75 protein-coding genes and 6 pseudogenes (1 of these 81 running past the window's edge) are annotated in these 115,343 nt (G+C 43.0%); 36 read left to right on the top strand and 45 right to left on the bottom strand.

Features of this window, described 5'->3' with window-relative positions:
* From KSP24_RS16920 to KSP24_RS16810, 25 genes and pseudogenes are all read left to right on the top strand, one after another.
* A protein-coding gene (locus tag KSP24_RS16920) for a cellulase family glycosylhydrolase (protein ID WP_216975905.1) crosses the window boundary here: on the top strand, window positions 1-2,127 show its 3' portion. Its footprint begins 282 nt before the window's first position; 2,127 of the gene's 2,409 nt are visible here — the last part of the coding sequence; its start codon lies off the left edge, out of view; the stop codon is at window positions 2,125-2,127.
* 150 nt (window positions 2,128-2,277) lie between these two features.
* A protein-coding gene (locus tag KSP24_RS16915; protein WP_367949352.1) for an IS3 family transposase occupies window positions 2,278-3,440 on the top strand; the annotation gives its coding sequence in 2 pieces (ribosomal slippage) (window positions 2,278-2,542 and window positions 2,542-3,440; 1,164 coding nt in all).
* A 429-nt stretch (window positions 3,441-3,869) separates the two neighbouring features.
* Window positions 3,870-4,319: an RrF2 family transcriptional regulator gene (locus KSP24_RS16910; RefSeq protein WP_013371316.1), complete on the top strand. Its 450-nt coding sequence runs from the start codon at window positions 3,870-3,872 to the stop codon at window positions 4,317-4,319.
* A gap of 272 nt (window positions 4,320-4,591) precedes the next feature.
* Window positions 4,592-5,251, top strand: coding sequence for a nitroreductase family protein (locus KSP24_RS16905; RefSeq protein WP_137078573.1), 660 nt, complete (start codon window positions 4,592-4,594; stop codon window positions 5,249-5,251).
* 102 nt (window positions 5,252-5,353) lie between these two features.
* Complete coding sequence (locus tag KSP24_RS25345; protein ID WP_014599788.1) at window positions 5,354-5,464, top strand: DUF6254 family protein; 111 nt, start codon at window positions 5,354-5,356, stop codon at window positions 5,462-5,464.
* A gap of 372 nt (window positions 5,465-5,836) precedes the next feature.
* Window positions 5,837-7,366, top strand: a complete 1,530-nt coding sequence (locus KSP24_RS16900) for a right-handed parallel beta-helix repeat-containing protein (protein ID WP_216975903.1) — start codon at window positions 5,837-5,839, stop codon at window positions 7,364-7,366.
* Between the two features lie 452 nt (window positions 7,367-7,818).
* Window positions 7,819-9,321, top strand: coding sequence for an alpha/beta hydrolase family protein (locus KSP24_RS16895; protein WP_216975901.1), 1,503 nt, complete (start codon window positions 7,819-7,821; stop codon window positions 9,319-9,321).
* Between the two features lie 394 nt (window positions 9,322-9,715).
* Entirely contained in the window at window positions 9,716-11,428 is a 1,713-nt protein-coding gene (locus tag KSP24_RS16890) for a sensor histidine kinase (RefSeq protein WP_025677291.1), read from the top strand.
* Window positions 11,425-12,846, top strand: coding sequence for a response regulator transcription factor (locus KSP24_RS16885; RefSeq protein ID WP_013371311.1), 1,422 nt, complete (start codon window positions 11,425-11,427; stop codon window positions 12,844-12,846). Before KSP24_RS16890 ends, KSP24_RS16885 begins: the two co-directional genes overlap by 4 nt.
* Before the next feature lie 269 nt (window positions 12,847-13,115).
* Window positions 13,116-14,852 carry a type 2 periplasmic-binding domain-containing protein gene (locus KSP24_RS16880; RefSeq protein WP_040103686.1) on the top strand — a complete coding sequence of 579 codons (1,737 nt, stop codon included), beginning with the start codon at window positions 13,116-13,118 and terminating at the stop codon, window positions 14,850-14,852.
* 63 nt (window positions 14,853-14,915) lie between these two features.
* Window positions 14,916-15,830 carry an ABC transporter permease gene (locus KSP24_RS16875; protein WP_025677288.1) on the top strand — a complete coding sequence of 305 codons (915 nt, stop codon included), beginning with the start codon at window positions 14,916-14,918 and terminating at the stop codon, window positions 15,828-15,830.
* Window positions 15,831-15,843: 13 nt separating this feature from the next.
* On the top strand, window positions 15,844-16,737 hold the full coding sequence (locus KSP24_RS16870) for a carbohydrate ABC transporter permease (protein WP_013371307.1): 894 nt from the start codon (window positions 15,844-15,846) through the stop codon (window positions 16,735-16,737).
* Between the two features lie 343 nt (window positions 16,738-17,080).
* Window positions 17,081-19,699, top strand: a complete 2,619-nt coding sequence (ppsA, locus tag KSP24_RS16865) for a phosphoenolpyruvate synthase (protein ID WP_216975899.1) — start codon at window positions 17,081-17,083, stop codon at window positions 19,697-19,699.
* A 164-nt stretch (window positions 19,700-19,863) separates the two neighbouring features.
* On the top strand, window positions 19,864-20,097 hold the full coding sequence (locus KSP24_RS16860) for a hypothetical protein (protein ID WP_025675940.1): 234 nt from the start codon (window positions 19,864-19,866) through the stop codon (window positions 20,095-20,097).
* A gap of 819 nt (window positions 20,098-20,916) precedes the next feature.
* Window positions 20,917-21,546, top strand: coding sequence for a YkoP family protein (locus tag KSP24_RS16855; protein ID WP_025675939.1), 630 nt, complete (start codon window positions 20,917-20,919; stop codon window positions 21,544-21,546).
* 51 nt (window positions 21,547-21,597) lie between these two features.
* On the top strand, window positions 21,598-22,326 hold the full coding sequence (locus KSP24_RS16850; protein ID WP_013371303.1) for a YqaA family protein: 729 nt from the start codon (window positions 21,598-21,600) through the stop codon (window positions 22,324-22,326).
* Window positions 22,304-22,825, top strand: coding sequence for a phosphatase PAP2 family protein (locus KSP24_RS16845; RefSeq protein ID WP_014599784.1), 522 nt, complete (start codon window positions 22,304-22,306; stop codon window positions 22,823-22,825). The genes KSP24_RS16850 and KSP24_RS16845 overlap by 23 nt, the downstream gene beginning before the upstream one ends.
* Window positions 22,826-22,849: 24 nt before the next feature.
* Window positions 22,850-24,016 (top strand): MGDG synthase family glycosyltransferase, encoded by a 1,167-nt coding sequence (locus KSP24_RS16840; protein WP_025675936.1) that lies wholly within the window; start codon window positions 22,850-22,852, stop codon window positions 24,014-24,016.
* A 30-nt stretch (window positions 24,017-24,046) separates the two neighbouring features.
* On the top strand, window positions 24,047-24,748 hold the full coding sequence (locus KSP24_RS16835; RefSeq protein WP_013371300.1) for a polysaccharide deacetylase family protein: 702 nt from the start codon (window positions 24,047-24,049) through the stop codon (window positions 24,746-24,748).
* Between the two features lie 21 nt (window positions 24,749-24,769).
* On the top strand, window positions 24,770-25,903 hold the full coding sequence (locus KSP24_RS16830) for an MGDG synthase family glycosyltransferase (RefSeq protein ID WP_058712613.1): 1,134 nt from the start codon (window positions 24,770-24,772) through the stop codon (window positions 25,901-25,903).
* A complete protein-coding gene (locus KSP24_RS16825) occupies window positions 25,903-27,126 on the top strand; it encodes an MFS transporter (RefSeq protein ID WP_254207857.1) in 1,224 nt (407 codons plus the stop codon). Before KSP24_RS16830 ends, KSP24_RS16825 begins: the two co-directional genes overlap by 1 nt.
* Window positions 27,127-27,667: 541 nt before the next feature.
* Window positions 27,668-27,832: pseudogene (locus KSP24_RS25340) on the top strand (serine hydrolase domain-containing protein); the annotation flags it as partial.
* A 387-nt stretch (window positions 27,833-28,219) separates the two neighbouring features.
* Entirely contained in the window at window positions 28,220-29,086 is an 867-nt protein-coding gene (gene bla / locus KSP24_RS16820) for a class A beta-lactamase (RefSeq protein WP_483311490.1), read from the top strand.
* A 392-nt stretch (window positions 29,087-29,478) separates the two neighbouring features.
* Window positions 29,479-29,709 (top strand): phospholipase D family protein, encoded by a 231-nt coding sequence (locus KSP24_RS16815; RefSeq protein WP_216975893.1) that lies wholly within the window; start codon window positions 29,479-29,481, stop codon window positions 29,707-29,709.
* Window positions 29,685-30,092, top strand: coding sequence for a LysR substrate-binding domain-containing protein (locus KSP24_RS16810; protein WP_367949349.1), 408 nt, complete (start codon window positions 29,685-29,687; stop codon window positions 30,090-30,092). The genes KSP24_RS16815 and KSP24_RS16810 overlap by 25 nt, the downstream gene beginning before the upstream one ends.
* Before the next feature lie 304 nt (window positions 30,093-30,396).
* On the opposite strand, the pseudogene KSP24_RS25335 reads toward KSP24_RS16810, so the two are convergent.
* The 12 genes and pseudogenes from KSP24_RS25335 to KSP24_RS16755 form a co-directional block, all read right to left on the bottom strand.
* A pseudogene (locus KSP24_RS25335) lies at window positions 30,397-30,627 on the bottom strand (tyrosine-type recombinase/integrase); the annotation flags it as partial.
* Window positions 30,603-30,797: a hypothetical protein gene (locus KSP24_RS25330; RefSeq protein WP_254207869.1), complete on the bottom strand. Its 195-nt coding sequence runs from the start codon at window positions 30,795-30,797 to the stop codon at window positions 30,603-30,605. The pseudogene KSP24_RS25335 and the gene KSP24_RS25330, both read right to left, overlap by 25 nt.
* Before the next feature lie 223 nt (window positions 30,798-31,020).
* Window positions 31,021-31,656, bottom strand: coding sequence for a 5,6-dimethylbenzimidazole synthase (gene bluB, locus KSP24_RS16800; protein WP_064964082.1), 636 nt, complete (start codon window positions 31,654-31,656; stop codon window positions 31,021-31,023).
* A gap of 321 nt (window positions 31,657-31,977) precedes the next feature.
* Window positions 31,978-32,880: a MalY/PatB family protein gene (locus KSP24_RS16795; RefSeq protein ID WP_367949348.1), complete on the bottom strand. Its 903-nt coding sequence runs from the start codon at window positions 32,878-32,880 to the stop codon at window positions 31,978-31,980.
* Window positions 32,881-32,889: 9 nt separating this feature from the next.
* A complete protein-coding gene (locus tag KSP24_RS16790; protein WP_216975892.1) occupies window positions 32,890-33,159 on the bottom strand; it encodes a beta C-S lyase family protein in 270 nt (89 codons plus the stop codon).
* The gene (locus KSP24_RS16785) at window positions 33,140-34,000 is read right to left on the bottom strand and encodes a DUF3737 family protein (RefSeq protein ID WP_064964080.1); all 861 of its coding nucleotides are present in this window, start codon (window positions 33,998-34,000) and stop codon (window positions 33,140-33,142) included. The genes KSP24_RS16790 and KSP24_RS16785 overlap by 20 nt, the downstream gene beginning before the upstream one ends.
* A 150-nt stretch (window positions 34,001-34,150) precedes the next feature.
* Window positions 34,151-34,546 carry a cupin domain-containing protein gene (locus KSP24_RS16780; protein WP_016820891.1) on the bottom strand — a complete coding sequence of 132 codons (396 nt, stop codon included), beginning with the start codon at window positions 34,544-34,546 and terminating at the stop codon, window positions 34,151-34,153.
* Between the two features lie 31 nt (window positions 34,547-34,577).
* Entirely contained in the window at window positions 34,578-35,324 is a 747-nt protein-coding gene (locus KSP24_RS16775) for an SDR family oxidoreductase (protein ID WP_064964079.1), read from the bottom strand.
* 80 nt (window positions 35,325-35,404) lie between these two features.
* On the bottom strand, window positions 35,405-36,157 hold the full coding sequence (locus tag KSP24_RS16770) for a carboxymuconolactone decarboxylase family protein (protein ID WP_216975890.1): 753 nt from the start codon (window positions 36,155-36,157) through the stop codon (window positions 35,405-35,407).
* A gap of 128 nt (window positions 36,158-36,285) precedes the next feature.
* Window positions 36,286-36,819 (bottom strand): NAD(P)H-dependent oxidoreductase, encoded by a 534-nt coding sequence (locus tag KSP24_RS16765; protein ID WP_149033158.1) that lies wholly within the window; start codon window positions 36,817-36,819, stop codon window positions 36,286-36,288.
* A 73-nt stretch (window positions 36,820-36,892) separates the two neighbouring features.
* Window positions 36,893-37,102, bottom strand: a complete 210-nt coding sequence (gene dmpI, locus KSP24_RS16760) for a 4-oxalocrotonate tautomerase DmpI (RefSeq protein WP_216975888.1) — start codon at window positions 37,100-37,102, stop codon at window positions 36,893-36,895.
* Between the two features lie 109 nt (window positions 37,103-37,211).
* Entirely contained in the window at window positions 37,212-38,186 is a 975-nt protein-coding gene (locus KSP24_RS16755) for an aldo/keto reductase (protein WP_216975886.1), read from the bottom strand.
* Window positions 38,187-38,422: 236 nt separating this feature from the next.
* Between KSP24_RS16755 and KSP24_RS16750 the strand changes: the two genes are divergently transcribed.
* Entirely contained in the window at window positions 38,423-38,968 is a 546-nt protein-coding gene (locus KSP24_RS16750) for a TetR/AcrR family transcriptional regulator (RefSeq protein WP_064964075.1), read from the top strand.
* Window positions 38,969-39,266: 298 nt separating this feature from the next.
* Here KSP24_RS16750 and KSP24_RS16745 read toward each other — a convergent pair whose 3' ends face one another.
* The 6 genes and pseudogenes from KSP24_RS16745 to KSP24_RS16720 all read right to left on the bottom strand — a co-directional run.
* Window positions 39,267-40,694 (bottom strand): 6-phospho-beta-glucosidase, encoded by a 1,428-nt coding sequence (locus KSP24_RS16745; RefSeq protein ID WP_216975884.1) that lies wholly within the window; start codon window positions 40,692-40,694, stop codon window positions 39,267-39,269.
* A 29-nt stretch (window positions 40,695-40,723) separates the two neighbouring features.
* Entirely contained in the window at window positions 40,724-42,592 is a 1,869-nt protein-coding gene (locus tag KSP24_RS16740) for a beta-glucoside-specific PTS transporter subunit IIABC (RefSeq protein ID WP_216975883.1), read from the bottom strand.
* A 186-nt stretch (window positions 42,593-42,778) separates the two neighbouring features.
* Window positions 42,779-43,660, bottom strand: coding sequence for a LysR family transcriptional regulator (locus KSP24_RS16735; RefSeq protein WP_064964072.1), 882 nt, complete (start codon window positions 43,658-43,660; stop codon window positions 42,779-42,781).
* Between the two features lie 247 nt (window positions 43,661-43,907).
* Window positions 43,908-44,759, bottom strand: a complete 852-nt coding sequence (locus tag KSP24_RS16730; RefSeq protein WP_064964071.1) for an aldo/keto reductase — start codon at window positions 44,757-44,759, stop codon at window positions 43,908-43,910.
* Between the two features lie 79 nt (window positions 44,760-44,838).
* Window positions 44,839-46,062 carry a multidrug effflux MFS transporter gene (locus KSP24_RS16725; RefSeq protein WP_216975882.1) on the bottom strand — a complete coding sequence of 408 codons (1,224 nt, stop codon included), beginning with the start codon at window positions 46,060-46,062 and terminating at the stop codon, window positions 44,839-44,841.
* 69 nt (window positions 46,063-46,131) lie between these two features.
* Window positions 46,132-46,686 (bottom strand): annotated as a pseudogene (locus KSP24_RS16720) (alcohol dehydrogenase catalytic domain-containing protein); the annotation flags it as partial.
* Window positions 46,687-47,028: 342 nt separating this feature from the next.
* Here KSP24_RS16720 and KSP24_RS16715 point away from each other — a divergent pair.
* Window positions 47,029-47,580 (top strand): TetR/AcrR family transcriptional regulator, encoded by a 552-nt coding sequence (locus KSP24_RS16715; protein ID WP_216975881.1) that lies wholly within the window; start codon window positions 47,029-47,031, stop codon window positions 47,578-47,580.
* 204 nt (window positions 47,581-47,784) lie between these two features.
* On the opposite strand, the gene xerS is transcribed toward KSP24_RS16715, so the two are convergent.
* From xerS to KSP24_RS16705, 3 genes and pseudogenes are all read right to left on the bottom strand, one after another.
* Window positions 47,785-48,855 (bottom strand): tyrosine recombinase XerS, encoded by a 1,071-nt coding sequence (gene xerS, locus KSP24_RS16710; protein ID WP_216975880.1) that lies wholly within the window; start codon window positions 48,853-48,855, stop codon window positions 47,785-47,787.
* A 204-nt stretch (window positions 48,856-49,059) separates the two neighbouring features.
* Window positions 49,060-49,302, bottom strand: a pseudogene (locus tag KSP24_RS25725) (IS4 family transposase); the annotation flags it as partial.
* Window positions 49,303-49,344: 42 nt separating this feature from the next.
* Window positions 49,345-49,788, bottom strand: coding sequence for an ASCH domain-containing protein (locus tag KSP24_RS16705; RefSeq protein WP_216975879.1), 444 nt, complete (start codon window positions 49,786-49,788; stop codon window positions 49,345-49,347).
* A gap of 604 nt (window positions 49,789-50,392) precedes the next feature.
* Here KSP24_RS16705 and KSP24_RS16700 point away from each other — a divergent pair.
* The 4 genes and pseudogenes from KSP24_RS16700 to KSP24_RS16685 all read left to right on the top strand — a co-directional run.
* Window positions 50,393-51,841, top strand: a complete 1,449-nt coding sequence (locus KSP24_RS16700) for a spore germination protein (RefSeq protein ID WP_216975878.1) — start codon at window positions 50,393-50,395, stop codon at window positions 51,839-51,841.
* 1 nt (window position 51,842) lies between these two features.
* Entirely contained in the window at window positions 51,843-52,964 is a 1,122-nt protein-coding gene (locus KSP24_RS16695) for a GerAB/ArcD/ProY family transporter (RefSeq protein WP_216975877.1), read from the top strand.
* Window positions 52,961-54,064 (top strand): Ger(x)C family spore germination C-terminal domain-containing protein, encoded by a 1,104-nt coding sequence (locus KSP24_RS16690; RefSeq protein WP_216975876.1) that lies wholly within the window; start codon window positions 52,961-52,963, stop codon window positions 54,062-54,064. The genes KSP24_RS16695 and KSP24_RS16690 overlap by 4 nt, the downstream gene beginning before the upstream one ends.
* Window positions 54,065-54,128: 64 nt before the next feature.
* Window positions 54,129-54,938, top strand: a pseudogene (locus tag KSP24_RS16685) (zinc-binding dehydrogenase); the annotation flags it as partial.
* A 593-nt stretch (window positions 54,939-55,531) separates the two neighbouring features.
* Here KSP24_RS16685 and KSP24_RS16675 read toward each other — a convergent pair.
* Together KSP24_RS16675 and KSP24_RS16670 are read right to left on the bottom strand one after the other, a co-directional pair.
* Entirely contained in the window at window positions 55,532-56,617 is a 1,086-nt protein-coding gene (locus KSP24_RS16675) for an L-dopachrome tautomerase-related protein (protein WP_216975874.1), read from the bottom strand.
* An 840-nt stretch (window positions 56,618-57,457) separates the two neighbouring features.
* Complete coding sequence (locus KSP24_RS16670; RefSeq protein WP_216975873.1) at window positions 57,458-58,372, bottom strand: LysR family transcriptional regulator; 915 nt, start codon at window positions 58,370-58,372, stop codon at window positions 57,458-57,460.
* A 475-nt stretch (window positions 58,373-58,847) separates the two neighbouring features.
* Between KSP24_RS16670 and KSP24_RS25665 the strand changes: the two genes are divergently transcribed.
* The 3 genes from KSP24_RS25665 to KSP24_RS16655 all read left to right on the top strand — a co-directional run bounded on the left by KSP24_RS25665 (window position 58,848) and on the right by KSP24_RS16655 (window position 61,533).
* Window positions 58,848-59,036 (top strand): cupin domain-containing protein, encoded by a 189-nt coding sequence (locus tag KSP24_RS25665; RefSeq protein WP_025679522.1) that lies wholly within the window; start codon window positions 58,848-58,850, stop codon window positions 59,034-59,036.
* Between the two features lie 277 nt (window positions 59,037-59,313).
* Window positions 59,314-60,111, top strand: a complete 798-nt coding sequence (locus tag KSP24_RS16660) for a dihydrodipicolinate synthase family protein (protein WP_029515236.1) — start codon at window positions 59,314-59,316, stop codon at window positions 60,109-60,111.
* A gap of 201 nt (window positions 60,112-60,312) precedes the next feature.
* Entirely contained in the window at window positions 60,313-61,533 is a 1,221-nt protein-coding gene (locus KSP24_RS16655; protein ID WP_216975872.1) for a CynX/NimT family MFS transporter, read from the top strand.
* A 1,010-nt stretch (window positions 61,534-62,543) separates the two neighbouring features.
* Here the strand turns inward: KSP24_RS16655 and KSP24_RS16650 are convergent.
* The 3 genes from KSP24_RS16650 to KSP24_RS16640 form a co-directional block, all read right to left on the bottom strand.
* Window positions 62,544-63,287 (bottom strand): hypothetical protein, encoded by a 744-nt coding sequence (locus tag KSP24_RS16650; protein WP_367949347.1) that lies wholly within the window; start codon window positions 63,285-63,287, stop codon window positions 62,544-62,546.
* 930 nt (window positions 63,288-64,217) lie between these two features.
* A complete protein-coding gene (locus tag KSP24_RS16645) occupies window positions 64,218-65,021 on the bottom strand; it encodes a Cof-type HAD-IIB family hydrolase (protein ID WP_049816871.1) in 804 nt (267 codons plus the stop codon).
* Window positions 65,022-65,047: 26 nt separating this feature from the next.
* On the bottom strand, window positions 65,048-65,815 hold the full coding sequence (locus KSP24_RS16640) for a DeoR/GlpR family DNA-binding transcription regulator (protein WP_367949355.1): 768 nt from the start codon (window positions 65,813-65,815) through the stop codon (window positions 65,048-65,050).
* Window positions 65,816-66,305: 490 nt separating this feature from the next.
* On the opposite strand from KSP24_RS16640, the pseudogene KSP24_RS16635 reads away from it, so the two are divergent.
* Window positions 66,306-66,550: pseudogene (locus tag KSP24_RS16635) on the top strand (TetR/AcrR family transcriptional regulator); the annotation flags it as partial.
* A 185-nt stretch (window positions 66,551-66,735) separates the two neighbouring features.
* Here the strand turns inward: KSP24_RS16635 and KSP24_RS16630 are convergent.
* From KSP24_RS16630 to KSP24_RS16595, 8 genes are all read right to left on the bottom strand, one after another.
* Window positions 66,736-67,902 carry an alpha/beta hydrolase family protein gene (locus KSP24_RS16630; RefSeq protein WP_216975869.1) on the bottom strand — a complete coding sequence of 389 codons (1,167 nt, stop codon included), beginning with the start codon at window positions 67,900-67,902 and terminating at the stop codon, window positions 66,736-66,738.
* A gap of 323 nt (window positions 67,903-68,225) precedes the next feature.
* Window positions 68,226-69,278 (bottom strand): HAMP domain-containing sensor histidine kinase, encoded by a 1,053-nt coding sequence (locus KSP24_RS16625; RefSeq protein ID WP_216975868.1) that lies wholly within the window; start codon window positions 69,276-69,278, stop codon window positions 68,226-68,228.
* Between the two features lie 4 nt (window positions 69,279-69,282).
* Complete coding sequence (locus KSP24_RS16620; protein WP_040103713.1) at window positions 69,283-69,975, bottom strand: response regulator transcription factor; 693 nt, start codon at window positions 69,973-69,975, stop codon at window positions 69,283-69,285.
* A 166-nt stretch (window positions 69,976-70,141) separates the two neighbouring features.
* Window positions 70,142-79,501 (bottom strand): non-ribosomal peptide synthetase, encoded by a 9,360-nt coding sequence (locus tag KSP24_RS16615; protein ID WP_216975866.1) that lies wholly within the window; start codon window positions 79,499-79,501, stop codon window positions 70,142-70,144.
* Between the two features lie 23 nt (window positions 79,502-79,524).
* Window positions 79,525-92,178, bottom strand: a complete 12,654-nt coding sequence (locus KSP24_RS16610) for a non-ribosomal peptide synthetase/type I polyketide synthase (protein ID WP_216975864.1) — start codon at window positions 92,176-92,178, stop codon at window positions 79,525-79,527.
* A complete protein-coding gene (fabD, locus tag KSP24_RS16605; protein ID WP_216975862.1) occupies window positions 92,153-93,376 on the bottom strand; it encodes an ACP S-malonyltransferase in 1,224 nt (407 codons plus the stop codon). The genes KSP24_RS16610 and fabD overlap by 26 nt, the downstream gene beginning before the upstream one ends.
* Window positions 93,377-93,999: 623 nt before the next feature.
* Window positions 94,000-94,224 (bottom strand): GNAT family acetyltransferase, encoded by a 225-nt coding sequence (locus tag KSP24_RS16600; protein WP_216975860.1) that lies wholly within the window; start codon window positions 94,222-94,224, stop codon window positions 94,000-94,002.
* Between the two features lie 530 nt (window positions 94,225-94,754).
* Window positions 94,755-96,143, bottom strand: coding sequence for an MFS transporter (locus KSP24_RS16595; RefSeq protein ID WP_013371222.1), 1,389 nt, complete (start codon window positions 96,141-96,143; stop codon window positions 94,755-94,757).
* Between the two features lie 317 nt (window positions 96,144-96,460).
* On the opposite strand from KSP24_RS16595, the gene KSP24_RS16590 reads away from it, so the two are divergent.
* On the top strand, window positions 96,461-97,474 hold the full coding sequence (locus tag KSP24_RS16590) for a LacI family DNA-binding transcriptional regulator (protein ID WP_080771922.1): 1,014 nt from the start codon (window positions 96,461-96,463) through the stop codon (window positions 97,472-97,474).
* 249 nt (window positions 97,475-97,723) lie between these two features.
* Here the strand turns inward: KSP24_RS16590 and KSP24_RS16585 are convergent, their stop codons facing one another.
* The 11 genes from KSP24_RS16585 to KSP24_RS16540 all read right to left on the bottom strand — a co-directional run.
* Window positions 97,724-99,193, bottom strand: a complete 1,470-nt coding sequence (locus tag KSP24_RS16585; protein WP_040103895.1) for a glycoside hydrolase family 32 protein — start codon at window positions 99,191-99,193, stop codon at window positions 97,724-97,726.
* Window positions 99,194-99,219: 26 nt separating this feature from the next.
* Complete coding sequence (locus KSP24_RS16580) at window positions 99,220-100,455, bottom strand: MFS transporter (protein ID WP_040103721.1); 1,236 nt, start codon at window positions 100,453-100,455, stop codon at window positions 99,220-99,222.
* Between the two features lie 198 nt (window positions 100,456-100,653).
* Window positions 100,654-101,637: a LacI family DNA-binding transcriptional regulator gene (locus KSP24_RS16575; RefSeq protein WP_025677743.1), complete on the bottom strand. Its 984-nt coding sequence runs from the start codon at window positions 101,635-101,637 to the stop codon at window positions 100,654-100,656.
* Between the two features lie 317 nt (window positions 101,638-101,954).
* Window positions 101,955-103,997 (bottom strand): serine hydrolase domain-containing protein, encoded by a 2,043-nt coding sequence (locus tag KSP24_RS16570; RefSeq protein WP_216975858.1) that lies wholly within the window; start codon window positions 103,995-103,997, stop codon window positions 101,955-101,957.
* 123 nt (window positions 103,998-104,120) lie between these two features.
* Complete coding sequence (locus KSP24_RS16565; protein WP_216975856.1) at window positions 104,121-105,422, bottom strand: sensor histidine kinase; 1,302 nt, start codon at window positions 105,420-105,422, stop codon at window positions 104,121-104,123.
* Between the two features lies 1 nt (window position 105,423).
* Window positions 105,424-106,164, bottom strand: coding sequence for a LytR/AlgR family response regulator transcription factor (locus KSP24_RS16560; protein ID WP_025677748.1), 741 nt, complete (start codon window positions 106,162-106,164; stop codon window positions 105,424-105,426).
* A gap of 438 nt (window positions 106,165-106,602) precedes the next feature.
* Window positions 106,603-106,839, bottom strand: coding sequence for a GNAT family N-acetyltransferase (locus KSP24_RS25320; RefSeq protein ID WP_231124627.1), 237 nt, complete (start codon window positions 106,837-106,839; stop codon window positions 106,603-106,605).
* A gap of 10 nt (window positions 106,840-106,849) precedes the next feature.
* Window positions 106,850-107,065, bottom strand: a complete 216-nt coding sequence (locus tag KSP24_RS25315; protein WP_231124626.1) for a hypothetical protein — start codon at window positions 107,063-107,065, stop codon at window positions 106,850-106,852.
* Between the two features lie 764 nt (window positions 107,066-107,829).
* Window positions 107,830-108,543, bottom strand: a complete 714-nt coding sequence (bglS, locus tag KSP24_RS16550; RefSeq protein ID WP_013371213.1) for a beta-glucanase — start codon at window positions 108,541-108,543, stop codon at window positions 107,830-107,832.
* 197 nt (window positions 108,544-108,740) lie between these two features.
* Window positions 108,741-110,648, bottom strand: a complete 1,908-nt coding sequence (locus tag KSP24_RS16545) for a carbohydrate-binding protein (protein ID WP_216975853.1) — start codon at window positions 110,646-110,648, stop codon at window positions 108,741-108,743.
* A 690-nt stretch (window positions 110,649-111,338) separates the two neighbouring features.
* On the bottom strand, window positions 111,339-115,343 hold a 4,005-nt coding region (locus KSP24_RS16540; RefSeq protein WP_216975852.1), incomplete at its 5' end, for a non-ribosomal peptide synthetase.

Genomic DNA, 115,343 nt, shown 5'->3' with positions numbered 1-115,343 from the left:
CAAGTTCAGACATCGACGGATGATGGTCATTGGACTACCGTCTATTCCACCACGACTGGAGATGGAGGAATCGATAAGATATCTTTCGAAGCAACAGACGCTAGATATGTAAAAATGAACGGTATCGAAAGAGCTACCAGCTACGGATATTCCCTTTGGGAATTTGAAGTGCATTCAGCTGACAAACCGGAGGATAACTTACCTCCAACAGCTCCCTCCAACCTGACTAGTTCCTCGGTATCAGATACAACAGTAAGCTTGCAGTGGACGGAATCTACAGATAATGTAGGTGTTTCCAGATACGACATCTACAAAGGATCAGACCTCGTAGGATCCAGTGCGTCGACATCCTTCATCGTTACCGGCCTAACAGCCAGCATGGCGTACAGCTTTTATGTGAAAGCTAGAGATACCGCAGGTAATGTGTCAGATGCAAGCAATGTGATTGATGTTACCACCAGCGCAGCTGACACAAATATTGTCTCAGGTGAAACTTATAAACTAACGGCACAGCATAGCGGAAAAAATCTGGAAGCAGGAGACTCAACTGCCGATGGAGCGAAGGTGCAGCAGTGGACGAACAACGGTAGCGCTCGGCAAAGATGGAAAGTCATTGACGTTGGCGATGGATATTATAAATTGATTGTGCAATCCAGCGGTAAAGCATTAACAGTGGCCGGAGGCTCTTCAGAAGATGGGGCTAGTGTACAGCAATGGACAGACAGCGATTTAACTAATCAAAAATGGAAAATGATTGACGTTGGCGGTGGATATTATAAGCTGCTTGTACAATCTAGCGGTAAAGCGCTGGATGTAATCGGAGGTTATACTAATGACGGGGCAAATGTGCAGCAATGGACGGATAACGGAAATGATCAGCAGAAATGGAAGTTTACGCTTGTTGACTCAACCCCTGATACAACGGCACCAACAGCACCAGCAAACCTGAAAAGCTACTCCAAAACAAACACTTCGGTAAGCCTTGTATGGACAGCATCAACAGACGATGTCGATGTTACCAGCTACGATGTGTACAATGGAACAACTTTGGTCGATTCAACCCCCACGACAAGTTATACGGTGACAGGGCTTAGCGCCAATACAACATACAGCTTCACTGTCAAAGCCAGGGATGCAGCAGGAAATATTTCAACAGCAAGCAATGTCCTAAAGGTTACGACGAATTCTACAACGGAGAATACAGGTTTTTATATTAATGGAACAACGCTTTACGATGCCAAGGGGAATCCGTTTGTTATGAGGGGAATCAATCACGCTTATACCTGGTATAAGGGGCAAGAGTCTGTAGCGATCCCTGCCATTGCAAAAACGGGAGCGAACACCATCAGAATCGTACTGTCGGATGGTCAGCAATGGACAAAAGATGATCTGTCTGCGATACAAAATTTAATCACTTTATCAGAGCAAAACAAATTGGTCGTTGTTCTAGAAGTACATGATGGCACAGGGTCTGACAGCGCTGCTGTATTGGATAATATATCCAATTACTGGATTGAAATGAAAAGTGCACTCATTGGAAAAGAAAGCACCGTCATCCTCAATATCGCGAACGAATGGTATGGAACTTGGGATGGCGGAGTCTGGGCGCAAGGTTATAAGTCTGTTATACCTAAGCTCAGAAATGCTGGCATCAAAAACACAATCATTGTTGATGGTGCAGGATGGGGACAGTATCCGCAATCTATTTTTGACTACGGAAAAGAAGTATTTAATGCAGATCCGCTTAAAAATACGATGTTCTCCATTCATATGTACGAATATGCCGGAGGTAATGCCGCCACAGTAAAGAGCAATATGGATAATGTACTGAATAAAAACCTAGCTCTGCTGATTGGAGAATTCGGCATTAAGCATACGAGCGGTGATGTGGATGAGGCTACCATTATGAGTTACGCTGAGCAAAAGGGAGTTGGTTATCTTGCATGGTCTTGGAAAGGAAACAGTCCGGGTCTTGATTATCTGGATATGACTACTGACTGGCAAGGATCAAGCTTAACGGAACAAGGTCGTATTATCATTGAAGGTCCCAATGGTATTAGGGCGACATCAAAGTTAAGCTCGGTTTATAGCGATTCAGCCAACAAACAGTCATCCAGTAAACCATGAGTATTTAACGTTAGTCAACAATGTTTAGTACGAAAACAAGCTTTTTCTGTACACAAAGCCGCTAATTTGGTATTATCCCCTTCTAGTAGACAAGAGAGAAAAGACATCTGTTAAGATGGACTTAATCTTGTTGAACGGAGGGGATTTTTCGTGGCTAAAAAGGGACAATCATTCCGGCAATACTCCTTAGATGTAAAGATGGAGGCAGTCCGGTTGGTGAACGAAGAACATATGAGTATTCGTGAAGTGACGAAACAATTGGACATTCGTAATAAATCCCAAGTACAAAGCTGGGTGACGAAATATCGAGCGGGGGAGAACTTCCAGCCAACGACCACAAGGCAGGGACGACCCAAAACGAAATTTTCCAGTATGGAAGAAGAGATGGCGTATCTACGGGTGGAGATTGAATATTTAAAAAAGCAGTACCCAAATCTACACAAGGAGTGACGAGGAAAGAAGCGAGGTTTGAAATTATTGAGGGAATGCGAACACGATATTCGTTGAAATGGTTACTTGAATTAGCCCATGTTTCTCGGGCAGGATATTATAAATGGAGAAAGACTCAGCAAACAACCCAGCAGCGTAAGCAAGAAGAAGAGCTTCTGGAATCGCATATGTTGTCGATCCACCGGATCCATCCCTATTTTGGTTATCTGCGGATGACTGTTGCTTTACGTAGAGAAGGTATCTTGGTCAATCACAAAAAGGTGTACCGCCTAATGAAGAAATTAGGGATCCGTTCCGTCATTCGAAAGAAGCGGCGCTTTTTTGGCAAACAGGCATCTGTGGTAAATGCCAACCGATTAGATCGACAATTTCAGGCAGATTCTCCTTTATCCAAGCTGGTTACCGATATTACATACATACGAGCTGGAGAGCGGTTTGTATATCTCTCTGTCATTCAAGATCTGTTTAACAATGAAATCGTGGCTTGGCGTCTTTCGGAACGAAATGACCTTGCTCTAGTTAGCGAGACGCTAGACGTTCTAAGTGAGAATGTGAACATGGAGGGTGTCATTCTCCATTCAGACCAGGGTTTTCAGTATACCTCCAAGCCGTTTAACCGCAAACTTAAGCGGCTTGGAATGCTTGGGAGCCATTCAAGGCGTGGAAATTGCCTAGACAATGCCTGTATAGAATCCTTCTTCTCCCATCTTAAAACAGAGAAGATTTATTTAACGAAACCCGGAACCCTAGCGGAGGTAGAACAACACGTACGGGAGTACATTTCTTTTTATAATGAAAATAGATTTCAGAAAAAATTAAACAACCGTTCCCCGATTGAATACCGAGAAACGGTTGCTGCTTAAAGATGTCTTTTTAGTTCTGTCTACTTGACAGGGGTATGACCAATCTGGCGGCTTTTTTTGTTGCATGAGCTGCCAGCTTACAAACAATAAAAGAATAATAAACAAGACAGTCTTTAACTAAGCAATTGACTTATATAAGCTTTGTTTTGAGGCATTTGGGAACACGGATCAAGCCGATCATCGCAGGGCAAGTCGCCAATATGGGAGCAGACATTAAGTTACAAATGGAAAGCTTGACTACAAATCAATTGCGTGAAGCCGCAGATCATGTGTTAAGCTTTCCATCTTTCAAAGAAGCTGTTGCACAGAAGTCAATACCATATTTAAATATATAAATTGGATGTAAGCTCGTCTATTGCAGCATATTAGGGAATTCGGTACAATTTACTCATACTACTTTTATAGTAAGCTGGAAGGAGAGAGTAAAGGTTGAAGCAGGAGTATTGTACACCGACTCAGCACCCAAAGTGGTTTGGACTGGCTGTTCAAGCGCTTGTTATATTGTCGCAGGAGGACAAAAGCATAGCTTGTCCAAGTATTGAACTCGCCAAATATCTTCAGTCGGAGCCTTCTTTGCTGCGCCGCATACTTTCCGTTCTCGCCAAGGAAGGGCTTATCGGAACCCGGGAAGGCCGTGACGGCGGGTACCACCTTAGGAAACCGGCAGAGTCTATACGACTAGTTGATGTGTACGATGTATTCCGTTCAGACAGCAGGCTTTCCTTTGGTATTACCGAGACAGCTGGCACGCATCCGCTCGGTAAATGTATGAAATCTACGCTTGAGGATATTACCCAAGAAATGGACGATAGCATACGTGGAGTATTAAGCAAGTACACGATTGCCGATCTCGCCAATCAACTGGAAGCCAAGCTTTAGATGAACCTGGAAAAAGACGGTTGACAGCGGCTTGCTTAGATTTTATACTGTGCAATATAAACAACAGTTAAACGCAAGCCGCGTGCAACGTTAATTTTTAAGGTTATACTGTGTGATAATGAACACAGTTATACCTGTGCGCATAAGCGGAAATATTGTTGGAATTTTTTCAAGGCACTTCGTTTTAATAGGATTCAAACTTTGACTAATCGCTTAGTCTGGATTTAACTGTGCTGAATAAAAAACAGTATTTATTTAAAGGAGGATTCATAATGTCAACTTCAACTCATACTGGCCAGAGCTCCGCCTTGTTCGCCGATGTCATCCGCGAGCGCCGCTCTGTGCGTCATTACGACAAATCGGTTCGTCTGTCTCACGAGGAGATTAAGGATCTTCTGAAAGAAGCGACGCTTGCGCCTTCTTCGAGTAACGTTCAGCCCTGGCGCTTCTTGGTTATTGAGACAGAGGAATTGAAAGCAAAACTGCAGCCAATTGCCTACAATCAATCCCAGGTTACTGAGGCTGCAGCGGTGATCGTTGTGCTTGGTGATACGGAAGGATATAAGAAGCTCGATGAAGTTTTCGGCGAAGCAGTAAAACACGGCTATATAGCAGAAGATACCGCTAAATCGTTCGTGGAAAGATCGATTCATACGTATGCTTCATTGCCAGAGGAAACACTTCACAAAGTCATTCATATCGATGGCGGTATTGTATCCCAGCAGCTTATGCTGGTTGCACGTGCTCACGGCTACGATACCGTCGCGATGGGCGGCTATAATGCGGCCGAGCTTAAGCAAGCGTTCGGTATTAGTGACCGATACATTCCAATCATGCTGATTGCACTCGGTAAAGCGGCACAACCGGGTCATCAGACAACTCGGCTGCCGATAGACGATATCACATTCTTTAACGAGATGCCCGTTAACTAAAAATAAAACCCAACGAATTTAATTTTATGAATGAACAGAGGCGAGAAATGACAACTTAAGGAAGTAGTATATATTCACAATTTCCAAAGGAGGATATCTGTTATGGCTCACCAGAAGAGAAGGAAAGAAGCTGCATGGAAGTCACGAAAGCAAGAACAGCATCCCCATGGTAAAATCAAATCGCTCAAGGAATTGTCCAGCGAACAAGATTGAGGAGTATACTACTTGGAAGAGAAGAGCTGTCGATGAAATTTATCGGCAGTCTTCTCATGGTGTGAGATCATAATGGCCCTTCATACAGGCAACATCCAACAGTTTTATTTAAGAGTGTTCAGTGTTATTGAAGACATTGAGTTAGCCGTTCAACCCTGAAAATATACATAATATTTTCAGGGTTGTTTTTATTTAGCTTTCTTTGTCAAGGCGAAGATTTACTGCAATTCACCAATGCGTGTGGGCGCTATCGACTCTTGTACGGAAAGCCTGCCGATGGACGGTAGAGGATGTTCTTCGCTTGCAAGAAGCCGTAAAGTGATGATAACGTTAGTTTGACGAAAGCTGAATTAGGATGGGAGTTGAAAATTCTTGAAGAAATTCGGTAAAATTTTGCTTGTAGGTTTAAGCTTGGGGTTGGGCCTTGCAATCGGTAATGTGCAGACTCATGCCGCCTCTGCCGCTGGTACCGAATATTATGTGGCGACAAGTGGTAGCGATTCCAACGCGGGAACAAGCGATGCGCCGTGGAAAACGCTCCAGCATGCGGCCGACACAGTCCCTCCGGGCAGCAAGGTCTATGTCCGAGGTGGTGTTTATAAGGAAAAACTGAAAATCACCCGCTCTGGCTCCGCCTCGCAAGGCCCAACCGTGTTCACAAGCTATGGCACGGAAACCGCCATTGTTGACGGTACTGGCCTATCGGTCAGTGGGAACGAAGGGTTAATCGAATTGGCCGATGTCGATTACGTCACCATCCAAGGGTTTGAAATCCGCAATTTTACCACTGCTTCCAAGAACGCAGTGCCTACAGGCATTTACGTTCACGGTGCAGGGGGTTTCATTAATCTGTCTGATAACAAAATCCACGACATCAAAAACACGGCCACCCCAACTGGAAAAGACCGGCTAGGCCGGGACGCTCACGGCATCGCTGTTTATGGCACGAAAGCTCCTGCATCGATTCACAACCTTACAATCAACGGCAATGAACTATACAATCTCGTGCTCGGCTCCAGCGAATCGCTTGTTTTAAACGGGAATGTGAACGGCTTTGCAGTGACCAGCAACCTCATTCACGATAACGACAACATTGGAATCGATCTGATCGGCTTTGAAGGAACCGCGCCGAATACTGCTTACGATCAGGTGCGGAACGGGGTGGTAAAAGGCAATCGAGTGTACAATAATTCGGTTCGAAATAACCCATCCTACAAGAGTGATGACAACTCGGCCGGCGGCATTTATGTGGATGGGGGCAAGGACAACATTATCGAGCAGAATTACAGCTATAACAATGACATCGGCGTCGAAATTGCCTCCGAGCATGCCGGCAAAACCACCAGCAATATTACGGTCCGCAGTAACGTGATATATAACAACCGGTTAACTGGCATCGCTATGGGCGGCTATGATGACGAGCGTGGCTCAACGGTAAACAGCAAGATCGTGAACAATACGCTGTACAAGAACGATACATTGGACGACGGAAGCGGCCAGCTTTTGGTTCAGTATGATACACGAAACAACGTGATCAAGAACAATATTTTCGTAGCCAGTTCGACTGATGTGTTGATCTACAATGGATATACTCAAAATTCGGGCAATGTTGTTGATTATAATTTATATTTTGTACCTGGTGGCAGTTCGGGGGCCAACTGGACCTGGAAAGATAAAGAATATACAGGATTCCCCACGTACAAATCGGGAACGGGCAACGATGCGCATTCTCTGTTTGCCGATCCTAAATTCGTGAATGCCACGAATGGCGACTTCCGTTTGCAGTCTTCGTCACCAGCGATCGATTCCGGATCAACGGATAACGCCATCATCGGAACCGAGGATATCGACGGGGAACCCCGTGTGAAAGGGAAAGCCGTGAATATCGGTGCAGATGAGTGAAGCAAAACTAGACTCAAATGAATAGCTGATTTATTCCAAAAGCTCTCTAGATGCGAGGGCTTTTGTCTTTCAATTTGTGTATTTGCAATTTTTGTAGTTCTTGATACATCATAATTGATAATGATAATTATTATCATTTAATTCAAAGGTCACATTATGATCACCGATTGCTTGTTGCTATGGAGAGGCATCCTAGGCGCAACATTATTTTTCTATAGAGAAAGGTTGATAGCATTGACTGCAAATAAACAATTAGCCCGCTTCAGCTCGATACCCGTATTTCTCCATATATGATTGAATGATTGAACTTACTGTTTTACGAGTCCTCCAATACCGCAAGATCGAATTACAAAATTGTAAGGTAGATGTAAGGCAAATCGATAGCTTATGCCAGCCTGGCAGGATAAGATTGGAACAAACGAAAATAGAAATTTTTTAAAAGGAGAATCGAGATGAGGCTGTTTGAACTGTTGCTATTATTGTCAAACATCGGCTTGTTTTCATTAACCTTCCTATTAAAAAAAGGACGGCGTAGAATTCCAGTATTCGTTACAAGCGGGATTGCCACACTTTTACTGGTCATTCATTGGACGGTGGAAGGATACAGAATTCAGCTATTTTTCCCATATTGCATAACGATCATTTTTTTAGCCATTTCAGGTTATAGCTATTTTAAAAAAAACGGTCCAAAAAAAATCCCACGATTCATGTTGGGTTCAGCTTATACCGCTATAGCGATAATGCTGGTCGTAACAGCGGGTCTTATGTATGCTTTTCCTGTATTTAAACTACCTGAACCGACAGGCGAATTTAAGGTAGGAACGCAAACTTTTCATTTCGTGGATACAAATAGGGAAGAGATTTTCGACGAATCCAGAGATGGTAAGAGAGAATTGATGGTTCAGGTCTGGTATCCGGCTCAAGCTAGCACTGGCAAGTATGCTCCCTTTATTCCCGATACCCAGATTTTACGTTATATGGCCGCGAACTATGGTCTTCCCGGGTTTACGTTTCAACACCTGAGGTACGTATCCAGTCATACTTATTCGGGGGCCGAAGTTTCTTCGGCACAGACTTCATACCCGCTGATCCTTGCGAATCCCGGCAACGGCTCTTCCAGGTTCCTCCACACCTCGCAAGCCGAATATCTCGCAAGTCACGGATATATGGTGGCAGTGATCGACCACACCTACAATACATTTGCAACCGAGTTTCCGGACGGTCGAATCACAACCAGCACAACCAACGACTTATTCTCGCCCGACCATGATTACCAGACGAGCAGAGAAAATCGCGACAAGTTGGGACAAGTTTTAACCGGCGATGTGGCGTTTGCGCTGGACCAATTCGAGCTCATCCAATCGGGGAAGATTCCAAGTCATTTAAAAGGAAGGTTTGATCTCGGTCATGTCGGGGTGTTCGGTCATTCCATCGGTGGAGCGACGGCCTATGACGCTTCTTACGATCCGCGAATCGCAGTCGGGATAGACCTTGATGGAGGGCTTTATCGACTGCGTGACAGAGAGGGTCTGCGAAAGCCGTTTTTGTTCATCAACTCGGAAAGCTATTTCGAAAAATTAAAAATGGTAATGGATAATCGGGTCTACACGGATGCAGAGCTTAACCGTATGGGATCAACAAGAGAGTGGGAGGATCAAGTAACGGAAGATAAAAAGTTGGAGCTTGAACGGATGCGTGAAACGGTCGACGAAGGGGGACAAGTCCTCTATATCGAAAATACGGAGCATTTGAATTTCGCTGACGTACAGTTCATTTCTCCGATTTTCAAAATGCTGGGCATTACAGGAAAGATTGCGCCCGAAAGAGCGAACTCCGTTATCAATGTCTATATGCTAGATTTCTTCGATAGGTATCTGAAAAATCAAGGCGGAAACTTAATGAAAGGACCGGATAGCCGCTTTCCGGAGGTGAAGTTCGTAACCTCGCTATTATAAATTACGGAACAGGCTACCGATTTTGATATGCTCCCCTTCAAGTAGACAGGTTTAATAAATAAACCGCTAATTGAAGGGGAGTTTTTCTTTGTCTAAAAAGAACGAATACAATGCGATGCGATGTATGCAAAGAGGAAGGGAGAATAAGTTCTATGAATTCCATGAAAGCGTTTGACATATTGGAATATCATTTTATAATTATGAACAGAATTGGACCTCACCGAGATGGAAAAATTCAGATTATTCCAGTCTGAATCGGATGAAGATGTTGTCTATTCTCAAATAGGTCGCTGTCTATGAGGAATACGATAATTGATAGAGCTGTTGTTCAATAAACAGTAAGCTCCATAATCAGGGGCTTGCTCTTTTATTTACCTAAGGAGAATGGGGCGGAATGACACTTAAAAAAAGAATCTTTTTATTGTTTTTTCTCAGCGCGTTTATTCCCTTTATTAGTATATTTGCAATTTCTTATTATACCATTGATTCCATTTTTGTAAATAAAATCAATGATGGAATTAGGAGCAATCTACAGCAGGTAACTTCATCACTGGAAAATTCAATTACCAATCTGAATCATGTTACTCAGCAATTATCATATAGCGGTACTTTAGGCAAAAAACTGGATGAAGTCTTGCAACCTTCCTCCAATATAATTGAATTGATTGAGGCTAGAGATGAATTAAAGAATGAGTTAAATGTTGTAACGTTTACTAATCCGAATATAGGCTTGACCTTATATTATTTCCAGAAAGAAGGCGCTACACAGTTCGCTAACTTTCCCATCAAAGATCGTTTTGCCCCTGAGTCTTTGCCTGTGCTTTTCAAATCTTATGGCATTTCGTACTATGGTCCCCATATCAGTATGAACCGATTTAATGACCAGCTCGTTTTATCTGCCATGCGAAAGGTACAACTGCCTCAAAGGGACGATGTATATATTTACGTCGAATCCGGCTTTCGTCTTACCCAGAATATACTAGGTTACAACCAATACCAAGGAGCTTTATCGCATTTGATCCTAAATGGTGAAGGTCAAATTGTTTACAGTGAAATTCCGGAAACGATGAAAGTGGGGGAGAATTTCTTCAGCTTATCAAAAAGTGCTGCAAAAGACGGAATATCCCGTGACTACCATTGGTTTAAGGAGGACTCCGCTCAGAATTGGAGCGTCATCTCGGTAATTTCGCAGGCTAAGTATCAACAGGAGAAAAACCAGTGGTTGCTTCAAATATTACTGGTCGCTTTATTTTTTCTCGGCTTTACTGTATTTCTTGCTTGGCTTCTGTGGAAGATGGTCTACAAGCCACTCGGTCTGTTCCATTCGGAAATTAACGGAATGTCTCAGAATCCACAAAAGGCAGGTAGCCAGACTCGCACTCATATTCCCGAGTTCGATTTTCTATTGGGAGAATTCTCAAATATGCAGCACCAAATCGGTGACCTGTTCAAGGAAGTGCAGCAGAAAGAGAAGATCCGTGCAGATTTGGAAGTGGAAAAATTGTTATATCAGATCAATCCTCACTTTCTGATGAATACGCTAGATACTGTACATTGGCTGGCCGTCATGAATGGACAAGGGGAGATTGACAAGTTGGTGCAATCCTTGAACAAGCTGTTGTATTACAATTTGGGTAAATTAGGGCAAGTATCGACGATGGAAGAGGAAATTGATGCGCTAAGACAGTATCTAGTCCTGCAGCAAATTCGATATGACTTTGAATTTGACGTGCGTATTTCAGCAGATGACCATGTGCTTCAAATACCTGTGCCTCGTTTTATTCTGCAACCGTTGGTTGAAAATTCTCTCTATCATGGACTGAGTGACGAAGGTTTTATTCAAATTGAAGTTACACTCACCAAAACGCTGAATATTCTGATACAGGATAATGGAGCCGGCATGACCGAGGAAGCGATTCAAAAACTCTTGAACAATCGTATAGCAGAACATAAAAAAGTAGGGATGGGCATCGGACTCAATTATGTTCACCGCATGTTGAGGGCACAGTACGGAGATCAAGCACAACTGGTGATCGAAAGTGAATTGGGTACAGGGACAAGTATTCTGCTCATACTTCCTATCAAAGGAGAAGATGTTCGGGGATGATTAAAGTATTGATTGTGGATGACGACAAATTGGTACGAAAAGGCATAAGCTCCGCGATGCCGTGGAATGAGTTCAATATGGAAGTTGTAGGAGAAGCAAGTAACGGGTTGAAAGCACTGGATTTTCTGAAATCCCAACCGGTCGATCTGATGTTGACGGATCTCGCGATGCCGGTGATGTCAGGTATTGAACTGATGCGAGCTGCAAGGCAACTCTATCCAGAGCTTCATATTGTCGTATTAACACTGCATCAAGATTTCGATTATATCCAGGAAGCGCTCAGGCTGGGAGCCATCGACTATATAGCCAAGGTTCAGCTCGAGAAGGAGCAATTCGAACACGTGCTGCATCGAATACATATCCGGATTGACGAGCTGGCGAATAAAAAACGAAAGCTGCCGCTGCTTAGTGAGACTAATGTCCATTACCGCCATGTGTATGCACTTGTTTCACTGGATCGCAAGTTAGGACAGAGCTGGCCGATTGAACCGACATCCAGTGTAGATGAGATCCGATGGGAGGTTGAACGGAACAGTTGGATGTGGGCGGCACCCATGGACTTAGAGGATCAACTGTTCCACAAACTGAAGGAATACCGGGACCAAGTTCCCCAAGGCGCCTTGCTAGTTATGTCCGATGTACAAGAGCGAACGTGGTCGCAAATCCAAAACTGGATTATGAATTATACAGAAACGTCCTTATTCTATGCATACGACCCTTATGATCCTGTCATTGCCGTTTCGATGAATGTGGAGGAATCATTTCCAATAGAACCGCAGGATGAAGACATGGATCGAATTAAGCAAAGTTGGTTTCTATCACCATGGACACATAACGACAGTTACTACAACCAACTGATTGAACAGTTCAAATCACTAAGACTGCAAAAAAGCCAGTTGATGGGATTGCTATACTCGATAGTTATGGAATGGAATCACCTTTTTGCCGAGTCTACGCTTGGTAGAATCTCAATGATCCATTCTTTTCTATCGTGGTACGAGGTAGAAGCTTGGATCAAGCAGACCTCTGTGGACATTCGTAAGGCAGATGAACAGACCTCGTATTCACAGGAAATTGTAGACGCCGTGAAAAAAGCGATTATGATCATGCAAAATGATTTGGATCAAGCTTTTACTGCTTCAGGTCTGTCCCGGCAACTGAACATCAGCCGAAGCTATTTCAGTCAATGCTTCAAGGATCTGATGGGGAAAACCTTTAATGAGTACTCCCGTTTTATACGAATAGAGAAGTCTAAAGAGTATTTATTGAATACAAATAATCAGATTTTCTGGATTGCTGAGCGAGTGGGTTATACGGATGAAAAATATTTCAGCCGAATTTTCCGCGAGTTGACAGGCCTGCTTCCAAGTGAATATCGACAGCTGGGCAGAGGGGATAAAAAGCGTACTCTTTTATAATTCAGTCAAGCCGACAGATTCCTGATAGGAGCTGCCGGTTTTTTGTGCTTTACTTTGGTTAGTAAGTAAAGATAGACAAATGTATGTCGGCAGGTAGGATAAATGCTTACAAGCCAAGTATGACTTCACTGCCTGGTGTGAAACCGCATACATTTTTCTATCCAAACAGACGTTTAATCCCTATCTCGTTTTGTCTTCATCGAGTTTTATAATGAAAGCGTAAACAACAATGATAGAGAAATATTCACAACGAAGGGGAATCGAATGAGATGACAACTAAATGGTCCGTAAAAAGCAAATTGTTGACGAGACGTCTGGCCGTACTGTCGATATCTGCCCTAATGATTTCAACCCTTGCAGCCTGTGGGGCTTCATCCAACCCTCCCACTGCGAAGGAAGCGGGCAAATATGAGGTAACACCCGGAGACCCATTCAGTGCCTATAAAGACGAAATAACCGTCACGATGGGGCGTGTGACTACGGCCAACCCGAAGCTGCCGGCTGGAGATTCGTATGAGAATAATGCGTATACTCGACTGGTCAAAAAAGCGTTTAACGCTCAGATTAAAGACCAATTTGAAGCCAACGGAGAAGATTACAGCCGTCAGGTTTCGCTCGCCATCGCCTCTGGAGAACTGCCTGACATGATGCGTGTCGATTCCAAGGATGAACTCAAAGAACTGGTTGATAATGATCTGATTGAAGATATGACGGAAATTTACAAGCAGTATGCCACAGATAATATCAAGAATATTTACGACTCGTATGAGGGCCGGGCGTTAGACAATGCGACGATAGATGGACGTTTAATGGCGCTTCCAGCTACTTCCCTAGATTCCGCACCAACCATGGTCTGGGTTCGTCAGGATTGGCTGGATCTACTGGGAATCCAACTTGACGCAGACGGAGATGGTGCCATCAAGCTGGAAGATGTGGAGAAAACAGCCGAGGAATTCTTAAAAAGAGATCCTGGTCAAACCGGGAAACCAGTAGGTATTCCCTTTGTGAACACCCTGAATACAACTGACTACAATGGTTCCGCCTATACCATGCTGGGAGTTGCCTCAACGAAGGGTTCATTCCCTCAGTACTGGATGAAGGGTAAAGACGGCAGCATTGTTTATGGCTCGACAACAGAGGAAACCAAGCAGATGCTAGGCGTCATGGCAGATTGGTTCAAGAGAGGCATCATCGATCCGCAATTTGGAACACGCACATTTGATGATATTACGGCACTGTACACCAACGGCCAATGCGGTATTGCTTTTGGACCATGGCATATTCCCGACTGGGGTCTGGGCAACGTGAAGCAGAAGGATAAGAATGCGAAATTCACGGCTTACACTTTGGAAGATGCAGATGGAAAGGTAAACGTGGCACACGCCAATCCAGCTAATCAGTTTATCGTTGTAAGAAAAGGATACGAACACCCAGAACTCGCCGTTAAAATCGTAAACCTTTTCTACGATAAACTGGCAAATGATAAAAATGTGGGAACATCTATGCCAGAAGCTGCCAAGTATCAAGAGAACGGCGTAGACGGTTCTACCAGACCGTTTAATATTGAAGTCAACTCGGCGACCTCGTTACTGGATGACTACTCTGATATCGTTCGAGGGATTAAAGGAGAGATAAGTTTGGATCAGGTCCGGACAACAGAATCAAAGAACAATATTAAAAGTATCCAGACTTACTTAAGTAATATGGATACGGATAACGTAACAGCCTGGTCGAAATATCACTCGCGTATCAACGGAGTGGGACTCATTGACAAACTGACACGGGAAAACAAATTTGTATGGATGACACCCGCTTTCTCCGGAACTACACCAAGCATGAAACAGACCTGGGCTAATCTGACCAAGATGGAGCAGGAATCTTTTATCAAAATCGTGACAGGTGCAGAACCTCTGAATTACTTCGATACATTCGTTAGCAATTGGAAGAAGCAAGGCGGTGACCAGGTAATTCAGGAAATTAAAGACGAGGTTGCATCCAAAAAATAAACAATCTTAAACTGCTAACAGGGCTGCGTATTGCAGCCCTGCTTTTAGGAAAGGGGTCCATCCATGAAACAGGGAAACGATAAAGCAAAAATCCGGTTCGGCACGGGTGCCATATATCATCTGATGATGCTTCCGGGTATTTTATTTTTGCTGGTATTCAGCTATGTACCGATGGTCGGTGTCATTACGGCGTTTCAGGATTATATACCAGCCAAGGGAATGTTAGGCTCCAAATTTGTAGGGCTGAAGCACTTTATTTATATGTTTAAGCTGCCGGACATCGCACAGGTTTTTAGTAATACGTTGGTGATTGCCATTGCCAAGATTCTATTGGGAACAATGATGGCTATCATTTTTTCCATTTTGTTAAATGAGATCCGCATCAAATTCGTTAAAAAATCCGTGCAGACAATTGTTTATCTGCCACACTTTCTGTCCTGGGTAGTTCTAGCGTCCGTGGTTGTTAACATGTTCAGTTTAGATGGAATTGTGAATCAAATTTTGACCTTTTTCGGTCTGGAGAATATTAATTTTCTCGGCAGCAACACCTGGTTTCAGCCGCTGATTATTGGGACAGACGTGTGGAAGGAGTTCGGTTACAGTTCCATCGTCTATTTGGCTGCAATTACTTCGATTGATCCGGGTCTGTATGAAGCGGCAGGAATGGATGGAGCCAGCTGGTGGAGAAAAGTATGGCATATTACGTTGCCAGGCATGCTGCCTATTATCCTGCTCATGGGAGTGATGAGTCTGACCAATATTTTGAGTGCCGGCTTCGATCAAATTTATAATCTGTATAACCCAGTTGTCTATGAATCGGGAGATATTCTGGATACTTATGTATATCGGATTGGACTCGTTGGGCGACAGTATAGCTTCGGTACGGCTGTTGGCCTGTTCAAGTCAGTGATTGGTATTGTTTTGCTATTGTCCGCCAACCAATTAGCCAAAAAATACACCGACCGAAAAATATTTTAAGGAGGCGAAGCCTGTGTCGTATTCTGTAAGCCAAAAAAATCGAATTGGCGGGTTAGTCATCTATGCCATCGTCATATTGCTGGCATTGATCTGCCTACTTCCATTATGGAATATCGTTGCGATTTCATTTAGCAGCAGTGAGGCCGTGTCAGCTAATGCTGTAGGTCTCGTACCGGTCAATTTTACAACCGCAGCGTATACGAAAATTATCGATGATGCTCAGTTCTGGCGTTCCTTTGGCATATCTGTTCTACGTGTTGTGCTTACACTTCTTCTCAACATGATTCTAATTGTTCTAATGGCATACCCGCTCTCCAAGTCAAAAAGAGAATTTAAGGGCAGAAACATTTATATGAACGTCATGATTTTTGCCATGCTGTTCAGCGGTGGGATGATCCCGAGTTATCTATTGATCAAAAACCTCGATATGCTCAATACAATTTGGTCGCTTGTTCTACCAGGAGCTGTCCCTATATTCAGTGTCATCCTTGTCATGAACTTCTTCTCTGCTGTACCTAAGGCCCTAGAGGAAGCAGCATTCATCGATGGGGCAAGTCCGTTGCAGGTCCTGTTCAAAGTGTATGTTCCCGTGTCCATCCCTGCGCTGGCGACGGTAGCACTATTCAGTATCGTGGGAACGTGGAATGATTTCTTCAGCGGTTTGATCTATATGACTCAAGTCAGCAATTATCCGCTCATGACGTATATTCAGTCCCTTAACGTGAATATTGCGGAACTTCTTCAATCCGGCACCAACTCAGCACAACTTAGCAACTTGACTGAAATTTCAAATAAAAATCTAAATGCGGCAAAAATCGTAGTCGCTGTCATCCCGCTACTGCTGATTTATCCGTTACTTCAAAAATATTTTGTGACTGGAATTGTTGTAGGATCGGTAAAAGAGTAATCACAAAAAGAGATGACCCTGATAAATTCAAGGATCATCTCTTTTTACATAAAATAATTGAACACAAAAAATAGCTATGATATAATCGATAGCGTTATTGACAAATCATATAAACAACCGAAAAAATATTATCCCTATTATTATAGTACATCTAGAACTTTGATTTGTCAATGTTTTTTTTACCCCCCCAGAAAATAGAAAGGAAGATGGAATGTGCAATCAGGCTGCGTACATAATCAAGCGGTTTTGAGAAGAAGTACGCGGCGACTTACTTCGGCGGTGACTAGGCATGATCATGATTGTTCGCTTTTTTCTCTATATTAATGGTTAGGAGAGATGTTGAATGAATTCACTGGTTCTCGATTTTCAAGAAATGGATAACACTCAGCTTTTGCTGGTTGGTGGAAAAGGATTGCACTTAGGGGCATTAACCAAAATGGAAGGAATACAAGTGCCAGAAGGGTTTTGTGTTACAACATTGGGATATCAAAAAGCCATCGAACAAAACGAAATAGTTCATGCTTTTCTGGATCAGCTAGCTACGCTTAAAGTAGAAGATCGAGAACAAATTGATGATATCAGCAAGAAGATTCGACAGGCCATTATGGAAGTAGCCATTCCTTCTGATGTTGTGAAAGCAGTTGCTCACTATCTCTCCCAGTTTGGTGATGAATATGCTTATGCCGTACGTTCTAGTGCGACTGCTGAGGATTTGCCGCATGCTTCTTTTGCTGGTCAACAAGATACCTATTTAAATATTATCGGCAAAGAATCCATCCTGGAGCATATCCGCAAATGTTGGGCTTCTTTATTTACGGAACGCGCGGTAATTTACCGAATGCTGAATGGATTTGATCACAGCCAAGTTTATTTATCTGTCATCGTTCAAAGGATGGTGTTCCCACAAGCTTCAGGGATTTTATTTACCGCTGATCCCATCAATGGCAACCGAAAGCTGCTCTCTATCGATGCAAGTTTCGGACTTGGAGAAGCGCTGGTCTCCGGCTTGGTATCTGCCGATTGTTATCAAGTACAGAATGGGGTAATAGTCAGCAAGAGGATAGAAACCAAAAAAATGGCTATTTATGGACGAAAAGAAGGCGGAACAGAGACCAAGCAGCTCAATCCTGATCAGCAAAAAACGCAAACCCTTACGGATCAACAAATTTTACAACTGGCACGCATTGGAAGACAGATCGAAGAACATTTCGGCTGCCCCCAAGACATCGAATGGTGTTTGGCTGATGATATATTTTATATTGTCCAGAGCCGGCCGATCACCACTTTATATCCCATACCTGAAGCAAATGACCAGGAGAATCACGTGTATGTATCTGTCGGCCATCAGCAAATGATGACTGATCCTATTAAACCACTGGGAATATCTGTTTGGATGTTAACAGGTGCCACACCCATGTTTAAAACTGGTGGTGGAAGGCTGTTTGTGGATATCACGATGGGTCTGGCTTCACCAGATGGCAGGCAAAATTTATTGGATGTTTTAGGACACTCCGATCCGCTCATAAAAGACGCGCTTATTACCATCATAGAGCGGGGAGATTTCATAAAATTGGACCCATCTGACAAAAGCGAACCGGGACCCGTTAAAAGCCATAAGGGTATGTCGTCTGCGGATATTCTGGCAGAAGCAGGAAACGACCCGGCAATTGTTGCCGATTTGATTAAGAGTAGTGAGACATCGTTATCAGCGTTAAAACATAACACCCAAACGAAATCAGGATTGGATGTATTAGATTGTATCCTGGAAGATATGCAGCAACGGAGGCAGCGTGCGTCAGATCTGAAAAACTTGAGTGTGATTATGTCCGCCATCCATGCTTCAGCATGGATCAATGAAAAAATGGATGAATGGTTAGGTGAAAAAAACGTAGCAGACACACTTTCCTTATCTGTACCTAACAACGTCACTTCTGAAATGGGTATGGAGCTATTGGATGTTGCAGATGTGATTCGTCCCTACCCGAAAATAATTGAGTATTTACAACAGGTAAAGGATGATAACTTTTTAGAAGAACTGGTTCAATTCGAAGGTGGACAGCAGGTGCGTGATGTTATTACTGCTTATCTCGACAAATATGGAATGCGATGTGCCGGGGAGATCGATATTACAAGAACACGCTGGAGTGAAAAACCAAATATATTGGTACCTATGATCCTCAGTAACATCAAAAACCTTGAGCCTGGCGCCAGTAAACGAAAATTTGAGCAAGGGCGACAGGAGGCAATGAAAAAAGAACAGGATTTATTAGCCCGATTGAAACAATTACCGGATGGTGAACAAAAAGCCGAAGAGACAAAACAAATGATCGACCAGATCCGGAATTTCATCGGTTATCGTGAATATCCGAAATACGACATTGTTAGTCGCTACTTCATTTATAAACAGGCTTTACTAAAGGAAGCGGAACGACTCGTACAAGCCAACGTTCTTCATGAAAAAGAAGATATTTACTATCTCGCTTTTGAAGAATTGCAGGAAACCATACGCACAAATAAACTGGATTACCAGGTCATCGACAAACGCAAAGACGAGTATAGATTATATGAAAAACTAACTCCGCCACGTGTTATCACGTCTGATGGCGAAATCATTACGGGTCAGTACAAACGAGAAAATATCCCCGCTAAAGCTATTGTAGGCCTCGCTGTTTCTTCGGGTGTTGTAGAGGGGCGGGCACGTGTGCTCCTGAATATAGAAGGGGCTGATCTGGAAGATGGCGATATACTAGTCACCGCCTTTACTGATCCCAGCTGGACTCCATTGTTTTTATCCATAAAAGGGTTGGTTACGGAGGTGGGCGGACTGATGACCCACGGAGCCGTTATCGCACGTGAATATGGCTTGCCAGCCGTTGTCGGAGTGGAGAATGCGACCAAACTGATAAAAGATGGGCAACGAATTCGCGTGCATGGAACAGAAGGGTATATCGAATTTTTGTAATGGATAAATAAGGGGGAACGATAGCGACGGGAAGGAGCTCACCCAACAAATTGGGCCGACGCAAGAGGAACTTTATCGTTATGGCTCCCTTTATGAAGTATATTCATGCTGGCAATGGACAACGCTTAGGTTAAATATTATCTTATGCGGGAGGTCATCGCTTCTTGAAATTTGAACTAGGACGTTGCTTACTGAGTGAACGATTGATGGAATCTGGAAAGTCAGCAGAATGGCTGGCAAAAGACTTGCTTTTTAAACCGGAACGAGTTTACGACTTTATTGAAAACAAGAGAGTGATGCCTCTCAAAATTGCCATATCGATCGCCGATTCCATCGGTTGTGATGTTCGTACATTGTATGAATTAATTCCGAATGATAATGAAGTAAAGGTAGATTAATGGAATAAGTGCCAGGTTCCATTAAGGCAACAAATGTGATCCATTAAACTTTAACGGCAAACGCTAACTTAATAAAAAAAGGAGCTGATCAACGTGATCGGCTCCTTTTTTAACGGGCAGAATTTCCTTAGAAAGTGAGTGAATAAATTCCATTATTATAATCAGAACCTTTTTTTCATTATCGAGAACACGAATTACGCACACCTTCTTATATTTTTTTGCAAATCAATTTTCGAATGATTCAGACCTAGTCATATAAGATAGTTGACAGTTTGTCATGCGGTATATGTGACAGGCCCAAGTACGATGTCATCAAAGCTTGGCGGTTTTATCACTGTTCGATTTAACAATATCGGAGGTAAGGTGAGGGGGTAAAGCAGAACAACATTCTAAAATAATGGAGCGATTGCGTTATGAAATCATTCATCATTCGAAAAGGAGTGAAATATGGCAGATTTTCAATACCATTCCGACCTATTTGCCACTCTGATACTTACTTTGGTCGCACTTATATATGAAAACTTGAGCGAGCAGCGATGTGCATCAAATTGAGTGACGGACCTCCAACCCGAAACAAAAATTAACTTTTTTTTAAGAATCTCTTTACGTTTAATTAAGATTTGTTTTTCATACTTAATCATATACAGTAGGCAACCGGATGTATCCGGCCCTGCCAGTACTTCAGCCCGTATGCTCTCTTGGTTAAATCCTCTATCATAAAGTTAACAGAGATAAGGAATTCACATAGAAATATTATTTCAGTTTGACAATTTCAATGGAATTTGCCGATTAAAATAAAAATGAGGGATGGTTGGATCAATGTTGCTTCGTTTACGCAAATCTTCAATGCAGGCAGTCTGGATGGTGTGGGAAAGAGGGTTCGATTGGATTTCACGCTTTCGCGGATCGCATACATCGCACTTTGGAATTTGCAAAGTCATGATTAAGAAACACCGAGGGGAGAGCATCGTCTGTGCGGACTCCACCATCATCGATAGAGGCGATCTGGTCGGGGAACTCCATCTCAATAATGAAAAGATTCTGATGCTGATCAAATCCGAAGACTCAGACCGCGCGGCGCTCATGACGGCCCGGCTTACACGGAAATCCATGCAGCAGATCAGCGAGGCATTCGCAAGTCAGCCGGAGTTCAGAGAGGTGAAGGCGTTAGTCGCCATTACGCTGCTTCATCGTGGTTTGATACATGGTCTTGGTTTCGAACAACAACCGATGAAATCCGATCTGTTCCAATGCATTACAACGGCTTATCTACGATTGTTGTTATCCGTCATGCACCCTGAAGGCAAGAAACGGATTGGCCGCAAGACCGAACAATTGATACCGATGATGCTGATTCACTCCCGCAGCTCGCTGAGGAACCGATTTATGACGATGAAGAGACAGTCCGTTTCAAAGGAGTTATGTCTACCCAAATCAAGATCCAATTAATTAAAAACAAAAGAAACTAGGAGCGTGGTGGGTAAGTTCCTGGAGGGCGGTATGGAGTTGAAACACAGCGACTGGAAACCCATACCACCCAAAGGTAACCTATTTTTCATCATGCTCTGTAACAAAGGCGGGAAGGCATTCATGGATGAAATTATGGAATTTTTACAGAACTTCGGAGCGACGGGACTTTTTATTCACGCTATGCTCGATGCGATTATCTTCCCTATCCCGGCGTTCTTCCTGCAGCTTTCTTTAAGCGCGATGCAACCGGAGTCGGCTTTATGGCTCGCTACGGTAGGCTTTGCCGGAAGCCTGCTTGGGACACCGATCGGTTATGGGATCGGCAAGCTGTCGGGAAAGCATGTTTTAGGCAGTGTAATGAAGAAAAAATGGCTGGATTCGGCAAGCGACTTATTTGCCCGCCATGGCGAGGCCGCAATCCTGATCGGATCGTTCACTCCGATCCCGTTTAAAATATTTACTATTTTATCCGGATGCATGAATTATACGTTATGGAAGCTGCTCAGCTATGCGGCCATTGGCCGGGCGGTGAAGTTTTATGTAGTCGGTTTTCTCTTCTATATATATGGCCGCGCGGCAGAGAATATGGTGAACCAAGTTCTCACGATTATGCTGGTGGGCGTTGGTATAGCGATTGCGGCAATATGGTTCTTAATACGGAAGCTGTCTGAGCGGAGGAAGATAAGGGGTGAACATCAATCTATGAAAAAAAAAGGGAATGGAGGCGGAAAGAAGGATGCAGTGGATAAGGCGAATTGATCAAACGATGTTCTTCTGGTGCAACCATCGGCTGAGTAGTCGGGTCTTGGACCGATTGTTCGGATGGATTACCCATTTGGGCGGAGCTTTATTTACCATCATTTGCGCAGTGTCCTTGGCATGGTTCGCCGAGGGGGAGTTCAGCAGAATCGGGCTGCAAAGCTTGATCGCACTGGCCGTTAGCCATATCGTTGCTGTTCTGATCAAGAGAAAGGTGCGCAGAGACCGGCCTTTCCGCAAGCTGGAGCAGGTAAAGGTAGGCAAATTCCCGTTGAAAGATTATTCCTTCCCATCCGGCCATACAACCGCTATTTTCGCCTTGGTTACACCTTTTATGTTGGCCTCATCGCCGGCAATTATGCTTGTCTTGATTGGTCTGGCCTTGTTGGTGGCCATATCCCGGGTTTATTGGGGCTATCACTATCCAATCGATTGTGTGGCTGGTGGGATGGTCGGATTCCTAACGGCGGTGCTGGTTATTTTGTTCATACATAGTTAAATTTCACGAAGGAGGCGATTGTTGATGAATAACATAAAACGGGAAAAGCTTCTGATTTTGTCCGGCGCGCTCGGGGATGGACATATGCAGGCGGCCAAGGCGATTTTGGAGGCATCGGTGTTGTACAAACAGGGAGTAGAGGTGGTCGACTTTATGCAATGGATCCATCCCCGCATGCATGTGGTTGAACGGTATTGCTTCCTGCAATGGGTGAAGCATTTTCCCTCCTCATACGGATATATGTATCAGAAGACCCGGACGGACAGTACACTTACTTTCTTCCTGAAGCATTTTCTCACAACCAGCCTACAGCGGCTGCTCAAACTTCTGAATGAGGAACAGCCGACGTTGATTGTCAGTACGTTCCCGCTGGCATCAGCCGCCATTTCCTTGCTTAAGGAAAAAGGGATGACGGATCTGCCTGCGGCAACAGTCATTACTGACCATTCCGATCACAGTTATTGGATACATCCGTTTACGGATCTTTATCTGGTCGGCTCCGAAGGTGTGCGTGCAGCTCTGCAGAGAAAAGGCGTTGCTGACCACAAAATTGCTGTAACGGGCATCCCTGTTCGCCCATCCTACAGTCAGACCGACAATAAAGACCGGCTGCGCGAGAAGCTGGCCTTGCCTCTTGACGCCTTTGTCGTGCTGGTGATGGGGGGCGGTTGCGGGATTATCGATAAATCCTTCATAGAGCAAATGCAATCTGACTCTTTTCCCCCTAACGTGCAATTTGTGATCGTATGCGGACGCAATGTGAAGCTGCTGAACCGTCTGCATGAAGCGTTGGGAGACAGGGATAACGTCATGCTGACAGGCTTCCTGGAGGGAATCCATGAATGGATGGCGTCCGCAGACGTATTGATTACCAAGCCGGGCGGACTGACGACCTCCGAAGCGCTGGCGCTTCAGCTTCCCATGCTGCTGTTGGAGCCACAAATGGGGCAGGAAAAGGATAATGCCAGTTATTTGATTCAAGCGGGAGTAGCGTATCTATGTCAGATTGACAGTTTGCAGGATCAGCTTCAGCGGCTGGTTCAACAGCCTTCCCTAATGGAAGAAATGAGGGAGAATGCAGGGCTGTGCAGACAGCAGGATTCCGCCAGACATGCGGTCTTGCAAATTCTGAACATGCAGAGCGATACCCAGGAAGAAAAATGGGTTTGCTCCTTGCAGCAATATGCTTAAACTTATTTTTCACTAAGGGGGATAAAGACGTTGCTTGTTAAATATTTGTTGATTGGGCTCATAGGCTTCATCAGTCTGTATATGCTAATTCCCAGTTTTCTGCCAAGAATAGTCAGATTGGGAGCCTTTCGTAAGGGAACGACCAAGAACCAGGTAGCGTTCACATTCGACGATGGGCCGCATCCGAGGTATACACCGGAATTATTGGATTTATTGCAGGATTATCAAGTGAAGGCCACATTCTTCGTGCTTGGCTCGCAGGCGGAACTGCACCCGGATCTAATCAGAAGAATGGATCGTGAAGGTCATCAGATTGGAATCCACAATTACGCTCACACCTCCAATTGGCTGATGCTTCCCTGGACGGTGCGGCGTGATCATATGAAACGGACCGCAGATATTATTGAATCCATAATTGGAAAAAGGCCGAATCACTATCGTCCGCCATGGGGGCTCATGAACGCTTTCGATTTCTTTCATCCCAAATCGTACCGCATCGTACTCTGGTCCTTGAAGGCGGGGGATTGGCGCAGCAGGAGCTGCCGCAAGAAGCTGAAGGCAACGCTGCTGAACGGAATTACGGACGGATCTGTTATTTTACTGCATGACAGCGGAGATACGCCGGGAGCGGACCGTCACGCGCCATATTTTATGCTTCAGGCTCTGGAGGAAGTACTACATCAATTACAGGGACGCAACTTGCAATTCGTTCGTCTGGATGAAATGGCTTGACAAGTGAATGAGGTGACAATAGTGAGACAGGAACCACAAATTTTAATTTTAACGGCCGATTACGGAGAAGGTCATCATCAGGTGTCCAAGGTGTTGCAGCAAAGCTTAATTCGCAATGGTTATAGCGAGGTGGCGGTTGTCGACTTGTTCCGGGAAGCTTATCCTGTGCTGAACAAAATAATCCGCTTTCTATACCGGCAAAGCTCGCATGCAGCCAGTTTAGGCATTCCCTATTACGGATGGATCTACCATCTGACCAACCGGCTTCCCATGAAGGGAAAGATTGCGGCCTGGATGAACAGTCTTGGCGGCGACAGGCTTAAGAAAATCATCCTCCAGTACCAGCCGGAGGTCATCATTTATACATTCCCATTCGGCAGCTTGCCAAGCAGCGAGGCATTATCTGCGATCCGTCCCCGGACTGCTGTTGTCATAACAGACTTTGACGTTCACCGAAGATGGCTGTTCGCCAAGCCGGATCACTATTTTGTCCCTGCCAGCGACGTCAAGGAGGCCATGGTCAGGCAGGGCGTCCCCGAGAGTCGTATTACCGTGACCGGAATTCCGGTCAGGGAGTCATTTTATGATGCGGCAATGATCGGTTCCAGCTCCGTTAAAGAGGCAGATGAGCATGTGATTCTGCTTATGGCCAACGTCTGCGGCACATTACAATCGCTATCGAGGCTCATCGGGAAGCTGCTACTCTTGTCAGGCGTCCGCATTCAAGTGATTTGTGGCCGGCAGAAAAGATGGAGACGGAGACTTGCGGAGAGCTGGGTGGATGATGCAAGAGTGGATATATTCGGCTTCACCTATCAATTGCATGTTTTGATGAGCAGTGCCTGCTGCGTCATCACGAAAGCGGGAGGCGTTACACTATCCGAGGCGATTCAGGCCGGGGTTCCGATTTTCATCCTAAATCCGTTTCTGGGGCAGGAGAAGGAAAATGCCTTGTATTTGCAGCGCAAAGGAGCGGCAGCCGTGGCCTTTACGATTCATGATCTGGTGTTGCAGATACGAGCGATGATCTCCTCTGAGCCGATCAAGCAGTCAATGATGAACGGGCTGCTCGCAGCAAGGCAGAAAACGTCTGCGGACCATATTGTTCGGCATTTGTTTCCTGAGGCAAGCCCCTTAAGAAGGGGTGGAATATGATGAGCGGGAGGAGCGCGTTCAAGCTTTCTACTCTGATGCTGTTCACAGTGCTTTTTTGCACAGAGTTTGTCCGAAGCGCTTTCTTGTTCTCGTTCCTGCCGAACTTTGCCGTCAACGAATCGGGGCAAACCGTTGCTTTGGTCGGTCTTGCCGTCTCGCTTCATTATACAGCCGATACGCTGATTAAATGTGTGGCTGGATATTTGCTGGACAGGTTTTCGCTGCGCTGGCTGCTGCCCGCCACTTTCGTCCTGATGCTGTCCGGACTAGCCGCTGTGTTCGTTAGTCCATATGCCTGGGGGCTCGTTGCCGGTTCCGTGATGCTTGGGATGGGGGCGTCGCCTATATGGCTCATTTGTCTGGAGAAAATCCGGCTGACGGAGCGGGCAGCCCAGATTGGGGCGATATACACCGTGTGGCTGGCCTGCATCGGTCTGGGGCCGATCACAATCAATCTCACCTTCGATTATGGCTTCGTACCTGCCTTCCGGCTGATGGCTGCGCTGCTCGCCGTCGGCTGCATTGCATCGTTCGGGATTAACAGAACAACCCCCTTGCACCTCCAGAACGTCAGCTTTGCCGAACAAGCGACAAGACTGCGAAGAAGACTCGTTCAGCTGAAATGGCTACTGCCAGGCATGGTTCTGCAGATGACCGCCGCGGGACTGCTGCTGCCGATACTGCCCGGTTTTGCCGCTGACCATCTCGGTCTGAGCCAGCCGCAATATTCGATAATGCTTATATTCGGCGGGGCCGGTGCGATGCTGTTTCTGGTCCCGATGGGGAAGCTGGCCGATCGATGGGGGCACAAGCAAATGCTGTTCGCCGGTTTCGTATCGCTTACGGTCATATTGGCTCTGTTAATCGTATCCATGCCGCCGCCTGCATTAACGATGCTGTTTGCCTTTATGCTGGGATTGTCTTACTCAGCCGTGCTTCCGGCCTGGAATGCGGTGCTGTCGTACCTTGTTCCGGAGGATCAGAAGGGGACCGGGTGGGGAGTACTCTCAGGGATTGAAGGGCTCGGTATTATGATTGGTCCGGTCATCGGGGGATGGATAGCCAGCCAGTATACGAATGAAACTGCCATTAGCATCAGCGCTGCTTTACTGGCTGTTCTTGCACTTTTTTATTTAATTTTGCCGCAAAACAAGCTTGTTTCGGCTCGCGGGACATTGCAGCACAAGAGGGAGAATGCTCATGGACTTGATCGGGTTAGTTGAACAATTGTTTCACGAATATGGATACCTGGTCTTGCTCATCGGCTTGCAGCTAACTTCATCGCGCTCCCCATTCCGCCGAGCAACAACACCTTGACCTATATCGGTTTCTTAGCCTCTAAAGATGTGCTTCATGGGCTGCTGGCTTTTCTCAAGCAGGACTCCTACGATTGCAATCAAAAAAGAAAGTACACTAGTTTATCCTTACTAACTAAATTGTATGAGCTCTATCAAATAATATAGTTAGAACAACAACTCATTCTGGGCATGTTTCTTTGCCTATGGGTAAAGGTTGTTGTCCTAACACCTTTTGTACTAGAGATCCTTATCTTAACAAGCACGTCATATAAGACAGTTGACAGTTTGTCATGCGGTATATGTGACAGGCCCAAGTACGATGTCATCAAAAGTTTGACGGTTTTATCACTCTTCGATTTAACAATATCGGAGGTAAGGTGAGGGGGGAAAGCAGAACAACATTCTAAAATAATAGGAGCGATTGCGTTATGAAATCATTCACCATTCGAAAAGGAGTAGCGCTTCTGACGGGCAATCATTCTGGGGACATGCCGGCGGTACTTTCGGATTTGAGTCAAGAGCCTTCGGATCTTTAGGCGGGCAGCGTATTTTGGTAAGGTGCATCAACTCGGTAGCCCCGGAAGTGGAGCCGGCTCACAATAAAATAATCGATAAGGAGTTTGGCCGTTAAGTTTAAAGCCGACATCGCGCCCTTTATTTGAGGACGAATGTCGGTTTCTGCTATAATTAACCGTCGTTTTATGCAATCGAGGCACGTATGTCCGCATTCAGAAGAAAACGATTTCAAAATAGATAAGATGTACTAGGGACATAACGACGGCGTATTTTATATTCGGTCGGTGAGCTCTACTATCAAAATTCTGTAACTTGACTTTTAAAAACCACAAATATAATAACTGAAATATTACATTTGTAATACATGTGGAAATGAGAAGAGAGGAGGACATCGGGTATAACCTGCTGGCAGGGGTTCAAACAGACGATATATTTTTAGGGAAAGAAGGGTAAAATCTTGAAAAAATACGTATTAAATACAAATAGAATAGCTTTATTTGCGATGACACTCTTTCTTGTGCTGCTCGTTGGCTGTACAAAACAGGGGGCTTCAACTCCGCCGACTGAAAAGGAGCCACCAAACTCAAACGCAGCGAATGTGGTTTTTAAACAGCTTGAAGTCAAGTTTGACGCGCGGCTGGGCGTATATGTTATTGATACGGGAACAGGGAAAGAGGTTGCCTATCGGGCCGATGAACGTTTTGCCTATGCATCCACTTACAAGGCACTGGCAGCAGGCGCGGTCCTGCAGCAGAAGTCTAACGATGAACTGGGCAAAGTCATTAAGTTTGCCAAGGATGATCTGGTCACGTATTCACCGATTACGGAACAGCATGTGGATACCGGGATGAATCTCAAGGAAATCAGTGATGCGGCGATTCGTTATAGCGACAATACGGCAGGAAATTTGCTGCTAAAGGCGCTCGGCGGGCCCGAAGGGTTCGAAAAAGCAATGAGAGACAACGGTGACACTGTGGTTATGGCCAACCGTTATGAGACAGAGTTGAACGAAGCGATTCCTGGGGACCACCGTGATACGAGTACACCCAACGCCCTTGCCAACAGCTTAAAAGTGCTGACGATTGACGATTCCATGCCTAATGACAAACAAGAACTGCTTATCGGCTGGTTAAAGGAAAATACTACCGGTGACGAACTAATTCGGGCGGCTGTGCCAGAGGGCTGGGTAGTTGGTGACAAGACAGGCGCAGGAAGCTATGGCACACGCAACGATGTTGCCATCGTATGGCCTCCGGACAGGGAGCCGATCATTATTGCCGTAATGTCCAGCCGTGATACCAAAGATGCAGAGTATAACAATGCCCTAATCGCTGAGGCAGCCAAGGCGGCCTTTAAGGCTCTGGAGTAAGCGTAGCAGAGCTGCTGGGTAAGTCGATAGGGCTATTTAAAGCAAGCTAAAGCAAGCACAAAAGGTCGAGACAAGGGGAAACATGCTCCTGTTCTCGACCTGTTTGCCAAACAGGGAATCGTAAGAATTCCTCTGGATTAGAGTATTCCCCTATGACCATATAAGTACGTGTTCCAAAAGTACCCCCTAATTAGTGCGAGTTCAAAAAAAGCTTATAGAATCTCTACAAACTCATTTCAGTGTAGAACCCCAGTCATACGGATCACTGTGGTCGGTGTAAATACCCTTCACCACACGATAGGCAAGCTTGGGTTTGCGATATTCGTTAACCAGCCCCTTGTTATTGAAGGAGCGTGCCCGGTCTCTGAAGTGCGGTTGATGGCTTAAATAGATTGTTAAGTGCTGGTGCCAACATATATGCGCTGCAGGACCTACACTCAAAGCTATATATATTCGATGGGACTTCGGTTATTACCAGATCTGCTAACTTTACGTTTAATGGTTTCTATAAGAACTATGAATTTGGTATGTTAATAGAGAATGAACCGGTTTTTGCTAATGAATGCTCCGATTACTTCAATGGAATCCTTGAATCAAGGTGTTTGATGAAGAACTGGTTCTGATTGCGGAACCCGGCTTGCATCAGATGCCCGAAGTATTAGGTAAACCGATGTTGTTCTTTGAGATCGGGTGTACACACAGAATTCAAGCTGAAGCTTTTCTACATAGCCGTGGTGTCCATACGCTCAATGTAATGGAATTTGGTACACTGAACACGATCCTAAGTGGTGTATCTGCCGGAATAGGGGTATCTTTACTCCCGCGATCTTCGGTTGTTCAAGCCGAATTAAGAGGAGAGGTTTCAGTGATATCTTTGCCAGAGCCATATTGCAGGTTGGAAGTGGGACTTGTACATGCCCAATTTGTGTCATTAATTCAAAAGGGGCAAACTTTGTGTCAAAAAAGAGGTAAGCTTTGTGTCACTGGACAGATGTACAATCGTTGAGAAGAAGTTTTATCTCAGCAGCTCATGTAATACATATGTACAAAATACGGGTTTTGTGAATATGTATAAGAGAAACCTCGTAATTATTTAAATTAATCGTTCTTTTGTACATTGACACAAAGTTCCCTACTAAAATGACACAAAGTTCCCTACTTTAGTAGTTAAATCATACTTTTGAGTGTCTTAGTTCTTTTTCTCCAAACGAATGAGGTGTTTTTTTTATTTATCAAGCTAAGTAGGTAACTTTGTGTCACACACCCAGTCAGGTTGGCAACTTTGTGTCACTTACTTGACGAGCTCTACATCACTTATCCATATTATTGACTGCCTTCCTCATTTCCTCATCTGTTAAATGTGTATAGATCATTGTAGTTTGTATTGAGGAGTGTCCTAATTGGTTTTTCAATCTAGGTACATCATTGTTCTCTAGATGATAGCGCGTTGCAAATGAATGCCTAAGAGAATGCACAGTTAAAGTTGGTTTACCAAAGGCTGTAGCATATTTTTCAATTAATTTTTCAATTGATCTTTGAGTTCTGCAACTAACCAATCAAAAAATATAATGTAATCATGGCAATAGTTAAGAAGTGTCGTGGGAGAAAGTTTTCGTTTCCTGCTATCAATAAACTCCGTAACATACCATGGAAGATCAGACAGTTTTTCATCTATTCGATTCATATAATGCATTTTCATTTGTTTATCCATATTATGTATAACCTCCGCAAATTATTATACTTCAGCTATAAATATTCGTCAAAATTATATTTTACGTAATTATAATAACTTTAACTCAGTATTGCCCCTTCGGCAATCTTCTTGTAACCTCGAATAAATTTATCTTTTTCATTTTTCCTTGCTTAATGATGCTTATGAATCAATCGTTTCTGTGAGCATCATATCCAAAAAGAAAAATTCACTTATATTTCAATCATTCCCAAGCATTATAGTGTATTAGATTATTTAAATTTCGACGTCTCCCCCAATTTACTTGCTCTAGGATTGGTTTAGTAGGATAAAATTCCGTATAACCTAATGAAACCAAAGCAATAGGATCAATATGTGGTGGAATATTTAGTATTTCCCGTACGTCTGTTTTCTTGTAAAAACTCACCCATCCCATAGCTATTCCTTCTGCATAAGACGCCAACCACATATTTTGGATACAACAGGCGACGGAAAGAATATCTGTTTCAGGAATAGAATTTCGTCCAATTACATGTCCGCCACCTCTAGTTGGATCACATGTAATACAGATCGTTATAGGTGCTTCCCTTATACCCTCTAATTTTAACGAGAGAAATCTTTTCTTTTTTTCATCTTCATAGTGTATGGACAAGGCCTGTATTTCTTTATGACATGCATGCGCCAATCGTTCTTTAACTTCTTGAGAGTCAACTATAATAAAATCCCAAGGTTGCATAAAACCAACGGAAGGTGCATGATGACCAGCCATTAATATGTTGTTTAACTTATCTTTGGATATGGGTTTTCCATTAAATGATCGTATATCTCTCCTTTCAAAAATGGCTTTAAATATTCCTTCTCTTTCATAATCATTTAACAATTTAATTCCTCCCTTAAAACAAAAATCCTAAGCTTATATAAGACTGAGAATGAACCAGTACTCAGATTATTATGACAGAGGTCAAGTTTACATTGAAGTTGGTATTTTTATGATATAACTCTAATATTATTTATGCATGAAATCAATAATAGTCGTTTTTCTTCCTGACCTTGATGGCTGATCAATGTACAGTCGGCCGTGGACAATAGCTCCACTTTTGTGAACACCACAAAATCGATGCCAACTTCATTAAGTGATCGTGCTACTTTATCCAAGATCCCTATTCGTTTCGTGAAGGAGTGTCCGGTAACCATTATTATATCAATCGTTCACTCTTTGATATGCCTGAATCCCAATCTTCAAGCGCTGCAATCCATCAGTTAGTCGTTTTTTAGGGCAAGCGTAGTTCAATCGAATGAAATCGTGTCCATTGCCGCCATAGATGGCGCCCTCCGAGACATACAGCCCCGTTTCTTTCCTTATGAATTTACACAGTTGACTTACATTAGGAGTTATGTTCCGGCAATCGATCCAAGCCAAATAAGTCGCTTCCGAATGGATAATTCGGAGCTGTGGCAGTTCACTAGCCAGATAATGTTCGAGATATTGCTTGTTCGCCATGAGATATTCCAATAAGGCTTGCAGCCAGGGTTCGCCTTGCGTAAAGGCAGAGATTGCTGCTTCAATCGCAAAAAAGTTAGGTTCGGCCACTTCATCGGTGTTAATGCCACGGTGTACAAGTTTACGAATCTTCGAATTCGGCACGATAATACTCGAAGTTTGAATTCCCGCAAGATTGAAAGTTTTCGTCGGCGCCACACAGGTGATGCAATTTTGGGCGATCTCTTCCGACACGGAAGAGAATGGAATGTATTGGTGGCCCGGGTGTGTTAAATCACAGTGAATTTCATCGGAAAGGATAAGGACCTGATGCTTGACGCAGAGTGTGCCGAGTTTCTTAAGAACTTGTTTGTCCCACACTTTGCCTATGGGGTTGTGCGGATTGCAGAAAATCATAAGCGTTGTGTCAGAATCGGCTAGCTTTTTCTCCACATCGTCAAATTCGATCGAATATCCATTGTCTTTGTAAAACAACTCGCTTACGAGAACTTCTCGTTGATTGTTCTTTATGGAGTTGTAGAAGATGTTATAGACAGGCGCAAGCACTAGCACTTTGTCGCCGGCTTTGGTCATTTTGCGTACGATAGATGATATCGCCGGCACTACCCCCGTTCAAAACATAATCCATTCTTTTTGGATCTGATATTGATGTCTCTTTTCCCACCAATGGGCAACTGCATCATAATAAGTATCTGGTATCGAGGTATATCCATAAATACGATGGTCTAATCTCTTTTGCAGAGCATCGACTACAGCAGGCGAAGTCTCAAAGTCCATATCCGCCACCCACATCGGCAACTCTTCTGGTCCAACATCCCATTTATAAGAGTTAGTGACCAAACGGTTCGTCATTTTATCAAAATTAAAGGACAAATCGATCACCTGCTTTATCCAGCTCATATCGGGTGTAGGCAGCGTTGATTTCTTCATCATTGATGATGATTTCGCCGATATCCTTTGCTTTGATTTTCCCGGAGATTGGATTTTTCACGCTATCAATTGAGGTCTTGGTTTCCACATCAATGGTTGAATATTCGAATGCCAAGTCGGTATTCAGAATCGTTCCGTTCGCGATTACGAGACGGTCCATGTAGCACATTCCCTGATTGCTTTCAATAGTGCAATTGATAAAGGTGATGTTTTTCGAATTCCAGCCTAGATATTCTCCGATGATCAATGAATCATAGACGGTGACATTCTCGCAATTCCAGAAGGCGTCCTTTGAAATAATCTTCGCATTGCGAATCTCCATATCCTTAGCTCCGTCGAATGCGTAGTTCCCCGCTAATCTGAAATCGTCGATAGTGATATTTGCGCTATTCATTCCAAAGTAATCACCTTTTGCGGTCACATGATGCAAATGAATATCTTCGCAATTCCATAAGGTTTCTTGCGCGTTGGATAGATCGACATGCGTCAGTCGGATTCCGCTCGAACGCCGAAATGTCTTTGGTGCCTCTATTACGCTGTCACTGATGACAATTTGATGTGTATACCATATTCCCGATCGGGCCATTTCCAGGAAAGTGCTACGATTAAGACGAATATTATTGCAATACCATAAGGGATACTTCCATTTAAAAATGCTATTATTGATAGTAATATCGTTGCTTTCCTTCAGGGGGGACTCGCCATCTGCAAAAATGGAATTAGTGACCATGAGGTTCTCTCTCTTGAAAAGTGCTCGTTCTCCGGTAAGCATTTGTTGATCGATCGTTTGCATAATACTGTCTCCAATCGCTCAGTACTAGTTTTTCGAATATTCCCTGACCCCATAATTCGTAGAATAGCAACAGAGGGTTTCAGATTTATTAGAAGCTTCTATATAAACGGCAGCATTGACGGCTGTCATTTATATGTGTTAATTCATTTATTATAACTTAATATATTCTTCATCCAGTACAGGTTCTAACCAATCTGTTTGTCCTGGTGTAAGAGCTAAGTGAACAAACCAGCTTTCCTTCGTAGCCCCATGCCAATGTTTAACGTTCGCTGGAATGTTTACCACATCGCCTGTTTTGAGTGATTGAGCTGGCTTTCCTTCTTCTTGATACCACCCCTCACCGCCGGTAACTAACAACACTTGTCCAGTATGATGAGAATGCCAGTTATTGCGGGCACCGGGAGCAAAGGTTACATTCCCGATTGCTGTATTGAGTGGTGCTGGATCGGTAAACACCATTTGTAAGTACGCGTCTCCGATAAAGTTTTTTTCGACTTTTTGACCCAATGGGAAGAGTGTGCTATGGCTTAAGTGCTCGTTCTTCATTTTTCATCTCTACTTTCTTATATTTTTAACGTTATCCAACTTGAGCTGTTGGTCGAATGATCATCTCATTAATGCCCACATCCGATGGTTGCTCGATGGCAAAGGCAATGGCACGTGCGATGCTGTCTGCATCAATTGCTATCTTGTAAAAATCATCCAAGCCCGCTTTCATTGCCGGATCGGTTGTCGTCTCCAGCAGTTCGCTGGTCACAGCCCCCGGCGAAATATTGGTCACACGAATATTTGTACCACTCATCGCTTCTTCTTGGCGCAAGCCTTCAGAGATTGCTCTTACGGCATGTTTGGTACCACAATAAACTGTCCCGCCCGGGTAGATGTTGTGTCCAGCCACGGATGAAAGGTTAATAATATGACCTGATTTCCGTTCTCTCATAGATGGAAGGACTGCTCCGATTGCGTACAAAACCCCTTTGATATTGACATCGATCATTCGGTCCCATTCATCAACCTTTTTCAAAGCAAGAAAAGCCTGCGGCATGATTCCAGCATTATTGACTAAAACATCAATTTTTCCAAACTCGTTAAGCGCATATGCAGCAAGATCCTCCATTTGTTGGTGCGAACTTACATCCGTCACTTTATATATAGCTTGTCCGCCGCTTTGTTCAATTTCATCTTGTAATTTCTTTAACCGGTCTTCGCGGCGAGCGGCAAGAACCAATTTTGCTCCTTTGGATGCCAGTTCTTTTGCAGCTGCTTCTCCAATACCGCTGGACGCTCCTGTAATAATAACTACTTTTTCTTGAATATTTGACATTTTAGTTAAACACCCTTTCTTAATTTTAGGTACACTTTCATCTATAAAAAATAATCTATTTTTTCGCTTAATTTCTCTTTCTATTCTGGAATGATTTCATTCACACAACTCAAAGCATTTAATGTTCTCGGAAAACCCATATAAGGAAGGCAATGAGTGATGGCCGTGATCATCATATCCTTGTCATTGCCTACATTCAGGTTGCCTTGCACATGTGCCTTGACTTGACTTTCACAACCGCCGAGACTACTCACGATACAGAGGGTCAGCAACTCCCGTATCTTCAGATCAAGGCCTTCACGAGTATAGAAGTCACCAAAACAGAAAGCAGAAAGATAGTCCTGTATATGCTTTTGATTGTATGGAACATTCCCCCTGTTCTTTTCAATGATATCGCCAAAGATTTCTACCTGCACTGCAAGGCCTTTGTCTAACCGATTCTCTTCTTCAACCTGCTTTTGACTTTCGAGAGGTAACTCGATATTTCTGGATTGGAAAACCTCATTAATCTCCGCGATGGCATTTAGCGTTTTAGGGAATCCTAAATAAGGAGCACATTGGTAAATGGCCTCTTTAATTTCTACCGGAGTTAGTCCAACGTTCAGTGCAGCATGAGCATGCGCCTTGAGCTGAGGTAACGTTTGATTCGTTACAAGCACCACCAGAGTGATAAGCTCACGTTGTTTATCGTCCAACTTCCCTTGATAAAAAACTTCCCCAAAAATAAAACGGCTCAGGATGTCCTGAAAATCAGGATCAGTAGCGTATGCTCCCGGCATTCCATTACCAAATAGCTGTTTAAACGTTTCTTCACTCTTTTCAATTCGATTCATAACTGTGCCTCCTGCTTGTTTTTTTGTGGATGAATAAGACCCACTGAAAGAATGACGATAATTGCGACGCGGTAACCTCCAATTTCCGTCTCTATGATGAAGCCAACAGGCTTAGCATCACCATTCTTCTAGACAAGTTTAGGGTTCAGCGCATAAGCCACATAATCCTTGGCACTTTGCTCTAGCTCCTCATCTGACAGGTGTTGCATTACACCATACAAGATATATGGTGTCAAATAGCGTGTTCCAATCAAGTTACTGGTTGCCTGAAGAGGTCGCAGCAGCTCGGAAACGGTGTATTTAAAATTACCGTCTGGTAAATAGTTTTCTTTAGCAGCGCCGGTAGAAACGGCAATCAGTAGCTCTTTTCCGTGCAGCTTGTCCCCTTTGCTTCCAAATGCCCAGCCATGAGTTAGGACTACATCCTCCCATTTTTTCAGCAATGAAGGCCCACTGTACCAGTAGAATGGGAATTGCAAAACGATGCGATCATGCTGCTCCAATAGACTCTGCTCGGCAGCGACATCGATCTTCTCATTCGGGTATGCCTCATAAACATGGTGAATTGTAACACCAGCTTGCTTCTTCATTTCTTCCGTTAAGCGACGATGAACACGGGAAGCAGTTAAATCAGGGTGAAAAACAAGAACGAGTGTTTTCATTTTAAATTTTCTCCATCCAAGAATATTTTTTTCTATCTTAATTGTTTAAATGGAAACCAAGTTAATTATTTTACTACTCACTTTTCAGTGGATTATTTACAGCTTTGTCTGCTAAAATCCGTCCTGCAACACCTATATTATCTAGTTCATTTTCCCTTACGAACACAAAGAATGCTTGTTCAGGTATATTCATGATAGTTGAAGCTGATGTAGTAAGGTCTTTTACTAACTTTCTTTTTTGCTCTTTAGTTAATTTAGCTGCTTCAATTGTAATTACAGGCATAATTAATTCTCCTTTATTGTGAGTTTATGTCTAATGACGACGAGCTGACACAAAAACTCATGTGCATCTCTCTTATCAAACAGACCGTGCAACACCAATTTATATGAATTTAAAAATGACCAACGATTCGGTGCGGTACATATGGTTCTTCCAAAAACGCAATTTCTTCAGCAGTTAATTGAATAGATAGAGCAGCTTCTGCATCTTCGAGCTGGGATATTTTTGTCGCACCGACAATAGGAGCGGTTACCGGTTCTTTATGCAGAAGCCACGCAAGTGCGATGTGAACCCGGCGAACACCATGTTTCTCTGCTAAACTCGCAACCCGGTTCACCACCAATTGATCCGCATCTGTTGTTGCATCATATTTTTGTTTTGCCATTTCATCAGTTTCGGCACGATGTGTTGTTGTCTCCCGCGCCAATCTTCCTCCTGCGAGTGGGCTATAAGGAATGACCCCGATTTTTTCTTCCTTACAAAGTGGGAGCATCTCTCGCTCCTCTTCACGGTAAATGAGATTTAAATGATTCTGCATTGATACAAATCGGGTCCACCCATTCTTCTCAGCTATATGTAAAGCTTTCTCAAACTGCCATGCCCACATTGCAGAGGCGCCGATGTATCTTGCCTTACCAGCCTTAACTATATCGTGCAATGCCTCCATCGTCTCTTCGATAGGCGTGTTATAATCCCAACGATGAATTTGATACAGATCGACGTAGTCGGTTTTCAATCTCTTAAGGCTCTTACCGATTTCGCTCATGATCGCCTTGCGGGAAAGTCCAGCGCCATTGGGTCCTTGATGCATTCGTCCATGTATTTTAGTCGCGATGACAATCTCATCACGGTTCGAAAAATCCTTTAATGCACCTCCAATTATTTCTTCACTTGTCCCGTCAGCGTACACGTTTGCAGAATCAAAAAAATTGATTCCGAGCTCCAGAGCTTTTTTTATGATTGGACGAGCGCGTCCTTCATCAAGTACCCATCGATGATGACCTTTTTGTGCGTCTCCAAAACCCATACAACCAAGACAAATCCGGGACACATCCAAGCCAGTATTTCCAAGTTTCGTATATTCCATTTCATGGTTCCTCCCTTTCGTGTGGTGCGATTTTGACTTGCCTCAGAACGGGTACGCGTGCTGATCATTGAGTTTAGATAACTCCAAATAAAAAATGAACATTGATTGTTTAATCAACTTACGTTTATAATTCTAAACGGAAACAAAATGCTTGCAATAATCAATTTCTTTCGATGTGTGGATTACTCAACAAATTATCCGTAATTGCCGATTATCTCAGTAAGGGGACTTTAAAAATGACTAAAGTGGACAGAAGGGTACTTAAATCTCAAGAAGCCATAAAGAAAGCAATACTTGAACTGATGACTGAAAAAAACTTTGATGACATTACAATTCGGGATATTTCTGATAGGGCAAATGTTAATAGAGGAACAATCTATCTCCATTACATGGATAAATTTGACTTGCTAGATAAGATAATTGAAGAACATATAAACAATCTCCGTGAACTTTGCCACGCAGCATCTGAAATGAGTTTCCAAGAAGGAAATTATGTCTGGTTCGAATACTTTGCAGACAATCATTTGTTCTTTTCAACCATGCTAAACACGAAAAGTTCAGCTTATTTTCGTAGTCAATTTCTTGATTTAATCGTCCAGGAGTACAAGGTTGAAGTCGATGTAACAGAAGGAAAAAATCAAGGCTTAAGTGAAGATGTCGTTCTTCAATTTTTTGGGGCCGCAGTCGTGGGGATCGTAGAATGGTGGTTTAAGAATGGAATGTCAGTCCCCCCTCGTGTCATGGCAGAACAAACTGGGATATTGTTAGACAGAAATTTTTAAATTGCATTCCCAACAAATCTAGTAAATTGAGTAATTTCTTGTACTGAGGTTATTTAAACAAAATTCTCATCCTTAATTTCGTGATGAGGGTAGGGTTTTGAATACTGTTCTCGCATTCGGGGCTTGAACACTAGAGATAAGGCCCATACCGGCACAGTACAAAACCATGAAGCGGCACCCGCTCCATGGTTTGTACCTAAATCCATAACTTTATTAAGGGTCTTGTTTAGAAAAAGTTTGTAAGCGTCACATCTGGTCGACTGTGATTCCACCATCAACTAGCTATGGCTGTATTAACTTAGTCTAAATCTTCTCCATTGCTGTTAATTACTTTCTTATACCAATTAAAGGACTTTTTCCTACTACGGCTTAACGTACCATTTCCCTGGTCATCTTTATCCACGTAGATGAAACCATATCTTTTGCTCATTTCTCCAGAGCTTGAGCTTACTAAATCAATGCACCCCCAGGTTGTATATCCTAACAACTCTACGCCATCTTCTTTTACAGCAGCTTTAAATGCGCGGATATGTTCCCGAATATACTCGATTCTGTAATCATCTGAGATACATCCATTTTCATCAGGCTTGTCCGCAGCTCCCAACCCATTTTCGACAATAAATAATGGTTTTTGATAGCGATCATACAATGCATTTAATGTAATTCTCAACCCGAGTGGGTCAATTTGCCAGCCCCATTCACTTCTTTTTAAATGGGGATTTCGTAATGTCGGAAATAGATTGGCAGCGGTTTGAGTATTAACTGCTGGGTCAGCACTTGTTAATCGCGAACCATAGTAACTAAATGAAACGAAGTCAACTGTATTATTTTTCAGAAGCTCCTTATCACCATCTTGCATCTTCAGATCTATATTCATCCTTTCGAACATTTTTTTGGCATAATTCGGGTATTCACCACGAGATTGTACATCCACAAAGAAGTAATGTTCTCGATCCCTTGTCATGGCTTTCCATACGTCTGCAGGAGCGCAAGTATAGGGATAAGTGCTGGCACCCGCCAACATACATCCTATCTTGAATTCGGACTTTATTTTGCGTGCAATTTCAGTAGCTTTAGCACTCGCGACCAATTGGTGATGAGCTGCCTGATACTTCACAGCTTCTTCATCTTCATCTTCATCAAACACCAATCCTGAGCTCCCGAATGGTAGGTGTAATAACATATTGATTTCATTAAAGGTTAGCCAATACTTCACTTTATCTTTGTAGCGAGTGAATAGTGTTTCGCATAGTCTTTCATAATAATCAACCATTTTACGGCTTCTCCAAGAACCGATGGTTTTTACCAAATGAATCGGCACATCAAAATGAGTGATCGTTACTAAAGGCTCTATATTATATTTTAAACACTCATCAAAAACATCATCATAGAACTTCAAACCTTCTTCGTTGGGTAATGTATCATCCCCATTTGGATAAATTCGTGTCCATGCAATAGATAAGCGGAAGCATTTGAAACCCATTTCTGCAAATAAAGCAATGTCTTCCTTATAATTATGATAAAAGTCGATGGCTTCATGGCTCGGATAGAAATGTTCATCATCACATTCCATCATTTTCATCTTGCCTTTCATTACAGAAACGCGATCCTGTCCTGCGGGTATAACATCGACGGTTGACAATCCCTTATTCCCTTCCAAATATCCACCTTCACATTGGTTTGCAGCAGTTGCTCCTCCCCATAAAAAGTCTTTGACTAAAGTCATTCATAATCCACTCCTTGAATTTGATATGGTTACACTATTAGGACTAACAACTCATTGTTAAAATCAGTGACTGTACTACTGTTATTAGTTAGCACATCAGCATAACTGTAAGTATTCGTAACGATCACCGGGGTCTGAGTAACATATCCTTCCTCTCTGATTTTCTCCAAATCAAACGTGATTAGTGTCTGTCCCTTGGTAATTCTCTGACCCTCTTCAACATGAGCTTCAAAGTACTTCCCATTCAGTTTAACGGTGTTCAATCCTATATGAATGAGTATTTCAACCCCATCATCGGAGAGTAAACCGATTGCGTGTTTCTTGGGAAACAGTGAAACAATTTTCCCATCAAAAGGAGCGACCACTTTTCCTTCGCTTGGTTCAATGGCAACTCCTTTTCCCATTGCTTCTGTGGAGAAGGCCGCATCTTGAACATCCTTCAATGGAATCATTTCACCTTTGATAGGACTTGTAATAACCGTATTTTTAAGTGTGATGATTTTATCGTTTGTGGTGACTTTATTCTGCTCAGACGTTTCTTTCTCATATTTTAAGGTTAATAAATAGGTAAGCACTGCAGTTATAACCGTTGTAATTAATAATGCGATGAGTATATTATAAAAATTCCAAATGTTTTCTCCAATATAAAGCGGAATAGCTGGAAGCCCTGATGAACCTGTTGCATAACGTGAAACTTCCATAACCCCTGCGTAAAGCCCTCCAGCAGCGGATCCAATCATAGCCGCAACAAGAGGATATTTTTTAGGTAAATTAACACCATAAAGTGCTGCTTCTGTAATTCCCATTAAGCCTGTAATTCCACTTGTAGTGGAGATTTGCTTGGATACTGTATCCTTTGTTCTCCAACTGACAATCAACGCGGCTACACCTTGCGAAATATTGGATATCATGGCTCCAGGTCCAATGATATTTTCATATCCCAATGTTGTGATTTGAGCCAATGATAACGGAACGATACTGTGATGAAGTCCAAACATAACAAGGATCGGCCAGAAGGTTGCAATAATAAAAATGACCACCCATGCTCCGTGCGATCCCAAAAAATCAAACCCCATTGCCAAATATGTTCCGAAGAAAGAACCTAGCGGTCCTAGTGCAGTTAAGGAAATAAATCCAACAACCAGAATTGTAAACATCGGAACAAAAATAATTTTTACAGCGTTAGGAATGATTCTTTTAAACAATGGTTCAATGTAGGATTGCGCCCACACGGTTAATAGAATCGGAACAACCGATGAACTATAAGCAACAAGTGTCAATGGAATATTGAAAACGCTAACATTATTACCTGCAGTTCTCAATAGATCCAGATTCGGATGAAGCAATACCCCAGCCAACACAAGTGCCAGTACTGGGCTGCATTTTAATTTGTTTGCAGCCGAATATGCTAATAAAAAGGGTAGGAAATAAAAAATGGCATCCGACATGAAATTGATTACATAGTAAGTTTGTGACGCTTTTGAAACTACATTAAATAAGATCAGCAAAGCCAATAGCGCTTTTATCATTCCCGCGCCTGCAATAGCCGGAACGATTGGACTGAATGTACCTGAAATAAAATCGATTAATTTGCCAAAAACGCTTACATTTTTTTCATTAGATAATTTATCATCTATATTTTCTGTATGTTTTATATATTTGATCACTTCCTCATATACTTCTTCAACATGGGTGCCAATAACCACTTGAAATTGGCCGCCGCTTTCAATCGCATCAATTACGCCATCTAAAGCTTTAATAGCGTCTTGATCGGCTTTTTTATTTTGGTTTAGTGCGAATCTAAGCCTTGTCATACAATGAGTTAGTGTTGATACATTTTCACTACCACCAATCTTCTCTACAATATCCTGAGCTAATTTTTCATATTTTTTGCTCATTAGAAAATGCCCCCTCTTCTTGTTGTTGAACAATGAATTACGCCTTTTATTTATTAAACATAAACAACTCTACCCGCTAAATAAAAAAAGTTATTTATCAGTAATATTTTAAGGCTTCATTCAAGCTGCACCTTTAAGATATCACTAGATAAATAACCTTATCCAATACTTATAATCTATGTTTTATTATGCTTGTGAGGCATACTTGATTAATTGAATTAAGTGAGAAGTAGCTTGGTTAAAAATCTTGTGTTTCTTCCAAACAATAACACAACTAAATTTGAGTTCTGGAAAAAATGGTCTGAAGCAAAGATGTTTTGAACCTGTCATCGCAAAAGCACCTTCAATACAAATAGCAGTTCCCATACCATTATCTACAAAATTAACTATGTTAGAAATTAAGTTGTATGTGGCTAGAACATGTATATTTTCATATTCATCAGCAAACCAATTAGCAATTTCATTTTGTACTGTTGGACGACTAGAAAGAAGTAAAGGAACTCCAACAAGATCATTGGGAGTAACATATTCTTTTTGTGCAAGAGGGGATGAAGCCTGTGTTAGAATTCCCCATCGTTCCTTTTGAGGCAATCTGATGAAATCGTATTTTTCAATATTTATGGGCTCTAATAAAATCCCAACTTCAAGTAATCCTTTGTCTATTTTTTCCTTTATATCATCCCCTGTTCCGCTATAAATATAATAATTAACCTGTGGATACTCTTCATGAAAAGCTTTTAATGTTTGAAATAAATAATGCGATGTTAGTGATTCGACACTTCCTATAGAGATAGTCCCTCCAACCAGATTATTTTGATCTTTGAATTCTCTCTCTGTTTTATCCGCAATCGTTAGGATTTCTTCTGCCCTTTGACGTAAAAGCATGCCAGCATCCGTTAATGACACCTTTTTTTTACCGCGAATAAGCAATTGAGTACCTAAATTTTTTTCTAAGTCAGCCAATTGTCTGCTTAATGTCGGCTGTGTTACATGTAGTACATTTGCTGCATGCGTAATACTTTCCAAACGAGCGACTGTAAGAAAATAACGAAGCACTCTTAACTCCATGTTTCCCCCTGTTGACAATATGTGCTTAAGAATAGATTCAATATGTCCTAGTAATTAACTTACCATCTTAAATACAGTTCTTTCAGTTTACTTTTTCACATACTTCTCTGCCATTATAACCATTAATCAGTTCTATATGCATATGTTTATATGTGGAATTGAAACGATATATGGAAAGGATTTGGGTACTGTTACGTGAACATAGTGTTGTTGGGTTTGAGCATTTTGTGATAAGACTTCCCCAAAATTAGTCATGAAATTTCATATTGCTGAGCCGTTCAACGTTCTCAGGATCGTGAAGAGATAAAATTAAGTTCTCTTTGGAATCCAACTTAGCAATCCTCTCCATGTCGGCCCTGCTCAATTCGAAGTTGAAGATATTGAAATTTTCAATAATTCTTTCCTTATGAACAGACTTTGGAATCGCAACAATTCCTCTTTGTATCAACCAACGTAAAGCAACTTGAGCCACGGATTTATGATGTTTCTCAGCTATTGTTGCCAATACTTCATTTTTGAAAATGTTATTTTTTCCTTCAGCAAATGGTCCCCAGGACTCAATCTGAACATGGTGATCCTTCATAAATTGAGCATTTTCTACTTGTTGTGTAAATACATGCGTTTCAACTTGGTTTACAGTAGGAACGATTTCATGATGAACGATTAGATCCATCAGGCGATCATTTAGGAAGTTACTTACGCCGATTGCCCTGATCTTCCCCTCATGATATAATTCCTCCATCGCACGCCATGAACCATGGATATCGCCAAAGGGCATATGAATGAGATACAGATCCAAATAATCCAGTTGCAGTTTGTTCAGTGATGTTTCGAATGCTTTCCTAGCACTCTTGTAGCCTGCATCCTGAATCCAAAGCTTTGTTGTAACGAATATTTCCTCTCTGGGCACGCCACTCTGCTTGATGGCACGACCGACTGCTTTTTCATTGCTATAAACAGCAGCGGTATCAATCAAGCGGTAACCTTCCATTAGGGCATTACAAACCGATTCTTCGCATACATTTTCATCATCAATTTGATAAACCCCAAATCCGAGTATCGGCATCTCGACACCATTGTTTAGTGTAACACTTTGCATTTTAGATCCTCCTGTTTTTTATACTCAAGTCTTAGAATGCTGGGGCCTCGCATAAATCTTAATGTTCGCTAGCGATTGGTTAAGTATTGGATTCAAAGCTATTTTTGGTGCCGGATAATTTTTTTATCCCTTTAACCAGAATGATATAGGTAATTATAGATAATACACTTGTAGAAAAAATAATAATTCCAAAAGGTATAGCAGAATTTTCGCCTGCAATTCCCACAAGTGGAGACGTAACGGCACCTAATGCGAATTGTAAGGTGCCGAGCACGGCGGACGCGCTCCCTGCAATATGCCCCTGCGATTCCATTGCTAATGTAAAAGAGATGGGGCCAATGATCCCAATGGATAAAGCAAATAAGAAGATCGAAATAAACATAGCTGATAATACACCATGTACTAGTACTATAAATAAGACTGCTGCAGAAGATATAAACGCTAGTATTATTCCGATCAAAAACAGCCGACTTTCCGTTACCCGGCCTGCAAGCAGTTTGACGAATTGAGACCCCAAGAGAATAGCAAGGCCATTCAACGCAAAGAGGATTGAAAACAGTGGCGGCGACACGCCGTATATGTTTTGGTAAATAAAAGGGGTACCTGCAACATAGGCAAAAACACCTGCGAACAATATGCCATTGACTAGAGCATACCCCATAAAAGACCGCTTTCGGAATAAGCTATTATAATTTTTCATCAACGCACGGGGACTGCCTGAAATACGTTGTTGTACAGGTAAGCTTTCCTTTAACCCCCATATGGTTATCCCAGCTAACCCTATGCCTAGCACCCCTAAAAATATAAATACACCTGACCAAGAGCTGTATGACATAACCGTACTTCCAGCCGTAGGGGAAATTAACGGTGCCACATTGCTGATCATTGTCAGCAACGATATAAACTTAGTCATTTCAATCCCACTAAACCGATCTCGGACAATAGCGCGCGAAATAACGAGTCCAGCGGACGCAGCAACCCCTTGTATAAATCTTAAAGATATAAACCATCCTATGCTTGGTGCAAAAGCGCATCCAATAGAGGAAAGGATATATAGTATCATGGAAATCAACAAAGGTTGGCGTCTTCCATAAATGTCGCTTAAAGGTCCCATTATCAACTGTCCTAGCCCTAATCCTAACAGACTAGTGGTTAAACTCGCTTGAACCGCAGTTGCGCTTGTTCCAAAAAAAACAGAGATTTGCGGAAGTGATGCAAGATACATATCGACGGTAAACGGCCCCAACGCCGAAAATATGGCCAATAATAGAGCAAAACCGAAAGAATTTTTTTGGGTCTTCATTCTTTTAACTCCTATGATTGTTTAAATGCTTTCCTTAAGCTAACGCATATGCTTTAGATGTTATGGGTTTGTTACTTTTGCCCCCATAGAATAAGCGAACCTAACAGCCATGTGTCCGAGTCCACCAAGTCCAACAACGGCTATATTTTTGCCGGAATCAACCCCCATGGAGCAGCGGCGAAAACGTTGTGATCCCAGCACATAAGTGTTGGAGCGGCGATATCAAGATTAATGCCCTCTGGAATTCGAACCACGAAATCCTGCGTTACAACGATATGGGTGGAATAACCTTCCTGCGTATATTGTCCATATCTATCGATGAATCCATAGCTACTCGTATGTCCATTAAGACAATATTGCTCCTTTCCTCTACGGCAACTCTCGCACTCTCTCCACAGGAACCATACAGCCAACTTCTACTTGGTCACCAACAGCATACTTTGTGACTTCCAAACCAATCTGGGCGACAATTCCAGAAATCTCATGTCCTGGAACGAGAGGATATTGGACTGGTCCTCAATCGGCACGGGCAGCATGGATGTCAGAGTGGCAAATACCCGTATATTTGATCTCTATGAGAATATCATGCGGTTTAAGATCCCTGCGCTCAATTGTAGTTAGAATGAACGGATCTTATGGACGGCACACAGCACGTGCGCATTAGCATTAATCATATATAACCTCCAATGAATAGAATTTTTATCAGTTAGCTATTTAGAAATTAATAATGATTATCCACACTTCTTTATTAAACACCAAGTGAACACCCCTCTTTTTTAAATTTAAGTTCCCCTTTTAGGTATGCCACGGAGAGCGAATAAGCAAAACTGGTTGTTTTATCAACTTATGTCTATTATTATAAAAAAAGAAACCTAAGTTCAATGGTTAAAAAAGCGCAATTTGTTGAAATAGCAACATCATCACGAAAAGTGTTCATTATTTTGTTGATCAGGGGGAAAAGACAAGATGATTAAAGTGGATCGGAGAATCCTAAAAACACAAGAAGCCTTAAAAAAAGCCGTTATTGAACTGATGGCTGTAAAAAACTTCGATGAGATTACCATTCAAGACATTGCAAACAAGGCAAACGTAAACCGCGGTACAATTTATCTTCACTATCAGGACAAATATGATTTATTAGATCAAATCATGGAAACACACATTAATGAATTAAAAGAAATGGATACGTGGGCATGTCAGATGGAGTGGGCTGATGCTCTTGTTCCATATTTCGAGTACTTTGAGAAAAATTATTTACTTTTTTCAACCATGCTAGCTGCATCAAAAGGTACACCTTCTTCTTTTAGAACGCGGCTACTTGCTTATTTCATGGAAGGGTTCAAAGGGGAGATTGACAAAGAAAGCGGAAAAAATGCGGAATTAACCGAAGATGTGATGTTACAATATGCTGGGACTGCTTATGTAGGGGTCATTGAATGGTGGATTCGAAATGGAATGCCCTATTCACCGCAAGTCATGGCCACGCAAGTTGGCACCTTGCTAGAAAGAAGTTTTTAATCGGTAATTATATTCTGTAAAGTAAATGGCATTTTCCCTTTTCAATAAAGGTCACAGTATACAACGAAACACTAAAGCAACGGCAGCCGATCGGCTGCCGCTTCTGATGTTTTTTCATTTTTTATTAGAGCTTTTATATTCTTCCTCGGTTACTGTACATCGACACAAAGGCAACTTTGCGTCACTTACTTGACGAGCTCTACATCACTTATCCATATTATTGACTGCCTTCCTCATTTCCTCATCTGTTAAATGTGTATAGATCATAGTCGTTTGTATTGAAGAAAGTCCTAACTGATTTTTTAATCTGGGTACATCATTATTCTCCAGATGATATCGCGTCGCGAATGAATGCCGTAAAGAATGTACAGTTAAAGCCGGCTTTCCAAAAGCTAAAGCGTATTTTTCAATCAGTTTCTCAATTGACCTTTGTGTTAGCCGACGGCTTTTTCCTTTACGGCCTATAGGAGCAGCAATAAACAAAAAGCTTTCAGTTTTCTCTGGTTTATATCTGGATTCTCTGATCTGCAGATAATTTTCTAAATCTAGTAACGCTTGCTTGCTGAAATATACATATTGTTCTTTATTACCTTTTCGTATAACACGAACTAAGGCGTTATTCATATCCAGATCCTCGACGTTAATGCCTGCAACCTCAGATAGTCTAAGTCCTGATCCTAAAATGAGGGAAACAATGGCTGTATCCCGTTCACGATTAAACTGATGGAAATTGAAAATGCGTTTATTCTCTTTATTGATTTCTCCGAAATCATGAGCTATAAACTGCCTAAATGACTCAAAATCGTCTTCCCTAAGAATTTTCCCATCAATACGATTGGCAATGGTTTCTTGGCTTTCTTTAACCGCGTTTAAATCCATTTTGGCCATAACATTGCGCTGGATATATGGCTTTAAGTCACTTGTCTCAGCTTTGTTCTGTAAGTAATCAAATAAGGATTTTAGTGAGGACAATTTTCGGTTGATGGTTAGCTTGGTATTGCCAAGTTGATACTCCAAAAAAGATAAGAAATTTTCTACTTCACGAATTGTTAGTTTCTCTAAAATGGCCAAATTAATGTTTTTACGACTATCTGCAGTAAAGTTTTCTGCAACTAACCAATCAAAAAATATAATATAGTCATGGCAATAGTTCAGAAGCGTTGTGGGAGAAAGTTTTCGTTTTCTGCTATCAATAAATTCCGTAACAAACCACGGAAGATCAGACAATTTTTCATCGATTCGATTCATGTAATGCATTTTCATTTGTTTATCCATATATGTATAACCTCCATAACTTATTATACTTCAGCTATAAATATTCGTCAAAACAGTATTTTACGTAATTATATTAACTTTAACTCAGTATTGCCCCTTCAGCAATCTTCTTGTAACCTCGAATAAATTTATCTTTTTCATTTGTCCTTGCTTAATGATGCTTATGAAACAATCGTTTCTGTGAGCATCATATCCAAAAAGGGAAAATTGCTGGAGTTGACGCCGAATAAGAACTGAAATCTTCTTATCGGCTTTTAGGGCTACTTGGTTGATCAAATCTTGCAGCTGTTGCAGGGCAACGACCCAATCGAGCGTACCGACTTCGTTGCACAACAAATAAAACATTCTGTCAAAGGAACACGCATCCGTGCTTTTCCGATGATGCCACGCCAGCAGTATGTATAGGGAAAACACAATCGTCGTGTGGCTGGTCAGCAGATTGCAGGACGGACTGAAGTCAGAACCTCCATTAATTAATTGTTTACATAATCATATCATCAACTCTTCGTCTATCGGATGTTCCCATAGTCCCAGTTTACCCTTCGCTGGAATATAGGGCTTCAGCAGACGGAAACCCGCTATTTCCCACGCAAAATAACCTGGACTGTAATAGCCTAACAGGAAGTCCTCACCCGTCACAACCTTCCCGCAATCCAGAATGGCTGACGTATGATTAGAGTCGATAACTTGATAACAATTTGTAAGCTCGCAAGTAGCAAGGATAACTCCCGTAGGAAGGCTTTGTTCCGTATAGCTATTCTTGGCAAGTAAAGAACGTATGAGTTCATATTTGCAGGCCTGCTTATCGACTTTCTGGCTTGCATGAATAGCCAACGGTCCGCGGTACCGGGTCTTCCAGGATCTGGTTTCATATAGAGTCTCGCCTTGGACAAGCAGAGTCGCCCATGGTTGAATCATGGATAATACTTTCATTCCTCTACGCTCCATTACTGTCATAATGAATTACTATTCCCCAAACATTCTCGAAACTTTCCATTCCCGCATAAAAAGGACGCATTCCCTCCGTTCGCAATAGACCTTTGGGAACAACCTCTGTTTAGCACGCTAGATTAAGCCTGAATTTCGTTTGCGATTTGACGCAGACCCTCTTCGAGTGACGTGGTCGGACCTCCGTCCAAGCAGCTTCTGAAGATCATTACTCTCGATTTCCAATGCGCCATCGCGGATTGCACTCTGAATTCCAACCAGTCGGAACGATCGGTTCAGGTATAACTACGCTGCTCATTATTCTGGCATAAGTTTCGTCATCCGCTTGTTGAACGGGAACTTCCTCCAAGACACTTCCGAAAGGTGTTACACGCCTTTGAATGGATTGCATTATCTAATTTATCTTTCATCTAACGTCCCCCCTCTCGTTAAGCCCTATTATTTCTTCCAACGTTTGCACAGACGCGGCTCAATTCATGCGAGTCCCTTCTCATTCAAGGCACTTAAATTCAACTAAGAACGGATGATTTTCCAATCAAATGCCCATAATAAAGCTTAATGAAAAATCCATAAAGATAATGGTGATTACATGTGGAAATCTTCCAAAATAAATACCTATCCGTTAACCCTTGATGTTTTAAAAACGATGCTTGCCGGCATATCAGAAGCCAGTATCATTGAACGTTGCCCACCTTCCGGAAATCCAATTTGGATTATATATCTGGATACGCTGGTCGATGAGGCACGCATCAATGAATCCATCCTGAAGCCATTGCTTACTATAAATGACAGACCGGTTCCGGAGCGTATTCTAAACTGTAAATTCACAGAAATTCATACACTTAAAGATGCAGAACAGCAACTGATGCGGGCAGCGGTGATCGTACATGAGCCTGCGTTAAATCAATGGTGGACTACTCTTCTTCCGATTACACTGGGTCGTCCTGTAGGAAAATCAGAAACGGAAACCATTATTTACGGGCCGCAGGATAGTTTTACGGAGCAGATTGATCAGAATATAACTTTGATTCGCCGGCGGCTTCCTTTAAGTACATTGAAGTCGGAACAGTTCACAGCCGGTTCGCTTAGTTCTACTTCAGTCTCTCTGCTATACATTGAGGGTTTAACCAATACTAACCTTATCTCTAACACTAAAGAGAAGTTAGTTGCCTTGAACTATGATATATTCCTTGATTCTGGCCAAATCGGAGTTTTTATCGAAGATCACAGCAACAGCCTCTTTCCGCAGCTGCAGCAAACGGATCGACCTGATCAATGCGCTTATTCGCTGGCCATGGGCAAGGTCGTGATCCTGGTAGACAATTCTCCATTTGCTCTGATCGGACCTATAACATTTTTTCATCTTTTCCAATCGCCCGAAGACTATATCCACCGCTGGATAGTCGCTAGTTTTTTGCGTTTACTCCGGTTCTTCAGCTTTTTTTTGTCGCTGATACTAATTCCGGTATATGTTGCCTTAACGGCCCACCACTACCAGATGATCCCCCTGCCTCTCCTCTTTGTCCTGATTGAATCCCGAAGCAAGCTTCCATTCACCCCATTTTGGGAGGGTTTGATCATGCTCGTAATATTGGAAATTATTAAAGAGGCAAGTTTAAGGATGCCGAACAAAACGAGCCAAACTTTAGGTGTCGTAGGCGGCATCGTTATTGGACAGGCAGCGGTTGAAGCCGGTTTTGCCAGCAAAGTGCTGATCGTTCTTCTAGGTGTATCGGGGATCGCCTCTTTTCTGTCGCCGAATTACCAGATATCCAAAGCAAACACGGTCATCCAGCTGACTCTTCTCTGTTTAGCCGCTTATTTTGGCATCTTCGGAATCATATTAGGTTTAATCGCTCTGCTGGCGCATTTGAACGGATTAACTTCACTGAGAGAGCCGTATTTGGCTCCTCTGACTCCCCTTTATTTTAAGGACTGGAAAGATTTTATAATCAGGGTAAGCCTTCATTGGATGGAAACGCGACCTTCCTATTTGAAACCTTTGAAAAAATGGCGATACAGCCGCAGGAAACGATGACATGTCCGCATTCACGCTGTTCGGTAAAAAGGAAACGCTTGGCAACTTGTATGCCGGGCTGCTCATAAACAGACTTCAAATGCTTTATTATTTTTTTATCATGCCTATGTACCTGGCCCATTTCTATATGCTTTGGATCATCCTGGGACTGGGACTTCTCTCTCAGCTGATGCTGTGGATGTTGTGCAAGTGGCTGACCTCTCCCTGGGCGACACGGGGACTTGAAGGCTTTAAGGAACTGTTTGGTCCCAAAACCGTTCGTCTGCTGGCTGCGGTCGGGCTGATTCCGCTGTTCCTCAAAACTTCTGTGATCGTACTGGGATATAGCGGGATTGTACATGAGTATCTTTTCCCCGTGATGAATAAGACTGTTCCGTTGATCGCCATTCTATTGATGAGCTGTTACGTAGCCTCCCATGGAATGGAAAGGACTCTCCGTTTCATTGTGATTGCTTTTCTCGGTACCATATGGCTCACCCTCTGCTATCTTCCTTTTTATTTCCCGCCGGTCGCAGATTATAAACAACTGTATCCCTTGATACCGCTCCACCCGCCGCTAGACTCCTGGAGAGGTATTGTCATCTGCTGGTCGGCATTGTCGGGTCCGGAGTATCTTATCTTTTTAGTGCCATGGCTGAAGCCGGATCGAAAAACGATTAAACACCTGACCATCGCTAATCTATTCACTATACTTGAGTATTTGCTTCTTTTTGTTGCCACAGTCCTCTATTATGGACACGAGTATTTGAAAACGGCCGGGTATCCGGTAATCAATATGATCAGTTACCTGCAATCACCTATATTCGAACGGATTGAAATCCTTCTAATTTCTTTTTTTATGTTTAACGTCGTCTTTGCCGTCTCGCTGTTTCTGTTGATGTTTTATGGTGCCCTGCAGATCACGGCAGGCAAAACTCTCGAAAAAAACAGCCGGTTCGGATATTTAGCAAGCTGCTTCCTTATGGGCACTCTCCTTGTCATTGCAAACGAAAAGCTCTGGAAAGCCGATACACTCCAGAACCTTTGGCCCGGATTTTTTATGTACTCAGAAGCGGCTACCTTTCTTTTGGTTCCTATACTTTTGCTGATCGCAATGCGGTGGAAAGGAAATACATATATATGAAACTACGGAAAGCATCGCTTATCATCCTGACATTGTTATTAAGCTTGCCGCTAATGACGTCTTGTGCATCGCTTACCGAGAACAATACCATCGAAGAAATTGCCCCTGTGACCTTTCTTTCTCTCAGCGAAGGCAGCGAAGGTAAAATCAAAATCAGCACACTGGCACCTCCGCTTACCCATGATTCCAAAAAGCTGGTTACTAAAGAGGTGCATATGCTCGAAGAAGGCAGAAAGTATCTCAGCCTTAATTATTTCCGCGAATACAAGCTCGGGCAGCTGCGGATGCTCTTTATCAGCGAATCTCTTGCCCGCAAGGGAATTGCGTCAATAGTTACCTCTCTTTTATTGGACCCGGAAACAACACAGCGATTATATCTTGTTGTTGTCGACGGAAATTTCGACGAATATATCATGACTAATACTGAGAAACAGAAGGATTTGGAGTATTTTTTGTATCGTATGTTTAAACATTATGAAAACAAACAGCAGGGTACGATGACGGTCATCAATCTGCACCGCTTTTTGCAAAAATATCATAATCCTTTATCCGATCCGGTCCTACCCGTTTTTGAAGCAACTCCGGATGATTTTAAGTATGAAGGCACCGGCCTCTTCCAGAAGGATAAAATGGCGGGAAAACTTTCCCTCCGGCAAGACCACATCTTTCAGCTGCTGGATAATGTAAATTATATTAAACTTTTGCCCCTCCCTGAGTTTTCCATTCTTCTCGGCCAGGTTCGCTCAAAAGTAGACCTTCATTGGAACCGCGGCGACAGCATTTACGTGGTGAATGTCAATTTGTACGCCAGACTGGTGGAATATCAGGGAGATCGTTATTTAGGCGATACAAACAACCTGATGGAATTGCAAAGTGAAATTGAAAACTTTCTGAAGGAGCGTACAACGGAACTTCTTCAGAAAATGCAGAAGTGGGATGTAGACCCGTTATCTATGGGATATGTAGCACTTCATCCATTCTCAAAGCCTATTTCTGGAGAAGAGTGGCAGAAAACAAAAAGAAGTCTAAATTATCAGGTGAAAGTTCACCTTACACTCAACCCGCTCCCGGCAATTCCTTCTTATCAATATCATCGTTAGTACTTGCTGTGTGTCAAAATCCCCTCTTTAGGTATGTATGGGAAATTTAAGGGGAAATTAAAATTTGTATTTGATAAACGGTAGGGTCTCCAGAGGTAGGGATAACCCGATTCTCGGCTGTGATGCCTCAGGAGAGGTTGTCGCTGTCGGTGATAAAGTCACGAAGTTTAAGGTCGGAGACAAAGTCATAACAAGTGATTACGCAATGTGGCATGATGGACTGTTGACCCCAGAAAAAGAAGCTACAGGACTTGATCTTAGCCTTGGAACTGACGGATGTTTGAGAGAATTATTTACAATTAACGAAAATGCACTTGTAAGGATGCCAAAGAACTTGAATTGGGACGAGGCTGGTGTCATCTATTGTACTTGGGTTACAGCTTGGAATGCAGTAATTAATAAGGGTGAAATCCGACCTGGGCAAACCATTTTGATATTAGGAACAGGCGGAGTAAGTGTCGCCAGTCTATTATTTGCCAAAGCAGCCGGTGCACGGGTCATCATTACGGAAATTAATGATGAAATTCTTGCAAAAGCTAAAGAACTGGGTGCCGATGAATGCATTAATTTCACTGAAAATCCGGAATGGCACGAGAAGGTCTTGGTACTAACTGGGGGCAAAGGTGTTGACGTTCGATTGAGACCATTGGGAATGCCACGTTCGACAAGACACTATTATGTACAAAGCAAAACGGAACTGTAGTCATGGTCGGTTATGTAACTGGCGGTATAGGCCAATTCAATATTACCCAAATAACTCAACGTTGCCTGACACTGAAAGGTTTTCGTGTTGGCAGTACAGAACACATGGAACAAATGGTTGCAGCTGTCGAGCAAAGTAATCTCAAGCCAGCTATTGATTCTATATATGACATAGATAATATCCGAGACGCTTTCAGTCGGCTATCTAGTGGCGGGAAGTTTGGAAAAATTTGCGTTAGAGTTGCGAGATAAGATGCTTATTCGGAATTTGTTTGTAAAGTGGAAATAGTACTAACATGTAATCTTCTGATAAAGAGAAAACGATTCAGCTAACGGGAGACGTTAGTTTAATGGCAACGGCAGTCTAAGACTTTATTTAACAAGTCCTAGAACGCCATTGTTCTCATTAATGGAGCAGTTTAAAACTTATATTTCAAAAGTTGACGATTCTTCTTTTCAAAGACCGCGTTAAATCAATCACTCCTGTCTAATACTTTATTTTCAACGAACAGCTGAACTATGCGCTGTTTGGCTGGGCTGGGTTACTTAAGCACTGGCTGGTATGTCCATGACGAGGGTTGTACTCGTGTGACCATGTCATCCCGTTTGAGATCACAACATCGTGAAACACTGCCTCTTTTAGTTTTATTGAGCTATCGTTCCCCTTAATTCAGTAGACAGCCGTTCGGAAACCTTTAAATTCCTCAAAATAATAAAATGCATGATCTACGTAATAGAGTCAATTTGAACAATGGGTTCTATTTATCAAAAGGTAGGTGCAGGTAATTCATCAATTTTCAAACGTACTAAACTATACGGTTTTTTTCGCAGGTCTTTTCCATAATGAAATCTTGCCTGTCTATGTAATTGGTTCACAATTACATATAAGTATTGATCCGGACCAATAGAAAAAGTATCTGGCCATAAAATTCTGGGATCATGGGCGATGGTTTCCATGATTCCATTCGGCAATATCTTTCGAATACTATCGTTTTCATAATCTCCAGCATAAACGTTTCCTTTTGCGTCCGTGATCATCCCATCAGATGCCCCCTTCTCTCCCCAATACTGCACAAGATCACTTAACTTGAAATCCAGTATCGTTCTGTCTCTTAACGATTCTGTTGAGATTGAGTATAGCTGGCGACTGGTTAATGGACAATAGAATAACATTTTTCCATCAGGGGAAATGGCTATACCATCAGAGGCCAACCGAAAGGGAGATGTCGAACCATCCGCGTTTCGATTCATCAAAATTTTGCCTTCCACTTTCGGTACAAAATACGGATCGGGTGAGGTTGAGCTGGCTCCATGCAACCGTCTATACGCATTTCCGTTTTCTAAATTTACGACGATAATAGCGCCTGGACCATTGGAAGAAGAATCCGTTATATATGCGTAACCTGCTTTACCTACACGAAAGTCTAATCGGACATCATTCAAATACGTTGTCGGCAAGACTACATCATCTGCAAATGTATATACTTTTCTTATTGTATTTGTTTCTAAATCTACCGCGACTAATTTTGCCCCTCCTTTAATTGGCTCAGAAAAATTTGGTGCAGCCGTATCCAGTACCCACAGGGTTCCCCTTCCATCTGCAACAACACTTTGGACACTGATGAAGGACATAGCGATATTCAATGGGTTGATCAAATTCGTTTCTAAATTAGGATAAGACTGCAACTGACCCTCAACAATTTCCGCTACCGTAAATCTAACGTCATCTCCCCATTTCGGAAAGCAAATGAAGATACGCCCGGTTTCTGACACACTAACGCCTGTAGGCATAGCCCCATAAAATGAATAAACGAGTTCTAACTTACCGAAATATTCTTCCATAGGTAACATAGTTTTTTTTGATATCCTCCCCACCATATTTGAACGGATATTACCTATAATATGTTTAAAACTTTTTCTAATGCCTAGCTCTTAATGATTCTTTTTCTAACCAAAACATAGACGCAGAGTAGAGTAAATCTCTGCTGGTTGTTGCACCTCAATTTTATGATGCCGACCAGTTTGTAGCTGGTTAGTCATCAACATCCGTGCAGGTAAGTAGCATCATGCGACACATTGGCGATGTGGATTTCACTTTGCTGCCTGTAATACTTGTCTTTTGAATGAGTGTGCGGTGCTCAAATACGGAGATGAGCTAATTTTTGTCGATAATTCTAAAATGAAGATAGGCTAACTTCAGGAAGAGATCAAAGCCGGCATATTGTATAAATGGGGATTCACTGCTTAATAATAACGAATTTAATTAAGTTTTTTGAAAATGTCCAAGACATCTCAAAAAACAAAAGGCTTCGGCGCAAGCCGAAGCCTTTTGACGGTGACTCTCCGTTGTCTTTGGCAAGTAGTTCGTCTGAAAGTCTAAAAACCTCATTATTTTCTCAAAAGTCAAATTCATACCTGAATCGAGATAATTCAAGTCTACCCACCATCACAATACGGTTTTTCGTACGCATCTTTACCTACGCGATTGCCCTTTGATACGATTCAATCAGTAATTCAAGATGACCTTATTATTTTTGAAATGGTGACTTTTCCGTTCTCTTTACATATTAATAGCACCTGAACCTATTCCCTCTGACTTTCCCAATCCAAAAAAGAACTGACCGTCGTAGCTTCTTTCTTTTATATGTCCAGTAGTATATAAATAAAGATTTAATAAAATGAGTGGACTGTTTAATCAGTGCCTTTCATAAAATTCTGAGTCAAATGGAGTGAAGCCTCTTTTAGAGTATTAATAAAAATACGTGTCGCAGCACTCAGGTATTTATCTTTCCTGTAGATAATTCCTATATATCGAGCAAGATTAACATTTAAAATGGGAATAATTCTGATACGAGGATGGTTAAGATACTCTAAGTAAGGTCGCGGTAATATAGTTACCCCTATCCTATCTATAACCATATTAATTAAAGATTGCATGGTTGTAATTTCAAAGACCGGTTCTGGAATAAACCCCACATCTTTACAAGCTTTATTTATAAGCTGTCTTATAAAGTATTGTTCAGGAAGTAAGATGGAAGGTGTTGTTTGCAAGACTTCTATACCTAATTTATCCTGATTCTCTAACGGGTGTCCAACAGGCACTGCAAACGCCATTTCCTCTCTATATAAAGAAATGGTTTCTAATTCATCCCCTTTCATAGGTAAAAAAACAATGCCTATATCCAGCTTATTTTCTAACAGTTGTTTTTGAATATCCCCAGTACGTAATCCAAACACAGATATCTTAACACCAGGATATAGATGATGGAAACTACGTAATGTGGGCGGAATGAGGTAATTTTCAACGGTTAACAAGGTGCCTATAGAAATGGTTCCTCTTTGAAGGCCATTTAGTTCATCTATTGAGGTTTTTGCCTGTTCCAGTTCATGAAAAATGTTACGTGTATACTTTAAGAGTAATTCCCCTGATTCCGTAAGAGCCGTCTTTTTACCAATGCGATCAAATAAAAGTGTGCCAATTTCATGTTCTAACAAACGAATTTGTTGACTTAAAGAAGGTTGAGAAATCCCTACCTTTTCTGCTGCTCTTGTAAAATGTAGCTCTTGGCACACAGCGTAAAAATATTCAAGTTGTCTTAACTCCATTCTTAAGCCTCCTGATTTAAAAGGTAATAGTTCCTACCTTTGCATTTTTGCAAGTTCATTAACATAAATTTCAATAGAAATACTATAAACAATCTTAGATATTACACATTATATCATAGGTTAAACCTATGGTTATTATATAAATAATTGAATTGTACTATTGATTGAACTGTCTTAGACTATTAGTTGCACAGAGATCCAAGTAAAGTCTTTAATCCTAAAAGTATAAATTCTTTAAACTGTGTAAAAATTTTGTGGGGGTGATAAGATGGGTAGTCAAAAAACAGAGATTATCTACTACAGTGAGTTTTTAATAAAGAGTAGTAAGCCTGCCGTTCGAGCATGTTCATGGAAATGGAAAGACATTTATCCATTACTCAATTAATCTGTATCGGAAGGCTTTCTTTAAAGTGGCCGTGGAACATTGTCACTCATTCTTACTCATACAGGGGATACGCATGGAACTTCATCAACTATGAAAGTAGTCGTCCAAATTTTTAAACCTGGTGGGCATAATAAAGCGCATTGTCATACTAATGTAGCTCTCAATCTAGTATTTCAGGGCGAGGGTTATAGTATCGTGGATGGAGAAAAGATTGAATTGAAAAAAGGTGACCTATTCTTAGCTCCTCCTTGCTCTGCTCATGAACATTGCAACACTTAGCAAACAGAGGATGCTATTATTTACACGTTTCAAAATGTACCGGTTCTTGGGTAGTACACCTCGTCACATAGTCAAACCAGATACACAAACAAAGAATAACTAGAAAAGATTAGTTAATACTTTTGGCCTGAAGAATGTAACCAAACTTTAAACAACATGAACATAGAACAATTTAGTCATTCAAATATACCTTTTAAAAATTATCTGAAAGGATTTAGTATTTGACCTTATGTACAAATTAGTTCTTGTAATGTATATACACTGGAGGATATAACTGATGAAAAATTTTAATGTTGCTATTCCAACTCCCTTTCGTGATGATGAGAGCTTATATTTAGAAGGATTCAATCCTATTGTTAAACATTTAACAGATAACGGGATAGATTCACTACTTGTGTCTGCTACGACAGGCGAACAAAATTCAATGAGCATTGAAGAACGTATCCATATTATTGATTATTTTAATCAACAAAAATTTGAAAATGTTGAACTGATGTTTGGCGTATCAGCTACAACAACAAGAAATGCAATAAAACTGGTTAAAAAGCTTGAGGAATCTGTTTTTGATTCTATTCTAATTCAGTTTCCACCTTACATTCAGCCGACACAACAACAAGCTATTTCTTATATCAATGAGCTGCTACAACATACCACCAAAAACGTTGTCCTTTATAATAATCCTTTCCGAACAGGATTTGAGCTAAGTGCTGAATCATTAAAGACTGTTATTAACCAGAAGTACTCTAACCTTGTAGGACTTAAAGAAGAGAGTGATGCCAAACGTCACCATAATACTGACTTACCAGATGATTTCATCATGTTCGCTGGTGGAGATGTAAATCTTATAGAAAAGATAATGAATGGATGTAATGGACTTTCTAGTATGGTAGGGAATGTTTACCCACAAGAAATCAAACAAATTTTTAATGACTTATTAATGAATAAACCAGTAGACCTTTGGAAGATAAAACAATTAATTAATAAAGTTACAAGTGGTCAAGCCATCATAAACATAAAAAATCACTATAATTCTTTAGGTATAAAAGTAGGGGCTTGTCGTTCTCCTATTAACTAACGGGAGAAGTCCAAAAATTCGCTTAATTTAATTAAAATGTTTAAAAGTAACCGTCAAGTAGAAAACAACATTTTATTATGTTCTCTGCTTTACGGTTACTATTGTGGAACAATATGGAAGTGTGGCAATCCAAACAATAAATGAATTGATTACCTAATTTAGAAAAGCTTTAGTATTAAATGCGGAGGATCTATAGCGATCATGGGTATTTCACAAAAAACCAATCAACTAGGACAACCGAAACCGGATCTAAAGCCTAGAATAGGATTACTTATTATAGGTATCATCCTAATGGGAGCCAATCTCAGAGCCCCACTAACATCAGTGGGTCCACTAATAAATTCTATACGTGACAGTTTAGGCATATCTAATATGCTAGCAGGGACAATAACTACAGTACCTTTACTTACTTTTGCATTCTTATCCCCTTTTGCCCCTAAGTTAGCTCAACGTTTTAGTACGGAGTTTATCCTATTTATTTCTTTAATCTTATTAACCATTGGATTTGGAATACGTTCTTTTGGTGGTGTAATAACCTTATTTATAGGAACAATCTTAATTGGTTCATGTATTGCCATTGGTAATGTATTACTCCCCAGTCTCATTAAACATAACTTTGCACAAAATGTAGGAATGATAACAGGGATTTATATAGTCTCTATGAATTTATGTGGAGCTATTGGATCCGGTATAAGTATCTCCATCTCCTCATTATCAGGGTTAGGATGGTCAGGAGGTCTCGGATGCTGGGGAATCTTATCTCTTCTTACACTTTTCTTTTGGTTACCACTAATACAAAATCAACATAAATCTATTAGATTTGTACAAACTAAAAAGAAAGTTAAATCTATAAACTTATGGCATTCTAAACTAGCATGGAATGTCACGTTATTTATGGGTTTTCAATCCTTAATCTTTTATACCATGATAACGTGGCTTCCTGAAATTCTTGAACAAAAAGGGCTGAACACTCATGCAGCTGGCTGGATGTTGTCTTTAATGCAATTTGCTATGCTTCCTACTACGTTTATTGTCTCTATTTTAGCTGGACGTTTAAAGAAGCAGCATTCATTAGTACTGGTTTCAGTCGTCTTGCTTATTGGAGGGGTATTCGGTATCTTACACGGAAGCACGATCCTTATTCCAATATGGATAATTATGGTTGGAATTGGAGTGGGATTTGCCTTTAGTTTAGCTATGATGTTTTTTAGTTTACGTACTCAAGATACGAATGAGGCAGCAGAATTATCCGGTATGGCTCAATCATTAGGTTATCTTTTGTCTGCTATCGGCCCTGTCTTATTTGGATGGTTGCATGATGTGACACATAATTGGAATACTTCCTTACTGATGTTAGTTTTAACTTCTGTTATTATCTTTATCACGGGTATAGGCGCAGGAAAAAATGAATATGTAGCATAGGATACCAGTCAGTAAACAAGAATACTTGGTTTTTAACCCAGTCTCAAAAACATTTGTTTTTGGGACTTTTTTGTAATTGGTATTAATATATAAAGGGGAATGGATAGTTGAAAACAAGAGAACTTCTTACCAACTGTCGCTATTTTATTGAACTAACGTTTCCCGTGAGTTGGACAAGATTATTAGAACTGAATGCTAATCCGTACTGGGATTCATAAATTCACTTAATCATTAAGCTCCCTGGAAATGATTTAGTTTCCTCACTCAAGCTCATGGAAGCGCTGCATGCTATTGTGCCGAACGGTACGACATATTTCTTGCAAATTACAATTAATATCTATTTTACACAACTAAGATAAGCCGTCCCCGACCCTCAGCCTCCAGTCATTACATCATATGGTAGTACCAACAGGGTATTCAAAATCACATTCACCAATAAGAAGAAGCCAAGCTTGCGACAAATGACGGATTGCAAAAAGCATGAATGAATTCATGTTTCTTTTCATAATGGATAGGAGCTATGGCTTTCGCTGTTGCTTCTGTGGCTATCCCTCTGCCGATGTGTCTATGGCTTAAACCTATACTTACAATCAAATATATAAAATCCTTATTAAATAAAGACTAAATAATAATTTAATCAAACTAAAAGAAATACGGGTTTTGTGAAGATGTCTTAGAAAACCCGCATAGCAACGTGGATTCTTCATGATATAAATCAGGTAAAATTCATCAATCTCACTGTATTTATCCCTGAGGCTAGACTTAGGGAAGATTTGTGTCACTACAATCCTTAGTCCATATTCTCTCCATTTTTATCCAATGACAAAAATGTTCCTACATTAATGACGCAAAGTTACCTAAATAGGTTCACCGATTTCACATTGATCCTTGAAGTCCATTTGTTCATTTTAATTGCCTTGTAGCTGGCTGCCAGGATATTGTTAAGTATCTTTTGAAACAAAAAAAAAGAACGACTACCTACTGGAAGCCGTATAAACCGTGCTAAACAGTTATTCTATTATTAACTCACCCTTAATTCTATACTTCACCTTATTATTAGAATGCTCTTCTTCCCTCTTCGCCATATGTATCTCAGGTTCAATCAAAAACTCTTCTGTACATAATTTACTTTCATTATTCGGATCTTTGTACACCAATATGATATTCAAACTGAATAAATCCAAGTTTTCATTAAAGGCCTTTATGTTCAATAAGTATATGTACCATCTAGGAAGATGTATTTTTATACCGTGTTTTTCTGCGCCAACAGGATGAATCGTTTCCAATTCCTCAAGATGAAAACTGATTTCATGTTTAATATTTTCTACTTTGTTAAATGAAATAACGACTTTTTCTTCTTCCTCAGAAAGATAAAATGAATGATTATCTTCATCATTGAAAGCTGTATGATCTTTCATAAAATCATTTAATTCATCAAAATCAACCGCAATCTCAACCATGACATTTTCTGCTGGGATATTTCCATGATTATAAACTTCTAGATAAACACTAGATTTATCGTCTTGAAACGATGATTCCTTCACACCACTTCCCCAGTCCTGAAAGAGTGATTGATGGAGTTCAACTTCAAATGTTTTAGACGGTATGGCTAAGTTTACTTTTCTACTATTCTTCTGTTCGTCACTCGCCGTTTGATGACTCTTTTTCAATCGAAGCACAGCAAACACAGAAATGAATGTCGCTAATACTACTCCACCAATAGAAATGATTAGTACCAATAGTTGTATCTTCACCGATTTGTCCTCCGTTCCTATTTTCTTCATTATACACTATCCACTTATTCACTATATCTATGAATGGTGTCTAACTGCTAAAGCCCTATGTTTGATCACACAAAGATAACGTTAATGTTGCATAAAAAAGAACCCACGTTTTCATGGGTTTTAATCAGTCCATTATAAGAAAATCCGTCATAAGGCAAGCAGGCACTCCTTGTTCACCTAGCACCCAAAAGCTTACATCACTTTCTCATAACCTCTTATCTACGAATTTCGCAAATTTCTTTCAAATGTAAAGTATTCGTGAAAAAATTGACTATCCTGCCCTTTAGTTTAATAAAAGGGCCTCTGTCGCCGTCGATGGAATCCTATCGGGAATGTAACAATGTTCTGTCACCCGACAAATGATAAATTGTCAATTAGCTGGAGAACATTATTTAAAAACACACCTAATACAAAATGCAACTCACCTCCATCTAGAAGTAAATGAACTTTGCCAAATTATTTTCTGATCTTGCTGATGAAAAATGGATATTTAGGGACCTTTTCGTATGATTTCCTATGTGAATGTGATATTTAGTATACTTATATATTCATTTAAACTTGACTTTTGATGCCCATAATAAGAACGTGCCTTTCTGCTCTTCTGCATTACAGGTAAATAAGCTCTTCACTACAAATCCAGACGACCAAACTCCCAACCTAACTTTCCTCATCTCTTTTGTAATCTGTCGTGCTGATTGAGCACAACAAAAAGAGATCAACGGTCGGAACACGTTGATCTCTTTTTGTCGTCTCACTCTGATTTTCTTTTTCTACCGTTCTCGTCACTCGCAGACCGAGAAGATACAAACTCAGTATCCTCAGGGTTATGTGTCCCCCTCTGTTCTATTTCTAATGCCTACAGTTTTTTGGTGTTTGGATATCCAATGTCACTGGATCATTTCAAACGGACAAAATGTATTTCTCCAAGCCTATTTTCAAACCGTCTTCATCATTACTCGATGTGACCCAGTCGGCAATTTTCTTAACTTCCTCTGGCGCATTCCCCATTGCAATTCCTAGGCCTGCGTACAAAATCATATCCATGTCATTATAGTTGTCTCCAATGGCCATCGATTCACGATAAGTAATATTAAATATCCCCTCGAGTTCCTGAATGGCATACGATTTGGACACCATCTCATCCATAATTTCCAGATAGGTTCCCTTGGATTTATAGACACTGATACCAGTAACTTCATTTTTGATTTGTTGTACAAGCCGCTCAACGTCTTCGGGAGGTCCCATGCATAAAATTTTGTGAGTATCATGATCTTCTTCTATATATGAGGAAAGCACCCTCTGTATGGGAGAGCCATTAATAATTCCCGCTTCCTGAATTACCCAAGGATTTTGAGTGTTATCAACGATCCACTGGTCATAGCCATATAAGTTAAAACTAATAGAAGGATAATGATCCGATACAATATCGTATATTTGTTTAATGCTCTTTTTCGATAAACAGATGCTATGGAGGATTTCCCTATTACAGCCCAATATTAGACCACCGCTATAACAAATGACGGGAGCATTAATATTGAGCTCTTGCTGAAGAGGAAAAATGCTGCTTGGCATTCTCGCTGAAACGAGTACAAAAGGGATATTTCCTCCCACAACCTTTTGGATTGTATTTTTGGTGTCGAATGTAATTTGATGTTTTGAATTTAACAACGTCCCGTCAATATCGCTAAAGATTGCTTGTATCATGGCCCATGCTCCCTTGCGATTTTTTATCACTTTTCTTCCTCAAGCACCTTGATAACTTGTACTCCGCTATCCTGCAACATCAGCAATGAATGCTTCGGGGCATCCTGATTTGTAATTAGAATATCAATTTCGGAAAAACTCAGACCTTTAAACGGGCTTGTTAAATTAAATTTTTTGAAATCGGCAAGTAAAAATACTTCTCTGGCACGCCTCGATACCAGCTTTTTAACTAAAGCATCATCACGGTTCGCAAAATACACTCCGTCTTCCATAATGGCGGCAGCTCCTAAAAAAGCTTTGTCAAAAAAAACATCGTTCAACTGCATAGCCGTGTCGTAGTCATAAAAAAAACGGTTTTCATGATTAAATTTGCCCCCGAGCAAATTTATGTTAATTTCACTTTTTGCTGATAAAGCTTCTGCATTATCCAACGAGTGTGTGTAAACCGTCAGATTCTTGTCCAATTGCCCACAGAGCAGTTGAATGGTAGTCGATACATCCATGAAGCATACATCTCCGTCAGCGATATGCTCAGAAGCTGCTTTTGCAATAAGCATCTTTTGCTTTGTTGCTGAGGTTACACGTTCCTTGTAGGCTCTTATTTCTTCTTTTAATAAGGGTAAGGCAATACCTCCATGGGTTCTGATAACCCCCCCTTCATGAACAAGCTTAATAATATCCCTTCTTGCCGTATCTCTCGAGATGTTCAATAAATCGCAAATTTCCGAATTTGATAATTGGTTACGGCTTTGGAGATACTCTAAAATTTTTAAAAGTCGTTCCTCTTGGTGAATATAATCCCTCCCCCTTTCCCTATATTCATCATAAGCAATTTAACGCTTTTTGTTAAGTGTTTCTAAGTGTTTTTTTCGAAAATTAAGCAAACCGCTTATATTGGGTATTTCACATGATAAGTCCCCGATCCGCATTCACATCGCATTAAGAGTCCAGGGACTTTATTCATTTTGCCTATTTATTGATAAATTCAATCTTTTGACATCTGCAGTGTCGGTTTTTACTTTTCGCAGTTGCGTGTTTCTCGCACGTTTAGTTTTAAGTGGATTGATTATAAAATGCTTGCACTCCTCGCGTATTAAAATTAGGAAACTAATCCTCGATGGTAATGGCCGGTTGCTTCCAAAATAATAACGGCTCCCTGCCCGAGTTGAGCTCTTCCTCTATTGGCACGTATGTTACCCGTTAGTGCGATGATCGCCCAAATATATTAGGTGTCTCGACGTTCTATATGGTTCGGCGTCATGGGCAACAAAACAAAGAAAGCAGCTGATCACATTGGTCGGCTGCTTTCTTGTTATTATAGAGCTAACGGCTGTAAAAAACTTCGATAACATTACCATTCAAGACATTGCAGACCAAGCAAACGTAAACCGTGGTACGATTTATCTTCATTATGAGGACAAATATGATTTATTGAATCAAATCATGAGACACACATTAATGAATTAAAAGAAATAGATACCTGGGCATGTCAGATGGAATGGGCTGATGCTCTTGTTCCATATTTGCAGCCAAAAATCCATGTCCGCTAATGATAAGCGTATAGAACGGTTAAAATGTTAGCGAGCCCCCTTATATTAAACTTCATGATCCTTAAATTATAAATATCTCGCTACATGCTTTCTAACAAACACATTTCCACCTGTAACTAATGTAAGTTTCATAAGATCCACCTTCTAATTAACTTAAAAATGTCCTAGCAATCACTTGGTCTAGGTGCAGAAGGGCCAAGACCAATGGAACAAAGCCAATTCAGTACTACCTCATGCAGCACGTTGATGTTGTCTACCTGGCAGTGTTCTAATCCGCCAAGTCTTCTATCCTCTATGGCGAAGAACGTCTTGTTTTTCGAACCAGCCTGCTCGTAATTTTTAAGAGCTTGCGTTAGTGGATTGGGCTGAACTAATATCTCTTCCGCACCGTGCATCACAAGAAGCGGGCATTCTATCTGGTGAAGCACGCCCTCGAGATTGTAGGCAAAACGAGGATTTTCCGCAAAGTCATCCAAGCTTTTTGCACCCAGGATTCTCATGCCGTGAGCAGCCAAACTCGGCGGCATCCATTTTAGCATTGCTTCCCAGTCGAATGCGTGGGTGCCTCCGTCAGAGATGACGGCAGCAATCCTGTGGTCGAAGGAACCAAATCTAAGGGAGTCGTATGCCGCAAAGCTCTCACCATGGACAATAATCTTGCTAGGATCCACTTCCGGTCTAGTCAGAAGAAAGTCGATTGCTCTTGAATGAAAAGCCTCGCTGTCAGCTCGTCTGCCCTTTCCCTTTTCGTACATTGAGAGACCGGTCCCAGGCTGGTCATAGACCATAAAGTTATATCCACACGAAATAAAGGCAGGCCCTAACCAGAAATAGTTCTCAATTGACCACTCATCACCACCATTGAGAGCCAAAATTGTGGGCTTCGGACCTTTTATCCAAGAAGGTGAGAAAAAGTACCCATCCAACTTGACATCCTCATAATCTACTTGGATTTTCTCTGGTTTGACATCGAAGTACTTTCCGGCAGCTTCGAAGAGTTCATTTACCTTCCTAAATATACGGATTTTCTCGGTGTCATTATCCATCACAGCATATTCAGCGATTCGGTGGTAATTACAAGCACGAATGTAGCAGTTACGTGCTGTATACCAGTTTCCAAAAGCTTCTGCCTCCTTGCCATGCCTTTCCAAGGCCTCTGCTGTTATGAGCCATTCCCTATGCCATGTTTCCTTATCATTGGGATCTATTTTTTTGCATGCTTCATAAATTTCGGTGACATCAGTAGCACCAAGACTTGCCATGCCTAGAGCTTTAGTTACTTGATATGACATCATATAGTTGTTTGGCCAACGGCTGAATTCAATTGACATTGCAGTATCCTCCTTTTCTAGCCTATTGATTACTCCCGTCCTTCTCTGATTAAGCACAAGGGTGTATGTTTCGAAATGAGCACCTATCTATGTCGGTGCCGCAAACTTGATTTTCTACCATATCATTTCCTCCTATCAATTTACTTGTAGCGTTTAAGCTACAAGTAAATTTTAAGATATAAAAATAAAGCTTCTCTAAAAGGAAAATAAATCTTTATAAAGAGAATATAAAAAATCATAAAGTACTAAATAGCAAAAAGACCACTGCCTATGTTCTGTACTTCAACCAGCAGCGGCCTCTAAATTATTGTAAAAAAATAAAATTAATGTTTTGCAAGTGGAAGGCTGAACTTTATGCCCAGACCGCCATACTCAGAAGAATATGCATAGATTTCTCCACCATGATGTTCAATAATTGATTTACAGCTTGCAAGTCCAAGCCCTATCCCGCCATTTTCAATTTGCCGAGATTTATCCACAGTGAAAAATTTAAGAAATAGTGAAGAGATATCCTTATCCGGCACTCCAGTCCCATTATCCTCAATTTCAAAATAGGCATAAGAACCTTGTGAGTATCCAGTCATATACACTTTCAACTCATTTTTTCCTCCATATCTTACAACATTACTGAAGAGATTACCAAAGACCCGACCTATCATAATTTCATTGACCATAAGCATTACATTTCCCGTGAATAAATGTTTGTAAACAAGCTCACAGTCAAGTCCTGATAGCTCATATTCATATTCTAGGGCAATGTTTTCAAATAATTTTGATGCATCGACGGGTTTCACAGTCATGGATTCTAAATCCTGTTTCTCTTTGGTGAAGCTTACAAAGTCATTGATGAGTTCAGCCATATATTTTGACTTTTTTTGTATCAACTCATAATATTCCTGCTTTTCATTTTCTGATAGACCCTTTTGCATACCTAACAGTTCAGCAAAACCATTAATAGATGTTAATGGTGCTTTTAGATCGTGAGCAATGGCAGCAATGATATCCGTTTGCTCTTTGTGTGCTAGTTGGAGCCTCTTTTCCATCTTATTAAAGTGATTATAAAGGTCTCCAATTTCATCATTACTTCTTAATGCAAGTGGAGGCAATGGATGCACAATATTTATTCTTTCCAATCTGGTATTAAGCAGTCCGATTGGTTTTTCTATAAAAAAATAAATATACATAATCAAAATAATAAAGATGAAACAGGCAATAGCAAATATAGGAAAGAGTAATCCTATATATGAGGGATTCAGTAACGAACTGGATATAGGTGAATATGCTGCAAAGATAAACTTTAAATAGATTCCAATTGAAACCATAAAAACTATAAACATCACCAGGAACAGTAAAGGCAGCTTTATTTTCAGTTTCATACCATTACTCTCTTTCCTTGTACTTATATCCGATGCCCCAAATTGTTTTAATAAAATCATATTCAGGACCAAGTTTCTTACGGATATTTTTTATATGAACCGTTACGGTATTTAATTCTCCGTATTCGTCTCCCCAGACATATTCATATATCCGCTCACGAGTCAATACATTATTGGGGTTATGCATGAGCATGGACAATATTTGAAATTCCTTTGTTGATAAGTTAAGCTTTCTGTTATTTAGAAATGCTTCAAAGGTCTTATCATTCAAGATGAGAGGAGAATCAGTCCTTTCTCTATTGGGACTAAATTCATTCCACTCTTTAAGCAGTCTGTCAACTTTTCTGAAGTTGGCCCTTATCCTGGAAGTAAGCTCCTGAATGCTAAAGGGCTTTGTCATATAATCATCTGCCCCTATTTCGAGCCCAACGATTTTATCAATATCCTTATCCCGAGCGCTTAAAAACAGAATTGGAGCATTATAAGAATTTCTGATGCTTCGGCAGACATCAAGACCATTCATACCAGGCATCATTATATCAAGAATGATGAAATCAATGTGATTTTCTTTCAATGCACATAAGGCTTCTTTCCCAGAATATGCTGGAATCGTTTCAAATCCCTCATAACTTAAACTCTTTGTTATGAGTTTTACTATATCTTTATCATCATCTACAACTAATATCTTTTTTTGCACTTTTGCACCTCCGAGCTGCTTTAATATACTTTTGCGAGTCTACCAGTTGCGGCAGCATGATGCAATGAATACAATAACAAGAATAGCGATCAGATTGGCCATCCCGCCCTGTATGAGAAACGGATAAAACGGCTATCCTTAAACAATAGATTCACATCTTCATCTTCTACTGCAAAATAGTCAAAGCATTCAAAAGCCTGTCACTAGCAGTCTGGAAGATTTGATGGATATACTGCCGGTTTTCTTTATATGGAATGGTAAGTGAAATTTTCAGAATATCCCCTACATGCTCTGACTCGAAGAAAATAACCTTGTTGACATTAGTCTGTGTGCTTTCGGTATATAGATTGTCGAGCAATTCTGCATCATCGCGTCCCTCACCTAAATAGTTGAATACGATGGGCAGCTGCCCAAGTCCCTTTTTCAAAAAGCTACTGGATACCGGGTAAGCTTCCTCCATTTCCGCATTGAAGATCAGGTTGAAAAAGTTCAAATGATAGCGTGAAGCAAAGTCCAGATGGGTATGGATGCTCTTTTCATAGGGTTCCATGTCATCTTCCTGCAGTACAACGGGGATATGATCAATACACTCGCCTACGATTCCAAAATAATTCCGGTCGCCATATTGTCTTCCATAATTAGTAAGCCAAAGCGGAACATCAGAGCCTTCGAAATAGCTGCTGAAAAAACGTACAGCCATTTGAAGCGAAATCTCCCACATCATCGCAGGGCCGTGCTGCTCTGAAATTCCGTCTAAATTCAGCGTCCAGCGATATCTAGTAGTGTCAGCATAGTTGCGTTCTTCGGTCAGCGCGTGGATACGTTCATTATTCTCACCAAACCTCTGAAGTTCGAATTGCTCGCTGATTTCCTGATCTCTGATTCCTTGAGGGCCTTGACGGATATGGTTCACATAATCCCGGTACTGCACCTCTTCTATCGTATATTCCTGTTGCGGGTGATGATATTCATCAAGAAGCTGTCTGCGTAAGATGTCGCTGCTCGTAGCATCAAAGATGATGTGCGAGCAAGGAAATAACAACAGATGTTCACGCAAATTTAAGCGAACCAGGACAATCCGGTACTGCAACGATTGTGTAAGTTCATAAGGTTCTAAAAACAGGCTGGAAGCGATAGATAAAAGTAGCCTACGTTGTGCTTGTACCGGCTGATCCGAGAGATCAACAATCGGTAAAGAAAGATGCTCTGGAGCTGGATGCAGTTCCCATTCCCATGCTCCGGACGATTGAACAAGCACACTTCTTAGCAATTCATGGCGGTGAAGAAGCCGCTGAACTGTTGCGGTCAAACGCTCGGTGTCCAAGTAGCTATCTAACTGTATTGCCATGCCCGAGCCTGTAAAATGCTGCAAATGATACTGCTGAGCTGGTGCAAGCGGATAGCACCCAATAGCATTTAGACTTAATATATTGGTATTCCAGCTTATATTTGACTCGGCAATGCTAGCAAGCCATTCATCGGCCTGTAGTTTAAGTAAGGTTTCTTGTTCTTCGTTAGTTGGTAGAGTCCCAAGAATTCTATCTGGTTCGTCGATTCCCCAGCGAACGATATAATGGGGATGAAGGTCTGGATGGATACGAGATTGGATAAACGCTGTGATTGCCTGAACTTGTTCTGTGTGAAAAGGCTTAACTTGCAGGAACAAATAGTCTTGCTTATCGGCGGATACGAAATGAAGCCATGCCTGTACACCAAACGCATCGGCAATTGCCTGCTCAACCTCCTGAGTTTTCGCAATAAGCGTATCCCTGTTCTCTCCGCCCTCTTCACCACGTTGTAACAGCTTGGCCAGGTTTCTGATCGTTTGATATCGCAGCAATTGATGTATATCCAATGGAATGTTCGATTCCTGCATTTTGGATACCAGTTGAATGGCCTTCAATGAATGACCTCCAAGCTCGAAAAAGCCGTCGTCAATGCCGACCTTTTCAACGCCAAGCACTGCTTGCCACAGGTTCGCCAACTGTTGTTCCACTTCATTAGTCGGAGCAACATATTCCATATCGGTACCGCTGGCCATTTCTGGTTCAGGCAATGCTTGGCGGTCGATTTTACCGTTCGTTGTCAGAGGAAACGCCTGCAGGAACACATACTGGGCAGGAATCATATAATCCGGCAACTGGCCAGTCAAATGGGTCTTCATATCACTCTTAGATAGCGGTACGTCGGTTGAGATATAAGCACAGAGCGTTTTTTGACCATCGTTTGTGCTTTTTACCGCTACGTGCGCCTCCTGAACTGCATCATGCCTCATGAGCTGGGTTTCAATTTCCCCAGGTTCAATACGAAATCCGCGGATTTTAACCTGCTGGTCTATACGTCCGAGATACTCCAGATTGCCATCCGGTAGCCATCTGCCCAAATCACCTGTCCGATACATTTTTTCGCCCGGAATGAATGGATTAGGGACAAAATTTAGCTGGGTCAGATCATCCCTGTTCAGATAGCCACGTGCCAGACCATCCCCGCCAACACATATTTCTCCTTGAGCACCAATAGGAAGCAGCCTGCTTGAAGAGTCCAAAATATAAACGGTTGAATTGCCAATTGGACGACCAATAGGAATGCGGTTATATTCCTTATCAATCGGGAAATAAGTAGAAAATGTTGTGTTTTCCGTGGGGCCATAGACATTGATAATGTTCAGCCCCGGAGAATATGCTCTCACCGTATTAATGATCCCAGGTAAAAGTACATCCCCGCCCACCAGCAGGTGCTTTAGCGAAGCAAAGAGATCTGGTTTATGCTGAGTGAGTTGGTTAAACAAGGGCGATGTCAGCCACATCGTTGTAATATGATATCGATCCAGCGCTTCACCAAGCTGAACAGCATCCAAGATTACGGATTCCGGTACAATGTACAAGCGCAATCCGTTCAGCAAAGCTCCCCAAATTTCAAAGGTACAGGCATCGAACACGAGCGCCCCTGTTAGCAAAATGCGTTCGTTCTCGGCAAACGGCATGTAATTGGTGTTCTTCACTAGCCGTATGACATTCCGGTGTTCAATCATGACACCCTTGGGACGCCCGGTTGAACCGGATGTATACATGACATACGCCAGGTCGTCTGCCGTCATCGATTCAGAAAGAATGAAGTCGTCTGAATCGTAGGAGTTGATGTCTGCCAGATCCAGAACCATACCGGAGAAATTGAAAGTGTTCATCTGTTTTCCCTTGCCGGACAGGGTTAGCAAAATTTCGCTGCCGCTATCCTGAAGCATGAACATAATCCGTTCCTGCGGATAAGAAGGCTCCAGCGGCAAGTAGGCTCCACCCGCCTTCAAAATACCAAGAATACCGATAATCATTTCTGGTGAACGTTCAGTCAAGATGCCTACGATGGTTTCTGACACAACGCCCAGTTTCCGCAGTTTCGAGGCCAGTTGATTAGCTTTTATATTTAATTCGCGGTAGGTTAGCTCACGATCTTCAAATACAACCGCTACTGCTTCCGGTGTTTTCTCTGCTTGTTCTTTAAAGGCGCGATGTATAGTGTGATCCGATGGGTACGGTCTTCGTGTATCGTTAAATTCAAACAAAATCTGTTGTTTTTCCTCTGCCGTTAAAAGATCAATCTCCGAAACCCGGATATTTGGGTTCTGAATCACTTGCTCCATGATTTGGATGAGGTGGGCAGCCAATTGTTTGATCGCATTTTTGTTATACGTCAATGCATTATAACTAAATTTGATTTCCAGCTCGCGCCCAGGCATGACGATTACATTTAAATCATAGTTGGTCTGTTCAATATCCTCAACTTTACCAACACGGAGAGATTTGGATTTTACTTCCGTGTCCACAAGTTCTTCCGAAACGGGGAAATTCTCAAAGGCAACAATATGCTGGATCAGGTTTTGTTTTAGTACACTATGGGCTTGAATATCAGCCAAGGAAAAATAGGAATACCGATTGGACTCCATCAAGGAATCCTGTATAGACGTAAGCAAGTCGGAAAACCGAAGTTCTGCGGAGCTTTTAATACGTACAGGTATGGTATTAATGAATAATCCGATCATATTTTCAATCCCAGGGATTTCATCAGGTCTGCCCGACACAACGGACCCGAAAATGACATCATTACTATTGTTGTACGCTTGTAGTAACAAGCCCCATACGGTTTGAAATAAGGTGCTGACGGTGACACGGTTTTGCTTCGCGATTTGTTCCATGCCTTGGGTCAGCTGCTCTCCCCATGTGCATATGAGCTGCTCTGCCTGAAACGAAGAATCAACGGAGCGGGTATAGCCGGGCACGACGGTTTCATTTTCAAAATCATCCACATAATGGTTCCAGTATGCTACTGCTTCCTCTTTATTTTGTCTTTTCAACCACTGAATAAAGCTGCTGAATGGATAGACGGGCTCTAATGTTAAAGGCGTATCGTCCCGAAGTGATGTGTAAATTTCAAAAAAATCTTTGGCTACCGTTCGCAGGCACCAGCCGTCCATAATTATATGATGAGAAATCCAGATAAGCTTCGAGATATCCTCATCCCACTGCACAAGCGCTAACCGGATAAGAACTTCCTTCTCCAGGTCAAAACCTCTCTGCCGCTCTTCCTGTAAAATGGCTTGAAGTCGTCTCTGCTTTTCCGCCTCTGGTAGACCGCGCACATCTTCGGTATGCACAGGAGTAGCTGATCGTTCCTCCAGTACAACCTGAAGCGGACGATCCGTCTCCTTATACACGAATACCGTACGGAAAATATCATAGCGGTCAATCAGCCTTTGTAGGCTTCGGCTGATTAGGTCGGTATCCATAGCTTCATGAATGGTAATAATCGTTTGTTCGAAATAAGCCTCTGACTTTTCATCAGCTATGGCATGAAATAGCATTCCCTCCTGCATCGGGGAAAGCGGATAGAGGTCTTTAATTTTCACTTGGTGGTTTAACAGCTTATCTGTCAAACGGTTTGCAATATTTTCAAACTGGTCCAAAGACAATTGCCCATATGTAAAATCCGTCGGGCTTTGTTCTGCTGTTTCCTTAGCACAGCAATGGCGAATAAGTTCGATCAGATGATTCTTAAAGCTGGCTGTAAGTTGCGTCACCGTCGATTCTTCATATTCATGCGCGTTATATTCGAATACAATGCTGAGTCTCTCCTTAGCCACCACACCATGAATACCAAAGCCGGGTGCTTTTTCAGTCAGAGGGCTGATTGCAGAACCGGCAAACATGGATAGTGCCGAGGTACGCCATGTTGTACCTTCTCTGGCTTCTTCGTCAAAGCTAAAGCTAATCTCAGGTGGCTTGGCAGAAAAAAGGGTTGTTTTATCCTGCTGCTCCCTGTTGGTCAAATAGCGTAAAATACCATAGCCAGCACCCTGGTTGGGTACACGCCGCAAATTGTCTTTAACCAGCTTGATTTGATAGGCCAGATCTTCGGGCTTGCTCACATGTATCACAAACGGATACACGGACGTAAACCGGCCAACTGTACGGGATACGTCAATGTCTTTAATACAATCCGTCCTGTTATGACTAGCCACCTGGACTGCAATTTCAGCATGTCCGCTCCATTCATAAAAAGCTAATCCTAGCGCCGTCAGTAAAATATCATTTATTTCTGTATTGTAGGCATGGTGCGCGTGTTTCAACAGGTTTTCAGTTTCTTCCCGGCTGAGTGTCACTTCTGATTGGTGTGCGTCACGGATGAGGCTAACCGAAACCTCATGATCTTTTGGCAGAGGACGTATCTCACGGGCTTCTACTTCATTCCAATAGTTTATTTCCTGACGCACCTGCGCGCTTTGCGCGTACTTGGATAAACGTGCTGCCCATTCCTTATAGGAATCAGTTTTGGCAGGCAGTTGTAGCTTTCGACCGTTAGCAGCCTGCTTATAGGCTTTTTCCAGGTCTTCCAACAGAATTTTCCACGATACACCGTCTACGACAAGATGGTGAATGACGATTAATAAATGGTCGGCTTCCTGCAGCCGGAATAAAGCCAAGCGCACAAGCGGGCCGTTGCGCAAATCAAAGCCGCGTTGTAACGAGTCAGCCAATTGTAAGATTTCTGCCTCAGGCTGATCAGCATGTAATAAGTTGTAGCTTTCCAATGTGAAGCATTCACCTTCGGCTGTGCCTCTGTTATAGGCGACAGGTTCTTTTTCTCGCTCATCAAAGGTAATTCGCAAGGCATCATGGTGCGTGGTCAGCTTATCCATGGCACTTCTCAGCCAGGTTTCATTCCATCTTTCGGTGTTCTGGAGCATGACAACCTGATTGTAATGATGACGTTCGGTTTGATGATACTCAAAAAATTCCCACTGGATTGGCGTCAGCTCCACTGCACCTTGGACTGCTCCTTGCGGGATGATCCGTGTTATTGTCTTAATATAAGGAACGATCAAATCAATCTGCGGATGACGGAACAAATCCTTCATGTCCATTTTGAGGTCCTTTGCATTCAACCGGGCTGCAATTTGCAGTGCTTTGATAGAATCTCCGCCAAGCTCGAAAAAGTTGTTGCGCAGGCCAATCGGTTTAACGCCAAGAACTTCCTCCCAGATGGAAGCGAGTGTCTGCTCCAATTCGCTCCTCGGCGCTTCATATTCGATATTGGTCAACACAAAATCTTCGGGTTCTGGAAGCGCATGGCGATCAATTTTGCCGTTATGGGTCAAAGGCAGTTGATCCAGCACGATAATATGTTGGGGCACCATATAGCTCGGCAACTGCTTGGCCAGCTCTGTCCGCAGGAAGGATTTGTCGGCTGTTCCTGCTACGTAGGCGCACAAATACTTTTGTCCGGTCTTATCCGTTCTATCCGTAACTACCGCTTGGCGTACCTCGTCTAATTGGAGTAAGGCCGACTCAATTTCCCCAGGTTCGATCCGGTAGCCACGAATTTTCACCTGAAAGTCAACTCGGCCGATGAAATCAATGTTGCCATCCTGCAGCCAGCGTGCCAGATCTCCGGTGCGGTACAGACGCTCTCCGTTCACAAAAGGATTCGGTACAAATTTCTCCGCCGTCAGGTCAGGACGGTGCAAATATCCGCGGGCTACTGAGGCACCGCCCAAGCACAGCTCCCCGGCTACACCGATCGGGAGCGGACGCAAAGCCTCATCCAGGATATATACTTTATGATTGGGCAGTGCCTTTCCAATCGGGACGATACCGGATGAAGGCAGACGTTCAGCAGTTTCTTCATAAAAGCTGGAATCAATTGCCGCTTCGGTTACACCATAGGTATTCATGATGCGCATCGTATCACCGAAGCGATTCAAAAGTGTCCGATAATTATCAACGCCAAAGCTGTCCGCGCCTGTAGTAAGCAGCTTCATGGCACTGACATCTGTACCGTGTACATAAACATAGTCCATAAGCAGCGTCAACAAGGCTGGCGGAGCTTCAAACGTCGTAATTTTATGCTGCTCGAGGACCTGGGCCAAAGCTGGAGGATCGTTGCGCACATCCTGCGGGCAGATGACCATGGTGCCCCCGTTCACAAATGTCTTGGCCAGATCACCTGCAAAGACATCGAACGACATACTGGCAATCTGAAGGAGCTTGACTGGAAATTCTTTTAACTGGTGAGCTTCTCTATAGCCCCACGCCGTATTTACGTAATGGCGATGCTCGATCATCACGCCTTTGGCGTTGCCCGTCGTTCCCGATGTGTAAATGACGTAAGCCAAAGCCTCAGGATCATGGATAGGTGTGTAAGTGGGCCCCTGTTGGTAGGCCTGCTCCGCTTGTGAAGCTTGTTGAAGTAATACTGGCAAATCCAGCACTTCACCTGCGAAATCCACATCTGCCAGTAGTTCAGTCAGGGAAGATTGCGTGAGCATAATCGTAGCCCTGCTATCCTTCAGCAGGTAAGCAATTCTCTCCTTCGGGTAGGTCGGATCGACAGGTACGTAGGCAGCTCCCGCTTTCATAATGCCTAGCACAGCGATAATCATATCTGCTGAACGCTCAAGCATCACGGCGACGAGATGCTCGCGTTCGACCCCGCGGCTTTGTAGCGCTTGAGCAAGCAGATTGGCCTTCTCATTCAGCTCAAGATAGGTCAGTGCGGTATCTTCGTAGATGACAGCAGTCTGTTCCGGCACACGTTCTGCCTGCGCCTCAAATATTCCATGGAACGTCCCAGCAGGATAGGCGGCAACCGGTCCGCTCCATACATTGGTGAGCTCAGCCTTCTCGCTAGCAGTCAGCAGGCGAATGTCCTCCAGCGGGAGTTCAGGTGCATGTGCAATCTGAACGAGTACGTGCTCCAAATGTCCGGCTAACCGTTTCATGGCTTCATCGCTGTAGACATAGCTGTTGTAGGACAGCATAAAGCCCAGTGCTTTTCCGTCTTCTACTTCGATATTGAAGTGGTAAGGCGTTTCTTCAGATAACTGGGCGTCCTCTACGACAAATCCAAGCCGTTCCTGCAAATCAGGCCGACCAACTATATCCTCCAGTGGGTAGTTTTCAAATACAACAAAATGATCCATAAGTTGCTGCTTGAGCACAGACTGGGCCTGTATTTCAGCGAGTGAACAATAGTCATATGCCCGTGATTGAACCATGTTGCGCTGCACTTCACGAAGCAGACTTGAAAACGGCTGGTCTGCACCCCATTTGATTCGTACCGGTATGGTGTTTATGAAAAGTCCCAACATCTGTTCTACACCTGCAAGCTCCGGCGGCCGACCGGAAACAACGGTGCCGAAAACGACGTCTTCACTTTGGTTGTATCCTCCAAGCACCACTCCCCATGCGGCCAGAAACAGACTGCTAAGGGTTGTGCCGTTGTGTTCTGCCACCGTTCGCAAATGACGGGTTGTTTCATCCGTGAGTGTTATTTTATGCTCATGTAGCAGGTACCCGGTATCTGCCAGGAGTGAATGTGCTACAGGCAGGGTTGGCAGCACGGCTGGCTGATCATAGCTGTTCAGAATGGACTGCCAGTACTCCTTCGCTGCCTTCTTATCCTGCTTATCCAGCCAGCGGGCATAGCCCGTATAAGGCTGCGGTGTCGGCAGTTGTACAGTCTTACCCGCTTTCAGTGCTTCATAAGCCGCGAACAGCTCTTCCATAACGATGCCGAGGCACCAACCATCCATAATTATATGATGAAAGCTTAAAAGTAGCGTATATACGTGCGTTTTGGTTTGAAGCACCGTCAGACGAATGAGTAAATCCTTGCTCAGATCGTAACGCTGGTTCTGATCTGTGTCTGCATAGCTGCGAATGGCTGCAGCTTGCTCTGCCTCGGGAATATTTATCAAATTCTCGTAACGAAGCACCGCATTTCGCTCCTTAAACACGATGAGCCGCGAACGGGAGGCGCTTTGATGATAAATATTCGAACGAAGCGCCTCATGACGCTGCACCAGAGTCTGGAAGCTCTTTTGCAGAGCCTCCAGGTTCAGTTCCCCCCGGATGGTCATTCGTACTTGCTCATAGTATGCCTGTGATTCTGGCTCCATCACTGTATGAAAGAGCATCCCCTCCTGCAAAGGCGTTAAATTAGCCACTTTTTCGATTTCAAGTTTTTTACTCATCGGATTTCCCCCTCGGCCGAATATTATAGGCTTTCATAGAAGTGCTTCATCTCTTCAAACTCTTCCAGGTCCAGATCATCTGCGCCTACGTCTGTTGGTGTCAGTTCCTGACCGGAGTGATCCAGGCAATGACGGATGGCATTTAACAGGTGAGTTTTAAAGCGAGAGAGAAGCTGCTTGATCGTGCACTCTTCGTATGCATTTCGGTCATAGGTTAGTCGGATGTTTAATTTTCCATCTTCCATTCGGCTGCTTATATAGAGAGCATAAAGTGAAGCGCTATTTGCAGCCTGGGAACCTGATGCCACCTCAGCTTCCAGCGGCGATGTTGAAAAATATACCGTTTCCGGGCCCACGGAGTCTATGTAACGAAACCCGATTTCCGGATAACGAGAAATGCTGGAATTCGTTTGATTACTGACTTCGGTCAGATATTTTAATACACCGTAGCCCAGCCCCTGGTTGGGAACCTGTCGAATGGTCTCCTTCACACGTTTGAGCAGCATCGAAATATCATCTGCAGATTTGATGTCCAGTACAACTGGATACACGGACGTAAACTGCCCCACCGTTCTAGAGAAATCCAGCGAACTCTGTTCTCCCGGCTCTCGGACCGGCTTTTCCACGTAGAGCGCAATCCGTTCTAGTCCTGACCATTCGGATACTGTCTGACCTAGTACGGACAGCAGCACTTCATCTGGCATGGTGTTGTAGGCATGATTAACTTGTGTCATCAGTTGCCGGGTTTCGTCTGGTGATAATTGCAGGTGGAGCTGGTGTGTCGGTCTCTCCGATCCAGAATCAATAATGACTCCATGGTCTTTGGGAAGCGTCCCCCACTCAGAGACCTCTATCTTGTTCCAATAATCCTGCTCCCTAAGTAGCTCTTTGCTATTCGCATAATGCTCTAGATGCTCTGCCCACGTTTGGTAAGCGTTCGTTTTGTACGGTAAGACAATCGTTTCCTTGTCCAGCGCTTGCCTGTAGCCTGTTGCCAGATCTTCCAGCAAAATATTCCATGAAATGGCGTCAGCCACTAGCGGGTCTATAGCAAGGAAAAGATGATCACCGCTACCCATTCGGAAAAGCCCTGCTCGAACTCGCGGTCCTTCAAACAGCCGCAGGCTGCTTTGAAGACGTTGACATTCAGCTGCCAATTGGCTGCGTGCTTCGCTTTCCGTTCCCGTTAGCGACAGCACCTCCAAAGTGATTAGCTCCTCATTCAACTCTTTGTGAGTTTGCACAACTGATCCGTCAGCCTCTTGTAATAAGCCAAGGCGCAGAGCATCGTGGTGCTCTACAATTTTCTTCAATGCGGCACGCAAGGGCAGCTCTTCAAAGCCCGACTTTGCTAACAGCAGTACTGACGCTGCAGCAGGAAGTGCCTCGGATGCTGAACACCGTTCGAACCAATGGATTAGATGTCGTTGTATCGGTGTCAGTAGCGCCTCCCCGACTACTGGGCTTTGCTCAATCGGAAGGGCCAGTGCTTCTGCATAGCCGCTCAGGATTTCAATGGACGGATGCTCCAATACGTGCCGGATATCCAGCGAATACCCGTGAAGACGCATACGCGCGATGACTTGAACGGCTTTAACAGAGTCGCCTCCGAGCAGGAAGAAGTTATCCTGAATGCCTACCTGATCGCGTCCCAAAACATCTTGCCATACGGCGGCCAAAGCCTCTTCCACATCATTTCGTGGCGCTGCATAGGCCACACCCGGTCGGGATAGCTCTTCAGGCTCTGGCAATGCTTTTCGATCAGTTTTGCCGTTCGGTGTCAACGGTATCTGATCCAGAAAAACGAAGTGAGACGGAACCGAGTAATAGGGAAGCAGTTTGGCAGCATGTTCATGAATGGCCGTCAAGTTAGGTACTTCTTCTGTATTCAGTACAATGTAGGCACATAGTACGGATTCATGATTTTGGCTTTCATTGACAGTGACAACAGCCTCCTGAATTGCAGAATGGCTCATCAAGGCATGTTCAACCTCGCCCAGCTCAATCCGGAATCCGCGCACTTTTACCTGATGATCGATTCGGCCGATAAACTCCAGGTTCCCATCTGCTTTCCAGCGAGCCAGGTCACCCGTTCTGTACATTCGTGTGCCTGTGGAGAATGGATTAACCACAAATTTTTCCGCCGTCAACTCCTCGCGGTTCCAATAGCCGCGGGCCAGCCCTTCCCCTGCAATGCATAGCTCACCCGGTATGCCGATGGGTTGTAATCTATCCTGCGCATCTATGACATACATTTGCGTATTCGCGATAGGACGCCCAATGTCGATCTGTTTGGCATGGGTAAGTTCCTGCACTGCCGACCAAACTGTTGTTTCCGTAGGTCCATACATGTTATAAATGCGGGGACCATTCAATTTCTGCAATGCTTCCAGCAGCCTAGACGGAAGCGCTTCTCCCCCGACCATAATTTCCTGCACACCTTGCAGCGCACGGAAAGCTTCCTCATGGCCCAGCAGCAATTGCAGCCGGGATGGTGTCATTTGCAGCATGTCAACGTGGAGTGTAGTAATCAATTCGCCAAGTGTCTGGGGATCGACCTGATGATGACGATCGCCCAGCACGACGGTCATGCCGCCCAACAGAGGCAGAATCGTTTCCAAAACGAAAATGTCAAACGATATGGTAGTTAGCGATAAAATCGTTTTATTCGCTGCAAAGTCAATCACTTCACGCATCCCAGTGATAAAATTCAGCACCGAGCGATGCTGGAGCATCACTCCTTTCGGATTTCCGGTTGAGCCAGAGGTGTAGATAACGTAGGCTAAATGCTCCGGCTGAGTCGTAACTTCCAGATTGGTCTTTTCTCCTTGATATAATTCCTCATCTTCAATAAACAGGGTGTTGGCGTTATAATGGTGTTCCCCTGGTAGGTCGTGGCAGGTCAGGAGTACGGCAGCCTCACTGTCACTCAGCATATATTCGATACGGGCAGACGGATATTCAGGGTCGATAGGCACATAAGCACCACCTGCTTTTAGCACGGCAAGCAAGCCGATCATCATTTCCGCTGAACGCGGCGCCATCAAACCGACTAGCTTATCGGGTCCTACACCATTCGCTTGAAGCACCCGTGCCAGTGAGTTAGCACGTTCATTCAACTCCCGGTAGGTCAGACGCTGGTCTCCGAACACCAATGCTGTATGACTCGGCGTCTGTTCAACCTGCTTTTCAAACTGCCCGTGTACTGTCTCATTAAACGGGAAAGGTACGACGGTACGATTAAATGCGGTTAGCTGTAATTGCTTCTCCCCATCTGAAATAATCGTAATATCGGCCAACCGCATCCCGGCATCCTGCGTTACTTTTTCCAAAATTTGTACAAAATGCTCTGCCAGCCGCCGGACGGTCTCCGGTTTAAACAGCTTTGTGCCATATTCTAAAGTGAAGGACAATCGTTCTTTTTCTTCGGTCACATGCAATGAAAAATCCACCTTGGATATGCCCGCGTTGAATTCCTCTGGTTTAAAACGAATACCTCCTGCATCCACAACATCTGTGCCGACATTTTGCAAACTGAACATCGTATCGAATATCGGATTTCGACTTACATCGCGTACCAGTTCCAGCTTGTCTACAAGCTTATCAAACGGGTATTCCTGATGCTCCAGTGCCAGCAGCAAGTTTTGCTTAACCTCCTGCAAAAAGGATTGGAACGTTAAAGAAGATTGCGGCTGGTTACGAAGCACCAGCGTATTGACGAACATGCCAATCATCGCTTGCGTGTCTACATGCCGTCTTCCGGCAACAGGTGTACCTACGATGATGTCCTCTTGACCCGCATATTTGCCCAGCAGGACATTATAAGCCGCCAAAAGCACCATAAAGATCGTGGACTTTGTATCCTGGGCCAATTTATAGAGTCTGCTCGCTAGTTTGGATTCCAATGTGACGGTCAAGCTGTCACCTTCAAAGCTTTGTACTTGCGGACGTGGAAAGTCTGTTGGCATATTTAGAATAGGAAGCTCCCCATTCAAGTTCTGAAGCCAATATGATTCATGCGCTTGCCATGCCTCATCAGTTATTTGCTGCTTCTGCCAAGCAACAAAGTCTTTATAATGAAGCTGAATGTTCGCAAGTTGTCTACCCTGGTACCGTTGAATGATTTCATTAAGCAGTACAGCCATGGAAAAACCATCAGACACGATATGATGCATATCCACGAGCAGATTGAAGCCACCTTCGATAAATTCGAGCAGTTCGGCGCGGAATAAAGGAGCTGTTCCCAGCTGAAAAGGCTGAACAAACAAGGTCCGGGCCTGTTTTGCTTCTTCCTTGGAAATACGGGTATGCGGGATATCGAATGGAATGGTGTCCCGAACTTTTTGCACCACTTCCCCGTCTTCCAGATCGAAGTATGTCCGAAAAGATTCATGACGAGAAATGACTTCCTTAATGGCTTCAATGAAGCGGGGAACCTCCAGTGCTCCCTCTATGAAAAGCTGGCCAGGGACATGATAGGCCATTCCGGCTCTAAGCTGTTCAAGCACGTACATTCTCTTTTGGGCAAAAGATACCGGATAAAAGGCTTGTGTGTTCACAGCTACAATCGATTCGTAGGCCCTCTTGCTCCCACCCGCAATATATGCAGTCAGATCAGCAATCGTTTGCAGCTCAAAAATGCGGCTAAGCGGAATGTGTACCCCCAATTCCTTACCGACTCTCGACAGAATAACCGTCGCTCTTAGCGAATCACCGCCCAGTTGAAAAAAGTTATCGTCATGGCTGATATCCGTTACATTCAGAACGTCCTTCCAAATATCCACAAGTTGATCTTCCATACCTCGGTTCTCTGAAGCGATGCCTGTTTTAGCGAATACGCCTGCTTGTCCCGGTGCTGGCAAAGCCTGTAGATCAGGCTGGCCATTCGGCAGAAGAGGAATATGATCCATCAGAATCCAAAAACGGGGCTGCGTATAATCTGGAAGCATTTCAATTACAGCCTTTTTTAATGTGTCTGCTTCCCAAGGCTTCGATGCGTTTGCGACCACATAGGCACTTATATACGAGACGTTTCCAGTTTCGTCCGTTTGCGGTGTAATGACGCAGGACTCCAATTGGAAAACCTGCAGCAGGTGCTTCTCCAACTGCTCCAGATTAACCTGATGCCCGTGAATATGGATGACCCGATTCAAATTTCCGATATGCCGCAGCTTGCCATCGTTCTCTACATAAACCCATTCCTGGGTCGTTCCCAGCAGACCTGCTGCTGAGGCTTGATATGCCTCCCCTGCTGTCCCGACAGGCGCCAAATGCTTGTACGCATCAAGGGCGCAAAGATAGTTCCCGGTGGCATCGGTATTCGCTGCCCATGCGGCTCGAAGTTGTTCGGTCTCCGACGCACGGAGTAACGTCAGCGCGGAAACGCGACTCCCTTCCTCCTCGACCATGGAATGCAGCAGATTCAGAAAATACCCCGACCAGGCCAAGATTATGTTTGGCTGAAAAAGATCTGCATTATAGTCAAAATCAAGACGTAATTGCTTCTGCGCCTCTGTCACGTTCAAAAACAACTCATATTTGCTGAATGATACCTCATGTTCAACGAGCTCCGTCTCCAGTTTATGGAATTGAAAACGCGGAATCGGTCGATCCATATTGAATATAGCCTTTATGACAGGCAAATGTTTTAGCCCCAGCTGAGCGAGTCCGGCAAAGCTGTACTTTTGATAGCTTTCCAGTTCATTCATGCGCTTTTTAACCGTGTGAGCATGCTCCATAAAAGTAGAATCAGGACGCACTTCGCTGATGACCGGAAGCAGGTTGACACAGTTGCCGATCAAAGAGAATGCGTCCATATGGGATTGTCCTGCGGTGGGAACCCCCACCGTTATTTCCCGCTGCCCTGTCAGGCGATGCAGAAAAATCTGAAAGGCGGATAACATCGTTATAAAAAGACTGTTGCCAAGCTTTATGCTAGCGGACCTCAATTGTTTAACAAGCGGCGCCTCAAGAATTAGGGTATGTCTGCTTCCTCTAGAGGACAGAATCTGCATTCCCCTCACTGGAGATGGCAGCTGGAGGACAAGCTGCTGTTTTTCCAGCATCGCCGACCAAAAAGCCAGGGCCTCTTCCTTTCCTGCTTTCAACTGCTCCTGCTGCCAGACCACATATTTCCGAAAAGGTATCGGTTCAGGAAGGTTGTAGTCAGCATGCCGGACAAGCGCAGAATAGATGTGTTCCAGTTCCTCAATAAATACACCGATTGACCAACCATCCGCGATAAAATGATGGAACGTAAAGACACTCAGATGCTCCTCATCTGATATTTTTAGTAGGTGAATCCGGAATAGTGGCTCACCTGGTATCATGTTAAACGGGGTTTCGCTGTTCTTGATCATCCATGCCCGGAGATGCTGCTCCTGTTCATCGGGATGGTGAGTGGTAAAATCATAGAGCGGGACTTCCACTTTCATCTCAGGAGCGATCACCTGAGTTTCTCCATCTCCGCTCATATAGATATGTAAGGCTTCATGACGGTTTACAATGGTCTGGACAGCCTCGTTGAACGCCTGCTGCTGAAGCGTACCACGAAACCGCAACAAGGCGGTTTCGTGTAAAGATAGAGAATCACTGCGTTCTGAAACAGAGGCGAACCAAAGCTGTTTTTGATCTGGCGTTAACGCAATAACAGCATCAGTTGCTTCAGCATCTGCAGGTACCGTTACAGGCTGCCTGCCCGGCCCCGGGCTGTTCCCATTCGGGGGCGGGTCCGGTAAAAAGCCACCTTTGCGCAGCTCGTCCACGCTATCCTTGACGGCTTGTACGATTCTCGCTATATCTTCCTCGGTATGGGCCGTGGACAAGAAGCAGTTACGTCCTTCCCAAATATAGATTCCTTTGTCCAGCATGTGATAAAAGAACAACTCAAGATCGCCCTTGAGCACAAAGCGGAAAAGGGAGCCAAAGTGAACGATCTTCATAGGTACGTGTTCGTCAGTGAAATAGCTGTTTAGCTCCGCCGCTAACGCCGAGGTACGGCTGTTAAGACGATTTTGCAGCTGCTCGCCATTTTTCTCCAAATGGTTCAGCACCGCTAAAGATGCAGCCATGGCCAGCGGATGATGGCAGAAAGTTCCTGCGACAAAGGTTCGCTGCTGCTCATGCTGTGGATAGGAATCGTCCCCGAATCTCCATGTGCCTCCGTCAATCCCGTTCATAAAGGCGGCTTTTCCGGCAACGATCCCAATAGGTAGCCCACCGCCAATGATTTTACCGTAGGTCACGAGATCCGCTTGTACTCCAAACCACGTTTGAGCCCCTCCGGGCTGAATTCGAAAGCCAGTGATGACTTCATCAAAAATGAAGGCAGTACCCGACTGCTCCGTAATCTGGCGAATTTCCTGCAAAAAGGCTTTAGGCTGAAAATCGGGTCGGCGGCTTTGCACCGGCTCCACCATGACCGCGGCTAGTTCATGCGCATGGGTGCGAATATAGTTCAGGGAATCGTCCGTCCCATAAGGAAGCACGACGACATCGTCTACCATATGCTGCAAGATGCCTGGAGCTAGAGGTGTCGAATGTTCCTTGTTGTCACCCGCACTCCCCAGTGCCAACACCCCGTCGAATGTACCGTGATACGAGCCAGCAAAAATGACGACTTTAGCTCGTCCTGTGGCAGCACGCGCCAAACGGAGCGCGACCATAACGGCCTCGGTGCCGGAATTATACATGGCAACCCGTTCCACCCCGGTCATCTTGCATATTCGCTCGGCCACCTGTCCGGCCATGTTGGACATAGGGCCGATACACATGCCGTGCTTTAGTTCTTCCTCAATTTTTTCACGAATAAAGGCCGGATTGTGCCCGAACAGATTTACGCCAAAGCCCATCGTCAAATCGACATATTCATTGCCATCCAAATCCCAGATTTTAGCCCCGTCTGCACGGTGGGATACAATTTGGTACACCATTTCCTTCAAAACAGGCCGAAAGCCAGCCACATTCCGGTTATTTGCGTATACGGAGCGGTACTGCTGAGTGTATTTTTTGGTGCTGCACGTACGGGCCGTGTAGCGCTCTATCAGCTCTTGCAGGTGTTGTTCCTGACGGAGTGAAAGCAATTCACGTGCTTTAACATCCAGCTTTTTATAGGGCGTATACGGCTTGGCTTCATGACCTGCCTGCTTGGAAGCAGCCTTTACGGATGGAGCTGGAGCTGGTGCTAATCCAGCCGCAACTTTCTGCTTCGGTTCAGTATGGATGATCTGCGTGCTTTCACTAATTTCCGATGAAAAAACGCTCGTTTCCGGGCTTAATGGCTGGGAAGCTATTGCGGATGCAACTGGCTGATGCCGGAGAATATCAAGCTGCTGTGACATCAGATGCAGCTGTTGCTGTAAAATTCGCTCTACAGCCGCAGGAGCTGTAGCAATCGGAAAACTTGGAGCCTGTGTGGGCCCAGCCGGAACGGCGGACTCAAGAGTCGGTTGGGTTAACGGAAAAGCTGCATGATGAAACTGTTTCAGCGTTGCTTCTGGACGATTTTCCATAGACTGACCCGGGAGTTCAACAGAAGTAGAAATGCTCGCCCGTTCGGCTACGTAGCTGGCCAACCGTTCCAGCGTGGTCAACGATTCGAAAAATTCGTTCATTGGAATGTCTAGTCCGAAGGTATCCTTGATACTGTGGCGAACCTGGGACAAATTAATGGAATCCAGCCCAAGCTCGAGAAAATGTGTCTGCGGCTCCAGTTCCTCCAGGCTGAGCTGGGACACGTTACCGATCATTTTCGCTAGCTTTTGAAGTATAGATGATTTATGCTGATCATCGGCAGCAGATGCTGGCGCTGAATACTCGTTCCCCATCATTCCAGACTCCTTTACTGTTGAGTTTTCATGAACTGGCGTTTTCTGTTCCGCTCGAACCTGTTCAGGCACGTTAATCCAGCATCTTTTCCGTTCGAATGGATACGTAGGCAGAGAAACCTTTTTATAACGCTTACCTGCATAGAGGGCATTCCAATTGATCTGCGCTCCTTGCACATACTTGGCAGACAGCTGCTCCAGGGATTGGAGCGTGTCCAAGCTTCCAGTGACCATCTCTGCGCTGCCTATGCTATCCGCTATTCCAGTGTATACACCTTCGACGACTCTTCCTTGTTCATGCAACTGAAGCACCTTCGCTTTTAACGCATCCGCTCCTGCAGCAGTCACAGCAATCCGGTGATTCAGATGGCTTCTGCCTGTGTTAGCCGTATAGCATACATCCTCCATCACGAGCTCTTCCACGCGCCCGAACCGTTCTGCGTACCGTCCGACCAACTGGCGCAAAGCGGATTCACTCCGCGCCGACAGGGTCAACAGCAGCGGTGATGATTTATTGTTGCTGCCCGTTGGACTTGGATCTGGTTTTGTCTTCTCTATATACTCCTCCAGCACCACATGGCAGTTCGTCCCACTGAATCCAAAGGAACTCACCCCGCTTCTTCTCGGGAATCCGTCCGTCTTCCATTCCCTCAGCTTCGTATTGGCATATACCGGGGATTCCTCAAAATGAATCTTCTGGTTTGGTGTGCGAAAATGAACAAGCGGCGCAATTTGCTGGTGCCTCATGGACAGCACGGATTTGATCAAGCCCGCAATCCCGGCGGCTTCGTATAAATGACCGATATTCGTTTTGACCGTGCTGATCGCCGCAAACTGCTTACGCTGTGTATGCTTGCGGAAAGCCTTGGTAATGCCGTCAATCTCAACCGGATCGCCCAATTTGGTTCCGGTTCCATGCGCTTCGATATAGCTGATCGTTTCAGGATCAGTCCGTGCATCGCGCCACGCCTGCAAAATGACTTCTGCCTGAGCCAGCGCATTAGGCGCGGAAATACCAATCGTGCCGCCGTCCTGATTGATGGCGCTACCCTTGATCACGGCTAAAATGTGGTCGCCGTCTTGTTCCGCTTTGCGCAGCGGTTTCAGGAAAACAGCACCAACTCCTTCACCCCAGCCCGTTCCGTCCGACTGGTCGTCGAAGGCGCGTGCCCGATCATCGGAGGATTCCATGCCAATACCGGCTTTCAGCGGCAGCAAAATCGTTTTCACTCCACCTGCCAAGGCCATGTCGCAGTCTCCATTGAGGATGGACTTGCAGGCCAAATGCACTGCCACGAGTGAAGAAGAGCATGCTGTATCAATTGTTACTGCCGGACCTTTCAGATCGAGCAAATATGCAATCCGGCTGGAAATAATGGACGGTAAATTACCAATGGCAAAGTTCGGCAGCGCGCCTGGTTCTACCTCGGACAACAAACGCTCATATTCAAAGCTGGTCTTGGAGAAGCCGACATATACGCCGACCTTTTGGCCTGCTAGTTGCTTTCCCCCATACCCTGCATCCTCAATCGTGCTCCAGGCTGTTTCTAGAAATAAACGTTGGTTCGGGTCCATGAGCGAAGCCTCTCTTGGAGTCAGTTTAAAGAAGAAGTAATCGAACTTGTCTACTTCATCCAGATAACCGCCTTCTGCAATTTGCATATTTCGTCCTTCCGTATTCAGACGCGAAAGAAAAGCTTCGGCATCTTTTCTTCTTTCGTCGCTGTACGGGCCGATATTATCAGCGCCTGATGCTACATTCGCCCAAAACTGCTCCAATGTTTCCGCTTGAGGAAACCTGCCTGACATGCCGATAATGGCGATATCCCGGACATTTGCTTCTTCCTTGGCTTTGGACTCTGCTGTTGCAGTTGCATCTCCGTTTAGATTTTGACTGGAGATATACGCAGCCAGCTTGGCGATGGTCGGATAGGAAAAGAAGTCCGTCACCTCAATATGAATCCCTAATTGATCCTCCAATTGGTCCACAATTTGAACAAGCTGCAAGGAAGTTACTCCGATATCAAAGTAGCTGTCGTCTGTCCCGATCGACTTTATATTTAAAATATCCTGGCATATTCCAATCAGCTTCTTCTCTACTTCTCCTTGAGGCAAGACCGCACGCTCAGCTGATTGTGTGACCCGAACAGCCTCGGCCAGTGCTGTCAATATTTCATCAAATTCGCCCTGCTCATAACTCTGGGCTAATTTGAAGCGCTGAACCTTTCCACTGGTTGTTTTAGGTATACGCCGGATCGGAACCACCTTGTGAATATGCCAGCCTCCCCGGTAATTCAGATGGCTTTTCAGCTTTTGGGCAAGCGGTACAAAATGCTCTATTTTTTTTGCGTGCATTACAAAGGCTATAATACGATCCTGCCTCGTTTGCGTATCATGTACACCGCACACAGCTACTTTTCCAAGTTCCACACCATCCAGTTCCTCGGCGATTCTCTCAATATCATGTGGGTAGACATTCTGTCCGTTCACAAAAATGATATCCTTGGCTCTACCGGTAATAGTCAGGCGTCCGTTTCGCATAAACCCTAAATCTCCAGTGATAAGCCAGCCATCCTCCGTTATAACCTTTGCGGTAGCTTCTGGATTGTTATAATATCCGGATGTAACATTTTTGCCGCGGATTTGCGTGTATCCAATCACCTCATCATCAAGCACCTGATTTTGTTCATCACAAATACGGACAGAGGTATTAGCCAATGGATAACCCAAATCCAAAAAAGTAAGACACCGCTTGTCAGACTTGTCCACTTCTTCTACAGGCTCACCAACGTGTAACTGGTGTCGGTTCAAATGAATGGGAATAAAGGTGTTTTTGTCCAGAGGCGGAGAGGAAACACCTACACTCGCTTCTGCCAGCCCGTAGACGGGTAACATGGCATTTTTATTCAAACCATGAACACTCATTGCATCCATAAACACATGACAAAGCTCTACAGATATTGGCTCAGCTCCATTTAAAATCATACGAACACTCGTCAAATCCCAGTTAGCTGCTGTTTCAGGTTTATACTGATCGAGGAAAAATTTATATCCAAAATTGGGAGAGCATATTTGAGTAACCTTATGCTCCGATACTTTTTTCAGCCACAAAGACGGACGCCTGATAAAAAGTGCCGTCGGCATAATCAGCTGTTTGGCATTAGCAATCACACAGGTTAAATGAAATGCGATCAATCCCAGGTCATGCGTAAGCGGCATCCAGCCCAAATAAGCATCCTTGGAGCTCATGTCTGTTTGATTTGCAATATCCCGGATATTGTAAACTAGATTTTCATGCGTCAGCATGACTCCTTTGGGATCGCCTGTAGAACCCGAGGAGAATTGGATAAAAGCTAGCTCCTCCGGTTTGGATATATGAACTACACCTTTATTCTGAGTGGAATAATCGAATCTATGGCTTGAAAAAGTCGCTTTTTTAACCGGCTCAAAGGAATCCAGCAGCTCGTGCTGTTGCGCGTATTTTTCAAGCTGCTCTAATACCTTGTCATCTGCAACCATATATGGGCGGGAGAGTGTGTTCCAGATTTTAAACAATTTCATTTTATGCTCATCATTATTCCCTATGCTTACAGGTACAGGAACGATTCCACCAATCAGGCAACCCCAAAATACATTCAAAAAGTTATGGTTGTCGTCGATCTGTATGATCAGCTCATCGCCGGGTTTTACTCCTTGTTCCTGTAATTCATAAAGCACCTGTAATGCTTGCTCCAGAAGTTTCCTGTAGGATACGTATTCCTCTTGTTTATCACCGGAAATAAAAATGATTCCGTTCTCATCCCGGCTTGCACGATCCTGAATGATTTCAACTAAGGTTTGAAACTGCTCCATCCTGATCCCTCCTCAATTGCTCTAGCATTGCTTTCCGCTCTCCTTCGGAGACCTGTTTGGTTTGCAACACAAGGCAAATACACTCCAGTATTTCCTGTCTTTGCTCAGAAGCAGGAGGCGAACTGCTGCCTGATTCCAAGTTTCGCAGTAATTTTTCCAGTCTGCGCACAGGTAAAATAACACCCTTTCGATACTCATCTTCATTCCAATTGGCGTTGGGAGTAGACACTGCTAGTGACAGGGAACAGGCAATCCAATCACGGATGGAGAAACGGCGGCCCAGTTCAAAGCGATCCAAGTCTCTGTCCAAGGACAGCACTTCGATATTAGGGCTTATTTCCCTCACTAAATTTTTCAGCACTGTTCGTGGACCTAACTCGATGCCTTGTTTTACGCCATGATTCATCATATATTGCACGGTTTGAATCCATCGAACCGGGTGAGTCATTTGCAAAATCAATCCTTGGCGTATGCTGTCAAGATCGCGGTATGGCTGAGCGGTCACATTGGAGATCACGGGCCACTTCGCTTCATTTAAAGTGTACTTTTGCAGCTCTGCGGCCAGTCTGTCCGCAGCAGGCTGCATAAGCGGACTATGAAAAGGGCCGCTGACCTGCAACCGCGTAATTTGGGCTCCTCGCTGTTCTAACTCGCCAGCTGCCAAAGCGACAGAGGTATGATGACCTGAAACGACGTATTGGCTAGGTGAATTGTAACATGCAATGGCTGCAGGATGATCGACTGTGGAGTACAAACGACAGCATTCTTCCACTTCGCCCAGCTCAGCTCCGCGAATGGCAATCATGCTGCCCAGCTTTGTCATTGCGGCTTCTTCCATAAAGCGTCCCCGCTCTTGGACTAATCGTAAAGCGTCTCCAAAGGACAGAACACCGCTGCTTACCAGTGCTGAATATTCACCTAGGCTATGACCAGCTGAAAATTCAGGGATAATTCCGATTTCATGCATATAACGCCGGAATGCAATGACACTGATCGTGAGAAGTGCGGGCTGCGTATAGAATGTTCTGGATAGCTTGGTCATCGGACCTGCCATGCATAAAGCTTTCAGATCATATCCCAAAATATCAGCAGCTTCTTCGAACAAGCGATCCGCTTCTGCAAAGCCGCTATGCCATGTAGCCCCCATTCCTACATACTGAGATCCTTGTCCAGGAAAAACCAAAGCCATACGATTCATATCAAACCCCTTTCCACAAAAATTATGGAAGAACAAAGGTGTATTTACATTTCATGTATACATATGTATGGTGACATTAAGATGTAGAGAAAACTGCAGTAAAAAGCAACGAAGTAGATTGCCAAAAAACATAATCGACATATGGAAGTGAATTGGTAATAGGGTTCCGTTCGTGGTGTGATTGTGATCAAAAGTCAGGTGTGTGAGTAGACTTGGAAGTGTAAAAACCTTGGAGTATACTGAAATTTCAGGCTTGAAAGCTAAAATTCAGCATCATAGTTGAATGGTGTGAAATTACTGGAGTCATACAGGGTGTTTTTCTATAAGTAAGCGTTAAATATGGAATATTTTATTTATATATTAAATATGGACTCGAAAAATGTCAATATCCATCCAATTCCTTTAATAAGAGAAAATGATGAGATATGAATGTTTTTGTTACATTAAGCCTAAAAGTAAATTAAAGTATGGCAATATAATGTTAAGTATATTATACACAGAAACCATGTCCTTTTTTGTCTAAAAAATCAGGCATGGTTTGTAATAACAGATCATGGCACGGATCATTAAGCCCCTTTCGTTAAATGAATTAGCTTCGTCCGTTCCCTGTAATCGGAACTACTTCAGTTAGCCGGGTCTACAGCGAACCATATCACAAACGGCAAGTCGGTTATAAAATCAAGGGTCTTATATCTTAAATGGCTGACAGTAGCCTGAATGACCCCGTCAATTTCCAGCACATAGCAATCATTGTGTTTAATGTTCTGCCGAATGAGTGCAACATCTGCCTGAGCGGCAGGCCACTGGATTCCCAACTGCCGGATCGTTTCGTACGCTTCGTAGGTCACATACTGTTTGTCTGCACTAAGTTATCTGAATGTTCAGGTAAAGTATGATGAACGAGATGAGGAGTTAAAACCTATCTGCCATCAAAGACCTATATAACAATGAGATTATCGCCTATTAGATCAGCTGCAGGAAATGACTTGGAATTCCTTTAGCCATTTTCAAATTTATGGATACCCACAGTTCGAACCGCAGCGATTATTGTTTCGTCACTTCACGAATACTCATATGTTCTTCGTTCACCAACCGGACTGCCTCCATCTTTACATCTAAGGAGTATTGCCGGAATGATTGTCCCTTTTTAGCCATGAAAAATCCCCTCCGTATTCAACAAGATTAAATCCATCTTAACAGAGGTCTTTTCTCTCTTGTCTACTAGGAGGGGATAATACCACGCTGCCCTGTCCTTTTATAAATGAATAAAATCCGAATACCCCTCTATGAAAAAAGCAGCCCTTCTTGAACTGCCTTACTGCTAGTCACTTCAACAATAGGATGAGTTCATTCATGGGCTACCTCATTTACCAAGTAGCTATTCAGCGTTTTTTAAGAATTCAAGCTCTTTGACAATACCGGGAAATAATTTATCTAGATTGTAAAATGCCAGCAATAAAATTTGCAGGATAGCCAAGATAATTGGAACGTAGATAAACATGAAATGAATAGACGCTAGCGCAGTAGTACTGATTGTAGCTTGTCCACCAGCATATCCTCCCAATGCCAGTCCCCAACCGATAAGTGCCGCTCCCAAACCGCCTCCCGCTTTTGTGCCGAAACTGCCCGCACTGTACACCAGTCCTTCGGTGCGCATCCCTGTCTTCCATTCGCCATATTCAATGGTATCTGCCAACATAGCAAAGAAGGTTCCGAGAATAGCGGCATGCCCAAGCGCTTTAATAACGAGTCCCAGACAAACCGCCATCAGACTTGTGGGGCTGACGGCAATGACAAGCGATCCGACAATCAGGAGGATACTTCCGATAATGGAGGAATTTCGTTTACCGATCCGCTTGACGACGGGGGGCAATAGCATATAACCAAACAGGGAAGGAAGCAGTAAGGATATGCCGAGGACTCCAATCAGATTGGCGTCTTTTAACACATAACGTGCGTAGTAAATATTCATACCTGTGCCCAATGCGTTATTTATAAAATAGACCACAGCAAACCCAAGGATCAATTTCCAATACTTATTACGCATCAGCGCTCCAAAAGCGCGTCCAAACGGAATTGGCTTTTGTACAACAGATGGAGTAACCCTTTCCTTGGTACTGAAGAAGGTAACGAGAAATAAAAAGGTTCCGAGCAAGCCAAATATAATAAAGGTGTAAATCCACCCTTTTTGACCGCCGCCGAATGACTTCACTAACGGGAGGGTGAAATAATTAATTAGCAAGGCACCAATATTCGCTAGACTCATACGAAAAATATTAAGCAGAGAACGCTGGTAAGAATCCTGCGTTATCATGGAATTAAGCACACCATAAGGGACGTTAATGCTGGAATAGATAAAGTTCATTAGCAGATAGGTAACATAAATGTATAGAATAGTGATCGTCATATTTCCACTTGGAACCGTGAACAAAAGAATTCCAGACAATGCAAATGGCCCGGACATCCACAGTAACCAAGGACGGGCCTTCCCGTGTCTGCTCTTCGTTTTATCAATCAAAGCCCCAATCGCGACATCAATAAACGCATCCAGTACGCGTGCAACTAGCATTAAAGTACCAATGACACCAGCGCTGATCCCGATTACATCTGTGTAAAAATAGGACAGAAAAGTCATTGCGGCGGCAAACAGCAACTGGCTGGCAAAATCACCGAATCCATAACCAATTTTTTCTTTCAGTGTAATATTTGAACCGGTTTGCACTGAAGTCTCATTTCCCATTACAACAATATCGCTCGAACTTCTCATGCTCATGCTCCTTTTCCCTTGTTATTCTCTACAATTCAATGCCATCAAGAAAACGTTTTCTTAATCATCAAAAAAACAAGCCGAAATACCTTGAATCCAGCTGATTATTGGTAAAAACAATTGTTTTTGTCCAAAAAATACTAGAAAACGTTTTCCGGGGTTGATTATACTCTCCTTATAAACCAAGGTCAAGCGCTTTCTTTGCTCTGGAATCTTTGTTAAACTCAATAAACAATTCAATAAACTGATATAATTAATTCAATCCACTTTGAGAAACTTTTTCTAAATAAATACTTGCTTGAAAGTCGGTGTGTACAATGAAAATGACTATAAAAGATGTGGCTCGAATGGCCAACGTCTCCATTTCAACGGTTTCCAGAGTAATCAATAACAGCCAGACGGTGAACAGTGAAATACGCAAACGAGTTCAGGATGTCCTTGAAGCCACTCAATTCCGTCCAAATGCCATAGCACGGACACTGGTAAAGAATGATACATCTCTGATTGGGGTACTTCTGCCCGCGATTAAAAACAACGTCTTTGATGACATGGTTGAAGGCATCAATCAAGTAGCGCATCTATACGGCTTCGATGTCATAATCGCCTTGTCAGGGGGGGACGAGGATTCTGAAATACACTATTACAATATGTTCCGTGAAATGCAGGCGAGCGGAATTATTATATCGGTAAGCGAAATCCGGGATGCGCTATTTGCGCTCATTGAAGCGGCGGGAATTCCCTGCATCCTTGTCGGACGGGATTTTCGAGACCAATCCATTCCTTCCGTGCATGTTGACAACATAACGGCTGCTTTTGAGGCGGTAACTTATCTAATTCAGCAGGGGCATCAAGATATAGCGATGCTGCAGGGACCAGCGGGGGATATTTCAGTGGGCAATCAGCGTTTTTTGGGCTATGAACAGGCATTGAAGACCGCTCACCTGCCAGTGCGTGCCGAACGTGTGTTGGAAAGCGGCTTTTCAGTTGAAGACGGCATAACCTCTATGAGAAAACTTTATCATTCAGGCCCATTGCCTAGTGCGGTGTTCTGCGCAACGGACCGAATTGCCATAGGTGCTATGAACTTTCTGGCCGAAAATGGTGTGAAAATACCTGAACAGGTCTCCTTCTTGGGATTTGACGACATTGATATGGCTACAATAATCCGGCCTAAATTATCAACTGTCCGATATTCAGCATCCGAACTGGGCATGGTTGCCGCCCGCAATCTCATTAAGCTTATTAGAGGAGAAGAATTAGCAGCTGTCCACTGGTCCATATCGCATCAGTTAGAAATTCGGGACAGCATTACAAAACATGGAGTATCCTAACCTTTGATGCTCCTACGCGGTTACTGGAAGTGCTTAACCGGCTGGGATGGCCTTTTCAGCGAATCCGACGCCGAATAATGGAAACGTTCTCTTGTGTTTTTCCAAAAGGGTATGATTGAGGATACGCAGAAACCAGACTCGGTTTAGTTGGCTATCATGTAGGTGAGCATTTCCGGGGAAAGTCGCCATTGCCGAAAAGGTTGCTTTCTAAGTCATTACAAGGACTCAGAAAGCAACCTTTTCATCGAGTTATTCAGCTTGCCAGATATCTTTCAATTTCCAGTATGTCAACTCATTTACTAGAGCCTCTCCGCGCTCCGCTACGAGTTCTATGCCTAGCAGTTTTTCACTCGGATAGATGCGACTTGTCATCGTAGCTTGCCCTTCATTCGCAAATATTTCAATGGATGAGCGATCCAGATATACATGTAACGTCAGCTGCCCCTCTGCACTTAAGGCTGTTTGACGTACTCCATCCGTCTTTTTGCCCGAATTAGAACAATCAAGCATAAGTTTCTGACCCGCGATAGAATAAGTGATAACCGTTTCCTCCTCACCTGTTCCGCGAAGCTTCAAGCCTACCAGGTCTGCACTTGACTTCGTCAGGTCGAACACGACCTTCACTTCAAGCAGATCCGCTTCAACTTCCGTCAAGTAACTTCCAGAAATAGCGCGATATTGGTACAAAACCTGTTCGCTTTGACGAAGCAATTTCATTTCCTCTACTGGATTCATCAGCAATTTATTATTGGCACCCAACGTAATTACACGTGGGATCGTCAGCGCTCCGGACCAGCCGTCTGCTTTCGTCGGCATATCCGATTCCCACATATCCATCCAACCAATCGCAATGCGGCGATCTTGATCATCTAGAAAAGTTTGAACCGCATAGAAGTCATGACCATTATCCAACTCGATGAACTCTCCATGTTTATATTCATTACTATCATAATTATATTCGCCAACATAATATCCCGTCTGGAACAAGTTATTGTACTTATCTCCTTGTGCATCAATACCTTGTGGGGAGAACATAAATATATGCTTACCGTTCAGTTCAAAGAAATCAGGGCACTCCCACATGAAGCCCATATTCTTATCTCCCTGCAGAAGCACACCATGATAGGTCCAAGTTCTAAGATCAGGAGATGTATATAGAATAACACGCGGCAGATCTTCTTTCGTGCTGTTACCTAGGATCATGTACCATGTATCCTCATGCTTCCATACCTTCGGATCACGGAAATGCTGGGAGCTATCTGTCGGAGGTTCAGCGATTACGGGATTTTGCCCTAGTTTTGTAAAATGAATGCCGTCTGTACTAACTGCCACATTTTGATTTTGGAAAAAGATATTGTTTGGTTGATCAATATAGTGATGGCCAGTATAGATCAATGTCAGTTCGCCGTTATTATCTACTGCGCTGCCTGAGAAGCAGCCATCGAGGTCACAAGCATCACCTGGCGCTAATGCAATCGGACAATGCTCCCAATGTACAAGGTCTTTACTCTTCACGTGCCCCCAATGCATTGGACCCCAGTTCTCATCATAAGGATGATGCTGATAGAAGGCGTGATATTCACCTTTAAATTGAATTAACCCATTGGGGTCGTTAATCCAGTTGGCCGGTGCCATAATATGATAACCTAATCGGTACCGCTTGTTCATTTTCGCTTCTGCTTGTTTTAATGCTTCCTCAGCTTGCTTCGTGTTGTTAATATATGTGCTGTTCATTTGTCTTCCTCCTATGCTGTTTTAATATGCTTGTTAGGCTTGGGTTCTAGCTTTTTCGGTTCTTTCTTTAAGGTAAAGATTGAGATGGTTGTAAAGGCGAATACGAAAACACCCATAATTACGTACGTATTTGCAAAGCCTCTAATGTCATAAGACATACCGGCGATTGGCGAGAAAATCGAAGCTCCTACCTGACTCGTAAACTGGTATCCCACCAGATATAGGATCGAAGACAGACGCGTATCGAAATTAGCAGCCAAGTACTTAAATACGGCGATCAGCATGATTGGCAGTTCCAATGCGTGGATCAATTTCATAGCTGAGATACCATAAGGTCCAATAACTAAGCCTGAACCCATGATCCGGAACGCCATCAAGAATCCTGCCAATATCAGACCCTTTTTTGCCCCAATTTTGTTGACAATGAAAGGCGCTAAGAACATCATGCCTGCTTCCAAGAAAACTTGTAGGGAATTTAAGTAACCGTAAACTTGATTGCCTAAAGCAACCGTTGAGAACGTCGATGAAAAGTAATTCGGGAACTGCTGGTCATACACATTGTAAATACAAGTAACGCCAAGAACATATAAAATGAAGAACCACAAATGCTTATTTGCAAACAAATAGCCGATTTGCTTAAAGTTAACAGATTCTGCTCGCTCCATCTCGGAATCTGTCATCTCAACTTTAATTGTCATCATAATGATAAACAGAATGACAGCAGATACTGATGCAATCCAGAAGTTAATGTTAGGGTTGATATTGAAGAGTTGACCAGCGAAAAATGTTGCTGCTGCCCAACCTAGCGAGCCCCACATACGAGATTTTCCATATTCAAAGTCATATTTTCGGCTGACTTTCTCGACATATGATTCGATGGCTCCAATCCCTGCCAAAAAAGCAATACCCAAGTATAATCCACCTACAATGGCGCCGAGAAATACATTGTATTGAAGTAACGGTCCATAGATAAAGATATAGAAAGGACCAACAAATAAGAGTAAAGAACTGATTAGAAATAAAATATGCTTCTTCAATCCGATTTTATCAGATATATAGCCATAAAGCGGTTGCATACAAAGCGCAAAGATAGCGTTTACAGTAAAGATAACACCTGTTTCGGCACCATTCAGACTGATTTCTTGCCCTAGCCAGATGGAGAACAATGAATAACTTGCTGACCAAGTAAAGAAAAAAAAGAAGAAATAGGCACTTAGTTTCCAGTACATGCTCTTTGACTTTCTCATATCGAACGCTCCTCTAGTTGAACATTTAATGTAAATGAAAGCACTTTCGTATTTACAGATCGATTATATGTCAACCGCTTTCATATGTCAACCGCTTGACATATCTTCAAAAGAAAAAGAGCTCTCCTCTTTGATTTCAATTACTCTAATAAGGATAGCCCATCTTATATCACAATGCTGAAAACTATGGAAATTGTGTTAAGCTGTACTAGCTTCAATAAGTTTCACTGGTAGATAGGTTTCTCGCGGGACATCACTGAATCCACCTTCAATTTCTTTAATAAGTAACTCTATGGAAGATCTCGCGATTTCCTGTATTGGTTGCTGAATTGTCGTTAATTCAGGGAGAAGATTGCGGGTTGTTTCAGTTCCGTCATATCCAATTACGCGGATATCTTCAGGAACCCGTTTTCCTCTTCTTCTTGCTTCAGCAATAAAAGACGCAGCCACCATGTCATTACTCGCGAACAATCCATCTACTTCAGGATGTTCATCGAGCAAGCGTTTAATCGGTTCATTGTGATTCTGTTGGTGAAAGGGATCATGTACTTCATAGGTAATTGCCTTTCGACCATACTGCTCCATCACATCTTCATATGCTTTTCTTCTTAAGCTTGCTGGTGTTTCCAATTCAACAGGGCCATTTATGTGAAAAATATGCTTGCATCCCTTTTCAATAAGCAGTTCTGACGCCAGTTTGCCACCCAAATAATTATCTGATCCTACAACTGGGATTGAATCGGATAGGAAGCGATCGATCGCAATGACGGCAATATTCTTCTGTTCATAATTTACGATACCTCGGTTGTGTGTACCGACGATAATACCGTCAACTTGATTTCGCATAAGCATATCGACATAAGATTCTTCTTTATCCAGCTGATTTAAACTGTTACAAAGCAACAGCTTATAGCCTAATGACGCACAAATATTCTCTATATGGAAAGTCAGCTCTCCGAAAAATGGGTTGCTTGTAGTTGGAATGATTAATCCAATCAGATTTGTTCGTTTACTAAATAATGACCGAGCTACATCATTAGGAAAATAATTCAGCTCCTGCATCGCTTTATGAACTTGATCCTTCGTTTCTTGACTGATATAGCCACGATTGTTAAGTACGCGAGAAACCGTGGTCGGTGAAACTCCGGCTAATTGTGCAACATCGTTAAGTTTTGGTTTCATTGATTCAACCTGCCTTCTCTCCATGCCAAGTCTCCAATTATCCTATTATTTTAACATGGTTAAACGTGAAAAAACATGTCTCCAGCATTCCGTGCTGTATATGCATCAAGAATATTGTATACACTTTAGCTCTTCCATTCTGCTTATATAAGCTTTTAACAAGCGTTTACATTTAAAGTCATCCCATCAATGAATTGGCTGAAGATGCTTCCAAGTACTAAGTTGCCCTGCTTTCCCTCGTGCTCATAGCGTCAAGGCGTTTTGAGATATTCCTATTATAATAGCCGCTCCTGAATTTTTCAGGAGCGGCTACACGCTTAATTTATATTGATTTTAAATCCATCCCCTGCTTGGCCACCCAAAACGATCAAGCCCCCTTGGGGCAGAACAACCGAATTGTTATGGCTGGCAGTTGAAAAATCTACAGCCCCTCCGTTTTCATCATAGACAGCGAACCCTCCACTTGTTGGAACATCAGCGGTCATCGTTTTATGGGCTGCGTTTTTATCTATTTTAAACCATATGGCTTGGCCATTGGATGGTATAGTGTACTGTGATTTCCCTCCTAGGATAGGTTTAATAGCATCCTCACTGATGTAGGACTCTCCATCTATGGTTAAATACTCTGAGCCATCCTTGGTAGTAAAATTCAAATCAAATGCATCTCTTCCACTCATAACTGGAATTTCAACGGCATTAACGGCTTTATTCTCATCCACAATTTTAGTACCATTTGCGTATCCCTCATGATCAACGGATATTTTTTTTGTAATAAATGATGGAGCCAAATAAAAAATAGAAGATATCTTTTCATCCAGGGCATAATAATTTTTCCCGTTTCTATGTTCCCATGCCTTTTTAACTGTAGTATTTAGAGGATTGGCATCAAGCTTTTGATATTCATAATTTACCATAACCATTTGACCTAATCCCGGAAAGTTTAAATAGAAGTTAGCCTTAATATACGTTTTTCCGTTTTTTTGTTTGTCAAAGCTTATGGCTACACTGCCATCACTACTTTTGAATGCTCCATTGCCTGCATACACATATTTTTGCGCCGGGACGAGTCCATCCAGAAAAGCTGGTAACTCAAACTCTCCATTTTTAATCTCTACATTGATGGTTGTACCTACAGTGCCATATAATCCAGAATAAGAAAGCAAGTCAGATGGCATTTCCACTTTTACAGGAGATTCAAATGTTTTATCCGGTAGAATGTCTTTAATGATGCCCTTGTCTTTTAAATGCTCCAATAAAACATTAGAAGCAAAAATACTATCTAGGATGGAAGACCCTCCAGATGAAAGCACAGCCATAGAGATATGATGCTCTGGTAGGGTGATCAAGACAGAGTGATACAAAACAGTGTCTCCCCCCTTGGACAACGCAGTTATTCCGTAATCACTAAATGGTGCCAAACGAACCGCGTCCCAGCCAAGGCCATAATTAAAGCTGTTTGTCTCTTCAGATACCCATATTCCTTTTCGATATTCATGGCTTTGCATGGACTTTACTGATTGTTCAGATAAAATATCAGTTCTATTCCCTGTTAATACTTCTGCAAACTGGGTCAATTCTTCTGCGGTAGAGTATAAGCCCCCTGTCCCGATGACATTGGCATTTTCAACGGGTAAGGCTCCCTCAATCGCAGGAAAATAAGTTTTGGACAGCTTTTGTCTATCAAACTGATCGAGTGGTGTTTTCGTAGAGTTCAAACCCAAAGGGGCACTAACATGCTTTGCCAGAAATTCGGTATAACTTAGACCACTCACCCGTTCAACCAATATTTCAAGCAATTGAAAACTATCATTACTATATACAGAATATTCGCCGGGGTTGGATTTTAAAGTTTCTGATTGTAATCTCAGTAAGAGCTTATCATGATTTTCTGTATCATTGTCATTAAATAACATACTATTTTTATAGTGAGCACCGTAAAGGCCTGACGAATGATTTAACAGCATACGCGGTGTGATTTTTTTGTATCTTTCATCAGCCATTGTAAAATCCTTAATGTATGTTGTTAGTGGCTGATCAATATCTACCTTATGGGCATCTACCAGCATCATCGTTGCAGCAGATACAAACATTTTGCTTGTAGAGCCTATACCGAACATCGTATCGTTAGTGATTGGCTCGTTGGTTGCTTTATTCTTTACACCCACGCTATCCGATAATACGATGTTTCCATGGTCCATAATGGCATACTGCACACCGCTAACACCGTATTTGGATACCAGCTCCGAGGCCAGATTACGCGCCTTTTCCTTAATGGGTTTAGGATTGTCTTGAGCAAAAGCATTCGTCATCGGCAGTACCAAAAGCATGGCCGAAATGAACACAGCTATTATTTTCTTCATTCCATATTTCCTCCTCTTATAGGTTCCCAGATTTTATTTCTGGACTGATCATACAATGAACGAGGATTCTATATAGCAAAGTCATCCTAAAACGAAAAAAACAATCCCTAAACAGCATGATGTTTAAGGACTGTCCTTATAAAATGGGATTAAAACCATATTATTGAATATTTTATTTTTCGTTTCAATGATCATGTTTCCACCGTATTTGTCACATATTCTGGATATATTCGTTAAGCCAATACCATGAATATCCGGGTTTGATTTTTGACTATGCAAATGGGCAACTTCATTCTCCATATGATTCAGAATGTGAATAAAAAGCGCAGATTCATTGGAATGTATTTTAATAAGAATGTACCTATCATCCGCAATTTTGATCTTTTTAGATGCTTCTAAGGCATTATCCAGCATATTACCCAGAGCGACACACAAGTCATAACGTTCAATATTTACTTTCTGTGAGTATAAGTTGAGCTGGATATCCACCTTGATGCCATTGGCCTGAGCAATATTAAGACTATTTGTGACAAGAGCATCTATAACCAGATTACCGGTGTTAACCCTCTGATAGGCTCCTTCGATTTTATTTAATGTGACCTTAATATGTTCACTTGCCTCAGCTAATTCATTTCTCTTGATACATTCGTCAATATACAAAAACTGTTGGTGTGTGTCGTGAATGATTCTTTTCATATTTTTAAAGCTGTGAACCGTTTTTTCGTAGTTAGCATCTTGGTAGTCCATCTGATGTTGTAGTTGAGCATTTTCATGCATTAACTGGAATTTTTCAATGACATTATCGAAGATGTATATGATAAAAACATTTAAGGAAATAAAGCCAATAATAGATACAAAATAATACATATTCTTTTCACTATAAACAGATAAAACATTGACCTGGTATATACTTATGATAGGAACGATTAGAAATAAAATGTAATAACGGGCATGCAAAGGGAAGGTTCTGCGTTTGGCAAATAATCGTATAATCTGAATGACAGCAAACATGATAATACAGCTGAGTAACATAACCTTAGAAAATATCAAGTGATCTTGACTGCTCAAATGGCTAAGGTTGCTAACTTTAACAGAGTCTACAGTATATAAAATATAAAGAGATATAAAATTAACGATGGTGATCAACACAGCATAAAGGATGGAAAAAATGATCTTTGTCTTTATTTCCACGGTATAAGACTGGGCCAAGCTAAATATGACAAATAACGCCAAAATGGAGGAAAACGTAGGAGACAGATAAACACTTAAATATAAAAAATTCAGCAGCCCGAAAATAATGAAATACATCATTCTGTTCGGCTTTCGACTGGACTTATCAAAAACCGAGTTGAAGTAAAAATTCACCTGAAAGCACATCACCAGTACAACACATAGGTTAAGAAACAGGGAGTTATATTCCATCATATTAATGCATCTTCATGATCATAAATTTGGTATATAGATCTTTAACTTCTTTTATTTTAGAACGTCCAATAGGCAACTTCACATCATTTGACATCAGAACATCACCGCCAGCAAATTTTTTGACATGAATTAAGTTTATAATAATCGAACGATGAATTTGCAGAAAATTATATTCCTTTAATGCTAAAGCATAATCTGAAAGAATCCCTTTGCTATCATAGGTTTGTGTAGAGGTTACAAAATGCAGTTTGTTTTTTATGGTCAAGCTTTTGGCCACTTCAATACTAATGATATCATCATATTTTAAAAGCACTTCTTCATAAGCTGACTTGATGATAACGAATTTTTTATCAAGAGATTGAAAATACTGACACAGTTTTATCATTTTTTCCTCAAAGATATGGGAAGCAATCGGTTTTATTAAGTACTGAAAGGTAACTACGTCAAAGCTTTCTAGCATATATTCGGGATAGCTCGTTAAAAAAATGATCTGTTCATCAAGGTGACGTAAACTCCTTATTTTTTGAGCTGTTTGAATTCCGTTCATGCCGTTCATTTCAATATCCAATATTAAGATATGGAATGGCAATTCATGGTTTAAATAATGAGCTACCAGCTGTTCTCCTGAGTTGAATAACTCAATTTTAAATTCTATATTTGTTTTGATGGATAAAGCAATCAGCATATTTTTAACAAGCTCTCTTTGCTTGTACTCATCATCGCAAATAGCCACTCTATACATAAATACCATACACCTCTTCCCCATTGCATGTTGCATGGAATTATAGTCTGAACAGTATACAATATTTTAATATTCTATACATAGCTTTTGGATAAAACGCAAATTCAAATCCCTTAAATGCGAGTTATTGTGTAAGAGCACAACTTGTGATTTATTAGGAGGGTAGGAATTGATGTATTAGCAGAACGACAACTTTCACACATAAGCCTTATTGGAGGAAATTATGGAGAACAAAAAGTATAATTAATCAATTCATCTATCTGGATATTATAAAAATTAGTAAGCAAAGTAATGTAAGTGTTAAAGAAATTAAATCCTTATTTGCTAAAGCCGATACTAATTACCTTAAACTTTACTTAGAGCAGAAAAATGAAGAAATTCATAAAGAAATAAAGAAATTAGAAGAACTTAATAAACGAATAGAAATATTAAGGACAGCTATTCATAAGCAAAATTTGTATTTTCGAGTTTGCCGATAGGTAGATTAAATACAGTTACTGCTTCATCAAGACGGACAAATCCATTATGGTCATAGAATCCATAGTTACTCATTGTGTCTGTATACACATAAATTTTAGTTGCTTTTGTATCTCTTAAGTAAGATATGAGTGCATTGAATAATTTTTTCCCTATCTTTTTTCCTCTAATTAACTTGCTGTATGCCTCATTAGTCATAGAGGTGAGTTCAACAAAATACTTTTCGTTCTATGTCATTTAGATTTAAGAGTTGTAGTAATTCACTTGTATAATCTTCCTGAAGCATTCTATAAGATGTTGTTTCACCAACTCTTGAACCAAAAATTACACCAATGACTTCTCCATCTAATGTAGCTACTCTTCCAAAAGTACTTTTATTTATTATTGGACTTATGAACATCATTGTAACTGCTGCATTTATCACGCCCTCATCCTCTATAAAATCCTTTGCGTTCCAAGTATCCGCAATAATTGCTTTAATAGGTTCTATATCTTTTTTTCTAATGTCTCTAATATCTAAGTTGATTTTGATTCCTTCTTTTAATTGATTAGCTTACAAATTGAGTTTAATGTATCCCCTAATGGGGAGAGTCAAGTATTTAATGCAATGCTTTTTTTCAACTAACCGTTTAAAAAGTTATGTTAGACTGGTGAGAACCAAAAAATGCCGGACTCTATTACAAGGAGTCCAGCATTTTCAGGTGAAACTCATATAAATCTTTATGTTCAAATGAAATAATTGATTGCTTTATGGTGCTCAACAATACACCTGTTATAGAAATACTTAATTACTTAGAGAAAAATTATATGACTTGTACTTTAATTTCCACAGCTAAGCATTTCAATTTTCATCCAAACTATCTAAGTAATTTAATTAAAAGAACTACCAATAGATCTTTCTCAGAAATTATATTACTTCAAAAGTTAACTAGAGCATCTATCTTACTTGAAAATACTGACATTCCTATTTATGGGATTGAAAACGAAATAGGTTATATCACCAAAAGAATTTCGAGATAATTCTATTTCTAAATCTATTCAAAAATTTAAGTAAAATCACTTATTTTTTTGCAGTTTTTCATAACATCATTATGTTAACTAAAAAATCCCCTAGCGGGTCTATTCAGCTATCTCCCCCTGAACACGCAAAAGCAGCCCTACAGGGCTGCCTCTTCTGCTGTAATCATACTAATTGCTCGTATATTTTACCCAGTCATATTCGGCGTACAACGGATTGACTCCGTTATATGGACCTAACCAGCTATCTACTCCGGTGCCATTCCATAAATTCATCATAATTTGGCCTGGCGTTTTCGGTATGTTCGTAGTTGCCGTATGCTTTAGAACCCCGTCAACATACCACTTAATGTATCCTGGCTGCCAATCGAATGCATAGGTGTGGAAGCCACTTGATGCATCAAAACCCAGATCGACAACCTTCTCATGACCACCGACCCCGTTTGTATAATAGTTAAATTGCACTTTTGTTGTGTCTTTTCCTAAAAATTCAATATCAATTTCATCCCATTGCGTGCCATTAGCAGGTCCCGTATATGTGAAAAAGGAAGATACGATTCCTGTATTTTTCGCAGGCTTCATGTTGACCTCGTATAAGCCGTATCTGTAAGTATTCTTCGAACGATACTCTCCGCCGTCAAATTTATTATACGCAGAACTCGTTAAGCTAAGCTTCATTTTGCCATCGTTAGTAAAATTGACATTATTGGCACGCCAAGTGCAATTAAACATGTCCCCATTGGAATATCCATCTGCCTTTTGCCATGTACTCGGATTATAATAACTTAATGGTTCCCAGAACACATTCGCCGCAAAAGCGCTTACCGAAAAAAACAGAGAAACTATACCCGTGATCACCAGTGTAAACCAATACTTCTTCTTCATAAATACACCTCCAAGAATAATTTCAAATATGAATAAAATTGTGGAATGCGGTTTCCAGCAAACGCGATACAGTCTGCCGAAAACCAATTAATAGAGCTTGCCTGGACATTTCACCCGCCGATTGCGCTCGCTTGGAATAACAGGCGGATCTCTCGATTTTACAAAAGGTCCAGAACAACTACTGTTTCGACGAGCGATCATAATGAAAATTCAATGAAATCCACGTAGGCATCCCAAGTGCCGTCATCGCTCGTCAAGGTGAGTTTGATCTCCTGATCTCCGATAGCGTGAGTAATATTGGACAAGGTTTTGACAGTTGGTGTTTTGCCTGTGAAATTGAAGGAACCTACAGTTGTTCCTCCAATAACCAAGTCAACCTTGGCCGTACCAGCATTGCTTGAAGCCCCCCGCACTGAGATATTATGCGTAGGGTTGGCAAAATACTGTGAATATGAAGCGTAGTCAGCATTGGCATACAAAGCGACTCCGTCAAACGGTGCACTGATCTTACCTGCATGAGTGCCGCCAATATTCATATTCTCGGCTTCAACCTTTGTTACCGTATTTCCCCCCGTGTTGGGAGTGAATTGCCAGGCATCCAAATTCAACAGATTACCGTTACTTGACCCGGTAAACACCAGATAAACGTTGTGAACTCCTGTTGCATTATTGATCGTGGTCTCTACTTCTCTCCAGGTTTGCATACCTCCAGTTGATGGCACTTTCAAGGAACCGACTAGAGGACCTGTTTCACTGTCAAGCCGTACTTCAATGTTGCCACCGACATTTGTGGCCACATTAGCTTTGAACGTCTTCGCTCCGGTAGAGCCAAAATTAGCCTTTCCAACAGCGATCCAGTCCCCATTATGGATGTTGGTCACATTCAGATTGCCAATCGGGCCGCCGCTGGCTTGCGTGGGTTCGGTCGCAATGCCTGCTTGCCAGGCAATGGTCTCCGCTTCAACTCTGGTATACGGGTTCATACTGGATAGCTGAGCAATTCCTGTCATATTCCCTTGCACCTCAGAGATGCTTCCGTCCTCCTTGTGCACCAGCTTATTAATATGCGGAGAGCGATAGCCTTTTCCATCTCCAATTTGAGCTTTGCTGACCGTTTGGGCATGGTATACGACATACCATTCATTCTTGAAATTAAATACAGCATGGTGGTTGTTGCCGCCAACGCCGAAGAACGTATACGGATTTTTCAGGAAATGGCCTTTATAAGTGAAGGGACCCATCGGGTTGTCGCTAACCATATAGCCGATTTCACCAGCAGGGTACTGTGGAGGGTGTGTTCCGGCAAAGTTGATACAGTACGAATAGTAATATTTGCCGTTGTACTTATGAATACCGGAATCTTCAAACAGGTAAGGAGCATCAATAGTGGTGGCACTTCCGATAACGCTTGTCATATCTGCGCCTAATTTGATGACTCTGGCGGTTTTCGGATTTGCAATGGAAGCCGGATCGGATTCATTAGGAATTCCGCCACCGCTATACAGGTATCCCGTGCCATCATCATCTACCAGTACAGCCGGGTCAAAAAGCCAAGTCACGCCAGCCATCCCAGGTGTACTATGTGTCACAAGTGCTTTGCCAAGGGGATCTGTCCAAGGTCCGATAGGCGTGTCCGCTGTCAGGACACCAATACCTGCTCCCCCATTGGCGAAATATAAAAAGAACTTGTCTCTGCCATTTATTTTTTTATGCGCAACTGCTGGAGCCCAGGAGTTAGAGGCCCATTTGGCAATGCCTCTTCCACCGTTTTTGTTGTTGGCACCTGCGACTGGTATCGTTCCGTGATCCGTCCAGTCCACCATGTCTGTGGAGGATATGACCTGGATACGATCCAGCCTACTAAAGTCGTTCTCTTTAATCGATCCATCCTTGTTATACACGTACGTATCACTTGACATGTAAATATACACTCTTCCATCATATACCAATGAATACGGGTCAGCTCCCAATTTGTGATCCATTAGAGGGTTGGAATTTCCAGGTAGTTTAGCCAGTGGTCGATTGGCAGCATCTACATTTAGCATGGGAAAGACACTCAGCAATAAAGCGAAGGAAAGAAATAAAACTAGACATTTTCTAATCATAACATAACCTCCGTTTTTTATATGGTCTAAAGCCGAGCTATCCGTAAATATATCAAATTTATGGATATGCTCAGACCTTTACCCGTAAGGAGAATGACGTGAAGAATGGTAAGAGATAGAATTAGTTTGAAATCGCTTACAAAGTATTGTTTGGAAACATTCTACAAGGGAGTCACTGAATACTTATCTCTGTCCTTATGATGTCAGTATTAATTTAATAAAATATAGAAATATAAAATATTGAGTATTAATATGTAATTGGATATAGAATAATGGATTTATTTGGGATAATCATACCATACTCTATCAAATATAACAATATCATTCTATTTTAAAAAGAGCACACCAAAAGGGATGTAACCTTGAATTTGATTGTAGCCGGGCAAATTAAAGGCAGACTATCTGGTAGGATTAGTGAGCAAAAGCTCTTCTACCCTACTTGGCTTGATTTTGTTCATATTAAGAGAAATTGCAGCACCGGTAAACGGAATTGTGGTGGGCAATCTGCAATTTACATGGGGTTGGTTATTGCATAAGGTCCCTAGGGTTTTATCATTTATAAATAGTCCAGATCACAAGCCTGGATCGTTGTAATATTAGAAAAAATACTTAGCAGGCAAGGACAATCGGACGAAGCCGCTGCCCTTGCCTGCTAAGTGAAATCATTTTTTTAGAGAAATGAAAACTAATTTAGAAAATAAAATCGATGGAATCGGGCGAGAAGCCTTCTGCTTGCTCGTCCGAGTTTACCTGAAGATCGCTTAATAGCAAATTTGGATTGGCTCCAACCTGTGACAGGATCGCTATCAAATCTCCGGTTAATCGTTCAATAGCATCTGCGCCAAACAGCTTTGTGCAATATTCAAAGGAACCCTTGATCTGCCCGTCTTCATCACTCATAGACAAGGTCAAATCGAATTTGGAGGTCCTGTGTTCCTTAACATAAGGACTAAAGGATAGTGTTTCAAGTTGCGCTTCCTGCGACTCCGTATTTTCCAGTACAAACACAGTGTCAAACAACGGGTTACGGCTTGCATCCCGCGCTACATCCAGCTTTTCCACCAGCTCTTCCAGTGGATAATCCTGATGCTCGAAGGCTTGCAGCGTACGATCTCTGGCTTCCAGCAAGTAGTTATGGAAAGTTTGATTGCCCTGCGGCTGGTGCCGGATGGCTAGTGTATTGACGAACATGCCGATCAGCGGCTCCAGTTCAGGCAGCAAGCGGCCTGCTACGGGCGTACCGATGATCAAATCGTCCTGACCGCTGTATTTGGACAGCAGGACGGTGTAGGCGCTCAATAGCACCATATACAATGTGCTTCCAGTCTGTGCCGCTATCCGGTGCAACTGCTCGGATACATTCGGGGCCACGGTAAACTCATACATTGCCCCCTCGAAGCTGCGAACAGCAGGTCTAGGATAAGCAATCGGCAGATCCAGTACCGGTAATTCCCCGGCTAAATGCTCCAGCCAGAACTGTTCCCGGCGCTGGTAGGACTCACGCTGCATTTCCTGCTGCTGCCACACCGCATAGTCCTTGTACTGAATTGGCAGCGGCTTCAAGGCCTGTCCCTCGTACAGTTGTCCTAGCTCCTGCACGATATTGTTAGACGATACCCCGTCTGAAATAATATGGTGCATGTCGTACATCAGGAGATGGCGCTCGGGTCCGGTTTGAATAAGACGGACACGCAGCAGCGGTGCCTGCCGAAGATCGAAGCTGCGTACAAAGGACTCGATATACACTTCCGCTTCGGACTCACTGGCCTGCAGGCGTTCTACGACAAACTCCACTTGATCGTAAACCCGCTGAACAACCTCGCCGTCCACCATTTCAAAGGAAGTTCGCAGCGTTTCATGACGGGCTACTAACTGACGGAACGCTTCCTCCAGTCGATCTGCCTGAAGCGGTCCCTCCACTGTTAATACACCCGGCATATTGTAGCTGAGATCCCCACCTTCCAGATGGCTCAAAATATACAGTCGTTTTTGCGCCGAGGAGACAGGATAGTAAGACTGTTTCGTCGCAGCAGGGATCACCGTATAGGTGTCTGTCCCGTGCGTTGCGATGAGCTGGGCTTGCTGCTCAATCGTAAAGTGCTGGAACACCTCACGCAGTGTAATCCGACTGTCCAGTTCCTGATGGATTTTAGCCACCAGCGTCGTTGCCCGCAGGGAGTGTCCACCCACATCGAAGAATGAGTCGGTGACGCCTACGCTGGACAGCTTCAATACCTCCTGCCAGATTTGCGCTAACTTGGCCTCCAGCGGCGTCCGCGGCGCAACATACTCCAGACCTCCTTCAAGGCGTGCTTCCGGTGCTGGCAGTGCCTTCCGGTCGATTTTCCCGTTGGGCGTCAGTGGGAAACGATCCAGCTGTACCACATACGTCGGGATCATATAATCCGGCAGCTTCGGCTGCAGCGCATTCCGCAGTTCCGGTAGACTCAGTGACTCCGAAGCTACGATATAGGCACACAGATCCTTGTGTCCGTCTTCGTTTTCCCATGCCGTAACCACGGCTTTTTGGATACCGTCCACAGTCAGCAGCTGTGCTTCCACCTCGCCCAGCTCGATCCGGTAGCCGCGGATTTTCACCTGGTGGTCGATCCGGCCCAAATACTCGATGCTGCCATCCGGCAGCCACCGTGCCAGGTCGCCCGTTCGGTACATCAGGTTGCTGTGGGCATTTGGAGCTTGTTCGACTTCCAGTGGAGCCGAGGCAAACGGATTCGGTATAAACTTCTCAGCCGTCAGTTCCGGCAGGTTGAGGTATCCTCGTGCGATACCTGCACCTCCAATATAGAGCTCACCCGCGATCCCGATCGGTACCAGCTGTTGTCGAGTGTTCAAGATGTACACAGCCTTGTTCGCTATCGGCGTTCCAATGGATACTGTATGCTCCCCTTTTTCCAGCAGTACATTCAGTGACTCCACATCTTCAATCGTATAGGCTGTTGCATCTACCGTCGCTTCGGTCGGACCATACACGTTCGTAATGACCGGACGATACCCGGACCATTTGTGTAGGAACACATCTACCAGCTGCACGGATAAGGCTTCGCCCCCGATCAGGTAATGCTTCACATCCGGCGCTTCGGTCACGCTGACGCTTTCGTTTAAAATATGCAGATGCGCAGGTGTGCCGTCCGACAGGTCGATCCGGTGCATACGGTAGTACGCAATCAAATGCTCCCCGCTCAGGCTGACGTCACGGGACACCACATGCAAGGTGTGACCTAACAGCAAGCTGGCAAAGATTTGCTTCACCGAGGCGTCAAATACAAAGGCTGACAGCCATGCGATGTGAAGCGGCTGATCATACCGGCTGTATACCCGCTCGTATAAAGCATCTACCAGATTGCTGACACTGCCCTGCTCGATCATGACCCCTTTCGGCTGACCGGTTGTACCTGACGTGTAAATCATATAGGCCAGGTTGTACAGGCCGGCGACAGGGATCAGGTTGCTCGCATCCTGTGCTCCCAATTGAGCCTGTACGTCCTCATCGTCAAGAACGATAGCTTGTACTGTCGATGGCAGTTGAAGTGACAGGTTGGCGGCTCTGCTTGTGATTACAACCTTCGCCCCACTGTCTTGAAGCATATAGTCGATCCGCTCCTGTGGATACATCGTATCCATTGGCACATACGCGCCTCCAGCCTTCAGTACCGCCAGAATGCTCACCAGAAGATCCGCAGAACGTTCCAGCAGTATGCCTACCGGGTGATCTGCTTCAACCCCTTTCGCCCGTAGCACACGAGCCAATTGGTTCGCCTGCTCATTCAGCTCAGCGTAGGTTAGCGCCATATCCCCAGACACCACGGCTATCCGCTCAGGATGGTTCTTCGCTTGCTCTTCAAAACGCTCGCTGAGCGACAGCCCTTGCAGTGTTCCGCGTACGCTATGCGCATTCGGATCATTGAATACCTTCAGAATCTGCTCGGTTTCTTCAGTCGTAATGAGCTCCAGCTCACCCAGCTTCGCATCCGGGTTCACTGCCACAGCTTCGGCCAAGCGAATAAAGTGACGTGTCATCCGTTCGACCGTTTCCCGTTGATACAACGCAGTGGCATACTGCAATCCGAACTGGATGCCTGCCTCTTCCTCTCTGGCTTCCAGCGTCAAGTCAAACTTCGCTGGCGTTTGCTCCAGGCCATAAGGACGGAAGCTCAGGTTCGCCAGTTGCAGCTCACCTTCCTCGGTCGTTTGCAGGGTAAACATCGTATCGAACAGCGGATGGCGGCTCATATCCCGCTTCACATTCAGCTTTTCCACCAGCTCCTCAAATGGATAGTCCTGATGCTCGTAGGCTTGCAGGGCGCGAACCTTCACTTCTTCCACGTAGCTGCGGAAGGTATGTTCTGCTGTCGGATAGTTTCGCAGTGCCAACGTACCCACGAACATGCCGAGAATCGGCTCCAAATCCGCATGCGGTCGTCCGGCAATCGGCGTGCCGACGACGATGTCCTCCTGGCCGCTGTATTGGTGCAAGAGTGCGGTATACGCCGCTAGCAGCACCATATACAGTGTAGAGCCGGTGTGCGCCGCCAGTTCCTTCAGGCGTTCGCTCACTTCACGTTCCAGTCCGAACACCACAATATCGCCTGCCGTACTTCGCACCGCCGGACGGGCAAAGTCTGTCGGTAGATCCAGCACAGGCAGTTCACCCCGGAAGGTATCGAGCCAGTAGGC

The organism is Paenibacillus sp. AK121 (genome assembly GCF_019042715.1).
Lineage (GTDB): Bacteria > Bacillota > Bacilli > Paenibacillales > Paenibacillaceae > Paenibacillus > Paenibacillus polymyxa_C.
Note: the sequence above shows the minus strand (reverse complement) of the source record. Positions and strands in the feature narration are given on the sequence as shown.

Coding starts and splice junctions, on each gene's coding strand:
- KSP24_RS16580 (WP_040103721.1), bottom strand. CDS start 100,455: ATGAGAAAGTCAAAGAGCATGTACTGGAAACTAAGTGCCTATTTCTTC.
- KSP24_RS16660 (WP_029515236.1), top strand. CDS start 59,314: ATGAAAAATTTTAATGTTGCTATTCCAACTCCCTTTCGTGATGATGAG.
- KSP24_RS16755 (WP_216975886.1), bottom strand. CDS start 38,186: ATGGAATATACGAAACTTGGAAATACTGGCTTGGATGTGTCCCGGATT.
- KSP24_RS16675 (WP_216975874.1), bottom strand. CDS start 56,617: ATGTTACCTATGGAAGAATATTTCGGTAAGTTAGAACTCGTTTATTCA.
- KSP24_RS25330 (WP_254207869.1), bottom strand. CDS start 30,797: ATGGATAAACAAATGAAAATGCATTATATGAATCGAATAGATGAAAAA.
- KSP24_RS16785 (WP_064964080.1), bottom strand. CDS start 34,000: ATGCAAACGATCGATCAACAAATGCTTACCGGAGAACGAGCACTTTTC.
- KSP24_RS16690 (WP_216975876.1), top strand. CDS start 52,961: ATGAAACTACGGAAAGCATCGCTTATCATCCTGACATTGTTATTAAGC.
- KSP24_RS16625 (WP_216975868.1), bottom strand. CDS start 69,278: ATGAAACTGAAAATAAAGCTGCCTTTACTGTTCCTGGTGATGTTTATA.
- KSP24_RS25665 (WP_025679522.1), top strand. CDS start 58,848: ATGAAAGTAGTCGTCCAAATTTTTAAACCTGGTGGGCATAATAAAGCG.
- KSP24_RS16565 (WP_216975856.1), bottom strand. CDS start 105,422: ATGATGGAATATAACTCCCTGTTTCTTAACCTATGTGTTGTACTGGTG.
- KSP24_RS16880 (WP_040103686.1), top strand. CDS start 13,116: ATGACAACTAAATGGTCCGTAAAAAGCAAATTGTTGACGAGACGTCTG.
- KSP24_RS16905 (WP_137078573.1), top strand. CDS start 4,592: ATGTCAACTTCAACTCATACTGGCCAGAGCTCCGCCTTGTTCGCCGAT.
- KSP24_RS16715 (WP_216975881.1), top strand. CDS start 47,029: ATGATTAAAGTGGATCGGAGAATCCTAAAAACACAAGAAGCCTTAAAA.
- KSP24_RS16845 (WP_014599784.1), top strand. CDS start 22,304: ATGCAGTGGATAAGGCGAATTGATCAAACGATGTTCTTCTGGTGCAAC.
- KSP24_RS16655 (WP_216975872.1), top strand. CDS start 60,313: ATGGGTATTTCACAAAAAACCAATCAACTAGGACAACCGAAACCGGAT.
- KSP24_RS16615 (WP_216975866.1), bottom strand. CDS start 79,501: ATGAGTAAAAAACTTGAAATCGAAAAAGTGGCTAATTTAACGCCTTTG.
- KSP24_RS16765 (WP_149033158.1), bottom strand. CDS start 36,819: ATGAAAACACTCGTTCTTGTTTTTCACCCTGATTTAACTGCTTCCCGT.
- KSP24_RS16645 (WP_049816871.1), bottom strand. CDS start 65,021: ATGATACAAGCAATCTTTAGCGATATTGACGGGACGTTGTTAAATTCA.
- KSP24_RS16700 (WP_216975878.1), top strand. CDS start 50,393: ATGTGGAAATCTTCCAAAATAAATACCTATCCGTTAACCCTTGATGTT.
- KSP24_RS25320 (WP_231124627.1), bottom strand. CDS start 106,839: ATGACTAATGAGGCATACAGCAAGTTAATTAGAGGAAAAAAGATAGGG.
- xerS (WP_216975880.1), bottom strand. CDS start 48,855: ATGGATAAACAAATGAAAATGCATTACATGAATCGAATCGATGAAAAA.
- dmpI (WP_216975888.1), bottom strand. CDS start 37,102: ATGCCTGTAATTACAATTGAAGCAGCTAAATTAACTAAAGAGCAAAAA.
- KSP24_RS16840 (WP_025675936.1), top strand. CDS start 22,850: ATGAATAACATAAAACGGGAAAAGCTTCTGATTTTGTCCGGCGCGCTC.
- KSP24_RS25345 (WP_014599788.1), top strand. CDS start 5,354: ATGGCTCACCAGAAGAGAAGGAAAGAAGCTGCATGGAAGTCACGAAAG.
- KSP24_RS16825 (WP_254207857.1), top strand. CDS start 25,903: ATGAGCGGGAGGAGCGCGTTCAAGCTTTCTACTCTGATGCTGTTCACA.
- KSP24_RS16780 (WP_016820891.1), bottom strand. CDS start 34,546: ATGAAGAACGAGCACTTAAGCCATAGCACACTCTTCCCATTGGGTCAA.
- bla (WP_483311490.1), top strand. CDS start 28,220: ATGACACTCTTTCTTGTGCTGCTCGTTGGCTGTACAAAACAGGGGGCT.
- KSP24_RS16875 (WP_025677288.1), top strand. CDS start 14,916: ATGAAACAGGGAAACGATAAAGCAAAAATCCGGTTCGGCACGGGTGCC.
- KSP24_RS16750 (WP_064964075.1), top strand. CDS start 38,423: ATGACTAAAGTGGACAGAAGGGTACTTAAATCTCAAGAAGCCATAAAG.
- KSP24_RS16775 (WP_064964079.1), bottom strand. CDS start 35,324: ATGTCAAATATTCAAGAAAAAGTAGTTATTATTACAGGAGCGTCCAGC.
- KSP24_RS16545 (WP_216975853.1), bottom strand. CDS start 110,648: ATGATTAGAAAATGTCTAGTTTTATTTCTTTCCTTCGCTTTATTGCTG.
- KSP24_RS16590 (WP_080771922.1), top strand. CDS start 96,461: ATGAAAATGACTATAAAAGATGTGGCTCGAATGGCCAACGTCTCCATT.
- KSP24_RS16895 (WP_216975901.1), top strand. CDS start 7,819: ATGAGGCTGTTTGAACTGTTGCTATTATTGTCAAACATCGGCTTGTTT.
- KSP24_RS16885 (WP_013371311.1), top strand. CDS start 11,425: ATGATTAAAGTATTGATTGTGGATGACGACAAATTGGTACGAAAAGGC.
- KSP24_RS16855 (WP_025675939.1), top strand. CDS start 20,917: ATGTTGCTTCGTTTACGCAAATCTTCAATGCAGGCAGTCTGGATGGTG.
- KSP24_RS16630 (WP_216975869.1), bottom strand. CDS start 67,902: ATGTCAATTGAATTCAGCCGTTGGCCAAACAACTATATGATGTCATAT.
- KSP24_RS16560 (WP_025677748.1), bottom strand. CDS start 106,164: ATGTATAGAGTGGCTATTTGCGATGATGAGTACAAGCAAAGAGAGCTT.
- KSP24_RS16575 (WP_025677743.1), bottom strand. CDS start 101,637: ATGAAACCAAAACTTAACGATGTTGCACAATTAGCCGGAGTTTCACCG.
- KSP24_RS16610 (WP_216975864.1), bottom strand. CDS start 92,178: ATGGAGCAGTTTCAAACCTTAGTTGAAATCATTCAGGATCGTGCAAGC.
- KSP24_RS16890 (WP_025677291.1), top strand. CDS start 9,716: ATGACACTTAAAAAAAGAATCTTTTTATTGTTTTTTCTCAGCGCGTTT.
- bglS (WP_013371213.1), bottom strand. CDS start 108,543: ATGAAGAAGAAGTATTGGTTTACACTGGTGATCACGGGTATAGTTTCT.
- fabD (WP_216975862.1), bottom strand. CDS start 93,376: ATGAATCGTATGGCTTTGGTTTTTCCTGGACAAGGATCTCAGTATGTA.
- KSP24_RS16570 (WP_216975858.1), bottom strand. CDS start 103,997: ATGAAGAAAATAATAGCTGTGTTCATTTCGGCCATGCTTTTGGTACTG.
- KSP24_RS16735 (WP_064964072.1), bottom strand. CDS start 43,660: ATGGAGTTAAGAGTGCTTCGTTATTTTCTTACAGTCGCTCGTTTGGAA.
- KSP24_RS16670 (WP_216975873.1), bottom strand. CDS start 58,372: ATGGAGTTAAGACAACTTGAATATTTTTACGCTGTGTGCCAAGAGCTA.
- KSP24_RS16730 (WP_064964071.1), bottom strand. CDS start 44,759: ATGCAAAGTGTTACACTAAACAATGGTGTCGAGATGCCGATACTCGGA.
- KSP24_RS16695 (WP_216975877.1), top strand. CDS start 51,843: ATGTCCGCATTCACGCTGTTCGGTAAAAAGGAAACGCTTGGCAACTTG.
- KSP24_RS16740 (WP_216975883.1), bottom strand. CDS start 42,592: ATGAGCAAAAAATATGAAAAATTAGCTCAGGATATTGTAGAGAAGATT.
- KSP24_RS16725 (WP_216975882.1), bottom strand. CDS start 46,062: ATGAAGACCCAAAAAAATTCTTTCGGTTTTGCTCTATTATTGGCCATA.
- KSP24_RS16850 (WP_013371303.1), top strand. CDS start 21,598: ATGGAGTTGAAACACAGCGACTGGAAACCCATACCACCCAAAGGTAAC.
- KSP24_RS16705 (WP_216975879.1), bottom strand. CDS start 49,788: ATGAAAGTATTATCCATGATTCAACCATGGGCGACTCTGCTTGTCCAA.
- KSP24_RS16595 (WP_013371222.1), bottom strand. CDS start 96,143: ATGAGAAGTTCGAGCGATATTGTTGTAATGGGAAATGAGACTTCAGTG.
- KSP24_RS16770 (WP_216975890.1), bottom strand. CDS start 36,157: ATGAATCGAATTGAAAAGAGTGAAGAAACGTTTAAACAGCTATTTGGT.
- ppsA (WP_216975899.1), top strand. CDS start 17,081: ATGAATTCACTGGTTCTCGATTTTCAAGAAATGGATAACACTCAGCTT.
- KSP24_RS16745 (WP_216975884.1), bottom strand. CDS start 40,694: ATGACTTTAGTCAAAGACTTTTTATGGGGAGGAGCAACTGCTGCAAAC.